Source organism: Stappia sp. ABD4_338 (genome assembly GCF_056312175.1).
The window spans coordinates 683,350-798,692 of record NZ_CM149982.1 but is presented as its reverse complement, the minus strand read 5'-3'; the positions used below and the strand labels follow the sequence as shown (position 1 = coordinate 798,692).

91 protein-coding genes, 1 tRNA gene and 2 other RNA genes (2 of these 94 only partly in view) are annotated in these 115,343 nt (G+C 65.0%); 40 read left to right on the top strand and 54 right to left on the bottom strand.

Annotated features, from left to right (window positions below; all coding sequences use genetic code 11):
* Positions 1-537 carry the 3' portion of a DegQ family serine endoprotease gene (locus ACYX4S_RS03540; protein ID WP_293723676.1) on the top strand. It extends 969 nt beyond the left edge of the window, so the window shows 537 of its 1,506 coding nt (coding positions 970-1,506); its start codon lies off the left edge, out of view; it ends in the stop codon at positions 535-537.
* A gap of 96 nt (positions 538-633) precedes the next feature.
* On the opposite strand, the gene serB is transcribed toward ACYX4S_RS03540, so the two are convergent.
* A complete protein-coding gene (serB, locus tag ACYX4S_RS03535; RefSeq protein WP_476361906.1) occupies positions 634-1,545 on the bottom strand; it encodes a phosphoserine phosphatase SerB in 912 nt (303 codons plus the stop codon).
* A gap of 33 nt (positions 1,546-1,578) precedes the next feature.
* On the opposite strand from serB, the gene miaA reads away from it, so the two are divergent.
* Together miaA and ACYX4S_RS03525 are read left to right on the top strand one after the other, a co-directional pair.
* Complete coding sequence (gene miaA, locus ACYX4S_RS03530; protein WP_476361905.1) at positions 1,579-2,487, top strand: tRNA (adenosine(37)-N6)-dimethylallyltransferase MiaA; 909 nt, start codon at positions 1,579-1,581, stop codon at positions 2,485-2,487.
* A 293-nt stretch (positions 2,488-2,780) separates the two neighbouring features.
* Positions 2,781-3,323: a GNAT family N-acetyltransferase gene (locus ACYX4S_RS03525; RefSeq protein WP_293723672.1), complete on the top strand. Its 543-nt coding sequence runs from the start codon at positions 2,781-2,783 to the stop codon at positions 3,321-3,323.
* A 90-nt stretch (positions 3,324-3,413) separates the two neighbouring features.
* Here the strand turns inward: ACYX4S_RS03525 and ACYX4S_RS03520 are convergent, their stop codons facing one another.
* From ACYX4S_RS03520 to ACYX4S_RS03510, 3 genes are all read right to left on the bottom strand, one after another.
* Positions 3,414-4,961 carry a 2-isopropylmalate synthase gene (locus ACYX4S_RS03520; RefSeq protein WP_422069469.1) on the bottom strand — a complete coding sequence of 516 codons (1,548 nt, stop codon included), beginning with the start codon at positions 4,959-4,961 and terminating at the stop codon, positions 3,414-3,416.
* A gap of 430 nt (positions 4,962-5,391) precedes the next feature.
* On the bottom strand, positions 5,392-5,964 hold the full coding sequence (gene ilvN, locus ACYX4S_RS03515; RefSeq protein WP_293723666.1) for an acetolactate synthase small subunit: 573 nt from the start codon (positions 5,962-5,964) through the stop codon (positions 5,392-5,394).
* A 19-nt stretch (positions 5,965-5,983) separates the two neighbouring features.
* Positions 5,984-7,750: an acetolactate synthase 3 large subunit gene (locus ACYX4S_RS03510; RefSeq protein WP_476361904.1), complete on the bottom strand. Its 1,767-nt coding sequence runs from the start codon at positions 7,748-7,750 to the stop codon at positions 5,984-5,986.
* A 626-nt stretch (positions 7,751-8,376) separates the two neighbouring features.
* Here ACYX4S_RS03510 and ACYX4S_RS03505 point away from each other — a divergent pair.
* Positions 8,377-8,452 (top strand) — tRNA-Lys (locus ACYX4S_RS03505).
* Positions 8,453-8,545: 93 nt separating this feature from the next.
* On the opposite strand, the gene ACYX4S_RS03500 is transcribed toward ACYX4S_RS03505, so the two are convergent.
* Positions 8,546-9,157 (bottom strand): LysE family translocator, encoded by a 612-nt coding sequence (locus tag ACYX4S_RS03500; RefSeq protein ID WP_476361903.1) that lies wholly within the window; start codon positions 9,155-9,157, stop codon positions 8,546-8,548.
* Positions 9,158-9,271: 114 nt separating this feature from the next.
* On the opposite strand from ACYX4S_RS03500, the gene ACYX4S_RS03495 reads away from it, so the two are divergent.
* The 3 genes from ACYX4S_RS03495 to ACYX4S_RS03485 all read left to right on the top strand — a co-directional run bounded on the left by ACYX4S_RS03495 (position 9,272) and on the right by ACYX4S_RS03485 (position 12,046).
* A complete protein-coding gene (locus tag ACYX4S_RS03495; protein WP_476361902.1) occupies positions 9,272-10,192 on the top strand; it encodes an AraC family transcriptional regulator in 921 nt (306 codons plus the stop codon).
* A gap of 169 nt (positions 10,193-10,361) precedes the next feature.
* A complete protein-coding gene (locus tag ACYX4S_RS03490; protein ID WP_476361901.1) occupies positions 10,362-11,288 on the top strand; it encodes an ABC transporter ATP-binding protein in 927 nt (308 codons plus the stop codon).
* Entirely contained in the window at positions 11,285-12,046 is a 762-nt protein-coding gene (locus ACYX4S_RS03485) for an ABC transporter permease (RefSeq protein WP_476361900.1), read from the top strand. Before ACYX4S_RS03490 ends, ACYX4S_RS03485 begins: the two co-directional genes overlap by 4 nt.
* A 79-nt stretch (positions 12,047-12,125) precedes the next feature.
* On the opposite strand, the gene ACYX4S_RS03480 is transcribed toward ACYX4S_RS03485, so the two are convergent.
* Together ACYX4S_RS03480 and ACYX4S_RS03475 are read right to left on the bottom strand one after the other, a co-directional pair.
* Positions 12,126-12,920, bottom strand: a complete 795-nt coding sequence (locus tag ACYX4S_RS03480; RefSeq protein WP_476361899.1) for a thymidylate synthase — start codon at positions 12,918-12,920, stop codon at positions 12,126-12,128.
* A 125-nt stretch (positions 12,921-13,045) separates the two neighbouring features.
* Positions 13,046-13,546, bottom strand: a complete 501-nt coding sequence (locus ACYX4S_RS03475) for a YHS domain-containing (seleno)protein (RefSeq protein ID WP_476361898.1) — start codon at positions 13,544-13,546, stop codon at positions 13,046-13,048.
* A 193-nt stretch (positions 13,547-13,739) separates the two neighbouring features.
* Between ACYX4S_RS03475 and ssrA the strand changes: the two genes are divergently transcribed.
* From ssrA to ACYX4S_RS03455, 4 genes are all read left to right on the top strand, one after another.
* Positions 13,740-14,114: a transfer-messenger RNA gene (ssrA, locus tag ACYX4S_RS03470) on the top strand.
* 156 nt (positions 14,115-14,270) lie between these two features.
* On the top strand, positions 14,271-14,855 hold the full coding sequence (locus tag ACYX4S_RS03465; RefSeq protein WP_476361897.1) for an SspB family protein: 585 nt from the start codon (positions 14,271-14,273) through the stop codon (positions 14,853-14,855).
* A gap of 39 nt (positions 14,856-14,894) precedes the next feature.
* A complete protein-coding gene (locus tag ACYX4S_RS03460) occupies positions 14,895-15,098 on the top strand; it encodes a DUF4169 family protein (protein ID WP_293723531.1) in 204 nt (67 codons plus the stop codon).
* 16 nt (positions 15,099-15,114) lie between these two features.
* The gene (locus ACYX4S_RS03455) at positions 15,115-15,351 is read left to right on the top strand and encodes a ribbon-helix-helix domain-containing protein (protein WP_476361896.1); all 237 of its coding nucleotides are present in this window, start codon (positions 15,115-15,117) and stop codon (positions 15,349-15,351) included.
* On the opposite strand, the gene ACYX4S_RS03450 is transcribed toward ACYX4S_RS03455, so the two are convergent.
* From ACYX4S_RS03450 to ACYX4S_RS03435, 4 genes are all read right to left on the bottom strand, one after another.
* Positions 15,348-19,208 carry an AsmA family protein gene (locus ACYX4S_RS03450; protein WP_476362810.1) on the bottom strand — a complete coding sequence of 1,287 codons (3,861 nt, stop codon included), beginning with the start codon at positions 19,206-19,208 and terminating at the stop codon, positions 15,348-15,350. The genes ACYX4S_RS03455 and ACYX4S_RS03450 overlap by 4 nt on opposite strands.
* A 164-nt stretch (positions 19,209-19,372) precedes the next feature.
* Positions 19,373-20,788 carry an FAD-binding oxidoreductase gene (locus ACYX4S_RS03445; protein ID WP_476361895.1) on the bottom strand — a complete coding sequence of 472 codons (1,416 nt, stop codon included), beginning with the start codon at positions 20,786-20,788 and terminating at the stop codon, positions 19,373-19,375.
* A 175-nt stretch (positions 20,789-20,963) separates the two neighbouring features.
* The gene (locus tag ACYX4S_RS03440) at positions 20,964-22,286 is read right to left on the bottom strand and encodes a chloride channel protein (protein WP_422069518.1); all 1,323 of its coding nucleotides are present in this window, start codon (positions 22,284-22,286) and stop codon (positions 20,964-20,966) included.
* 213 nt (positions 22,287-22,499) lie between these two features.
* Positions 22,500-24,320, bottom strand: coding sequence for an aminopeptidase P family protein (locus tag ACYX4S_RS03435; RefSeq protein ID WP_476361894.1), 1,821 nt, complete (start codon positions 24,318-24,320; stop codon positions 22,500-22,502).
* 276 nt (positions 24,321-24,596) lie between these two features.
* Here ACYX4S_RS03435 and ACYX4S_RS03430 point away from each other — a divergent pair, with 276 nt between their 5' ends.
* A complete protein-coding gene (locus ACYX4S_RS03430; RefSeq protein ID WP_293723969.1) occupies positions 24,597-24,818 on the top strand; it encodes a hypothetical protein in 222 nt (73 codons plus the stop codon).
* Between the two features lie 126 nt (positions 24,819-24,944).
* On the opposite strand, the gene ACYX4S_RS03425 is transcribed toward ACYX4S_RS03430, so the two are convergent.
* The 24 genes from ACYX4S_RS03425 to pdxR all read right to left on the bottom strand — a co-directional run bounded on the left by ACYX4S_RS03425 (position 24,945) and on the right by pdxR (position 59,671).
* Complete coding sequence (locus tag ACYX4S_RS03425; RefSeq protein WP_476361893.1) at positions 24,945-25,835, bottom strand: 50S ribosomal protein L11 methyltransferase; 891 nt, start codon at positions 25,833-25,835, stop codon at positions 24,945-24,947.
* Between the two features lie 140 nt (positions 25,836-25,975).
* On the bottom strand, positions 25,976-28,375 hold the full coding sequence (locus tag ACYX4S_RS03420) for an ATP-dependent helicase (protein WP_476361892.1): 2,400 nt from the start codon (positions 28,373-28,375) through the stop codon (positions 25,976-25,978).
* A 145-nt stretch (positions 28,376-28,520) separates the two neighbouring features.
* The gene (locus ACYX4S_RS03415; RefSeq protein WP_476361891.1) at positions 28,521-30,848 is read right to left on the bottom strand and encodes a methyl-accepting chemotaxis protein; all 2,328 of its coding nucleotides are present in this window, start codon (positions 30,846-30,848) and stop codon (positions 28,521-28,523) included.
* Between the two features lie 176 nt (positions 30,849-31,024).
* Entirely contained in the window at positions 31,025-33,202 is a 2,178-nt protein-coding gene (gene ligA, locus ACYX4S_RS03410; protein ID WP_476362809.1) for an NAD-dependent DNA ligase LigA, read from the bottom strand.
* A gap of 130 nt (positions 33,203-33,332) precedes the next feature.
* Positions 33,333-35,009, bottom strand: coding sequence for a DNA repair protein RecN (recN, locus tag ACYX4S_RS03405; RefSeq protein WP_476361890.1), 1,677 nt, complete (start codon positions 35,007-35,009; stop codon positions 33,333-33,335).
* 86 nt (positions 35,010-35,095) lie between these two features.
* A complete protein-coding gene (locus ACYX4S_RS03400; protein WP_293723510.1) occupies positions 35,096-35,929 on the bottom strand; it encodes an outer membrane protein assembly factor BamD in 834 nt (277 codons plus the stop codon).
* Positions 35,930-36,194: 265 nt separating this feature from the next.
* Positions 36,195-37,151 (bottom strand): UDP-3-O-acyl-N-acetylglucosamine deacetylase, encoded by a 957-nt coding sequence (gene lpxC / locus ACYX4S_RS03395; protein WP_476361889.1) that lies wholly within the window; start codon positions 37,149-37,151, stop codon positions 36,195-36,197.
* Between the two features lie 281 nt (positions 37,152-37,432).
* Positions 37,433-39,217 carry a cell division protein FtsZ gene (ftsZ, locus tag ACYX4S_RS03390; RefSeq protein ID WP_293723506.1) on the bottom strand — a complete coding sequence of 595 codons (1,785 nt, stop codon included), beginning with the start codon at positions 39,215-39,217 and terminating at the stop codon, positions 37,433-37,435.
* 110 nt (positions 39,218-39,327) lie between these two features.
* Entirely contained in the window at positions 39,328-40,650 is a 1,323-nt protein-coding gene (gene ftsA / locus ACYX4S_RS03385) for a cell division protein FtsA (protein ID WP_293723504.1), read from the bottom strand.
* Positions 40,647-41,528 carry a cell division protein FtsQ/DivIB gene (locus ACYX4S_RS03380; protein ID WP_476361888.1) on the bottom strand — a complete coding sequence of 294 codons (882 nt, stop codon included), beginning with the start codon at positions 41,526-41,528 and terminating at the stop codon, positions 40,647-40,649. The genes ftsA and ACYX4S_RS03380 overlap by 4 nt, the downstream gene beginning before the upstream one ends.
* A 20-nt stretch (positions 41,529-41,548) precedes the next feature.
* Entirely contained in the window at positions 41,549-42,478 is a 930-nt protein-coding gene (locus ACYX4S_RS03375; RefSeq protein WP_422069528.1) for a D-alanine--D-alanine ligase, read from the bottom strand.
* The gene (murB, locus tag ACYX4S_RS03370) at positions 42,471-43,463 is read right to left on the bottom strand and encodes a UDP-N-acetylmuramate dehydrogenase (protein ID WP_476361887.1); all 993 of its coding nucleotides are present in this window, start codon (positions 43,461-43,463) and stop codon (positions 42,471-42,473) included. The genes ACYX4S_RS03375 and murB overlap by 8 nt, the downstream gene beginning before the upstream one ends.
* A complete protein-coding gene (gene murC / locus ACYX4S_RS03365; RefSeq protein ID WP_476361886.1) occupies positions 43,460-44,878 on the bottom strand; it encodes a UDP-N-acetylmuramate--L-alanine ligase in 1,419 nt (472 codons plus the stop codon). The genes murB and murC overlap by 4 nt, the downstream gene beginning before the upstream one ends.
* Positions 44,875-46,017: an undecaprenyldiphospho-muramoylpentapeptide beta-N-acetylglucosaminyltransferase gene (gene murG / locus ACYX4S_RS03360; protein WP_476361885.1), complete on the bottom strand. Its 1,143-nt coding sequence runs from the start codon at positions 46,015-46,017 to the stop codon at positions 44,875-44,877. The genes murC and murG overlap by 4 nt, the downstream gene beginning before the upstream one ends.
* Before the next feature lie 7 nt (positions 46,018-46,024).
* On the bottom strand, positions 46,025-47,182 hold the full coding sequence (ftsW, locus tag ACYX4S_RS03355; protein WP_293723490.1) for a putative lipid II flippase FtsW: 1,158 nt from the start codon (positions 47,180-47,182) through the stop codon (positions 46,025-46,027).
* Positions 47,182-48,582, bottom strand: a complete 1,401-nt coding sequence (murD, locus tag ACYX4S_RS03350) for a UDP-N-acetylmuramoyl-L-alanine--D-glutamate ligase (RefSeq protein WP_476361884.1) — start codon at positions 48,580-48,582, stop codon at positions 47,182-47,184. Before murD ends, ftsW begins: the two co-directional genes overlap by 1 nt.
* 4 nt (positions 48,583-48,586) lie before the next feature.
* Positions 48,587-49,672 (bottom strand): phospho-N-acetylmuramoyl-pentapeptide-transferase, encoded by a 1,086-nt coding sequence (gene mraY / locus ACYX4S_RS03345; RefSeq protein WP_293723485.1) that lies wholly within the window; start codon positions 49,670-49,672, stop codon positions 48,587-48,589.
* Positions 49,673-49,685: 13 nt separating this feature from the next.
* Positions 49,686-53,693 carry a UDP-N-acetylmuramoylalanyl-D-glutamyl-2,6-diaminopimelate--D-alanyl-D-alanine ligase gene (locus tag ACYX4S_RS03340; protein ID WP_476361883.1) on the bottom strand — a complete coding sequence of 1,336 codons (4,008 nt, stop codon included), beginning with the start codon at positions 53,691-53,693 and terminating at the stop codon, positions 49,686-49,688.
* Between the two features lie 79 nt (positions 53,694-53,772).
* Complete coding sequence (locus ACYX4S_RS03335) at positions 53,773-55,485, bottom strand: peptidoglycan D,D-transpeptidase FtsI family protein (RefSeq protein ID WP_293724515.1); 1,713 nt, start codon at positions 55,483-55,485, stop codon at positions 53,773-53,775.
* Between the two features lie 4 nt (positions 55,486-55,489).
* Positions 55,490-55,849 (bottom strand): cell division protein FtsL, encoded by a 360-nt coding sequence (gene ftsL / locus ACYX4S_RS03330; protein ID WP_293724513.1) that lies wholly within the window; start codon positions 55,847-55,849, stop codon positions 55,490-55,492.
* A gap of 5 nt (positions 55,850-55,854) precedes the next feature.
* The gene (gene rsmH / locus ACYX4S_RS03325) at positions 55,855-56,889 is read right to left on the bottom strand and encodes a 16S rRNA (cytosine(1402)-N(4))-methyltransferase RsmH (RefSeq protein ID WP_476361882.1); all 1,035 of its coding nucleotides are present in this window, start codon (positions 56,887-56,889) and stop codon (positions 55,855-55,857) included.
* Positions 56,889-57,341 carry a division/cell wall cluster transcriptional repressor MraZ gene (mraZ, locus tag ACYX4S_RS03320; RefSeq protein WP_293724509.1) on the bottom strand — a complete coding sequence of 151 codons (453 nt, stop codon included), beginning with the start codon at positions 57,339-57,341 and terminating at the stop codon, positions 56,889-56,891. Before mraZ ends, rsmH begins: the two co-directional genes overlap by 1 nt.
* A gap of 424 nt (positions 57,342-57,765) precedes the next feature.
* Positions 57,766-58,160: RNase P RNA component class A (gene rnpB, locus ACYX4S_RS03315), an RNA gene on the bottom strand.
* Positions 58,161-58,192: 32 nt separating this feature from the next.
* Complete coding sequence (pdxR, locus tag ACYX4S_RS03310) at positions 58,193-59,671, bottom strand: MocR-like pyridoxine biosynthesis transcription factor PdxR (protein ID WP_476361881.1); 1,479 nt, start codon at positions 59,669-59,671, stop codon at positions 58,193-58,195.
* A gap of 93 nt (positions 59,672-59,764) precedes the next feature.
* Here pdxR and ACYX4S_RS03305 point away from each other — a divergent pair, with 93 nt between their 5' ends.
* Both ACYX4S_RS03305 and ACYX4S_RS03300 read left to right on the top strand, forming a co-directional pair.
* The gene (locus tag ACYX4S_RS03305) at positions 59,765-60,484 is read left to right on the top strand and encodes a pyridoxamine 5'-phosphate oxidase family protein (RefSeq protein ID WP_476361880.1); all 720 of its coding nucleotides are present in this window, start codon (positions 59,765-59,767) and stop codon (positions 60,482-60,484) included.
* Between the two features lie 6 nt (positions 60,485-60,490).
* The gene (locus ACYX4S_RS03300; RefSeq protein ID WP_476361879.1) at positions 60,491-61,147 is read left to right on the top strand and encodes an FMN-binding negative transcriptional regulator; all 657 of its coding nucleotides are present in this window, start codon (positions 60,491-60,493) and stop codon (positions 61,145-61,147) included.
* A 30-nt stretch (positions 61,148-61,177) separates the two neighbouring features.
* Here the strand turns inward: ACYX4S_RS03300 and ACYX4S_RS03295 are convergent, their stop codons facing one another.
* The 4 genes from ACYX4S_RS03295 to ACYX4S_RS03280 form a co-directional block, all read right to left on the bottom strand.
* The gene (locus tag ACYX4S_RS03295) at positions 61,178-61,678 is read right to left on the bottom strand and encodes a lytic transglycosylase domain-containing protein (RefSeq protein WP_293724501.1); all 501 of its coding nucleotides are present in this window, start codon (positions 61,676-61,678) and stop codon (positions 61,178-61,180) included.
* Between the two features lie 211 nt (positions 61,679-61,889).
* Positions 61,890-62,651: a peptidoglycan recognition protein family protein gene (locus ACYX4S_RS03290; RefSeq protein WP_476361878.1), complete on the bottom strand. Its 762-nt coding sequence runs from the start codon at positions 62,649-62,651 to the stop codon at positions 61,890-61,892.
* 27 nt (positions 62,652-62,678) lie between these two features.
* On the bottom strand, positions 62,679-63,377 hold the full coding sequence (locus ACYX4S_RS03285) for a TerB family tellurite resistance protein (protein WP_293724497.1): 699 nt from the start codon (positions 63,375-63,377) through the stop codon (positions 62,679-62,681).
* A 146-nt stretch (positions 63,378-63,523) separates the two neighbouring features.
* Entirely contained in the window at positions 63,524-64,903 is a 1,380-nt protein-coding gene (locus ACYX4S_RS03280; RefSeq protein ID WP_476361877.1) for a class II fumarate hydratase, read from the bottom strand.
* Positions 64,904-65,057: 154 nt separating this feature from the next.
* On the opposite strand from ACYX4S_RS03280, the gene ACYX4S_RS03275 reads away from it, so the two are divergent.
* On the top strand, positions 65,058-67,517 hold the full coding sequence (locus ACYX4S_RS03275) for a putative bifunctional diguanylate cyclase/phosphodiesterase (RefSeq protein ID WP_476361876.1): 2,460 nt from the start codon (positions 65,058-65,060) through the stop codon (positions 67,515-67,517).
* Positions 67,518-67,550: 33 nt separating this feature from the next.
* On the opposite strand, the gene ACYX4S_RS03270 is transcribed toward ACYX4S_RS03275, so the two are convergent.
* Both ACYX4S_RS03270 and ACYX4S_RS03265 read right to left on the bottom strand, forming a co-directional pair.
* Positions 67,551-68,090 carry a winged helix DNA-binding protein gene (locus ACYX4S_RS03270; RefSeq protein WP_293724491.1) on the bottom strand — a complete coding sequence of 180 codons (540 nt, stop codon included), beginning with the start codon at positions 68,088-68,090 and terminating at the stop codon, positions 67,551-67,553.
* A 66-nt stretch (positions 68,091-68,156) separates the two neighbouring features.
* A complete protein-coding gene (locus ACYX4S_RS03265; protein WP_476361875.1) occupies positions 68,157-68,876 on the bottom strand; it encodes an aspartate/glutamate racemase family protein in 720 nt (239 codons plus the stop codon).
* Positions 68,877-69,231: 355 nt separating this feature from the next.
* Between ACYX4S_RS03265 and ACYX4S_RS03260 the strand changes: the two genes are divergently transcribed.
* From ACYX4S_RS03260 to ACYX4S_RS03240, 5 genes are all read left to right on the top strand, one after another.
* The gene (locus ACYX4S_RS03260; protein WP_293724487.1) at positions 69,232-70,236 is read left to right on the top strand and encodes a TRAP transporter substrate-binding protein; all 1,005 of its coding nucleotides are present in this window, start codon (positions 69,232-69,234) and stop codon (positions 70,234-70,236) included.
* Between the two features lie 145 nt (positions 70,237-70,381).
* Positions 70,382-70,915 carry a TRAP transporter small permease gene (locus tag ACYX4S_RS03255; protein ID WP_293724485.1) on the top strand — a complete coding sequence of 178 codons (534 nt, stop codon included), beginning with the start codon at positions 70,382-70,384 and terminating at the stop codon, positions 70,913-70,915.
* 4 nt (positions 70,916-70,919) lie between these two features.
* Complete coding sequence (locus ACYX4S_RS03250) at positions 70,920-72,227, top strand: TRAP transporter large permease (RefSeq protein WP_476361874.1); 1,308 nt, start codon at positions 70,920-70,922, stop codon at positions 72,225-72,227.
* Between the two features lie 134 nt (positions 72,228-72,361).
* A complete protein-coding gene (locus tag ACYX4S_RS03245; protein WP_476361873.1) occupies positions 72,362-75,964 on the top strand; it encodes a hydantoinase B/oxoprolinase family protein in 3,603 nt (1,200 codons plus the stop codon).
* A gap of 299 nt (positions 75,965-76,263) precedes the next feature.
* Positions 76,264-78,027, top strand: a complete 1,764-nt coding sequence (locus ACYX4S_RS03240; RefSeq protein ID WP_476361872.1) for a methyl-accepting chemotaxis protein — start codon at positions 76,264-76,266, stop codon at positions 78,025-78,027.
* A 72-nt stretch (positions 78,028-78,099) separates the two neighbouring features.
* On the opposite strand, the gene ACYX4S_RS03235 is transcribed toward ACYX4S_RS03240, so the two are convergent.
* From ACYX4S_RS03235 to ACYX4S_RS03220, 4 genes are all read right to left on the bottom strand, one after another.
* Entirely contained in the window at positions 78,100-79,242 is a 1,143-nt protein-coding gene (locus tag ACYX4S_RS03235) for an endonuclease/exonuclease/phosphatase family protein (protein WP_476361871.1), read from the bottom strand.
* 79 nt (positions 79,243-79,321) lie between these two features.
* A complete protein-coding gene (locus ACYX4S_RS03230) occupies positions 79,322-79,717 on the bottom strand; it encodes an MAPEG family protein (protein ID WP_476361870.1) in 396 nt (131 codons plus the stop codon).
* Positions 79,718-79,740: 23 nt separating this feature from the next.
* Positions 79,741-80,694 (bottom strand): alpha/beta hydrolase, encoded by a 954-nt coding sequence (locus tag ACYX4S_RS03225; RefSeq protein WP_476361869.1) that lies wholly within the window; start codon positions 80,692-80,694, stop codon positions 79,741-79,743.
* A 62-nt stretch (positions 80,695-80,756) separates the two neighbouring features.
* Positions 80,757-81,563: a HugZ family pyridoxamine 5'-phosphate oxidase gene (locus ACYX4S_RS03220; protein WP_476362808.1), complete on the bottom strand. Its 807-nt coding sequence runs from the start codon at positions 81,561-81,563 to the stop codon at positions 80,757-80,759.
* A 126-nt stretch (positions 81,564-81,689) separates the two neighbouring features.
* On the opposite strand from ACYX4S_RS03220, the gene ACYX4S_RS03215 reads away from it, so the two are divergent.
* The 4 genes from ACYX4S_RS03215 to ACYX4S_RS03200 all read left to right on the top strand — a co-directional run bounded on the left by ACYX4S_RS03215 (position 81,690) and on the right by ACYX4S_RS03200 (position 85,581).
* On the top strand, positions 81,690-82,292 hold the full coding sequence (locus ACYX4S_RS03215) for a BA14K family protein (RefSeq protein WP_476361868.1): 603 nt from the start codon (positions 81,690-81,692) through the stop codon (positions 82,290-82,292).
* A 102-nt stretch (positions 82,293-82,394) separates the two neighbouring features.
* Positions 82,395-82,937 (top strand): BA14K family protein, encoded by a 543-nt coding sequence (locus ACYX4S_RS03210; RefSeq protein WP_476361867.1) that lies wholly within the window; start codon positions 82,395-82,397, stop codon positions 82,935-82,937.
* Between the two features lie 157 nt (positions 82,938-83,094).
* Complete coding sequence (gene ppk2 / locus ACYX4S_RS03205) at positions 83,095-84,153, top strand: polyphosphate kinase 2 (protein ID WP_476361866.1); 1,059 nt, start codon at positions 83,095-83,097, stop codon at positions 84,151-84,153.
* Positions 84,154-84,327: 174 nt separating this feature from the next.
* On the top strand, positions 84,328-85,581 hold the full coding sequence (locus ACYX4S_RS03200; protein ID WP_476361865.1) for an amidase: 1,254 nt from the start codon (positions 84,328-84,330) through the stop codon (positions 85,579-85,581).
* Between the two features lie 32 nt (positions 85,582-85,613).
* Here the strand turns inward: ACYX4S_RS03200 and ACYX4S_RS03195 are convergent, their stop codons facing one another.
* Both ACYX4S_RS03195 and tsaA read right to left on the bottom strand, forming a co-directional pair.
* Positions 85,614-86,690, bottom strand: a complete 1,077-nt coding sequence (locus tag ACYX4S_RS03195; RefSeq protein WP_476361864.1) for a DUF2336 domain-containing protein — start codon at positions 86,688-86,690, stop codon at positions 85,614-85,616.
* Between the two features lie 920 nt (positions 86,691-87,610).
* A complete protein-coding gene (gene tsaA, locus ACYX4S_RS03190) occupies positions 87,611-88,153 on the bottom strand; it encodes a tRNA (N6-threonylcarbamoyladenosine(37)-N6)-methyltransferase TrmO (RefSeq protein WP_476361863.1) in 543 nt (180 codons plus the stop codon).
* A gap of 270 nt (positions 88,154-88,423) precedes the next feature.
* On the opposite strand from tsaA, the gene ACYX4S_RS03185 reads away from it, so the two are divergent.
* Both ACYX4S_RS03185 and ACYX4S_RS03180 read left to right on the top strand, forming a co-directional pair.
* Positions 88,424-89,506 carry a DUF2336 domain-containing protein gene (locus tag ACYX4S_RS03185; RefSeq protein ID WP_476361862.1) on the top strand — a complete coding sequence of 361 codons (1,083 nt, stop codon included), beginning with the start codon at positions 88,424-88,426 and terminating at the stop codon, positions 89,504-89,506.
* A gap of 242 nt (positions 89,507-89,748) precedes the next feature.
* Positions 89,749-92,016 carry a mechanosensitive ion channel family protein gene (locus ACYX4S_RS03180; RefSeq protein ID WP_476361861.1) on the top strand — a complete coding sequence of 756 codons (2,268 nt, stop codon included), beginning with the start codon at positions 89,749-89,751 and terminating at the stop codon, positions 92,014-92,016.
* A 43-nt stretch (positions 92,017-92,059) separates the two neighbouring features.
* On the opposite strand, the gene ACYX4S_RS03175 is transcribed toward ACYX4S_RS03180, so the two are convergent.
* A complete protein-coding gene (locus tag ACYX4S_RS03175) occupies positions 92,060-92,731 on the bottom strand; it encodes a class I SAM-dependent methyltransferase (protein WP_476361860.1) in 672 nt (223 codons plus the stop codon).
* A 172-nt stretch (positions 92,732-92,903) separates the two neighbouring features.
* Between ACYX4S_RS03175 and ACYX4S_RS03170 the strand changes: the two genes are divergently transcribed.
* From ACYX4S_RS03170 to ACYX4S_RS03155, 4 genes are all read left to right on the top strand, one after another.
* Positions 92,904-93,941 carry an ArsR/SmtB family transcription factor gene (locus ACYX4S_RS03170; protein ID WP_293724456.1) on the top strand — a complete coding sequence of 346 codons (1,038 nt, stop codon included), beginning with the start codon at positions 92,904-92,906 and terminating at the stop codon, positions 93,939-93,941.
* A complete protein-coding gene (gene metF / locus ACYX4S_RS03165; RefSeq protein ID WP_293724454.1) occupies positions 93,941-94,864 on the top strand; it encodes a methylenetetrahydrofolate reductase [NAD(P)H] in 924 nt (307 codons plus the stop codon). The genes ACYX4S_RS03170 and metF overlap by 1 nt, the downstream gene beginning before the upstream one ends.
* A gap of 20 nt (positions 94,865-94,884) precedes the next feature.
* Positions 94,885-98,616 (top strand): methionine synthase, encoded by a 3,732-nt coding sequence (gene metH / locus ACYX4S_RS03160; RefSeq protein WP_476361859.1) that lies wholly within the window; start codon positions 94,885-94,887, stop codon positions 98,614-98,616.
* Between the two features lie 380 nt (positions 98,617-98,996).
* Positions 98,997-99,614: an MOSC domain-containing protein gene (locus ACYX4S_RS03155; RefSeq protein ID WP_476361858.1), complete on the top strand. Its 618-nt coding sequence runs from the start codon at positions 98,997-98,999 to the stop codon at positions 99,612-99,614.
* On the opposite strand, the gene ACYX4S_RS03150 is transcribed toward ACYX4S_RS03155, so the two are convergent.
* Positions 99,605-99,964 carry a DUF2293 domain-containing protein gene (locus ACYX4S_RS03150; protein WP_476361857.1) on the bottom strand — a complete coding sequence of 120 codons (360 nt, stop codon included), beginning with the start codon at positions 99,962-99,964 and terminating at the stop codon, positions 99,605-99,607. The two genes, ACYX4S_RS03155 and ACYX4S_RS03150, sit on opposite strands and share 10 nt — an antisense overlap.
* A 7-nt stretch (positions 99,965-99,971) precedes the next feature.
* Positions 99,972-100,922, bottom strand: coding sequence for a hydrogen peroxide-inducible genes activator (locus tag ACYX4S_RS03145; protein ID WP_476361856.1), 951 nt, complete (start codon positions 100,920-100,922; stop codon positions 99,972-99,974).
* A gap of 182 nt (positions 100,923-101,104) precedes the next feature.
* Here ACYX4S_RS03145 and ACYX4S_RS03140 point away from each other — a divergent pair, with 182 nt between their 5' ends.
* A complete protein-coding gene (locus ACYX4S_RS03140) occupies positions 101,105-102,307 on the top strand; it encodes an acyltransferase family protein (RefSeq protein ID WP_476361855.1) in 1,203 nt (400 codons plus the stop codon).
* Between the two features lie 82 nt (positions 102,308-102,389).
* Here the strand turns inward: ACYX4S_RS03140 and ettA are convergent, their stop codons facing one another.
* Positions 102,390-104,039, bottom strand: coding sequence for an energy-dependent translational throttle protein EttA (gene ettA / locus ACYX4S_RS03135; RefSeq protein ID WP_476361854.1), 1,650 nt, complete (start codon positions 104,037-104,039; stop codon positions 102,390-102,392).
* A 241-nt stretch (positions 104,040-104,280) separates the two neighbouring features.
* Here ettA and ACYX4S_RS03130 point away from each other — a divergent pair, with 241 nt between their 5' ends.
* From ACYX4S_RS03130 to ACYX4S_RS03120, 3 genes are all read left to right on the top strand, one after another.
* Positions 104,281-104,538 (top strand): hypothetical protein, encoded by a 258-nt coding sequence (locus ACYX4S_RS03130; RefSeq protein ID WP_476361853.1) that lies wholly within the window; start codon positions 104,281-104,283, stop codon positions 104,536-104,538.
* Between the two features lie 192 nt (positions 104,539-104,730).
* Positions 104,731-105,402, top strand: a complete 672-nt coding sequence (locus ACYX4S_RS03125) for a sulfotransferase family 2 domain-containing protein (RefSeq protein ID WP_476361852.1) — start codon at positions 104,731-104,733, stop codon at positions 105,400-105,402.
* A gap of 179 nt (positions 105,403-105,581) precedes the next feature.
* Complete coding sequence (locus ACYX4S_RS03120; RefSeq protein ID WP_476361851.1) at positions 105,582-106,220, top strand: FkbM family methyltransferase; 639 nt, start codon at positions 105,582-105,584, stop codon at positions 106,218-106,220.
* 8 nt (positions 106,221-106,228) lie between these two features.
* On the opposite strand, the gene ACYX4S_RS03115 is transcribed toward ACYX4S_RS03120, so the two are convergent.
* The 3 genes from ACYX4S_RS03115 to ACYX4S_RS03105 form a co-directional block, all read right to left on the bottom strand.
* Positions 106,229-107,281 (bottom strand): glycosyltransferase family 10 fucosyltransferase, encoded by a 1,053-nt coding sequence (locus tag ACYX4S_RS03115; protein WP_476361850.1) that lies wholly within the window; start codon positions 107,279-107,281, stop codon positions 106,229-106,231.
* A 147-nt stretch (positions 107,282-107,428) separates the two neighbouring features.
* The gene (locus ACYX4S_RS03110) at positions 107,429-107,824 is read right to left on the bottom strand and encodes a BA14K family protein (RefSeq protein ID WP_293724182.1); all 396 of its coding nucleotides are present in this window, start codon (positions 107,822-107,824) and stop codon (positions 107,429-107,431) included.
* 172 nt (positions 107,825-107,996) lie between these two features.
* The gene (locus ACYX4S_RS03105; protein WP_293724180.1) at positions 107,997-108,779 is read right to left on the bottom strand and encodes an IclR family transcriptional regulator; all 783 of its coding nucleotides are present in this window, start codon (positions 108,777-108,779) and stop codon (positions 107,997-107,999) included.
* 168 nt (positions 108,780-108,947) lie between these two features.
* On the opposite strand from ACYX4S_RS03105, the gene ACYX4S_RS03100 reads away from it, so the two are divergent.
* The 6 genes from ACYX4S_RS03100 to ACYX4S_RS03075 all read left to right on the top strand — a co-directional run.
* Positions 108,948-110,462, top strand: a complete 1,515-nt coding sequence (locus ACYX4S_RS03100; protein WP_476361849.1) for an ABC transporter substrate-binding protein — start codon at positions 108,948-108,950, stop codon at positions 110,460-110,462.
* A 127-nt stretch (positions 110,463-110,589) separates the two neighbouring features.
* Positions 110,590-111,507: an ABC transporter permease gene (locus ACYX4S_RS03095; protein WP_293724176.1), complete on the top strand. Its 918-nt coding sequence runs from the start codon at positions 110,590-110,592 to the stop codon at positions 111,505-111,507.
* A gap of 1 nt (position 111,508) precedes the next feature.
* A complete protein-coding gene (locus ACYX4S_RS03090; RefSeq protein ID WP_293724174.1) occupies positions 111,509-112,405 on the top strand; it encodes an ABC transporter permease in 897 nt (298 codons plus the stop codon).
* An 11-nt stretch (positions 112,406-112,416) separates the two neighbouring features.
* Entirely contained in the window at positions 112,417-113,415 is a 999-nt protein-coding gene (locus ACYX4S_RS03085; RefSeq protein WP_476361848.1) for an ABC transporter ATP-binding protein, read from the top strand.
* Positions 113,412-114,404, top strand: a complete 993-nt coding sequence (locus tag ACYX4S_RS03080; protein WP_476361847.1) for an ABC transporter ATP-binding protein — start codon at positions 113,412-113,414, stop codon at positions 114,402-114,404. Before ACYX4S_RS03085 ends, ACYX4S_RS03080 begins: the two co-directional genes overlap by 4 nt.
* 146 nt (positions 114,405-114,550) lie before the next feature.
* Positions 114,551-115,343 carry the 5' portion of a gamma-glutamyltransferase family protein gene (locus ACYX4S_RS03075; protein WP_476361846.1) on the top strand. Its footprint extends 785 nt past the window's final position, so only the first 793 of its 1,578 coding nucleotides appear in the window; its start codon is at positions 114,551-114,553; its stop codon lies beyond the right edge, outside the window.

Sequence of the window (115,343 nt, the reverse complement as noted above, 5' to 3'; positions counted from 1 at the left end):
GACGCCAAGATCGAGGCCGGCGATGTCATCATCGAGTTCAACGGCACCGAGGTGCCGGACATGCACGACCTGCCGCGAATGGTAGCCGACACACCCGTGGGTGAGGAAGTCTCCGTCGTCGTGCTGCGCAAGGGCGAGGAAGTGAACCTCAACGTCACCCTTGGTCGCCTTGAGGAGGCCGACAAGATCGCCTCTGCCGACGGCTCGGACGACAAGGCCGCGCCGGCCAAGACGACCACAGAGGTTCTCGGCATGACGCTTGCCCCGATGTCGGACGAACTTCGCGAGAAGTTCAGCATCGGTGCGGACGTGAATGGCGTCGTCGTCACCGAGGTCGCCACCGACAGCCCGGCCGCCGAAAAGCGCATCAGTGCCGGCGACGTGATCGTCGAGATCGCGCAGGAGAGCGTCGCGACGCCCGATGAGATCGTCGCGAAGGTCAAGGACCTGAAGGAAGGCGACCGTCGCCTGGCCCTCTTCCTGATCTCCAACGCCCAGGGCGAGGTCCGCTTCATTCCACTGCAGATCACCGACTGATCCGCCGACCTGAAGCATCGGCCCGAAACACGAAACGGGCGCGGCGATCCATCGCCGCGCCCGTTTTCTTTTCCCCAAAAGAGGGCTTGCGTCATCTCAGGCGTTGCGGATTTCCGACGCCGTATAGCCCTGAAAATAAAGCAACGCCGTGAGATTGCCGTGGTCGACCCGGGCATCCGCGGCAGCCGCCACGGCCGGCTTCGCGTGAAAGGCAACCCCCAGGCCCGCCAGTTCGATCATGGTGAGATCATTCGCGCCATCGCCCACGGCCATGGTGCCGGACGCATCGAGGCCGAGTTCCCCGATCAGTTCCTGGAGCCGCTGGCGCTTGGCAGCCCGGCCAAGGATCGGCTCTCCGACCCGCCCGGTAAGACGACCGCTTTCGATCTCGAGCGTGTTCGCCCGGTTCTCGTCCATGCCGAGCGTTGCGGCGATCTCGTCTGTGAAAGCCGTGAACCCGCCGGAAACCAGCGCACAATAGGCGCCATGTGCCTTCATGGTCGCAACAAGCGCCTTCGCACCGGGCGTCAGTGTGATCTGGTTCGACAAAACCTCGGCAATCACCGTCTCGGGAAGACCCGCCAGCATTCCGGCCCGCTCTCGCAAGGCTCCCTCGAATTCGAGCTCTCCGCGCATGGCACGTTCGGTGATCGCCGCGATCACATCCTTCTTGCCGACCGCCGCCGCCAGTTCGTCGATACACTCCTGTTCGATCAGGGTTGAGTCCATGTCGGCGATCAGCAGACGCTTGCGTCGCCCCTCGTGTTTCTGCACAAGGACATCGACGGGCGCGGAAGAGACGATCTCGCGCAGGCGCGTATCCGCCTCGCGCGACATGCCATCACCGCTTGCCTCGAAGAAAAGATCGACAGCCAGGCCTTCGGCGAGCACGCGCGTCTCCACCGGCCCGACGGCGAGGTCACCGAGTGCTTCGGCCGCGCGCCCGGCAAGGTCGGAATCGAGTTGCGGGGTCTGGGGCGCGGACACGAGGGTGGCGACGAGAGACATGGCGAACCGCCTTCCAGGAACGGGGATATTCGGGTGAGAAAACAGGCCCTGTTGATAGCCGGGCCCACGGCAAGCGGCAAGTCGGCGCTGGCACTGAAACAGGCGGAGGCCCACGACGCGCTCGTGGTGAACGCGGACAGCATGCAGGTCTATCGGGACCTCGACGTGCTGAGCGCCCGCCCCCCGGCGGAAGACCTCGTCCGAGCGCCGCACCGTCTCTACGGTCATGTCGATGCGGCACGGAACTACTCTGTTGCGGCATGGCTCGACGACATCCGCCAGGTGCTTCAGGAAGCCGACGAGGACAATCGCGCCTTGGTAATCGTCGGCGGAACGGGCCTCTATTTCCGTGCCCTTCTCGGAGGCCTTTCCACGGTGCCGGAGATCCCAGCGGAAATCCGGAACAGGTGGCGTGACATGGCCGGAGACGCGGAACCCGGCGAGCTGCATGAAGCCCTTAGGTCGCGCGATCCGGAAATGGCGCGTCGCCTCGAGCCGGGCGACACCCAGCGCCTCACCCGCGCGCTTGAGGTCGTCGACGCGACGGGACGGTCGCTGCTCTCCTGGCAGCGGGAGCCCGGCCAGGCTCTCTTGCCCGCCGACACGCCAAAGGTTGTTCTGGCGCCGCCGCGCCCCTGGTTGCACGCACGCATCGCCGAACGGTTTCGCCAGATGGTCACCGCCGGCGGCATCGAGGAAGCGACAGCTCTCGCTTCCCGGGCGCTCCACCCGACCTTGCCTGCGATGAAGGCGATCGGTGTGCGCGAACTTGCCGAAGTGGCCTCTGGCTCGAGCACGCTTGACGAGGCGATAGAAGCCTCGATCGTCGCCACGCGCCGCTATGCGAAGCGGCAGGAAACGTTCTTCCGCGGGCAGCTCGGCGACTGGCCCCGGATCGACCCGAGTGATCGGGTGGCAGTCGCAGGAAAAATACTACCTTGAGTTTTGGGAACATTGCCCCACATTGATCGGAACGCCTCGTTTGAAGCATAATCGAATCATATAGGTTCATAACGTGCGGCAATGGCATCGTGCCGCGCTTTCGATCCGGCGCCCGATCAGAGAATGCCCTGAGGCACGGCGGACGTTGGAATTGATCGGGCTTCCCGAAGGAAGTGCCGGCGGGGAACAGAACGCACCGAGCGACCGGGCAGAAGGCCCCACCGGGGAAGGTTTCCCGGCAGGCAGCAGCACATCGGGCGGTTCGCATCAAGATGCCGACACGGGAGGACATGATGCCTCGCAGCACGATCCTGGAGACCGAGCGGCTGCGCCTTTCGACCTTCGAGCCGTCGGACCTGTCCGACCTCGTTACGTTGCACAATGACCCGTCCGTGAACAGGTTCCTGGCCTCTCACGAGGTCATTCAGACGCGTGCGGACGCGGAAAGGCACCTCGCGGACTACATAACCGGTCAGGAGCGACGCGGTTTCAGCCAGTGGAAGGCGCTGCTCCAGAGTGGCGACTTCATCGGTCGGGCCGGCTTTTCCGTTTACGAGACCACTTCGGAAGTCGCTCTCAGCATCTGCCTCGGCGCCGCACATTGGGGCAAGGGCTATGCGTCCGAGCTCGCGGGCGCCCTCGTCGACTGGTACTTCCGCAACACCTACTACACGCACCTGATCGCCTTCGTCGCCGCGGGAAACACCCCTGGACGGCGCATGATGGAGGGCATCGGCTTCACACTGCGCCAGCGCATGGTGCTGGACGACATGGCCGTGGACTGCCTGCAGATCCTGTCACCCGCCCTCGCACGACGGTTTGGAACCGAGGGCTGAACGGGCGGAACTTGGCATATCAACAAGAGCAAAGGGCCCCGGCGGATATCCGCCGGGGCCCTTTCTCGTTTGCAAACAAGGCCAGTCCGATCAGACCGCCTTGAGTTCCTGGTGATCCGGACGGTTCTGACGCGCGATCAGACGGTTGAGAGCCGAGACATAGGCCCGCGCGGACGCGACCAGCGTATCGGTGTCCGCACCCTTGCCCGTTGCCATGCGCCCATTCCATTCCAGTCGCACGGAAACCTCGGCCTGCGCATCGGTTCCCTCGGTCACCGCATGAACCTGATAGAGCGACAGGTTCGCCTCATGCGGCACGATGGCCTTGATGGCATTGAACGTTGCGTCCACGGGACCGTCGCCCGAGCACTCGCGGGTTTCGTGGCGGCCATCCACGTCCATGGTCAGGATCGCCTTCTGCGGACCGCCGGTTCCGGCAATCACCGTGAGCGCGATCACGCGGATGTGCTCGCCCTGGGTCGCGATCTCGTTCTCGACCAGCGTATCGATGTCCTCGTCGTAGACATGCTTCTTGCGGTCGGCCAGTTCCTTGAAGCGACGGAAGGCATCCTCGAACGCATTGCCGCCGATCTCGTAGCCCAGTTCCTCGAGCTTCTGACGGAAGGCATGACGGCCCGAATGCTTGCCCATCACCAGCGAGGTCGCCTTCACCCCCACATCCTCGGGGCGCATGATCTCGTAGGTCTCGGCGTTCTTGAGCATGCCGTCCTGATGGATACCGCTCTCGTGCGCAAAGGCATTCTTGCCGACGATGGCCTTGTTGAACTGGACCGGGAAACCGGAAACCGCAGAAACGAGCTTGGAGGCGCGGGTCAGGAAGACCGGGTCCACGCCGCATGCGTAGGGCAAGACGTCGGAGCGGGTACGGATCGCCATGACGATCTCTTCCAGGGCAGCATTGCCCGCTCGCTCGCCCAGACCGTTGATCGTGCACTCGATCTGCCGGGCACCACCGGCAACACCGGCGAGCGAGTTGGCAACGGCCAGACCGAGGTCGTCATGGCAATGCACGGAGAAGATTGCCTTGTCCGCGTCCGGCACCCGGTTGCGGATCGCCTCGAACATCGCCTTGTACTCGTCCGGCGTCGCATAGCCGACCGTATCGGGGAGATTGATCGTGGTCGCGCCGGCCCGGATCGCCGCCTCGACACAACGGCAGAGGTAGTCGATGGGCGTGCGGGTCGCATCCATGCCCGACCACTCGACGTCCTCGACCAGATTGCGTGCCCGGGCCACCGTATCGGTGATGATGTCGAGCACCTCACCCTCGGACTTCTTCATCTGGTGCTCCAGATGGATCGGTGAAGTCGACACGAAGGTATGGATCCGGCCGCGCTCGGCGTGGCGTACCGCCTCGCCCGCCCGGTCGATATCGGCGTGGATGGCGCGCGCCAGGCCCGCGATCACCGAACGCTTCGAGCGCTTCGCGATCTCGGAAACCGCTTCGAAGTCACCATTGGACGCAATAGGGAAGCCCGCCTCAATGATGTCGACGCCCATATCGTCGAGCAACTCGGCGACCTGCAGCTTCTCCTCAAGCGTCATCGAGGCGCCGGGCGACTGCTCGCCGTCGCGCAAGGTGGTGTCGAAAATGAAGATCTTGTCGTTGTCGGCCATGTCGTCTCGGTCCTTCTAATCCGGCATTTTCGGGCGCGGTCTGATCGCATGCGCCGATGCCGGTCATTCTCTGTCTGGCTGGAAGTTCCATCCCCTGAGTGCCCGCCACCGTTCCGGAGGCCAGTCAGCGCTCAGGGGCAGATAAGGAGAAGGAGGCCGCCGAGGAGGAGAGAGGACGCAAGAAGGAGACGGCCGCGCAGGTCCTGCGCGTCGATCGCAATGGCGGCAGTGGTGCCCGCGGCGATCATCTTGTCGATCCTGTCCCCATTTGGGAGGCTGGCGCCTCCGAATTGAAACTTTATGTCGATCATGGCCCGCGAAACGCAAGCAAATCGTTACCGGCTCGTTCCTAGCCGATCGAAATGAATCTGACAAGCCTTCGCAGGCCCGTCAGATCCGCTTTCTTGAACCGCAGGCGGGACCGCCCGGTTTACAGCCCGTCGGATCCCCGTTGAAGTGCTGCCACTCCCGAGCGGGACACCTCGACGAGCCCGAGAGGCTTCAGGATCGAGATGAACTGCTCGACCTTGTTGGTCCGCCCCGTGATCTCGAAGACGAAATGCTCCGTCGTCGCGTCGATGACCGTCGCGCGGAAGGCATCCGCAAGGCGCAACGCCTCCAGGCGCTTCTCGCCAACACCTGAAACCTTCACGAGCGCGAGCTCGCGCTCCAACGGCTTTTCCAGGCTGCGCATCCGTGCCTCGACGGTGAGGTCGGTTACGCGGTGCACCGGAACGAGCCGGTCGAGCTGGTGGCGGATCTGCTCGATCACCATGGGTGTTCCGGTCGTCACGATGGTGATCCGCGAGAGGTGCTTCTCATGCTCCGTTTCCGACACGGTGAGGCTGTCGATATTGTAACCGCGCCCTGAAAAGAGACCGATCACGCGAGCCAGCACGCCCGGCTCGTTGTCGACCACGACGGACAGCGTGTGGCTTTCGATCTGCTCGGGAACGTCCGCCATGAAATAAGCGGAGGGCGCATTCAGGTTCTGTGCGTTCATTGTTCCGGTCCTTCCCCGCTCACACCAAAGCCTTGCCGGACGCGCCGATGGCATTGGCCACCGCCTCGTCGTTCGCCTCGTCGGGCAGCAGCATTTCATTGTGCGCCTTGCCCGAGGGAATCATCGGGAAGCAATTGGCGAGATTGGCCACCCGGCAGTCAAAGAGCACCGGCTTGGGGGTCTCGATCATTTCCTCGATGGCGGCATCGAGGTCGGCGGGCTTGTCGCAGACGATTCCGTGACCGCCGAACGCATCGGCAAGCTTCACGAAGTCGGGCAGACTGTCGTGATAGGAGTGCGACAGCCGGTTGCCGTGCAGGAGCTGCTGCCACTGGCGCACCATGCCCATGTACTGGTTGTTCAGGATGAAAACCTTGACCGGCAGACCGAACTGCACGGCCGTGGCCATCTCCTGGATGTTCATCATGATCGACGCATCGCCGGCAATGTCGATGCACAGCGCATCGCGGTGAGCGACCTGCGCGCCGATGGCCGCCGGAAGGCCGTAACCCATGGTGCCCAGCCCGCCCGAGGTAAGCCAGCGGTTCGGGGCCTCGAAACCATAGAACTGGGCGGCCCACATCTGATGCTGCCCCACCTCGGTCGAGACATAGGTCTCGCGCCCCTTGGTGTGCTCGTACAGGCGCTGGATCGCGTACTGCGGCATGATGATGTCGTCGGAGGCGCGGTAGGCAAGCGACTGGCGGGCACGCCAGACTTTGATCTGCTCCCACCATTCGCCGAGTGCCGCCTTGTCCATCCGGTGCGAGCCGTTCCGCCACAGCCGCACCATGTCCTCCAGCACATGCGCGACGTCGCCCACGATCGGGATGTCGACCTTGACCGTCTTGTTGATCGAGGACGGATCGATGTCGATATGGATCTTGAGCGAGTTCGGCGAGAAGGCATCGATGCGGCCGGTGATCCGGTCGTCGAAACGCGCACCGATGTTCACCATCACGTCGCAGTCGTGCATCGCCAGGTTGGCTTCATACGTGCCGTGCATGCCGAGCATGCCGAGCCACTGGCCATCGGAGGCGGGAAACGCTCCGAGGCCCATCAGCGTGGACGTGACGGGAATGCCCGTCATCCCGGCGAACTCACGCAAGAGCTGAACCGCGGCCGGGCCCGAGTTGATGACACCACCACCGGTATAGAGGACCGGCTTTTTCGCGCGTGCGATGAGTTCGACCGCCCGGCGGATCGCCTCCATGTCGCCCTTCACCTGCGGGCGGTAGCTCTTGTGCGCGATCTGCGTGGGCGGATCGTAGACGCCGGTCGCGAACTGGATATCCTTCGGAATATCGACCACGACCGGCCCCGGGCGCCCCGAGGTCGCGACGTAGAATGCCTCATGGAGAATCCGGGGCAGGTCCTCGATCCGCTTCACCAGCCAGTTGTGCTTGGTGCAGGGTCGGGTGATGCCGACGGTATCGCACTCCTGGAATGCGTCGTTGCCGATAAGATGGGTCGGCACCTGACCCGAGATGCAGACAAGCGGGATGGAATCGAGCATCGCATCGGTCAAAGCGGTGACCATGTTGGTCGCGCCCGGCCCGGAGGTAACGAGAACCACGCCCGGCTTCCCCGTGGAACGCGCGTAGCCTTCCGCGGCATGGCCCGCCCCCTGCTCATGGCGAACAAGGATGTGCTCTACGTCGTCCTGCTGGATGATCTCGTCGTAAATGGGAAGCACGGCGCCACCGGGATAGCCAAACAGGTGTTTGACCCCCTGGTCCTTGAGTGCCTGGAGCACCATTTCGGCGCCGGTCATCTCACGCTTCATTGTCCTGTCCTCGATTGTCACAGTCGACCTCTTCAGGCCGTGTCATCCTTTGATGATCGCATCCCGGGACTGGCGATCAGGCAATAAAAAAGGCCCCCGGGGAGGCCTTAACACGCGCGTGACTGTTTTCGGATGCGGATCTTATCCCGCCCGAGTCGCGCGCGTCCCGCTTACGATAATGAGCCCCATGCCCATGATCCGTCCCGTCTCCGTTTTCCAGAATTCGCGCCTGACCACACTGATTTGAGGGATCAGACTCGTATCCACCGTATCTCGATGGATCCGCCGACGCGGCGAAACGTAGACGTCACCACCGGACCGGTCAAGCGCAAAGTCAGGAAATTACGCGTCAAACGCCCCACGCTTACCGAATGTTTCGACAAGCGGTCACCGTCTCGACGGACCTCGGGAAACCTCCCCCTTCTCCCTTTCAGGCACCAACGCATGCGGACCGACTTATCCCCAGACCGGACGAAGAATACCCCAACAGGAAAACTTCGACGACAAACCCTCTTGCATGGACCGTCGGGCCTTTGTATATACGCCTCACAACGGCTGGCGCTCAGCGTCAACCGGCGGCGGTTCTGTCCCTGATCAGGGGCTTCGCCGAGACCGAAAAGGTCTGTGGGTGTATAGCTCAGTTGGTAGAGCAGCTGACTCTTAATCAGCCGGTCCTGGGTTCGAATCCCCGTGCACCCACCACTTTTCTCTCTTCTTCAAAATCCAAACGTCTGAGCGCGGCCAGATAGCTTTCCAAGCGGGTCATTGCTCACACCTGTTTTGCGCGCCTGCCCTTCACTCCGCCACCATCAGGAACATTGGCAGCGTCGAGAGCAGCAGCAGGCAGGCCATTGCCATGTTGAAGACCGCCAGGCGGTTTCCCTGGGAAAGGCTCCTGCGAAGCCAATGGCCGGACACGGCCCAGAGGCCGATGGCGGGAAGGTTCACCAGCGCGAAGATCCCGATCAGAAGCAGAAGTTCCGACCTTGATGCATCCGGCGCCAGAAAGGTGACCGTCACGGTCAACGCGACTCCCCACGCCTTCGGATTGAGCAATTGCAGGAAAGCCGCCTGAAGAAACGAGAAGGGGCGCTCCATCGAACTGCCGCTTCCGATACCGAGATTTCGGCTGCCGGCGACCTTCCATGCCATCCAGACAATGAAAGCCGTGCAAGCGAGGCGCAGCACCAGCCCGATACCGGGGTTCGCCTTCAGAATCTGACCGAGCCCCATTCCAACGCCGAAAACCATCGCCAGGAACCCGAAGCTGATTCCGAAAAGCAGCGGCAGGGTGCGCCTCAGCCCGAAGTTGCCCCCCGATGCCAGGAGAAGAAAATTGCCCGGCCCCGGCGAAACGGACATGGCAAACGCGAAAGCGACAAGGGCAACAGCGGTTTCAAGCGACATGATCGACTCCCTTTGAGGACATGCAGCGACGCTAACGCCAAGCATCTGGACGGACACTGCCTGAACACCTCAATTTCTTTGCCGTTCGTCCCGGAACCTGAAAGACTTCGACGCATGGACGTGCTTTCCGATATCTGCTCGCGGCTTCGCCTGAACGCGCACCTCTACTTCCGTGCAGACTTGCGCGCACCTTTCTCGCTACATCTCCCGGAGGAGGCCCGGCATGTCCGGTTTCATCATGTTCTGGCCGGGGAAGTTCACGTCCGTGCACCCGCCGACGACCGGGGCGGCGACGCATCTGTCCTGCTGAAAAGTGGAGACCTCGTTCTCGTTCCAAACGGCGAGGCCCAGCTTCTGGCCTCGGATCAGACCCCGCCTCCTCCCCTGCCGCTGTCAGCCGTTCTTGAAGCCTGTCCGCCGCAAGATGGTGTCCTGACCGTCGGAGACGGAGACCTCGTGGCAAGCCTGCTTTGCGGCTATCTCGACTTCGACGAGGCGCTGCTGCATCCGGCCTTCACGCAACTCCCGCCGGTTCTGGTCCTTCGCCGTGGGGAGCCGGACACGGGCACCGCGCTTGAAATGCTGCATGCGGAAGCAGGACGCCCGGACGCCGGATCGTCCTTTCTCCTGCACCGCATCATCGAGATGCTGCTCGTTCTCACGCTACGGGGACAGCATGAATCCTCCGGTGCCCCCTCATTCTTCAGGGCACTGAAAGATCCCCGCCTGGCGCGCGCCCTCGCCGCGCTTCACGACACACCGCATGAAGACTGGGATGTCACGAACCTTGCCCGCGTCGCCGGCATGTCCCGTTCACGCTTCGCGAGCAGGTTCAGCGAAAGCGTGGGACAATCCCCCCGTGCGTATCTGACACACTGGCGAATGACGCTGGCCCGGGAGTTGCTGCGCTCAGGCGCGACCGACATGCAGGAAATCGCGGAACGGTGCGGCTACTCATCCCTGCCGGCCTTCACCCGCCGCTTCGGATCCGTCTGTGGAATGAGCCCCGCCGCCTGGCGCAGGCAGAATTGGTGACAATGCCTTCCGCAAACAACACGGCCTGCCGTCGACACTGCCCCTTTTGCCTCGCCGGGTACGACCTATATTGTCCGCACATCCTCCGCCCGGGAGCTGTCCACGCTCGTGACAAGGCCTGCGTTTCAGCAGCTTTTTGCCCGGCTCACCTCTTGATCCAAGGCCCGCCATGCCTCCGATTCTTTCCGTCTCGGACCTGTCGAAAACTTACGACACCGGTTTCGAGGCGCTCAAGACGATCAATCTCGAGATCGAGAAAGGCGAAGTCTTCGCCCTGCTTGGTCCCAACGGCGCCGGAAAGACGACGCTGATCTCCATCATCTGCGGCATCGTCAATGCCAGCGGCGGCAAGGTGCTCGTCGACGGACACGACATTGGCACCGACTTCCGTGCCGCACGCTCCCTTATCGGCCTCGTTCCCCAGGAGCTCACCACCGATTCCTTCGAAACGGTCTGGGCGACGGTGAGCTTCAGCCGAGGACTTTTCGGCAAACCAAAGAACCCGGAAATCGTCGAACAGGTTCTGCGCGACCTCTCCCTGTGGGACAAGAAGGACAACAAGATCCTGCAGCTTTCCGGCGGCATGAAACGGCGCGTGCTCATTGCAAAGGCGCTTGCCCACGAACCGCGCCTGCTCTTCCTCGACGAACCGACGGCAGGCGTCGACGTCGAGCTTCGCAAGGACATGTGGCGCGTCATTCGCCGTTTGCGCGACACGGGCGTGACGATCATTCTCACCACGCACTACATCGAGGAGGCGGAAGACCTCGCCGATCGCGTCGGCGTGATCAACAAGGGCGAGATCGTCCTGGTCGAGGAAAAGGACGAGTTGATGCGCAAGCTCGGCCGCAAGGAACTGATCCTCCACCTTGCGGAACCGCTTTCGGCCCTGCCCGGCTCTCTCGCCAATCGCGGGCTGGAGCTCTCCGGATCCGGGGAAAGTCTCGTCTACACCTTTGATGCGCAAGGCGAACGCACAGGCATCACGACCCTGCTGGGCGACCTCCAGTCAGCCGGCATCCGGTTCAGAGATCTGGAGACCCGACAGAGTTCGCTTGAGGAAATCTTCGTCAGTCTCGTGAAGGAGCAGGCATGAACTTTCACGCCATCAGCGCCATCTATCGTTTCGAGATGGCCCGCACGCGGCGGACACTGTTCCAGAGCATCGTCTCGCCGGTTCTGTCCACATCGCTCTATTTCATCGTCTTCGGCGCGGCGATCGGATCGCGCATCTCCGAAGTCGACGGAGTGAGTTACGGCGCCTTCATCGTGCCGGGACTCATCATGCTGTCCCTGCTCACGCAAAGCGTGTCCAACGCATCGTTCGGGATCTATTTCCCCCGCTTCACGGGAACGATCTACGAAGTGCTTTCCGCCCCGATATCCTTCCTGGAAATCGTCATCGCCTATGTCGGTGCAGCGGCAACGAAGGCGATGCTTGTCGGCGTCATCATCCTGGCGACCGCGCATCTTTTCGTGCCCATGACCATTCAGCATCCGGTCTGGATGCTCCTGTTCATGGTGCTTACCGCCATCACCTTCTCGCTGCTGGGCTTCATCATCGGCATATGGGCGGACAACTTCGAGAAGCTGCAATTCGTGCCGCTGCTCATCATCACGCCGCTCGCCTTCCTGGGCGGCAGCTTCTACTCGATCTCCATGCTGCCTCCGGTGTGGCAGACCGTGACGCTATTCAACCCGGTGGTCTATCTCATCAGCGGCTTCCGCTGGAGCTTCTACGGACAGGCGGACGTCAGCGTCGGCGTCAGCCTGGCGATGACCTTCCTCTTCCTCTCGATCTGCCTTGTCGTGATCGCCTGGATCTTCAAGACAGGCTGGCGTCTCAAGGCCTGATCCGGCGCCCAAGAAACCGGACGTTCAAACAACAAAAAGGCGCCCGCGAGGGCGCCTTTTTCATGCATTGGGCCACACCCTAAACGGCCACCGGCGCCTTGATATGAGGATGAGGCTCGTAGCCGGTGAGGGAAAAGTCCTCGAAGCGGAAGGCGAAGAGGTCTTTCACCTCGGGGTTGATTTCCATTCGGGGCAACGCACGACGGTCGCGGGAAAGCTGCTCTTTCGTCTGGTCCAGATGGTTCAGGTAAAGATGAGCATCGCCGAACGTGTGGATGAACTCGCCGGGCCGATAGCCGGTCACCTGCGCCACCATCATGGTCAGCAGCGCATAGGACGCGATGTTGAAGGGAACTCCCAGAAACACATCCGCCGAGCGCTGGTAGAGCTGGCAGGAGAGCCGGCCATCCGCGATGTAAAACTGAAACATGGCATGACACGGCGGAAGGGCCATCTCGTCGACCAGTGCCGGGTTCCAGGCGGAAACCATCAGCCGCCGGCTGTCCGGGGACCGACGGATCTGTTCCAGGAGGTTGGCGATCTGGTCGACGGACGTCCCGTCCGGCGCCGGCCACGAACGCCACTGGTATCCGTAGACAGGGCCGAGATCGCCGTTCTCGTCAGCCCATTCATCCCAGATGCTGACGCCGTTTTCCTTCAGATAGGCAATGTTCGTGTCGCCGGACAGGAACCACAGCAGTTCGTGAATGATCGACTTCAGATGCAGCTTCTTCGTCGTCACCATCGGAAAACCGTCGGCCAGATCGAAGCGCATCTGATGACCGAACACGGAAAGAGTGCCCGTCCCTGTGCGGTCGGTCTTGCGCGTGCCCTCGTCGAGGATGCGCTGCATCAGATCGTGATATTGCTGCACGGAAACCACCAGTTCTGCGCGGGCGCGTCGATGGCGCCGATTCGCTTAGTCCCGCAATCGTTACCCGCGCGCATCACCCGGGCAAGGGTGCGCGACACTGTTTGACACGCAATCCACGCGACCGGCTACCTGTCCGCGAGGCCGGGCCACTCTTCATTGGCCTTCGCGACAAATCCCGGAATGTCCTTGCGCCAGTCGGATTGCACCTTGTCATTGTAGTTCAGGTAAAGGCGGCCTTCCACGATATCCCAGTTCTCGGGGTCTCCCTTGGCGAGCTTGCCTTGCGCAACCGCCCAGGAGCAGTATCCGCCGTAGGCAGGCGCGTATTTCTCCGGCTCCTTCTCGAAAGCCGCCCGGTTTTCCTCGCTCGAGAAGCGCCAGTTGGCTCCCCGCCATGTTGCGGCGATGGACGGATCCCCTTTCACGGGCCTCCCCTCGCGAAAATACGCAACCGGATCATACCCCCCGACCGCGACTCCTTCCACGATCCCGGTAAAGACCGGGCCGGTGTCATTGCTTCCGAAACCGAACCATCCCGCCCGAACACCTCCGGATGCGACAAGTGTGCCACCCAGCCCTCCCAAACAGGCAAGAGCGAGAAGCGTGCGCCGAGACAGGCTTTTCATGACAGTCCCTCCCTTGAAACCGCGAAGGCTTCAGGTTGCGAGAAAGAGAGTGGCTCCATCTTCCTCCGATATGCCGATCCTACGCCAGCCACCGCACGCAAACCACTGACAGAGCCTCACAAGGACGCGAGCCAGGGTGTGAACCGGACAACCCGCCACGTCCTGATTTTCGCTCTGGATCGATGAGGAGACGCCCCTTTTCAGCCGGGGGATCTCTCCCTATATTGAGAGGTGCCGGCGCAAGCTGGCTATGACGATAAACGGACCGCGTAATAAGCCTATCGGACCCGGGGGCGGTACCCGGCGCCTCCACCCAAGCCCGTCAATGCTGGACATTCCGGCACCGGCGGGCTTCGGCGGGGGCGAAACAGGATCGACGAGGGTGTAAAGGCCGTCTTTTCGTTCGGCATGGTTCCGCCGTTATCGGGCCGTCTCAATAGTTGCAAACGACAACTATGCTATGGACAACGCTGTCGCCGCGTAATGCGGTGCCAGTAGTCCACTAAAGCCCTGCGGGTTAGCCCCTGCAGGCGGGGTTCGGAGGCACCTGGCAACAGAAGCCTCCACTTTTCCAGCCGTGAGGCGCCCAGAGCAGATGACGCAAGGCAAAATGGCTTTCGCGTTTGTCGGCAGTGGGCCGCTTTCTTGCCCAGCGGGCTTTTCAAGTTGTACGCCGCGCGTCATGTTGGCGCTCAGTCCCGACTCACTGCAACAGTTGCAAGCGATGGCCGAAGATCTGATCCGTTACGACATCGTCATTCAGGACGCGCTTCGCGGCGCGGTGCGCAAGATCCTCACGGAGGTGGCTCGCATCGGCCTTCCGGGTGACCACCATTTCTACATCGCTTTCGACACGAATGCGCCCGGAGTGCGCATCTCGCCTCGCCTGCACGAGCGTTATCCGACCGAGATGACCGTAGTGCTGCAGCACCAGTTCTGGGACCTCAATGTGACCGACCATGCCTTCGAGGTCGGCCTGTCCTTCGGCGGTATCCCGGAAAAGCTGTTCGTGCCGTTCTCGTCGATCAAGGGCTTCTTTGACCCGTCGGTCCAGTTCGCGCTCGAGTTCGAGCCGGGCAAGACGGCGGAGGAGCTGCCCGACGACCTTCTGGAAGCGGCAAGCGACCAGGAAATAGCGGAAGCGATCGTGGAGCACGTCGAGCGGGAAACGGCCAAGGCCAACGCGAAGCCGAACGAGGCTGCACAGGACGGTTCCGCCGCCGCGACGACCCAGGACGGCGTGGAAAGTGCCAAGGAAGAAAGCGGGGCCGACGTCGTCTCGCTTGACGCGTTCCGCAAGAAGACCTGACTCGGGGGTATCCCCCGCATCGCGGGAGCCAGACAGCCCATGAGCGGCGACATCGTCAATCTTCGTCAGGCCAGGAAGACCCGTGCACGCGGCGAAAAGGAACGTCGCGCCGCCGAGAACCGCGCCTTGCATGGGCGTACCAAGGCAGAGCGCCAGCGCGACGAGGCAGCCCTCGGGAAACTCTCCCGGCATGTGGCAGGTCACAAGCTGACCAGTGACGAGCCATCCGGCACCCCAGACTGACACATCAGCTTCACTCATGCCGCTTTTCAAACGTTCCCTCACCCTGCACGGCCACCGCACGAGCCTGGCGCTGGAGCCCGAGTTCTGGGACGTTCTTGAAGAACTGGCGCTGCTGCGAGGGTTGAGCCTGCCCGCACTCGTTGCGGAGATCGACGATGCGCGGGAGATCGATAACGCGGGAGCGGCCGAAGACAGCCTGTCGTCCTGCCTGCGCGTCGCTGCCCTCAACCACTGCCGGGGATCGCGCCCCTAGCGGTCCGGCGTCGTTCCCACGAAGACAGGTGGATCGAGCGGCAGAAGACGAAGCGGCGCGCCATCATTCTGTTCGCGGTCAGCCTCTCCCTGAGCACCGGTTCCTGCCCCATCGGGCTCCGGCGATGTGAGAGCCCGGCGAATGCGGTCGCCGAAGGTTTCGGCCGGTGTTGCAGGCATCGGCCTTGGCGTTGCCTGCACCCTGTCACGATCCCGCTGACGGCGCGCCCTTTCGGCTGCGGCACGCTCCGCAGCGGCTTTCTCTTCAGCTGCCTTCTCCGCCGCAAGCCGTGCCGCCTCTTCCTTCTCGCGGGCCTTGCGCGCGTCTTCCTGCTCCTCACGCTCCTGGCGTTCCTGCAGTTCCTTCAGCTGCTGCCTGTCCCGCTCCTCCTGCTCCAGGCGGTCGCGCTCACGCCGTTGCTCGTCGTCCTTCTGTTTCCGGAGTTCGCGCATACGGCGTTCGCGTTCGGCAATCTCCGCCTGAAGCTTCTCGACCCGTTGCACTTCCTGTTCGAAGGCACGCAAGGTCAGATATGCGGTGAAGGGAGCGATGTCGATCTGCCGCTCCGGCGCATCCAGGGAACCGGAAAACACAAGCCCGACCTGCGGCTCCGCGCCTGTGACGGCATCTTCCCCCGGATCGACCTTGAGGGAGATCTCACTGGAAAGCCGCCGTTGGCTGAGGTCCACCTGGGCACTGCCAAACACGCTCGCCGACGGTGTGTCGAGCCTCAGCGTGTTGACCCTGAGCACGCCGCCGGCAATGGCACCGCTTGCCTCCAGCGTCGAAAACGGCAAGACGCCCGCATCGAGATGGCTGAGGAACGCCTCACGGACGTTCTCGTCGTCAAGCGTGAGACCGGCATCAGCGGCACGGATCACCAGTCCGAAGGCATTGGGATTGAGCCCCCGGATCTCGCCGTCGCGCACCTGCAGGGTCGCCCCGCCCGCGAGGCTTGCAACCACCGCGGAGAGAGACCTCCCGGTTCCGTCAAAGTCGAGGCCGACATCAACAGTCCCCTTCGCCACCGCACGGGCGTTCCGCGTCCAGACGAACTCTTCCAGCGCAGCATCCTCGACCTTCACCGATCCCGAGATGCTCGCCTGGCCATCAATCCGCTTCACGCCAAAGCTGCCGGACAGCCGTCCACCGGACACCCCCGCCTCGGACAGGTCGAGCGCCATTGCGTCCGAGGATAGAGACAGCCGGCCGGATGCCCCGGAAAGCTCCGGAAGGCCGGAAAGCGACAGGCGCGTGGCGGAAATATCCAGAGCCAGATCCATCGGCGGAACAAGTGATGGACCAAACGGCGAGGTCGACCACCCCGAAGGCCCGGCATCCGCCAGAGGATCCGTGCCAAGTACCAGGTCGGAAAGCGCCAGAACATCGAACTGCGAGGTAGATAGCTCGCCTCTTATACGCGGAGGCAAATCCGGACCGCCAAGGCGCAGGTCGACGTCGAGTGATCCATCAAGCGCCGCTCCCGCCAATCGGCCCGAGAGGTCCCTGACCTTGAAGACATCGCCTGTACCATCGAGTTTCGCCACGAGTTCAGCCGCACCCGACGATGCAGTGAGCGCCGGCAACCGACCGCTCAAAAGTGCAAGCAGCGTCACGTCCTCGATGCCGGCTTCGAGCTCGGCGGAATAGCTTGCGTCAGCGTCAACGGGCAGCGAAAGACTTCCCACCGCCGAAAGCGACATCGCATCGCCAAGATAGAGTCGTGTGCTGCCCTCAAGTGCCGAAGCGGGGCGGCCCGCAAGGCTGATCTCGATACTCCCGTCGCCAAGCGAGGAAAGCGGCAGAACGGGAAACCCGAGCTGCGCAAGCAGCTTGCCGCCATCGGGATTGCCAAGCCCGCCCGTCATGTCCACCTGAGCCTCACGCCAGGTGTCGAGGCGCCCCTCGAGCCCGCCGGAAAGGTCGATGGCCGTCCCGCCAGCCTCTCCGCTCGCCTTGATGCTTGCGCGGGTCTCGGTTCCTTCGGCTTCACCGTGGAAGGTGAGATCGAGACGGGTCGGTGCGAGGCTTTGCGCACGAACCTGAAACGCCTGCACGAACCGCGCATCCGGCCAGATCCGAGCGAGCAGACCCGTCACGCCTTCAAGTCGGTCTGCATCCACCGTGGCGGAGAGATCGCCGGTGGGAACCGACGACAGATCCGAAATGGTACCGCTCGCCTCGACCTTGGCTCCCGCAAGGTCTCCAACCGAAAGCGTCTCGATATCGAGCCCGTCATCGGCGTATGAGGCGACAAGTGTCGCGTTCCGCGCTTCAAGCGCACCGATGGCAACGCTCTGCGCAAACAGCCTTGCGGAAACCTCCGCAGCGCCGGAGCCGACGGGCTTCCCGCCCTCGCCGGCAGTGTTCAGAAAAAGACGGGTCAGCAGGCCGACCTGATCGGCATCGAGCCGCTCCGCATCGACGTCGACACGAACACGCGCGGGCCCCTCGCCCGCCGGTCGATAGGAGAAGGTGCCACGCCCCGGCGCATCTCCTATCTCGAACGACATCTGCGTGAGGGCCACTTCCTCTTCGGTGGCAGAGATCCTGGCATCCAAGGCGAAGGGCAGACCGGCGGCGGAAGATGCTTCACCGCTTCGCCACCAGTCGGCAAAGAGATTCGGTTGGGCGACAGAGACCGCGAAACTGCCACGAAAGGCCGCGCGCGGGGCAATCTCCAGATCGCCACGCGCGAGAAACTCGGAGCGTCCCGGCAACTGCGCCGACAACCGCTCCAGCCGCCATCCACTGGCAAGACGCTCGGCATCGAGCCGAAGGTTCTGAATGAGGCCACCACCGGAGATGACGCCGGGCACGGTCAGGGAGACCGTTCCATTGAAAGGAGGATGCGGCAGGCCTTGCAGCGTCTCGAGAACCAGGCCGCCGGCCTCGACCGCAGACAGCGGGCTCTGCGGGCCGCGACCGGAAATCCTGTCCAGATCGATCTGCTTGGCCGTCGCCTTCAGTTCGAAACGATAGGGCGCATCCAGAGCGATCGACATGGTGCCGTCAAGCGACACGGGCCGCTCCTGCGGCCCATAGGAGAAACGCGCCTCGGTCAGGTCCAGGCGGGAGTTCCCAAACGCGAAGGCGCCTTCGCTGGTCCACGCTTGAGCAGCCTCCTCCTCCGGCGTGACGGAGGAGATCGTGTAGCTGCCTTCGTAGGCCGGGCGCCCATCCTCGATCGACATGCGGCCATCGGCGACCAGATCGATGGGCGTCGCGACGGGCGTGATGCCCGCGCGCACGCGGATACCCCCCTGTGTATCGGCACGGCCGGTGGAGACCAGAACCGTTGCCCGCTCTCCGTCGACCGTAGCCATGCCATCGACCCTGAAGGGACCCTTGAGCGACCGCGCGGCGACCGTGACGTCAACGTCCTCGATACTGTGGGTCCGACCGCTTCGCGCATCCGTGACAAGGAACCGGCCGTCCCGGATTGTCGCCTGCTCCAGCATGACGAGATCGGGATCAAGGTCATCTATCAGGCTGGAGCGCCGCAGGGCGGTAAACCAGTCGAGCCGGCCCTGTTCGTCCACGGCGAGCTGAAGCGTGGGCTGGTCCATCGTCATGTCGATGACCCGCACTTCGCCCTTGAGCAGCGGGGGCAGTTCCACACGCATGGAGAAGCGTGAGATGACGAGGAGCGCGTCCTCGGGCTCCCCCACCCGCACATCGGTAAAGGTCAGCGTGGGCGTTGGCAGCAGGCGCATCTCCGCCTCGCCCATGACCTCGACCCTGTGGCCTAGCACCTGTTCGCCGTAGCGCTCGAACGTGCTGCGATAAGCCGTCCAGTCGACCAGGAAGGGGCCAACGAGCGCCGCGATCAGCACGGCGATGAGAGTGACGCCGATCGTGATGTAGATCGAGTTCAGCGGTCGTCTCCCGGTCTCGTGTCCGCCTTCAGCCCCGGTTCGGCGTATCCTGCAAGCACGCGCAGTCCTGACATCCGTTCATCGGGGCGACACTCCCTTCCTATGCGGAAAAGCAGGCGGGCAAAAGCCCCAGTTGCGCCTGCTTACCCTACGGGAAGGATCTTGCCCGGATTGAGAATGCCCTTGGGATCCAGCGCCGCCTTGATGGCACGCATGGCCTCGATGGCCTCACCATGCTCCTTGGGCAGATACTTCATCTTGCCCTGACCGACCCCATGCTCGCCGGAGCAGGTTCCGCCCATCTCGATGGCCCGCCAGTTCAGGCGCTCGATGAAACGGTCGGTCGCCTCGATTTCCTCGGGCTTGCCCATGTCCACCAGAACGAGCACATGGAAGTTTCCATCGCCGACATGGCCGACAAGCGGTGCGACAAGCCCCATGTCCTCGATGTCGCGATACGTCTCCGCAATGCAGTCCGCGAGCCGCGAAATCGGAACGCAGACGTCGGTGGAAACACCCTTGCAGCCCGGCCGCAATCCGAGCGCGGCCCAATACGCGTTGTGCCGGGCCGTCCAGAGCCGGGTGCGGTCCTCGGCCTGCGTCGCCCAGACGAACTCTCCGCCACCGCAATCCTGCGCGATCTCGCCGAAGAGCTCGCTCTGTTCGCACACGCCGGCTTCCGTTCCGTGAAACTCCAGGAACAGGGTCGGTGTCTCGGCAAGGTCGAGCTTGGAATAGGCATTGCAGGCCTTGACCTGCACCTTGTCGAGGATCTCGATACGCGCGACGGGAATGCCGCACTGGATCGTTGCGATCACCGCATTGCAGGCGCTTTCGAGATCCGGGAACGGGCACACGCCCCCCGAAACGGCCTCCGGGATACCGTGCAGGCGTAACGTCACCTCCGTGATAATGCCAAGCGTTCCCTCCGAGCCCACCAGAAGACGGGTGAGATCATAGCCCGCCGAGGATTTCCGCGCCCGGCCACCGGTATGGATAACGCGGCCATCCGCGAGCACGGCCGTCAATCCCAGTACCGCGTCCTTCATCGTGCCGTAGCGCACCGCGTTGGTGCCCGAGGCCCGCGTCGCGGCCATGCCACCAAGGCTCGCATCGGCACCCGGATCAATGGGGAAGAAGAGGCCCGTGTCACGCAGATAGTCGTTGAGCTGCTTGCGGGTGACGCCGGGCTGCACGATGCAGTCGAGATCCTCCGCATTGACCGCGATCACCTCGTTCATCCGCGACAGGTCGATCGAGATACCGCCTGCGGGCGCATTGACATGACCCTCAAGAGAGGACCCCGTTCCGAAAGCGATCACCGGCACGTCGTGCTCGCTGCAGATCCTGACGGCCTCGGAGACCTCCTCCGTGCTTTCGGCGAAGACCACGCCGTCCGGCAACTGCGAAGGCAGCCAGCTCGTCGTGTGGGAATGTTGCTCGCGGATCGCGCCTGCCGTCGAGAAACGCTCGCCGAATCGCTGCGCCAGAATGCTGAGAACCAGTTCGATCCCGGCATCATTGCGAACCGGCGCGTCCTTTGTGGAGGCAAGAGACATCAGCAAAACTCCCGGAAACCGTTCTTGTTGTCGTAAGCTGCATCGGCCGCAAACCCCATTGAAGGCAAGCGGACCTCCCGGCAGACAGTCGCAAGCACACTAGCAAAGACTGCCAGACCGACCAAAGACTTCCACCAACGGGCAACTTTCTCAAACGGCGTGGACGACATGGCACCTACTTGCGACGGCGACGCTCCGCGGAGCCGTCCGCCCACGCAAAGAAAAGACGGGCCTGAGCCTGGTAGACACCTTCCTTGCACACCATTCTCGAAGCCGCATTGGCGATCAACGCGCATGCCATGAGCGGCAGCAGCATGTCCTTGTTGTCGGTCATCTCCATCACGATGACGAAGGCCGTAATGGGAGCCTGCACGACCCCGGTGAAATAGGCGACCATGCCGAGCAGGATGATCACGCCGACAGGCACGTCGGGGAAAAGGAACGTCAGATCCGCGCCCAGTCCGGCCCCGATCGAAAGGGAGGGTGAGAAGATGCCTCCGGGAAGCCCGCTGACGGCGGAGGCGGTCGTGGCAAGAAACTTCAGCGGAGCGTAGAGCACGGAGAGATCCGAGCGCTCATGCAGCGCGCCGCGTGCTGCCTCATACCCGGTGCCATTCACCGCGCCGCCGGTCGCGATGCCACACAGCGCCACGATCAGGCCGCAGACGACGGCGAACCCGACCGGATGCTTCTTGACCAGCGCTCCGATGCGCCCGGGAACTCCGAAGGTGAAAAGAAGCAGAATGCGCGAGAAGGCACCGCCGAACAGGCCACCGCAAACACCGATCACCGGCACCGCGATCCATCCCCAGCCAAAGGCGAGCACGTCATCCGTCGTGCCGAAATATATGTAATTGCCGAAAATCATCAGAGAAACGAGACCCGAGAGCATCACCGTTCCGATGATGAGTCCGCTGGTTCGCATCTCGAACGACTTGCTCATTTCCTCGATGGCAAAGACGATGCCGGCGAGCGGCGTATTGAAGGCACCGGCGACACCGGCCGCGGAGCCGGCAAGGATAAGCCCCTCCTGACGGCGCGGCGAAAGCCGTCCGGTGAGGAACATGATCGCCGCCCCCACCTGCACGGTCGGCCCCTCGCGCCCGGTGGATGCGCCAACGGCGAGACCTGCCGATGTCATCAGGACCTTGCCCACCGCGGACCTCAGTCCGACAAGCTTGATCCGGTCCTTGGGGTTTTGAAGCTTTCTGGCCGCGATCGCCTGGGGAATGCCGGACCCTTGCGTGCCCGGGAAGTAGCGGTTCGTCATCCACACCACCAGACCGAACCCGAGTGGTGAAACGAGCAGCCCGATGTAGGGAAAATGATGGATCAGGTCGCGAAAGATGTCCTGGCTGCCGTCGGCGACAACAGCCAGTCCCGCCCCCGTCAGCCCGACCATGAGGCCACCGACCCCGAAAATAATCCTTCGTTGCCAAACCATCGACAGGGCTCGAAGACGTCGAACGGGGCGATAGAGGAAGGATTTGTAGGCCATAGGCTCCCCGCCCCTGACATTTGGCACGAGAGGTCCAGGGGCCGACACACAAAGGAGAATGCAGGACAGATGAGACGGGCGCGTGAGTTCACGACGTCCTGTCAAGGGTATACCGGGACTTGACGGCGAAATCCATAGCCGCCCGGCAATTGTCCGCACATCCCGCAAATGGAGCGGCATCAGTAAATTTCAGGCGCGCGGCCCGCCGGAACGTCAGCCCCTGACGGGTCGCGTCGCAGCCTCCAGCCAGGCGAGGTCTTCGCCCGAAAGGTGCGGTCCGATGCGCGCCAGGACCCGAGCGTGATAGGTATCGAGCCAGGCGGTTTCCTCGCGCGTCAGCATTTCCGGCATCAGACAGCGGCGGTCGATCGGTGCGAGCGTCAGCGCCTCAAAGCCGAGCATCGCCCGCTCCCCTCCCTCGATGTGCTCAGCCGCGGTGACGAGCTCGAGATTCTCGATTCGGATACCGTGCGATCCGTCCCGGTAGTACCCAGGCTCGTTGGAAACGATCATCCCCGCCTCCAGCGCCACATGACCGGCCTTGGAGATCCGTTGCGGCCCCTCGTGGACGGAGAGATAGGAGCCAACGCCATGGCCTGTGCCATGATCGAAATCCAGACCGGACCGCCAGAGCGCGATACGAGCGAGCGCATCGAGCTGCGCGCCGCTTGTTCCGATCGGGAACCGGGCGGTTGCAATGGCGATGTGCCCCTTCAGCACCAGCGTGAAATGACGCCTCTGCTCGTCACTCACACTGCCCACAGCGATCGTACGGGTAATGTCGGTCGTCCCGTCGTCGTATTGCCCGCCGGAGTCGATCAGAAAAAGGCCATTGGCAGGAAGGACACGGTTGCTTTGCCGATCCACCCGATAATGAGGGATCGCCGCGTTCGGTCCGGCGGCCGAAATCGTGTCGAAGGAGATATCGCGCAGTCGCCCGCTCTTCATGCGGAAGGCTTCAAGCTGCTCGGCAACCGTGATCTCGTCGAGCTTGTCTTTCTGGATGGCCTGATCGAACCAGGCCAGAAACCGGCAAAATGCCACGCCGTCGCGCAGGTGGGCCGCACGGGCGCCGGAAATTTCAGTCGCGTTCTTGATCGCCTTCGGCAGGATAACCGGATCCGGACCGTGCACCACGCGCCCTCCGGCGTCCGTCACCGCCTCGGCAAGGGCAACCGCCGTCCAGTCCGGGTCGAGCAGGACCACCGCTCCTTCTCCACCAAGGGCGGCCAGCGCGGGAAGAAGGGCATCAGGCTCCTCGATGTCGGCGAATTCACCCAAATGGTCTCGAGTGGAGCCGGACAGCTTCCGCGCATCGATGAAGATCCTGGCACGCCCTGATCCCGGCACCAGGGCGAAGGACAGCGGAAGCGGCGTATGCTGGACATCGCTGCCGCGAATATTGAAGAGCCATGCGATCGAATCCGGCTGTGTCAGGATGACCGCATCGGCCTTAGCCCCGGTCACCTCCCCGGCGATACGCGCAATCTTGTCCCCCGCCGCCTCGCCGGCAAGCGCGCGCGGATGGATCGCAACCTGGCCGGTCGGCGGCTTGGGACGGTCCTCCCACACGGCATCCAGGGGATTGTCGCCGAGTGCGACCAACTCCGCGCCGGCCTCGGTGCACGCGGCTTTCAGCCGTCCTGCTCCATTCACGGTGTGAAGCATCGGATCGAAACCGACGCGCATTCCAGGCTTGAGGGTCTCGCGAAGCCATTTTGAAACCGGCGTTTCGACCAGATGCATCGGCTTGAACACATCCGTGTCGACCTGCTCGCGCACCTGTATGGTGTAGCGGCCGTCGACGAAGATCGCCGCGTCCTCATCCAGAACCACCGCGACCCCGGCGGACCCGGCAAACCCGGTCAGCCACTGCAAACGCGCATCGCTCGGGGGAACATATTCGCCCTGATGCGCGTCCGCACGCGGCACGATGAAGCCATCGAGGCCACGCCGGGCCAGTTCTTGACGCAGGGCCGCGCAACGCGCGGGTCCCACGGTCGGGTCGATCGGGGAGTCGAAGCTTTGAAACATGGCGCAGACGCTACCGGGAAACCCTTGCGGAGAAAAGAGCGCCGTGCGCTCCGAACAGGCCTCTTGCCCTTAAGGCAGGCAAACGACGCACAACTCCTGTGCAGCCTGCACAGAAACTGAATGCCGCAGTGCGAAATATCAATTCGCACATGCAGCAATCGCAGCACTGCCATGCACTTATAGCGCTTTTCGAATGGCGGACATCATCCCATATTCATTCTCGAGAGTTTGAGGGAGGAAGCTCTGTAGAAGAGACCTCGAACCGGAGTAATGAACATGGCCACTGCCACTTTCACCACCAATGTCGCCGGCGTATCCCATGGCTCCACCAAGAGCCTGTTCCGCAAGGCGCTGGATTCCATGGTCGCCGCCCGCGAGCGTCAGGCTCGCCGGTATGTCAACGGCTACCTTCTTTCGCTCGATGATGCGACGCTCACGGCCTATGGGTATGATCGCGCCGATCTGGAGCGTCAGGGCAGCATGACCGCCTCCTTCTGAGCGGCACGACACTTGGCGCGGGGGCATACCGCGCAAGAAAAGGCCCCGCCGGGATCCGGCGGGGCCTTTTGCTTTTGACACTCAAACTGTCGGAATGTCCTGCGACAGAGCCGATCCTGTCCCCCGTCAGGCCTTGTGTCGTCCCCTGACGAAGGTGAGGGTCAGCCAACCGTCGCGCTCCCCCCGCCTTGCCAGCCGGAAACCCTGCGTACCATAGGCAAAGATAATGCGCGGGCCGTCCTCTATCCGCAGGCCGGAAAGCACCAGGGTGGCATCGCGTGCCATGCAGGCGCCCAATCCCTTGGCCATCTGCATGAGCGGTCGGGCCAGGATGTTCGCGACCACGAGGTCGAAAGGACCCTCCTCGGCAAAAACACGCGCCTCGACCCCCGCGGCGGTCACGCATTTGACGAAGGGACCTGCAAGGTTCTGGATTGCATTGGCCTTCGCCGTGAGCGTTGCGACCGGATCGATGTCCGAGGCCAGGATCTTCTGGCGGCTTGTCCGCGCAAGGGCAATGGCGAGAACGCCGGTGCCGGTCCCAAGATCCAGCATCTTGCGATAACGCCGGCGCGTCAGCAGGCGATCAAGCTCCGCCAGACAGCCCGACGTGGTGCCATGATGGCCCGTGCCGAAGGCAAGCGCCGCCTCGATCTCCAAGGAAATTCCATGAAACGGGCGCCGATGCCGGTCGTGCGAGCCGTGAACGAAAAAGCGCCCCGCGACAACGGGGGCCAATCCCTCCAGGCTCTTCTCCACCCAGTTGATGTCATCGAGTTCGACCGCTTCCATCGGAGCAGCAAAGGCATCCGCGCCGAGACGATCGCGCACCAGATCCGTGGCCTCGTCCGGCGTCATCTCGAAGAGAAGAATTTCCGCCGTCCATTGCAGGCCGTCGGCGGACGACTCGAACACCGTGACCGGATTGCCGTCATCCTCGAAATCCCGTGCCAGAAGCTCGTAGATGCGCTTGGCCTCGATTTCCTCGGCGGTGATGCGGACGCGAATGGTCGACATGAAAACTCCGGTGCGGACATTGGAACCGCCCGGCTATAGCCCTCCGCCGCACCTGCGGCAACGGTCATTGCGTATTCCTGATTCACCGATAGCTTCCGCGCGGGTCCGGACAGATTGCCGCACGCGGCCTAGGCAGCACGTCAGTGCCGCTCCACGAAGCCGTCCAGAACCTTCTTCCGCCCGGCCTTCTCGAACTGAACAGTGAGCTTGTTGCCTTCGATTGCGACAATCTCGCCGTAGCCGAACTTCAGGTGAAAGACGCGCTCGCCGGTAACGAAGCCGGACGGCTCGTCGGCAACGGATTTCACGACAAGCTCACCCTCGATCGTGCGCGGTCCGCCGCTTCCAGCCCGCCGCTGGCCTTTCGCACCAAACCCGCCACCGGAGGCGGATGCACGCTGGGCACGCTGCCAGCCCGGCGTGGAATAGCTCGACTGGAAAGGATCGCGCGTATCGAACCGGCTGGCACCATATCCGCCTCCGCCGCCGTATCCGCCATAGGTACGCGGCGCCTCGAGCACGTCCACATGCTCCGCCGGCAGTTCGTCAAGGAAACGGGAAGGGATGCTGGACTGCCAGCTTCCGTGGATCCGGCGGTTGGAGGCGAACCAGATCTTGGCCCGCCGTCTTGCGCGGGTGATCCCGACATAGGCGAGACGCCGTTCCTCTTCCAGCCCGGCCCGGCCCGACTCGTCCAGCGCACGTTGATGCGGGAACAGCCCCTCCTCCCACCCGGGGAGGAAGACCGTGTCGAACTCCAGTCCCTTGGCCGAATGCAGTGTCATCAGCGACACCGCCTCGCCGGAGCCATCCGCATCCCGGTCCATGACAAGCGAAACATGCTCGAGAAAGCCGGCCATGGATTCGAACTCGTCCATCGACCGGATGAGTTCCTTCAGGTTGTCGAGCCGGCCCGGCGCTTCCGCCGACCTGTCGGCACGCCACATCTCGGTGTAGCCGCTTTCGTCCAGAATGACTTCGGCCAGATCCGTGTGCGACATGCGCTCAAGCTGATCGCGCCAGCGGTCGAAGTCGACCAGCAGTGATTTCAGCGAGGTGCGCGCCTTTGGCCTCAGTTCCTCGGTCTGGCAGAGATCCGACGCCGCCTGCATGAGCGGAATGCGGTTCGCCCGCGCATAGGCGTGAACCAGCTTGAGGCTCGCCTCGCCAAGGCCCCGTTTGGGCGTGTTGACGATACGCTCGAAGGCAAGGTCGTCGGCCGGTTGCACCACGCAGCGGAAATACGCGAGCGCGTCGCGGATCTCCATGCGCTCATAGAAACGCGGACCGCCGACGACGCGATAGTTCACGCCAAGCGTGACGAAACGGTCCTCGAACTCTCGCATCTGGAAGGAGGCACGAACCAGGATCGCCATCTGGTCGAGACTGTGCCCCTTGGCCTGCAGCGCCTCGATCTCTTCACCGATCGCGCGCGCCTCCTCCTCGGAATCCCAGACGGCTGCAACGCTGACGCGCTCGTCCTCGCCTTCGTCGGCGAGGTCCGTGAACAGTGTCTTGCCGAGGCGCCCTTCGTTGTGGGCGATCAGGTGCGAAGCCGCCGCAAGGATGTGGCTGGTGGAGCGATAGTTCCGCTCCAGACGGATCACCTTTGCACCGGGGAAATCATGGTCGAAGCGGAGGATATTGTCGACCTCGGCACCGCGCCAGCCATAGATCGACTGGTCGTCGTCCCCCACGCAACAAATGTTCGCATTGCCCTGGGCAAGAAGCCGCAGAAACAGATACTGGGCGATGTTCGTGTCCTGATACTCATCCACCAGCATGAAGGCAAAGCGCCGCTGGTAGTCCTTCAGGACGTCCGGATGATTGCGGAACAGCGTGATGACATGCAACAGCAGATCGCCGAAGTCGCAGGCGTTCAGGATGGACAGACGCTCCTGATACAGTGCGTAGAGTTCACGACCCCGCCCGTTGCCGAAGCTGCGCGCCTCGCCTTCCGACACCTGGTCCGGCGTAAGCCCGCGGTTCTTCCATCCGTCCATCAGGCTCGCGAAGGTCCTTGCCGTCCACCGCTTGTCGTCCAGGCCCTCCGCCTGAATGATCTGCTTGATGAGACGAAGCTGGTCGTCGGTATCCAGAATCGAGAACCCGGACTGCAGACCGACCAGTTCCGCATGACGACGCAGGATCTTCACGCAGATGGAATGAAACGTGCCGAGCCAGGGCATCCCCTCGGCGCTGTCGCCGATGAGACGCTCGATACGCTCCTTCATTTCCCGCGCGGCCTTGTTCGTAAAGGTCACGGCAAGGATCTGGCTCGGGAAAGCCCGTCGGGTCGCCAGGATATGTGCGATACGCGTCGTCAGGACCTTGGTCTTGCCGGTTCCCGCGCCGGCGAGTACGAGCACCGGCCCGTCAAGGGTCTCCACCGCATCACGCTGCTCTGGATTGAGTCCGTCGAGATAAGGCGTCGCCTCGACAGGCCGCGCCATGCCCGCGCGCGCCCGAGCCGCGATTCCGCTCCCGCCGGAAGGGACGGTCGGAGCGGTCAGGTTTCTGTCAGCGCGGGGGTCGGCCATGAATTCTCGTGTCTTGCTGTCCGGGGGGAGGATGCGCGGCCTCGCGCGAATCCGTTCTCTCTTTGGACCAATATAGCAGCATGACACCGGCTTTGGAGGGGGGCACGCCCCCTCCGCCTGTTCGGACCCGCTCCTCCCGCCTTTCTCAGGCGGCGATCATCTCCTGAAGGTCCTTGAGAGCCCCCTCGGCGGCGAACCGGTAGCGACCGGGGCCTTCGCTGCCGAGCATGCCGCTCAGCACCTCGCCGCTGGCTAGTTGGAGGCTGACGCGCTGCCCCGTCTCAATGACGGCAGGCGACGACACCACCACGTCACCGGCCTGAACCTCGACGAGCATCGCCTGGTAGCGGCGGCCAAGAGACGTCACGATCACCGCCTCACGCATCTGCTCGCGCACGGCCTTGCGCCGCGCCTCGAGATCGGAACCGACATCGTCCAGGAACCCCTCAACCTCGCGGGTGAGCTGGAAGGTGATCTCCGCTAGACCGGCCGAGACCGAGTTCACGTCATTGGCGAAGCTCGCCGTGCGTTCGATTGCCTCGCTCACGGAGCCGACGTCCCGTGACGCTGTTTCCGTGCCGCCGGAAGCGGCCGCCGCGGAGTTGGCGATTTCACGGGTCGCCATGCGCTGCTGCTCAACCGCGCCGGCAATCGCCGTCGTCAGTTCTCGTACGTCGGCCATCGCGGCCGAAATGCCGGAAATCGACTCGACCGTGCGATGGGTCGAGTTCTGGATGCCGGAAATCTGCTCGGCGATATCCTCGGTCGCCTTCGCGGTTTGGCCGGCAAGTTCCTTCACCTCTGCCGCAACAACCGCAAAGCCCCGCCCGGCCTCGCCGGCACGCGCCGCCTCGATGGTGGCATTGAGAGCCAGAAGGTTGGTCTGGTTGGCGATCTCCCGGATCAGCCCCATGACGGTTCCGATCTGCTCGGCGGCTGCGGAAAGCGTTGCGACATCCTGGCTGGTCGCGCTCGTGCGTTCCGTCGCCTCGACCATGAGGTCTCTCGCCCGGCTGGTCTGGCCCGCGATTTCCGCCACAGACGCGGACAGTTCTTCGGCCGCAGTTGCAACCACCTGGATGTTCGACGTGGCCGTACCGGTCGCGTGAGACGCGGAGCCGGCATCATTCGCAGCCTGCCCGGCACCGGTTGCGAGCGTTTCCGCGGAATTGCGCATTTCGCTTGCCTGATTCCCGGCACTGCCAAGCGTCGTGGATACGCTTTCACGGAAACGGCGGACCATGGCCTCCATTTCCGATTGCCTGTCGCGCTCACGCAGACGTTCCTGCTGCAGGCGTTTCTCCAGCCCGATCCGTTCCACGGCATTCTCACGCAGGATCGCGACCGCGCCGGCGATGGCGCCGATTTCGTCGCGCCGCTCAGTATGGGAAATCTCAATCGCGGTGTCATTGGCCGCAAGACGGCGAATGAGCGCCACCATTTCGCCAAGCGGCGGCACGATGGACCGGTAGACGACCGTGCAAAGGCCAAGCGTCACTGCCACTGCGGCGAACAAAGCCAAGGAAAGCTCGATCACGCTTGTCCAGGCCCGCGAAGCGCCTGTATCCGCCACCGCCAGGACATCGGCGGCCAGAACATCCTCGACGTTCTTCATCACATCGATACGCCGCGTGCTGGTCTTGAACCATGTCGCACCGGACACCTGGGACACATCGCCCCCGAAGGGGGCTGCGTAAGCGATCTCCCGCAGCTTTGCCACGTCCTCCTCGACCGCGCCGGAAAGCTGCGTTTCAAAGGTTGCAATCACTTCGGGCGACGCGTTCGCACGGAAGGTTCCCAGATACACCTCCTGCATCGCGCCGAGCCGCACGAAATTGCGGTAGACCGGCTGGGCGAAGGTTCCTGCTCCAAAGCCTGCGGCACCCATTGCTCGCTCGATCCCCGCCCTCTCCTTGGCCTGAAGAAGGGCGTTGTAGGCGAGCATCCTGCGGAGCAGGTGGCCGTCCTCGACGTATCCGGTCATCCCGGCCACCATGTTCAGAAGATCCGTGATGATCGGCGTGTAATAGCCGGCCACGTCGGGCACGCCGAAGCTGAAGGTGTCGATGCCCTGCCGCGCCTCATGGAGACGATCCAGCGCCTGCTCGGCTGCCTTGCGCGGACGGGCGAAGGAGTCGCGTGCCAGAATCCCCTCGGATGGCGGCAAGAGGGTTCGAAAGCGCTTCAGGGCAGCATCGGTCGCGCTGCGCTGCCCACCGATCGCACCGGCAAAGGATGTCCCTTTTGAGCCGACGAAACCGGCCGAGGTTCCACGCTCCTTCTGCAACTCATGGACAAGTTCGGAGACGATCGGCGCCAGATCGACGACTGTCGCGACAAGACGTTTGTCGCGCGCTTCACCGTAGGTGTTCCACAGAACGAAGCTCGCCACCGCAACCAGCCCCAGCAAGGGAACGATACAGATTGCGGTCAGGCGAAGGCCGATTGGGAGGCCAAGGAACCGACGGACCATGATTTCAAATCCCCGAACATAACAACATCCTCCCCGGAGAATATCTGCGCCCGTCACCTTGAGATTCTCTTACTCGCCTCGCAATTAATCTATGAAAAGGACAGGAAACGCCCAAAGATGTACGTCTATGTAATAACCCGAATGTTAAAACATGCCAGACTTAAGGCCGGATCATCTCAACCTGAGAAGGCCCGTGCCATCTCCACCCAGGCCGCCTCGTCGATCACCTCAACCCCAAGCTCCTCGGCCTTCTTGAGCTTCGAACCTGCACCGGGCCCCGCGATCACGAGGTTGGTTTTCTTGGAAACGGAGCCGGCAACCTTTGCCCCCATCGCCTCGGCGCGCGCCTTCGCCTCGTCGCGGCTCATCTGTTCGAGCGTACCGGTAAACACCAGAGTCTTGCCCGCAACCGGACTGGCGTCCGCCTCGACACGCTCCATCGGCTGGGGCGAAATCTCATTCATCAGCGCGTCGACCGCCTGACGATTGTGCTCCTCGGCGAAGAACTCGACTACGGCATTTGCCACCGTTACGCCGACACCGTCGATCCCGACGAGTTCCATCCAGGCATCGGATCCGGTATCCGCTGCCGCCTTCATCGATCCGGCAAAGGTCTCCCAGTCGAGATAGTGGCGTGCGAGCAGCTTGGCATTGCCTTCGCCGACATGACGGATGCCGAGCGCGAAAATCACGCGATTTAGCGGCATCTCCCGGCGCGCGTCGATGGCCGCGAGAAGGTTGGCCACACTGGTTTCACCCCAGCCGTCCCGGTTTCTGAGCTTGATGATCGGCGACGCCCGATCCCGCTCCGCAATCGTGAAAATGTCGGCGGGCTGGCGAATGCCCCCCTCCTCCATCGGCAACTCGTAGAAAAACTCGACCTGCTTGTCGCCAAGCCCCTCGATGTCGAAGGCATGGCGGGAAACGAAATGCTTGAGCTTTTCCTTTGCCTGGGCTGGGCACACGAGACCGCCGGTGCAACGACGTACGGCGTCCGTGCGTCCGCTCGTGGGGTTCACATCGCGAACCGCATGACTGTGACAGGCCGGGCATTCCGTTGGAAATGCGAACGGGACCGAATCTTTCGGTCGCTTGTCGAGATCCACATCGACGATCTGGGGAATCACGTCGCCGGCACGCTGGATGCGCACCGTATCGCCGACGCGAATGTCCTTGCCTTCGCGGATCGGTTCGCCGTCCTGGCCGATCCCCTTGATGTAGTCCTCGTTGTGCAGCGTGGCATTGGAGACGACCACGCCACCCACCGTTACGGGCTCCAGCTTGGCCACAGGCGTCAGCGCTCCGGTACGGCCGACCTGGATTTCAATGGCATTGAGGACGGTGAAGGCCTGCTCTGCGGGAAACTTGTGCGCGATTGCCCAGCGTGGGGCCCGCGACACGAACCCCAGCCGCTGCTGAAGGTCGAGCCTGTCGACCTTGTAGACGATCCCGTCGATGTCATAGTCCAGCAGCGCCCGCTCCTCCTCGATGCCGTGGTAGACTTCGAGAAGCTCCTCGACACTCTCGCATCGCTTCATGCGCGGGTTGACCGAAAACCCCCATTTCCCGAGCATCTGCACCATATCGTACTGCGTCTCGCACGGCGTTTCGCTGAGTTCGCCCCACGCGTAGGCGAAAAAGCGAAGCGGGCGCGAGCGCGTGACATCCGCGTTGAGTTGGCGCAGCGAACCGGCAGCAGCGTTTCGGGGATTGGCGAAGACCTTCGTGCCCTGCGCTTCCATCCGCGCGTTGAGCGCCTGAAAATCGTCGTGGCGCATGTAGACCTCGCCACGCACCTCAACCACATCCGGAGCATCCGCGGGAAGAATGTCGGGAATATCGGAGACCGTCATCGCATTGCGCGTAACGTTCTCTCCAACCGTGCCGTCACCGCGCGTGGCGGCACTGACAAGCTTGCGGTTTTCGTAGCGCAGTGACAGCGACAGACCGTCGATCTTGGGTTCGGCGGTAATCGCGATCGCTCCCTGGAGCGGATCGAGCTTCAGGAACCGGCGTATCCGGCCCACGAACTCGCGCACATCTCCGTCCTCGAAGGCGTTGTCGAGGGACAGCATCGGGATCTTGTGCGTGACCTTGCCGAAACCTTCGGCCGGCGCGCTGCCCACCCGAAGCGACGGACTGTCCGAGCGCACGAGATCCGGAAAACGCTTTTCGATGGCATCGTTGCGGCGTTTGAGAGCGTCATACTCCGCGTCGGAAATGCTCGGAGCGTCTTCGCCATGATAGCGGCGATCGTGCTCGGCAATCTCCCGGGCCAGCCGTTCCAGTTCCGCCGCGGCCTCCTCGAGAGTGAGGTCTTCCGGGTCGCGGTCAAAGAGCATCGTGTCGGCCATGTCACGCCAGATCTCGAGAAGTGAACGGGTATGACCGGCAAGATAGGGCCATTCGCCGCCGGTGGCGAGATGACGGGCCATGCGATCTGGGGATGATGCGCCATGCCCTCACGGGCATGGCCGATGGGGATCAGTTGCGGGGACCGGCATCCGACAAAAGACGATCGGCGGCGGCGCGCGCCTCTTCCGTGATCGTCGCTCCGGCGAGCATCCGCGCGATCTCCTCGCGCCGATGCCCCACGTCGATCCGCGTCACCCGTGTCGCGACCCGGTCCATGGCCGTGTCTTCCTTGGAAATCAGGAAATGGCCGTCGGCCCGTGCCGCAACCTGTGGCGCATGGGTGACCGTAAGCACCTGGACCCGTTGCGCAAGACGCGCAAGACGTGACCCGATCGCTTCCGCGACCGCACCGCCGACACCCGTATCGATCTCATCGAAGACCAGGGTCGGCGCCGACCCCTTGTCGGCGAGCGAGACCTTCAGCGACAGCAGGAAACGCGAAAGCTCACCACCGGAGGCAACCTTCATCATCGGCCCGGGGCGCGTTCCCGGATTAGTCTGAACCCAGAACTCGACCTGGTCGATGCCCTCACGTGTCCGTGCCTCGGGATCGCTGTCCACATTGGCAATGAAACGCGCCCGCTCAAGCTTGAGGTCCGGCAACTCGCGCGCGACCGCCTTTTCAAGGGCCTCGGCACCTTTGCGACGGCGTGCGGAAAGATCGGATGCGGCTACATCATAGGCTTCACGTGCCCTGGTTACCGCCTCCCCAAGCGCCGTCAGAGCCTCCTCGCCGGCATCCAGCGCGGCAAGATCGGCCTGATATCGCTTCTGGAGTTCAGGCAGTTCGTCAACCTGAACCTGGAACTTTCGGGATGCCGCGCGCAAGGCAAAGAGCCGCTCCTCGGTCTGCTCCAGAGTCCTGGGGTCGAACTCGCTCTCGCGCAGCGCGGTCTCGAGGCCTGCGCGGGCGTCCTCCAGCCTGTCGAGCGCTTCGGCCAGGTGACCGACCGGCGCGCCAAGAATGCCCGGCGCCTGTTCGGCTTTCCGTTCAAGGCGGCGCCAAAGCGCGGCAATCTCGGAGATCGGCGAGGCGGAGCCGTTCAGCGTATCGAATGCCTCGCCGAGGTCCGTGGCGATCTTTTCCACCTGCATCATGTCATGACGCAGGCCCGCAAGCTGCTCCTCCTCGCCCTCCTGAGGGGCGAGCGCTGCGAGTTCCTCGGAAGCCGAACGCAGGAAATCCGCTTCCCGCCGGGCCGCCTCGATCCGCTCCTCCTGCTCCCTGAGCTCGCGCTCGGCGGCCCTCAGCTCGCGATAGGCGTTCGCGACCTTCGCCGCGGCGCCTTCGGCGCCGGCGAACATGTCGAGCAGCCTGCGATGCTCGGCTGGATCGGTGTAGGCGCGTGAGTCGTTCTGTCCGTGGATTTCGACAAGCTGGCTTCCAACCTGCCGCAGCAAGGCAACGCTTACCGGCGCATCGTTGATGAAAGCCCGGCTCCGCCCGTCTTCAGCCTGGACGCGGCGCAGGATGACATCCCCATCGGCCTCGAGGTCGTTGTCGGCAAGAAGCTTGCGGACCGGATGACTCATCGGCACGTCGAAGGCGGCCGTCACCTGGCCCTGGGGCTGCCCGTTTCGCACAAGGCCGGCATCTCCACGGCCACCCAGCGCGAGGCTAAGGGCGTCGAGAAGGATGGATTTTCCCGCTCCGGTCTCGCCAGTGAGCACGGACATTCCGTCCGCAAACTCCAGATCGAGCCTGTCGATCAGCACGATATCGCGGATGGCAAGCGTGGCGAGCATGCAAGCGGGAACCGGACCATGTGTGGAGCCAGCGCAAAATGCGCGAAAGCGACGGGTCGGGCCAGACTGGCCGACGGGATCTCTTCCTAGAGAGAGATACCCTCGAATGCCCGGCTGATCCAGCTTCCAGAATCCTCGCTCGGCGAATGACCGCCCGTCTTCAGGAGACTGTAGGCATCCTTGTACCACTGGCTGTCGGGGAAATTGTGTCCCAGAACCGCCGCCGCCGTCTGCGCTTCGTTGATGACGCCAAGCGCATAATAGGCTTCCGTCAGACGGTAGAGCGCTTCCTCGATATGGCGGGTCGTCTGGTAATTCGTCACAACCACCTTGAAGCGGTTGATGGCGGCAATGTACTGCCGGCGCTTCAGGTAATAGCGTCCGACTTCCATCTCCTTGCCCGCCAGTTGATCGTGCGCGACACGGATCTTGGCGCGTGCGTCCTCGGCATATTCACTGTCGGGATACCGCTGCACAAGCTCGGAGAAGGCCGCGAGAGAGCGCTGCGTCATCTCCTGGTCGCGCGTGACGTCCGGGATCTGCTTGTTGTACGACTGACCGATGATGTAGAGCGCGTAGGCGCTGTCCTCACTGCCGGGATAAAGCGTCGTGAACCGCTTGGCGGACGTGATCGCCTCGGCGTACTTGCCCTGCGAGTAGTTCAGATAGGCAAGATTGATCAGCGCCTTGCGCGAGTACTCCGAGTAGGGGTGCTGCTTGTCGATCTGCTCGAACTTGGTGCGAGCGTCGGTGAGGCGCCCTTCCTGGCGCAGGGCAAGGCCCTCATTGAAGAGCACCGCCGGCGGAGTAGTGTCCCCAACGAACTCGTCCTCGTCCTTGGTCGAGGAACAGGCGGAAAGCACCAATGCCGAGAGTGCGACCAGCGCGACACGCGATCCGCGCCGCGTCCGGAATGTCATTTTACCGGTTCCGGTCCTGTACTCACCCACCATAAGCCGCCTGCTCTCCTTGGACTCGGTCCTGTCGCACCGCTCACTGGCCACGCGTCACGGCACGAACCCCGGACGCTCAGGCACCGTCTTGTAACGGATAAACCCGCCAGACGTCACGCCATGTGGGTGAGATTTGTCGCTTTTTTATGGCCACCGTCAGGATTGGCCACACGCAGGCCCTTTCGAGGGCAGGTCAGCCCATTGGCCCGACGTGGGCCCCGCCTCACAATCTTCAGGAGGCACCGTGTCCGGCAAGCGCCATCTGCGGGAGCGCACCGGGAACTGCGTTGCGCGATTCGGCCTCGAGACCCGCTTCCACGATCTCGAAAGCATCCGGCCCGGCCTTCTGGAAAAGCTCGACGAGGATCGCATGGTTCATACGATGTCCGCCCTTGTAGGACCGGTAGGCGCCGAGGATCGGCAAGCCCGCAAGCGCTAGATCGCCGACAGCATCCAGCATCTTGTGGCGCACGAACTCGTCACGCCAGCGCGTCCCCTCGGGGTTGAGCACCTTGCCGTCGGAAATCGCGACGGAGTTCTCCAGGGACGAGCCGAGCGCAAAGCCGAGAGCCCAGAGCTTTTCGACCTCCTGGACGGACCCGAACGTCCGGGCCCGGGCCACCTCCGCGCGGAAGGTCTCCGGCGTCAAGTCGATGACCATGGCCTGGCGGCCGATGACTTCGGCGTCGAAGTCGATGGTCACGTCGAAGCGGGTGCCGTTGTGGGGCCGCAGCTCGCACCAGGCGGATCCCTGATCCACACGCACGGTGCGCTTGATCTTGATATAGCGACGCGCGGCCGCGAGACGGCGCAGCCCGACCGAGTCGATGGCCTCGACGAAGGCAGCGGAACTGCCGTCCATGATCGGCATCTCCGGGCCGTCCACCTCGATCACGGCGTTGTCGACACCGAGACCGCGAAGAGCGGCCATAAGGTGCTCGACGGTGGAAACACCGCCGGCCTTCGGATCCCCGAGAACGGTGCAAAGTGCGGTCGCGCTGACCGCGCGCCAATGTGCGGGGATCTCGATATCGCGCTTGTTCACCGGATCGTGGCCGGAAAAGACGATGCCGGTGTTCGCATCCGCCGGATGCAGGGTCACGACAGCCGGGTCTCCCGAGTGCACTCCGATCCCCTCAAGGGATACCGACCGGGCGAGCGTTGTCTGCCGATCTGCACCTGCTTTCATGACTGAATGTCCCATCTGTCGGAAAACCCGCTGGCGTGCGGGGCTTCACCTGCGAGGCGAAGCGGAAGCGAAATCAGCTCGATTGGCGATTCCGTATGTTGGGCGTGAACATACAGTCTCGGGGTGGCAGGCCAGAAATAAAGCTTTGTTACGGACTGTAACGAAATCCGGCGGGGCAACCCTATGGAAATCCTTGATGTTTCGCGGCGCAAAAGAAAACGGGCGATCCGGTGGTTAACCGGATCGCCCGCGAGAGGGAAGGTTTGTGGTCGCAGCCCGCGTCAGTTCGCCTGACGGCGCAGGAACGCGGGGATCTCGAGCTGCTCGTCTTCCGACAGGTTGCGCTGCTGAGGCGCGGAGCGGCCGGTCAGATCAAGCTGACCCGACGCCCCCTGGGCCGCGGGACGCGGAGCCGCCGGGCGCATGGCCGGAGCCTGGGCTGGACGCGGAGCCTGCGCCTGCTGGACCGGCGCCTGACGCGGAGCTTCGGGCTGACGCGGAGCAGGAGCCTGCTGCTGCGGCTGCTGGGCCTGCGGATGGTGCGCAGGCGCCTCGAACTCATCCTCGTCGTCCTCGCGACGGCCAAGGCCGGTCGCGATCCGCCGAAGAAGGCTCATCGGACGCTTCTCTTCCGAGTGATGCTCCTCCTCGACCGGGCGGGCATGAGCACGCATCTCACGCTGAGCGACCGGCGGGAACTCCTCGATGGTCGGCATGCGCGTCGGCTGGGGGGGAGCCGTTTCGGCTGCCGGCGGAATATACGGCTCGACCTCGGGGGTCTCGGCGACGGGAGCGGAGAGCGTGTTCTCGTCCAGATCCGCGATCGGAGCCTCGTCGGCAACCATTTCCGGAGCCGGAGAGAAACGTGCGATCTCGACGTCCGGGTCGGTCGAGGACTTCACCGGCTCGGGGATCGAAAGCTCCTGCTCGATACGCTCGGCCGCAGCCTGACGCGGGGCCGGAGCGGCCGGGCGGGGAGCCGGGGCCGCGGCGCGCGGCGCGCGGGTCGGCTCCGCCGGAGCAGCCGGCTCGGAGACCGTCTTGAGCCGCTCGGTGAGTTCCGCCATGCGGGCCTCGGCCGGAGACACGTCCTCGCGCAGTTCCTTGTCGATACCGGTCGCCACCACCGACACGCGGATGATGCCGTCCAGGCTCTCGTCGAACGTCGCGCCGAGAATGATGTTGGCGTCGGAATCGACTTCCTCGCGGATACGGGTCGCCGCCTCGTCCAGCTCGAACAGGGTCAGATCGTTACCGCCCGTGATCGAGATGAGCAGGCCGCGAGCCCCCTTCATCGAGGTCTCGTCGAGCAGCGGATTGGCGATCGCGGCTTCCGCGGCCTGCATGGCGCGCTTGTCGCCGGATGCTTCGCCCGTGCCCATCATCGCCTTGCCCATGCCGCGCATGATCGAGCGGACATCGGCGAAGTCGAGGTTGATGAGGCCTTCCTTCACCATCAGGTCGGTGATGCAGGCGACACCCGAATAGAGCACCTGATCGGCCATGGCGAAGGCATCGGCAAACGTCGTCTGCGCATTCGCGATCCGGAACAGGTTCTGGTTCGGAATGACGATCAGCGTGTCGACTTCCTTCTGCAGCTCGGTGATGCCGGAGTCGGCAATGCGCATGCGCCGGGCACCCTCGAACTGGAACGGCTTGGTGACGACACCCACCGTGAGAATGCCCATTTCGCGCGCGGCGCGGGCAATCACGGGAGCGGCGCCGGTACCGGTTCCGCCACCCATGCCGGCGGTGATGAACACCATGTGCGAACCCGACAGGTGGTCATTGATCTCGTCGATGACCTCTTCGGCCGCCGCCGCGCCCACATCGGGCTGCGACCCGGCACCCAGGCCCTCGGTCACGGCAACGCCCATCTGCACCACGCGCTCGGCGTGATTGCTGGCAAGCGCCTGCGCGTCCGTGTTGGCAACGACAAAGTCGCAGCCCTGCAGACCGGCCTGGATCATGTTGTTTACGGCGTTGCCTCCGGCACCGCCAACTCCGAAGACCGTAATCCTCGGCCTCAGCTCCTGGAGATCAGGCATTTTCAGATTGATGGTCATGGTATCCTCGCGACCCCTTGGACGTCCTTCTGCCCGTCCGACAAACCTTTGGTTCCCTCGTCATGCGCCACCGTGTGCGTCGGCGGCGCTTCCCGAGGCAGTTTCCCGCCTCAGAAACTATCCCGAATCCAGTTGCCGACCCTGGCCAGCGTGCTGGATCCGAATGACCAGCGCGACGCGATGTTGCGCGGTTCGAATTGTTCAACCTGGGCGACCTGCGGATAGATCAGCAGGCCCACCGCCGCGGCGAAGGCCGGCCCCTTGGCCGCCTCCGGAAGTCCGGCGACGCCCAGCGGGCGCCCGAGCCGGACCTGTCGGCCGAGAACGCGCCGCGCGACCTCGGTCAGCCCCGTGAGCTGGCTTGCGCCGCCCGTCAGCACGATCCGCTTGCCAACCCGCCCGGCAAAGCCGGAGGCGGCGAGCCTGTCGCGCACCAGTTCCAGAATTTCCTCGACACGCGGCACGACGACGCGCGTCAGCGCGGCTCGCGACACCTGACGGGGCAGATCGCTTTCCGCGTCCACCGGCGGCACCGAGATCATGTCGCGCTCGTCCGACTGCGACGGAAGCGCGGAGCCCTGAAGCGTCTTGATGCGCTCCGCGTCCACCAGTCGGGTGGAGAGAGCGCGCGCAATGTCCATCGTCACATGGTGGCCACCGACGGCGATCGCATCCGCATGCACCATCTGGCCTTCCACGAAGACCGAAATGGTCGTCGTGCCACCACCCATGTCGACGCAGGCGACACCGAGTTCCGTCTCGTCTTCCACGAGCGTCGAAAGACCGCTTGCGAAGGGCGTTGCAACCATCGTTTCGACGGCCAGGTGTCCGCGATTGATGCAAAGCTCGAGATTGCGCACCGGCGCGATCTCGGCCGTGACCACCTGCATGTCGACGCCAAGCCGCTCGCCCAGCATTCCGCGCGGATCGCGCATCCCGCGATTTCCGTCGAGCGTGTAGGCGATTGGCAGCGCATGCATGACCGCCCGGCCCTCTGCGACCGTATGGGCGCTTCCGGCGGCGAGAACGCGCTGGATATCAGCCTCGCACACGTCGTCGCCGGCAAGGCCCACGGTGGCGGTGATGATTTCCGAATGCAACCGTCCGCAGGTCACGTTGGTGATAAGCGACTCCACCGTGACACCGGCCATGCGCTCGGCCGCGTCGACCGCGAGACGGATGGCCTGCTCCGCCTCGTCCATGTCCACCACGACACCGGACTTCAGACCGCGCGAACGCTGGTAGCCGTAACCCAGAACCTCGATGGAATGCGTGCGCCCGGGCAGCACGCAGTCGTCCGTGCGCGGGCTCAGCTTGGCGATCAGGCAGCACACCTTGGTCGAACCGATGTCGAGCACCGAGACGACAACAGCCCGGCGTGCGGGCAGCGGGCGCATCCGTGGCAGATAGATCGGGGCGTTGCGACGGGTCATGTGTCGGCCCCTCCCCGGCGGCGTGTCCCAAACGCGCTCGCACCGGCCTTGCGCCGCATTGCCGCCTCGTCCGTCAGACGCACGATCAGGCGATCAGGGAGACGCAGGTCCACAACCGTGATGTCACGGGTGAGCAGACCGTTCTTCGCATCCATTTCCATCAGGTCGGCAAGAGCGGTCTTCACATTGTCTTCGGGAAGACGCACGGCGATGCCGTTGTCGAGAACGAGGTCCCAGCGCCGGTCGGAGACCAGCCGGGCGGCCCGCACCCTCGAGCGCAACTCCGGCATCGCGTCGAGATCGTCGATGATCTCCCGGCCCCGGGTCTGGGCACCATGGCCGATCAGCATCAGAAGATTGGCGTAGCGCCCATCGACGTCATCGCTGATGACCTGTCCCTTGCCGTCGATGACGGAAAGGCGATCACCGCGCTGCCAGAGCGCATAGGCCTCGCGCTCGCCGATCTTCACACGAAGCGTGTTGGGGTAAAACTTCTGGACCGAGACGTCTTCGACCCAGGCGATCCGCTCCAGCCGATCACGCGCCGCAGCAGCGTCGAAGAGGGCCAGCGACGTTCCCTGCTGAATCTCGAGAGCCTCGAGGATCTCGAACTCGCTGGTCTCCTTCTGACCCGAGAGTTCGACTTTCGCAATTTCGAAGCCGGCGGCGGACGTAAGTGATTCGCTAACCATGTGGCCGTAGCCGCCGACCGCGACGCCATAAAGGATCGTCGCGGACAGGAACGCGAGCGCGCCGGCGGTGCCCGTCCAGCGCGGCAGGTCCTGAAGAATTCCGGCCGCGCGCCACAGGGGGCGACGGTGCAAACGGGGCACGCCACGACCGCGCGGCGCGAGCGCCGCCTCGATCGGCAGGACCATGTCCTCTTCCCGTTTTGCCTTCAACGTCCGCAACTTGCGTTCTCCACGATCCAGCTTGTCAGCTCTTCGAAGGAATGACCGGCGTGCGCCGCGAGTTCAGGCACGAGCGATGTTTCGGTCATTCCGGGTTGGGTGTTCACCTCAAGGCAGATCAGTTCTCCGCGCCCGGACGGCTGTTCGTCGAACCTGAAATCCGCTCGTGTCACACCCTTGCAACCGAGCGCGCGATGCGCCTTGAGACTAAGTTTCTGTACTTCTTGGTAAACAAATGGTGAAATTTCGGCCGGAAGGATGTGCTGCGAGCCTCCGGGCGCGTATTTCGCGTCAAAATCGTAGAAACCGTGACCCTTTGGCATCACTTCGATGACACCAAGCGCAACGTCCTCCATCACCGCGCAGGTCAGTTCCCGACCCGGGATGTAGCGTTCCACCATCACCATGTCGCCATAGGGCCAGTCGTCGCGAAAGAGCTCCTGGGGCGGGTGCTCCGTCCCCTCCTGCACGATAAGCACGCCGAAGGACGAGCCTTCACACACGGGCTTGGCGACATAGGGCGGCTTGAGGGCGTGCGCGCGCGCGGCCTCGAGCCGGTGCAGCACCTTGTGTTCGGCAACGGGAATTCCGGCGGCCTTCATCACGGCCTTCGCCTTGCCCTTGTCCATGGCAAGCGCCGAGGCCGCGACACCCGAATGCGTATAAGGAATCCCCAGGATTTCCAGAACGCCCTGGATACACCCGTCCTCGCCATGCGGGCCGTGCAGGGCGTTGAAGGCCACGTCCGGCCTCAGGTCTGACAGAACCGCGGCCACGTTCCGATCCACATCGACGCAGGTGACCTTGTAGCCCGCCCGCTCGAGTGCCTTCGCGCAGGCCTCGCCCGTCTTCAGGCTCACGGGCCGTTCCGCGGACCATCCTCCCATCAGGACGGCGACGTGCTTCCCATCAGCCATGGCTGGCGCTCTCCTTGCTCACGGCACCACCGACGGCACCCAGAAACGGCTCGATCCCGACCCCGGTGGCAAACCGCCCGAGACGCTTGATTTCCCACTCAAGTGAGATGCCCGACGTATCGAGCACGCGGGCACGAACCGTCTCCCCCAGGCGCTCCAGGTCCTCGGCGCTCGCCTCGCCGGTGTTGATCATGAAGTTGCAATGCATGTCGGACATGCGCGCGCCCCCGATCTGAAGGCCGCGACACCCGGCTTCGTCGATCAGCTTCCAGGCCGAATGGCCAGGGGGATTCTTGAAGGTGGAGCCCCCGGTCTTCTCGCGGATCGGCTGCGCCTTCTCGCGATGCTCGTTGACGGCATCCATCTCGGCCCGGATACGTTCGCGCTCACGGGGCTCGCCGGCGAACACCGCTTCCGTGAAAATCATGTCGTGGGGCGCCGCGCTATGGCGGTAGCTGTACCCCATCTCCGATGCCGGCATCCGCAAGATCTCGCCCTTGCGCGTCACGGCCTGCAGTTCCCGCACCACTTCGACGGTCTCCGACCCATGGGCGCCCGCGTTCATGCGCAAGGCACCGCCGATGCCGCCGGGAATGCCCGCATAGAACGCGAAACCTCCAAGACCGGCCTCGGCGGCGGCTTCCGCGAGCCGCTTGTCCGGAACGGCCGCCCCGACGCGCATCGTCTCGCCCTCAACCGAAATCGCCCCGAACCCGCGCGCGGACAGTCTTATGACGACACCCTCGAGGCCGCCGTCACGCACCAGGAGGTTCGATCCCAGCCCGATCGGCAGCACCGGCACGCCTTCCGGGAGATGCCGGAGGAACAGTGCGAGATCCTCGACGTCGGCCGGCTGGAAAAGCAGTTCCGCAGGTCCGCCGACACGAAACCAGGTGACCGACGACAACGGCTGGTCGGCGCTCAGGCGTCCTTTCAAGCCGATCCGGTCCAGACCATGCGCCGCAATGAGACCGGCCCCGCTCATGCTTCCTCCCCGGCGCGGACGCGTTCCAGCGCCTCGGGAAGGGCCGCCGCCCACTGCGAAATGCTTCCCGCTCCCAGACACACGACGTAGTCGCCGTCCCCGGCGACCTTCGCGACGGTTGCCGCAAGCTCGTCCTCGCCGCCGATCACGTGAACGGAGCGATGGCCGCTGGCGCGGATGCCATTCGCAAGAGCAACATGGTCGACGCCTTCACGCGGGCTTTCCCCGGCCGCATAGACCGGCGCACAGATGACGTGGTCGGCATCGTTGAAGCAGGCACAGAACTCGTCGAACAGGCTCTCCAGCCGGGTGTAGCGGTGCGGCTGAACCACGGCGACGACAGAGCCGGGACAAACGCTGCGCGCGGCACCGAGGACGGCGCGGATCTCGACCGGGTGGTGGGCATAGTCGTCATAGACGCGGACGCCGCCAGCCGTCCCGGTCAGGGAGAAGCGTCGCTTCACCCCCCGGAAGCCGGAGAGCCCCTGACGGATCTCGTCTGCCTTGATGCCGAGCTTCCACGCAACCGCCACCGCCGCCGTGGCATTCGACACGTTGTGCCGGCCCGGCATGGGCAGGCTGAGCTCCTCGATCACCTCGCTCGTGCCCGCGACCCGGTCGCGAAGCTCGAGGGAGAACACCGTCTCGCCGTTGCGCGCCGCCATGTCGTAGATGCGCACATCCGCCTGCCGGTTTTCGCCATAGGTGATGATCTGGCGATCCTCGATGCGTCCGACCATGGTCTGGACTTCCGGGTGATCGAGGCACATCACGGCAAAGCCGTAGAACGGGACATTTTCCACGAACTGAAGGAAGGCGTCACGCACGCCGTCGAAGCTTCCGTAGTGATCGAGATGCTCGGGATCGACGTTCGTGACCACGGCAATGTCGGCCGGCAGCTTGACGAAGGTACCGTCGGATTCATCCGCCTCCACCACCATCCAGTCGCCCTGTCCCATGCGGGCATTGGTGCCATAGGCGTTGATGATGCCGCCATTGATGACCGTCGGATCGAAGCCGCCGGCATCCAGCAGGGCGGAAATCAGCGAAGTCGTCGTTGTTTTTCCGTGGGTGCCGCCGATCGCTATCGCCTGCTTGAAGCGCATCAGCTCGGCGAGCATCTCAGCCCGTCGCACCACCGGAAGGAACCGCTCCCGCGCGGCGACGAGTTCGGGATTGTCGCGCTTGATGGCAGAGGAGACCACGACCACGCGGGCGTCCTCGAGGTTTTCCGCCCGATGACCGATCGCAACCTCGATGCCCTTTTCCCGCAGGCGCTTGACGTTGGCACTCTCGCTGAGGTCCGAGCCCTTCACCGTGTAGCCAAGCATGTGCAGCACCTCGGCGATACCGCTCATCCCGATACCGCCGATCCCGACGAAATGAACGGGGCCGATGTCCTGGGGCATCTTCATGATGGAGTTTCCTCACTCTGGTCGCCCAGCGCGAGCGCCGAAATCGGGCGGCGCGAGGCGACATGTTCGACAAGATCGGCAAGCCTGCGCACCGCGTCGGGGCGTCCGACGTCCCGCGCGGCGGCAGCCGCCTTCGCCAGCCGGGCCGGCGCGTTCATGAGATCGATAATCCGCTCGGCAAGGGCGGGACCATCCAGGTCCTTCTGGGCAATCGGCCAGGCGCCGCCTGCCTCCGCCAGCACTTCCGCGTTGCGTCCCTGGTCGTTGTCGAGCGCATGGGGAAGCGGCACCAGGATCGAGGGGCGGCCGATCACGGACAGTTCCGACACGCTCGACGCACCCGAGCGGCACACGACGAGATGGGCGTCGGCAATGCGCTTCGGCATGTCGGGGAAGAATGGGGCAAGCTCGGCTTCCAGCCCGAGCGCGTCGTAGGCTGCTTTCACCCGGTCCAGATCTTCCGGCCGGCACTGCTGCACGAGCCGCACCCGCCGGCGCAGATGCCCTTCCAGACACTGCAGGGCTTCAGGAAGCACCTCAGAGAAGAAGCGCGCGCCCTGCGAGCCCCCGAACACGAGCAGGTCGAACCGGCCTTCCGGCTGGGGCTCCCGATAAGGAGCCGCCGCGGCGATCACCGCATCGCGCACGGGATTTCCGGTGCGCACCTTCCGCGAGGCCAGGGCAGGATCAGTTCCGCCCGCAAGGGGAAAGCTCGTCGCGATGGCCGTCGCGCGCGCCGCGAGCATCCGGTTCGCACGCCCCATCACTGCATTCGCCTCATGCAGCACACTGGGGGTACCGGTCAGCCAGGCAGCCAGCATCGGCGGAAATGTCGGATAACCGCCAAAGCCGACGACCGTGTCGGGCTTGAGGGCCTTGAGCAACACGCGGGCCTGCAGGGTTCCGCGCCCGAGCTTCCAGGCCGTTCGCGCGAGCGCCACGGGGGAGCGGCCCGCAAGGGTCGCCGAGGCGATCACGTGCATCTTGCGTGCGGGGAAATCACGTCCGATCTCGCCGACACGGTGGTCGGTCGCAAGTTCGACCGCATGGCCACGGCGCATCAGTTCGCTTGCCAGCGCCTGCGCGGGAAACAGATGCCCGCCCGTTCCGCCTGCGGTCAGAAGAAAGGTCAGTCCCATGTCCGCCTCACGCCAGACTGGAGGGGGACAGGCGCGAGACGATCACACTGTCATGGCGGGACGCCTGCGGTCGCCGGCGCGTCAACGCAAGCACGAAGCCCATGGACAGCGCGGACGCGAGGAGCGACGAGCCGCCATAGGAAATGAAGGGCAACGTCATGCCCTTCGCCGGCATCAGGTTCAGGTTCACCGCCATGTTGATGCAGGCCTGGATGCCGAAGAGGATCATGAGCCCCGCGATCGCGAGACGCGAGAAGGGATCCTCCTCGCGCGCCGCGTGAGACAAGCCGCGCAGCACCACGAAACCGAACACCAGAACGAGCAGAAGACACATGACGATACCGAACTCCTCCGCCGCGACCGCGAAGATGAAATCGGTATGGCTTTCCGGCAGCACCCGCTTGATGGTGCCTTCGCCGGGGCCGCGCCCGAACCAGCTTCCCGAGACGAAGGCCTCGATCGCGCGGTCGACGTTGAACGTGTCGCCCGAACCCGGGTCGAGAAACCGGTCGACACGGCTTTGCACGTGCGGAAGCATCAGGTAGGCGGAAACCAGGCCACCGACGCCGAGAACCCCGATCGGCACGATGGCCACCCACGGCAGGCCGTTGAGGAACAGAAGGGCGCCGAACACGATGGTCAGAAGCATCGTCTGGCCGAAATCGGGCTGTGCGATGAGCAGCGCCGCGGACATGATGAAGAGCAGGATCGAGAACAGCGTGCCCGGCACGTCCGGCCGGCGCCCGGCCTCCGAGAGCAGGAATGCCGACAGGACGATCAGGGCGGGCTTCAGGAACTCCGAAGGCTGCACCGTCAAGCCGACGAAGCTGATCCAGCGCCGCGATCCCTTGGCCTCGACGCCGAGGAACAGCGTCGCCACCATCATCACGAGAGACAGCACGAAGACCGCAAGCGCCACGCGCCGCACAAGCCTCGGACTGAGCGCCGACACGCCGAACATGACGACCAGCGCCGGGATCAGAAACAGCGCCTGGCGCTTGATGAAGTGGTAGCTGTCGATATCGAGCCGCTCGGCCACGGCCGGGCTGGCTGCGAAGGACAGCACGATGCCGCCAACCATGAGCACGACAAAGCCGGCAACCAGATAGCGGTCGACGGTCCAGAGCCACTCGGCGAACGGGCTGCGATCTGCACGGCTGACCATCAGGCGACCTCCTGTCCCGGCGCGTGTCCGGTGATCTTCAGGACCTCGTCGGCGAAAGCCTCGCCGCGAACCTCGAAATTGGCAAACTGGTCGAACGAGGCGCAGGCCGGAGACAGAAGCACCACCGGCTCCTCGTGGCTGTCCTCAGCGGCGTCCCGTGCCGCCCGGGCGACGGCGGCCTCGAGTGTTCCGCAGACCACATGCTCGACTTCGGAGCCGAGCGTGTCCGAGAAATCCCGCGCGGCCTCTCCGATGAGGTAGGCCTTCGCGATACGCCCGAACCAGGGACGAAGCGGCGCGATGCCACCGGCCTTGGCCTTGCCGCCCGCGATCCAGTAGATGCGCTCGTAGCTTGCAAGCGCCCTTTCGGCCGCATCGGCGTTGGTCGCCTTGCTGTCGTTGACGAAAAGAACCCGTTCCTTGCGGCCGACCACCTGCATTCGGTGGGCCAGTCCGGGAAAGGTGCGCAGCCCCTCGCGGATCGCCTCGTCCGCCACCCCGAGCGTTCGGCAGACACAGACTGCGGCGGCGGCATTCTGGGCATTGTGCGCACCGCGCAGCGATGCGATTCCAGACAGGTCGATGAACTCGGTCTCAACACCGCCGGCAGCCACGAAAAGCGTGGCCTCCCGGAAGAAGCACCCGTCACGGACAGGGCCCCTTGTCGAGATGCGCAGCACCTCCTGACCTCGCCCCTCGGCGCGATCGGCAGCGGCGCGCGACAGTTCATCGTCGACGCCGATCACGCAGGTCCTACTCGCGGACACGAGCCGTTCCTTGACGGCGGCGTAGTTTTCCAGCGTCCCGTGCCGGTCCAGATGATCGGGCGAAATGTTCATCAGCACGCCGACGCTCGGGGCGAGCCCCGGGGTCAGGTCGATCTGGTAGGATGAGCATTCGAGAACATGGATCCGCCCCTCATCCGGCTGCGCGAGTTCCAGCACCGGCACGCCGATGTTGCCGCCCATCTGCGCATCCCGTCCGGCAGCGGTCAGGACGTGGGAAATCAGCGCCGTCGTGGTGGACTTGCCGTTGGTGCCTGTGATCGCAACGAGCGGGCTTCCCGGTGAGACGCGCGCGCGGGTGCGCTCGAAAAGTTCGATGTCACCGATAACCTCGACGCCGGCCGCGCGTGCCTTTACCACGCTCCAGTGCGGCTCAGGATGGGTGAGCGGCACCCCGGGGGCCAGCACCAGCGCTTCGATGCCGGACCAGTCAACGCTCGACAGGTCGGCGACCGGGATCCCGGCAGCCGCCGCGGCCTGCCTGCCCTTCTCGCCGTCATCCCAGGCAAGAACATTTGCTCCGCCGGCGACAAGCGCGCGCGCGGCGACGAGCCCCGACCCGCCGAGGCCGAAGACGGCAACCGTTTTGTCCCTGAAGCCTTGCGCCGCGATCATTGCCTCACCTCAGCTTCAGCGTGGCAAGTCCGACCAGCGCAAGCACGACGGCGATGATCCAGAAGCGGATCACAACCTGGCTCTCGGTCCAGCCCAGATGTTCGAAGTGGTGATGGATCGGCGCCATCCTGAAGACGCGCTTGCCGGTAAGCTTGAACGAGGCCACCTGCACGATGACGGAAAGCGCCTCGACGACAAAGAGTCCGCCGATGATCGCCAGCACGATCTCGTGTTTCGTCGCGACCGCGATCGCGCCGATCATCCCGCCAAGCGCCAGCGAACCGGTGTCGCCCATGAAGATCGCGGCCGGCGGCGCGTTGAACCACAGGAAGCCGAGCCCCGCTCCGATCACCGCGCCGCACAGGACGGCGAGATCGCCGGCACCCGGCACATGGTGGATCTGAAGGTAGTCGGCGAAGACGGCATTGCCCGTCAGGTAGGCGACCAGTCCGAACGACGCCGAAGCAATCATCACCGGCACGATGGCGAGACCATCCAGACCGTCGGTCAGGTTCACCGCATTGCCGGCCCCCACCACGACGAAGGCCGCGAAGGGAATGAAGAAAAGACCAAGATTGAGCGTCAGGTCCTTGAAGAAGGGGAACCCGATCGAGGTTCCCGCGGCCCCGCTCTCCAGAAGCGTGACGGCGAAGGCCGCCAGCCCCGCGATCACGAACTCGAAGCCGAGCCGAAACCGTCCGCTGAAACCCCGGTGGGAGGACTTCGTGACCTTCAGGTAGTCATCGTAGAAGCCGATGGCGCCGAACCCGACGGTCACGCCGAGAACGATCCAGGTGTAGGGATTGGTCAGGTTCGCCCACAGCAGCGTCGCCACGATCATTCCCGACAGGATCATCAGGCCCCCCATGGTGGGCGTGCCCTTCTTGGTCAGGAGATGGCTCTGCGGGCCGTCCGCGCGGATCGGCTGGCCGTGTCCCTGGCGCAGGCGCAGGGAATTGATGATCGCCGGACCGAAGAGGAAGACGAACAGGAGCGCGGTCATGATCGCCCCGCCCGTGCGGAACGTGATGTAGCGGAACACGTTCAACGCGGAGAACTGATCCGAAAACTCGACGAGAAAATAAAGCATCGTTGCGGCGTTCCTATTCGGCACCATCGTCGTCAGCTGGGAACTCGCGCCTCAGCGCGTCGACCAGCGGCCCCATCCGGGTGCCGAGGGATCCCTTGATCATGAGGACGTCACCCGGACGCAGCTCCTCCAGGAGCAACGGCCGCAGGCTTGACGCCTCTTCGGCATAGGCGCCCTTCAGGTGCTTCGGCAAGCCGTCCCAAAGTGCGTGCATCCGCGTACCCACGCAGTAGACCAGGTCGGCACGGCTCGCGCGCACCGGCCCAAGCAGTCCCGCGTGGTGCTGCCCTTCGGCTTCGCCCAGCTCGAGCATGTCGCCGAGCACGGCAATCCGGCGCCCGTTGCGACCCGTGGGCGTTTCACCCAGCAGGTTGAGCGCCGCGCGCATGGATGACGGGTTGGCATTGTAGCTCTCGTCGATCAGAGTCGCTGCCCCGTCGCGAAGGGTGAGTGTGACCTGGGCTCCCCGCCCCTTGGGAGCGTGGAAATCAGCAAGGGCCAGCCCGGCCAGAGCCAGGTCGCCGCCCAGTTCGGCGACGGCAGCAAGCACCGCGAGACTGTTTGTCACCAGGTGCTGGCCTGGCGCGCCGATCTTGTAGGTGATCTGCTTGTCGAAGATGTGGCCGGAAATGGACGTGCAGCCGGTTTGTGCGGACACATTTTCTGCCCTGGCGTCCGCCATGCCCTCGCGCCCGAAGGTTGCCAACCGCTCGACACCGGCGGTTTTCGCCAGATAGGTCAACAGGTCGAATTGGTCGTTGTCGCGGTTGAGAAGCGCCAGACCACCCGGCTCGAGTCCGTGGAAAATCTCCGCCTTTGCCTGCGCGATCCGCTCCACCGAGCCGAAGAACTCCAGATGGACGGGCCCGACGGTGGTGATGATGACCACATGCGGGCGCACGAGCTGGACCAGCGGTGTGATCTCACCGGGATGGTTCATGCCGATTTCAAAGATGCCGAAGCGCGTTGCCGCCGGCATCCGCGCGAGCGTCAGCGGCACGCCCCAGTGATTGTTGAACGAGGCGACCGGGGCATGGGACAGGCCCGAGCGGTCGAGCGCGAGCTTCAGCATGTCCTTGGTGCTTGTCTTTCCCACCGACCCGGTAACGGCGACGATGCGGGCACGCGAGCGCGCACGTGCCGCACGAGCCAGGTCGCGCAGCGCGGCAAGCGGATCCTCGACGACCAGATAGCTCCCCGTTCCGGGGAGTTCGCCAAGCTTCTCGCGCGCCACGATGGCAAGCGCTGCCCCGGCGTCCATCGCGGCCCCCGCGAACTGGTGCCCGTCGAAGCGGTCACCGGCAATCGCCACGAAGGCGTCCCCCTCGACAAGCGTGCGAGTGTCGATGGAAAGACCGGTAATCGCGTCCCGCTTGCAGTTGACGGCCTCGCCACCGGTCGCCTCGACCATCTCCGCAAGCGTCCACAGCGGGCGATCGGGGTCGACCTCTTCCGGCTCGCTTTCCAGTGCTTCCGGAACGGACGCGCCAAGCCCGGCGACGGCGGCAGCGGCGGCCGCCGCGACAAATGGAGATCCGTCAGACGCAATCAGGGGCTCGGGCTCGGGCTCGGGCTCGGGCTCGGGCTCGGGCTCGGGCTCGGGCTCGGGCTCGGGCTCGGGCTCGGGCTCGGGCTCGGGCTCGGGCTCGGGCTCGGGAAGAGCTTCATCCGAAGCCGATAGATCGGCAAGGTCCGCGTCTTCGTCCTGCGGCACATGCGCTTCCGCAGCCTCGGCGTCGGAAGGCACCACCTCGTCCTCAAGACTTTCGGCTTCGGCTTCGGCTTCGGCTTCGGCTTCGGCTTCGGCTTCGGCTTCGGCTTCGGCTTCGGCTTCGGCTTCGGCTTCGGCTTCGGCTTCGGCTTCGAAAGTGGACTCCTCGGCGGTAGCGTCCGCAAGCTCTTGTTCGGGCTCGCTTTCAGACCCGGCGTGAAGCGCGAGCAGTTCCGCCTCAAAGGCGTCCGCCTCCGGATGACCATCATCCGCCCCGGCCTCGGCAGGGTCGGCGCGATCGTCGTCCACACTCTCCTGATCGCCAACCCCTTGATCGTCCGCGAGGTCGGCCAACAGGTCATCCTCGCTGAGCGACACGAGCGGCGCGGATGCTCCCTCCGTTTCGGGAGCGGCCTCTTGCACCGTCTCATCCGCCACGTCGAATGGCGAGCTTTCACTCACGATGTCGTCGAGAAGCACGTCGAGGGCATCGTCGCCAGTGTCGTCGGTGTCATCAGACCCGGTTTCCTGCTCCTGGGCAGGCGCGGCGATGGGCTCCTCATCCGGCGTGGAGCCATCCTCGTCCGCGAAAAGGTCGTCCTCGCCGCTGGTCCCGGATACCGAGGTTTCACGTCCCTCCATGACGAGTTCGCCGAGAAGCGCCTCGAAGTCATCGTCGTCGGCAAGCACCGGTTCGGCTTCCTCGCCGGACGCGGCGTCCTGCGCCTCATCGGTCTCTGCCTCAAGGCCGGCCGAGGCGGAAAGCTCCTCCTCGAAGGCTCCGGCAAGATCAAGATCGAGGCCCGACCCGTCCGTATCCTCGGATGCGGCGGCGAAAAGCGCGGCCTCGGCGGCGGACGCGATGGCCGCCCGCGCGGCCTCATGATCGGAGAACGGAAGAACCTGGTCGCCAACGATCTGGCCTGTCTCATGGCCCTTGCCGGCGATGCAGAGCACGTCACCATCCTGCAACATGCCGACGGCGGCTTCGATGGCTGCGTGACGGTCGGGAATTTCCAGCGCCCCCGGCGCCGCCGCGAGGATCTCGGCCCGGATCTCGGCCGGATCCTCCCCGCGCGGATTGTCGTCGGTGACGATCACCACGTCCGCCTGACGCGCAGCCGCCTCGCCCATCAGTGGACGCTTGCCCTTGTCCCGGTCCCCGCCCGCGCCAAAGACGACCACGAGGCGTCCCTTCGTGAAGGGACGCAGGGCCGCGAGCGCCGTATCCAGCGCGTCAGGCTTGTGGGCGTAGTCGACAAAGACAAGAGCGCCGTCATCGGTTTCGCCGACGCGCTCAAGGCGACCCGGCGCGCCTTCAAGATGTTCGAGCGCGGACAGGGCGACATCGCGCTCGACACCCGCGCAGATGGCGAGCCCCGCCGCGATCAGTGCATTGGACACCTGAAAGCGCCCCGCGAGCGGCAGGCGCACCTCGCGCGGCCCCTCCGAGGTCTCGAGCGACAGGACCTGCTCGAAGCCTTCATGCCGGATATCGACGAGCGTAAGATCCTCGCCCCCCTCTCCAACGGTGAACAGCGGATGCCCGCAGGCGCGCGCCACCTCCATGATCGCGTCGGCATAGGGCGCGGAAGGCTCGACCACGACCGGGCGCCCCGGATCCAGCAGGGTGTCGAACAGACGCAGCTTGGCCTGAAGATACTCGCCCACGCTCGCATGATAATCGAGATGGTCTCGGCCCAGGTTGGTGAAACCGGCAGCGCAAAGCCTCAGGCCGTCCAGCCGCCGCTGGTCGAGACCATGGCTCGAGGCCTCCAGAGCGGCGTGGGTGATCCCGTCGCGATCGAGCTCCGCCAGTGTTTCATGCAGCGTGATGGGATCCGGCGTCGTCAGCCCGCCATAGTGTGCCCCCCGGCTCGTGACCGTGCCGATGGTGCCGAGGCTCGCCGCCTCGAGGCCCGCGAAGGCAAAGATCTGTCGTGTGAAGACGGCAACCGACGTCTTGCCGCTGGTACCGGTCACGGCAACGAGCTTTTCCGGCTGGCCGGCATGGAAGCGTGCGGCCATGAGGGCAAGCGCCCGCCGCGGGTCGTCGCTCAGGATAACGGGACACCGCCCCGAGACCCGTTCGAGCACGTCGAAGGGCGTATCGGCTGCCACCAGGACCGCGCTCGCTCCCTCGTCGCAGGCCGCGTCGATGAAGTCGGTCCCGTCGCTGCGCGCGCCCCTGAGTGCGGCAAACAGATAGCCTTCGCCGACGGTTCGGCTGTCTGCGGACAAACCGGTGATTTCGGTTTCGAGTTCTGTCGCGGCGAGCGCCGCGTCGCCGGTCAGGTCCTTCAGCAGCATGATGTGCGCCAATATCCGTTTGCGTCGTCGTCGGGAGCAATACGGAACATTGGTGCGACCCCGTTCCGCCTTCCTCCGCTCAGTAGGAAATCGATATCGTCTCGGTCTTGTCCCCGAACTTGGGCAGGACACCCAGCATGGGCGCGATGCGTCCAATGATCCCCGACACGGTCGGAGCGGCATTCAGGCCCGCCGTCGCGCCAATGCCCTCGCGCTCCGGCTTGGGTTCGTCGATCACGACAAGCACGACGTATTTCGGCTTGTCCATCGGGAAGGCAGAAAGGAAAGAATTGCGGCGCTTGTTGGAAACATAGCGGCCGCCCTCGATCTTCTCCGCCGTGCCGGTCTTCCCGCCGACGAGATAGCCGGGCACTTTCGCGCGCCGGCCGGAGCCCTGCAGCACGTTCAGGCGGAAAAGATAGCGCATGATTGCGCTCGTGTGTTCCGACACGACACGCTTCTTGAGCGACGCGGCCTCCTCGGCCGTACGCGGCAGGAATGTCGGCGGAACCAGTTCGCCGCCGTTGACGAGCGCCGCTGCCGCCACCGCCGTCTGCAGCGGCGTCACCGAGATACCGTGACCGAAGGAGATCGTGATCGCGGCCAGTTCATTCCATTTGGGCGGCAGAAGCGGCGTGGCCACCTCCGGAAGCTCGGTGTCGAGCCGCGTTGTCAGGCCCACCTTCTTCAGGAACGCCTGCTGGTGATCGATACCGGCGGAAAGCATCATCTTCGCCGTGCCGATGTTGGACGAATAGATGAAGGTCTCGGCAACCGAAAGCGGACGATGCTTGCCGTGGAAATCGTTGATGGTGCGCCCACCGATACGGATCGGACGGGTGGCGTCGAACATGTCGTCCATCGTCACCTTGCCGCTGTCCAGAGCCATGGCGACGGTGAAGCCCTTGAACACGGACCCCATCTCGTAGACGCCGCCGCTGGCGCGGTTCATGCGGTTGGGGTCAAGCGCCTGGGACCGGTCGTTGGGATCGAAATCCGGCAGCGACGACATCGCGATCACCTCACCGGTTTCCACATCGAGCACGATGCCCATGGCCGCGATGGCCTTGTAGCGCTCCATGGCCTTGGCCAGTTCGTCCCGCACCACATGCTGGGCACGCAGATCGATCGACAAAGCCACGGGCTCCATCGAGCGATTGCTGGTCAGGCCGAGTTTCTGCAGGTCGCCAAGCCATGCCCGGTCGACGGAGAGCTCCATGCCCGAGATGCCCTGGTTGTCCACATTGACGGAACCGACGATATGGCTCGCGGTCGGGCCGCCGGGATAGAAGCGGCTGTTCTCCTCCAGAAAGCCGATCCCCGGAATTCCGAGATCGTGCAAGCGGTTGCGCTGTCGCGGCGTGAGTTCGCGCTTCAGCCAGATGAAGCCCGCATTGCTGGCGAGACGCGCGCGCACGCGGTCCGTGCCCAGTTCCGGCAGCACGCTGGCAATGCCTTCAAGCGCCTCGTCCACGTCGATGATCTTGCGCGGCTCCGCGTAGAGCGAGGCCGTCTTGATGTCTGTGGCGAGGATCTGCCCGTTGCGGTCGACAAGATTGGGACGCGCTGCCGCAACGCTGTCCTGCGCGGAGATGTAGGACGCCGAGCGGGCCTCCTCGCTCATGCCCAGCATCACGAGCCGGCTGGCGATCGCCACGAAAACCAGCGTGAACATCACCATCGCCATATGGACACGTGCCCGCGTGGCACGGGACGACGGCGCACGCGGAATGCGCCGCTCGCCCACGGCGCGGCGCTGAAGAAAGGAAACCGGCTGCTCGGTGATCGCCATGCCGCTACCTCACCACCGGCGCGGCATTGCCGGCATAACCACCGAGCGTCGCATTGCTGTCGATGGGCTCAAGCTCCACCGGGCGGATCGGAATATCCTCGATCCGCGTGATCTGGTCGACGCTGAGCGGTTCCAGGTGCAGGTGATCCTTGTAACGCTCGACGAGCCCCTGCAGGCGGCTCGGATCGTTGAGCACGCTCCATTCCGCACGCAGGAGCTGGATGCGCTCGCGTTCGTCGTCGATGCGCTTCTGGAGCGCCGACACGTGCTCCGCCGAGCGTTCCGCATCGTGCTTCATGTTGTAGACGCTGGCCGCCGCGGCAAGGACGCCCACCGCCAGCACGACATTCGTGATCCGACCCATGTCCGTCAGCCTCCGACCTGCTCGACCGCCACCACACGCGGCAGGCCAAGCGCCTCGCCATCGATGTCCCGCGCCGGCGCGTCCGTGCGGCGGCCAGCGCGCAGCTTTGCCGAGCGCGCGCGGGGATTGCGGGCGATTTCCTCATCCGACGGGTCGCGCGCACCGCGCCCGACGACCTCGAAAGTCGCCGGCGGCACGTCGACCTCCGGCATGTGACGGGATCCGCCAGCCCTGGTTCGGCTGCGGTCTGCAAAAAATCTCTTCACGATCCGGTCTTCCAGCGAATGGAACGTCACGACCACCAGCCGTCCGCCCGGCTTCAGCACATGCTCGGCCGCCGCCAGCGCCTCGACCACCTCGTCGAGCTCGCGGTTGACGTGAATGCGAAGCGCCTGGAACGTGCGGGTCGCCGGATGGATCTGCTTGCCCTTCGACGGACGTCCGACCACCTTCTCGATCACCGCCGCCAGATCGGCGGTGCGCGAGAACGGCTCGCTCTTGCGCCGTTCGGCAATCGCACGCGACACGGCAGACGCCCGCTTCTCCTCGCCGAGAAGACCGATCAGCCGGGTCAGGTCGCGCTGGGGCATCGTGTTCACGACATCCGCCGCCGTAGGCCCCTCACGCTCCATGCGCATGTCCAGCGGACCATCGAAACGGAAGGAAAAGCCGCGCTCGGCCTGATCGAGCTGCATGGACGAAACGCCAAGGTCCAGCACGACCGCATCAACGGGCGCCCGGCCCAGATCCCCGGCATGAACATCAAGTCCCGAAAAACGCCCGTGAACGAGCCGGAGCCGCCCGCCACTCTCGTCGACAAGAGCCTGGCCGGCCTCGATCGCGGTCGGATCACGGTCGATGCCGATCACATCCGCGCCTGTCGCCAGCAGCGCACGCGTGTAGCCGCCCGCACCGAAGGTCCCGTCGATGACGGTCTCGCCGGCGGTAGCGCCAACGGCCTCAAGCACCTCATTCAGAAGGACCGGCACGTGCGGCGCGCCACCTTCCTCGGAAACGACGTGATGGTCTCCCCGCGCCATTACTGCACCTCGCCGGTGCTGCGGGAGATCGCCTGCATGGCAAGCTTCATGGCCTCGGCCCGATGCGCCTTGAAGCGCTCCGGCTCCCAGAGCTGAAACTTGTAGCCCTGCCCGACGAAGGTCACATGGTCGCTGATACAGGCATGATCGCGGATCATCTCGGAGAGCATCACCCGTCCGTCCCCGTCGATCTTGAGAGTTTCGCTGGCACCGAACAGCGCCGTGGACAGCGCATCGTGATCCGCCGTCAGCGTGGACAGTCCGTTGAGGCGCTTCTCGATTTCCTCGATGAGCTGGTGTCCGCCGGCGTCGACCGCATTCTGGTGAAGAGAGGGAAAGCAGTAGAGACCCTCGAACCCGTCGCGGGCGAGCGCCTGTCGGAACGGAGCCGGGATTGAAACCCGCCCCTTGGCGTCGAGTCGATTTGTGTAGTGCGACACGAAGCCGGACATCGATTCTCTCGCCCCAATGCCCGGCCATCACGGCCCGGCGACACATGTTCTCCCGACACCTGGAAAATCCGACGCAACGCGCAACCTGAACGGCGCGCTCGCAGGCCCCACGCAGTGGCCCGGCGAGCCATTCCAGCCCAGCCGCCTCAACTCGAAACGGGATGATTTGGGATACCATGGGACCTCATGGGCGTCAACGGAATCGGATGGTCAAAGCCCCTTCCCACGCGCCTCTCGCGTGCCCCCAAAAGGTTATCCACGGTTAAGCTTAAAAATGAGTTGCCAAAGGGAGAGATCGCGGAAAGCCGCGATTCTGCCGCCAACGGCATGCACGCGCCCGCGGCCATCCGTGTTTTGCACAATGCAAGAACGCCCCCTGAAGGGCGTTCAACGCGCACTGGTGCGCTCGGCATGATGGGGAAGGAGTGTCAGCCGGCCTTTAAGCCGGGTTCTGTAAGGCGTGACGCGAAGCCACGCGTGACGGCCATTCATCTTGGGCGCCCGTTGCCGGACGCCTCTCGCAACCTACCCGGGCGACTGGCGTGGAACCGCCGGGGACCTTTCAGCCCCCACGCCGCCCCTATTCGGTTTTGCTCCCGGTGGGGTTTGCCGTGCCGCTTCCGTTGCCGGTCGCGCGGTGGGCTCTTACCCCACCCTTTCACCCTTGCCACGGCCTCGGCCGTGGCGGTTTGCTTTCTGTGGCACTTTCCCTGGGGTCGCCCCCGCCGGGTGTTACCCGGCACCGTTTTTCCATGGAGCCCGGACTTTCCTCCCCCGCGGCGTTTCCGCGCTTGCGGGAGCGGCCGTCCGGCCGGCTGACGCGCGACACCTATGCGGGTGGAGCCCCCCGGTCAAGCGACTCCATGTCCGGCAGGCGCATTTCCCGTTTCCCTGTCGAGGGCATCCGCAACGGCTTCGGCGCATGTTTCCGCCTCGCCGTCACGCAAGGCGGCGAACCCGATCACCAGGCCGCTCGCCTTGGCGGACAGGGCATAGGCCGAAAGCGCCGCGACGCCGAACGCACGCTCGTTGACCCGCCTGGCCACCGCCTTGTCATCGCATGGCATGTTGAAACGCACGGCTATCTGCACTCCGCCCACGGGGTCGGCTGCAACGATCCGATTGCCGAGCCGCGCCCTCAATGCCTCGGCGAGCCCGCGACCACGCTGCGCGTAGACCTCGCGGATACGGCGCAGGTGGGCACGATAGTGGCCACTCTCGATAAACTCCGCGAGGGCAGCCTGGGTGGCGACATTGGCGAAGGTGCCCGTGACCCTCTGCACGCGGGCAAGCGGTGCCGCGAGCGCGGGTGGCACAACCATGTAGGCGACCCGCAGCCCGGGAAGCATGGTTTTCGAGAAAGTCCCCAGATACACCGTGTCGCCTTCCCCGCCGAGCCCCTGCATCGCGGCAAGCGGGCGCCCCTCGAACAGGAACTCGCTGTCGTAGTCGTCCTCCACGACGAGGCCGCCGCAAGCGCGAACACGCTCCAGCATCATCAGGCGGCGGTGCAGCGGCATGCGCATCCCGAAGGGATACTGGTGCGAGGGGGTTACATAGACGAGGCGCGGCGCTGGGCCATCCGGCATCCGGCGCGGATCCGCGCCCTCGTCATCGACGGGCATGGGTCGGATATCGAGGCCGGCGGCCTGGAAGGCTGCTCGGGCCCCGAGGTAGCCCGGATCCTCGAGCCAGACGCAGTCGCCGGGATCGGTCAGCGCGCTCGCTAGCATGAAGAGCGCCGCCTGGGTCGAGGGGAGCACGATGATCCGCTCGGCGGAGGCCCTGAGGCCGCGCTCCTCCACCAGATACGAGGCCAGCACCTCGCGAAGCGGCTCATATCCCGGAATCCGGTCGTAGAAGAGCTCAGGCCCCTTGAGCCGGCGTGCGGCCCGACGCAAGGCCCGCGCCCAGGCGTCCTGGGGAAAGCAGTCAAGCGCCGGCGTTCCCGGTTCGAGGCGGCCGCCACGCCTCCGTCCGCTCGCACCCCACGGGTTGGAGGCCATTGCCTGACCACGCGCGGACAGGACCGGTTCGGATGCGGATGCCTGGGGTAACAGCTCGCCCGGAAGATCTCCCACGCCTTCACCGCCATCGACGACACGCGGCGCGGAGCCCGGCCGCACCTCGATCATGCCTTCCGCCATCAGCAACTCGTAGGCCGCGTTCACGGTATTGCGCGACACGCCCAGGCCGGTCGCCAGTGAGCGGCTCGACGGAAGGCGTCCGCCAAGTGCCAGCCGGCCATCGAGGATGGCCCTCCGCGTGCTGCGATAGATCTGCTCGGGAAGCGGCACCGAACTGTCACGGTCGAGCGTCAAAAGTCCCACCAGCAAAGTGGCCTCCTGGAATTGAAACAAACCGGATCTTCAAGAGGACCAGTTTAGTGACACACTCGCGCCCGTCAAAAAAGGAAGAAACGCATGCCGCACACGCCTCCTCACCCGGCCTCCCTTCATGCAGACCAATCCCCGGCCCCCCCCCGCCCGCCGGCCTGGGCACGCACCCGTGTCCGCGACCGTGATGTTCCGGAACGCGATGCGGCATTTGCGGTCCTGCGCGAGGGGCGTGTCGCTCACGTCGGCTTCATTGATGCCGGACGGCCAATGGTGGTGCCGATGATCTATGCGCTGGTCGGCGAGACGCTCTATCTGCACGGGGCAAAAGCGACCCGGTTCATCAAGGCCAACAGGGAAAGTGCCCCGCTCTGCGTCACCGTCACGCTTGTGGACGGCATCGTGGTCGCCCGCTCGGCGTTCCACCATTCGATGAACTATCGCTGCGTGATGGCCCACGGCACTGCGCGGCTGGTGACCGCGCCCGCGGAACGTGAGGAGGCCCTGGTCGCACTGACGGACCATATGCTTCCGGGCCGCTGGTCGGAGATCCGTCCCATGACGGAGAAGGAGAATGCGGCAACCGGCATCCTCGCGCTCGAACTCGAGCACATGACCCTCAAGGCCCGCAACGGGCCGCCCAAGGACGATGAGGAGGACTACGACCTGCCGGTCTGGGCCGGCGTTGTCTCACTCGGGGAAACCGTCACGCGGGTGCAGGACGACCCGCGCCTTCGAGACGGCATCGAACGGCCCGCCTCGGTCGAGGCCTGCCTGAAACCGTCGCGCGAGACAGCAGGGGCGTAGGGACGCATGTATGCGATCGAACAAAGCCGCGAGACACGCCGCGATGTCCTTCTGGAAGCGATCCGAAGCATCGGCCTTGCGACCCTGGCAAGCGGAACGAACGGGCTGCACGCCACGTTGCTTCCGCTGACGGTGCTGTCGAAGGACGACGGGAAGCTGGTGCTTACCGGGCATTTCGCCCGGGCCAACAGGCACTGGCGCGCGGTCGGCTCCGGCATCGACGCGCTTGCGCTCTTCCAGGGACCGCACGCCTATGTGTCGCCTGGCTGGTACGCGACCAAGGCGGAAACAGGAAAAAGCGTTCCGACCTGGGCCTATGTGGCTGTCGAAGCGCGCGGAACGCTACGCCTCGTGGAAGATCCCGAGAAGCTGCGCGCCATGCTCGACGCCCTCACCGCCGACCACGAGAGCGGCCGCGAGGCGCCCTGGGCGGTCGGCGACGCGCCGCAGGACTACATTGCCGCCATGATGCGCGGCATCGTCGGCCTCGAACTCGAGGTGAGCGAGCTGTCCGGCGTCTGGAAGCTCAACCAGGCCAAGAGCGAAGCCGACCGACGTGGCATGATCGACGGCCTGGGCCGTGAGGGAACCGCCGACGCGACAAGCCTTGCCGCTCTCGCACAGGCCGGCCTTCCCGATGCTGGTGCCTCCGGAAAAACCTAGGATGCGGCCCTGTCCTGACGGGTTCGTCCGTCAGGAGTTCGCCATGATCCGCTTGACCTTCGAACAGTAGGCCTTGCTTACGCGGTTCATGCGCTTGGCGTAGTGTCCCGCGTTGTAGCGCAGGATCGTGCCGCAGGTGTCACCACCGGCCCGCTCGTGCGCTCCGGCGAGATAGAGCATTCCGTAGGTGATGTTCGTCTTCGGATCGTAGAGCGCTTTGGCGCTGCCGCGGAATCCGACGCCACGCGCGGTCTGCGGCTTGATCTGCATGAGCCCGATCTCGCCATGCCGGCCACGGGCACGCGGATTGTAGTTGCTTTCCACTTTCACCACGGCCCGGGCAAGCTTGATCGGAATGCCGTGCTTCTTGGCTTCGGTGCGAATGATCTCGTCGTATTTTGCAGCCTTCGCCCCTGCGGAAAGGATTGCAGGATCGACCGTCGTCGTGCTCACCGCATCCGTCTGACAGGCGCCCAGAGCGAGCGCGAGCGACACGACGCCGGCGAGGCGCGCGAGGGAAGAATTCATCATGTACCCGACCTTCAAGTTTCCGTGCTTGTCTTGAGGGCGGGTGTATGACCCTGCGTTAGGACGAAAATCTGTCCCCGCAGGTCACGAAATATTACAAAAACGCCGGTAAAATGTGGGTGTTTTGCGGCACATTCGGAGATGTTTGGCGGGACCGGGGCAGCTTATGCTGCAATGCGGCAAAACCGTGTCGCACGCCTGACGAGGGCCTGCCTCATTCGGCGGACGGACGTAGCGACAGCAAGCGGTGCAGCGTGATGATCGTGGACATGTCCGCGATCCCGTCCACGCAGGTCTGGCGGTGGTGGCGCTGGAATGCCTCGACGGCCAGTCGGGTCGGGTCGGAGAACCGGCCGTCGATATCCATCTCGAAACCGTAGAGCGCCAGCATCGACTGCAACGCCTCGACCGGCTGCCCCTGATCCCCTTCCTGGAGATAGCGCCCTCCGGTGACCGGCTCGGGATCCACATGATCTCCAACGCCCGCTGCCGCCAGAAGGTTCCACGGAAACAGCTCGCCCGGGTCGCGCTTTCGCGCGGGCGCCACGTCGGAATGGGCCAGAACCCGCCATGAGGGAATCTCGTGACGTGCGCAAATGTCCTTCGCCAGATCGCACACGGAAGCGATCTGGGCGTCCGGAAAGTCACGGTAGCCGTATTCGTGGCCGGGATTGACGACCTCGATGCCGATGGAGCTGGAATTCACGTCCCGCTCGCCTGCGAAATAGCTTTCGCCGGCGTGCCAGGCGCGGCGCGCCTCCGGCACCATCTGCAGGATTGAGCCATCCTCGTGCACGAGGTAATGCGCGGAGACCTCGGCACGCGGGTCGCACAGGCGCCGGACAGCCTCCTCCCCGTCCTTCATGCCGGTGTAGTGAAGAACGAGCATGTCGATGCGCGCGCCCTCGCGACGCTCGCCGTGGTTCGGCGAGGGATGAACGCGCGCGGGAAGGGAAGTGTCGGTCCTGGGAGCCATGACGTATCTCGTTTGCGGGGCCACGCCCTAAAGTCCGCGTTCCGCGGATATCTTGGAATAGGCGGCATTGATCGCCGCCATGCGATCGTTGGCGATGCGCAGGAACTCTTCCGGAACGCCTCGCGCGATCAGCCGGTCGGGGTGGTTTTCCGCGACCAGGCGGCGATAGTGGCGACGCGCCTCGTCGTTGGAGGCGGACGTCTCGAGCCCAAGAACCAGATAGGGATCCGCCCCCTGGCGGGTGTGTCGGGCCAGGAGCCGGTCGAATTCTCGCGGCTCCAGTCCGAAGATCTCCGCGACGCGGGCAAGATAGGCGACCTCGTGTTCGTGAACCACGCCATCCGCCTTGGCGATGTGGAACAGCACGTCGAGGATGTCGACCCTGATTTCCATGTCGTCGGGAAACAGGCCCGCAAGCCGTGCCGCATAGACCTCGAAGCCGGCGACATCCTGCTTGGCGAGGTTGAAGAGGCGCGCCACATTGCGCTCCTCGCCGCGCGGAATCTCGAACACGTCGAGAAAGGCGATTTCCTCGTCGCCCGTCACCACGCCGTCTGCCTTGGCCATCTTTGCCGCGAGCGCGATCATCGCGACGGTGAAGGCGACAGATCGCTCTCCGCGCCCGCCCCCAGGAGCGGTCACATAGCCTATCAGCCGGTCGACGGCCTCCATGCCGCTCTGACCGATTGCCTGGACGATGACGCTTATTCTTTCCCAGATCGACATGGGGCGGGTTTTCAGACCGGACGCGCGATGCCGCCGGAAACACTCCTGTCGCTCATGCCCTAACTCCCCGCCCCTCGGCGCCGCTTCGATTCGTCGTGACACGCATCGTCACCGACGCACGCCCATGCGCAACCTCTTTGTGCGTGTCACGGTCGCGTCAGATCCGGCATGGGCCCCGTCATCCGGCTCGCGTCCACGATACGGTCGAAGGTCTCCGCGTCGACATGTCCCAGGTCGAGCGCCGCCTCGCGCAGCGTCATGCCGTGATGATGGGCATGATGGGCGATTGCCGCAGCCTTGTCGTAGCCGATCTCGGGCGTCAGCGCCGTCACGAGCATGAGGGACCGGCCGACCGTTTCGGAGAGCTGCGCCTCGTTGGCCCGCATTCCCTCGACCGCGAAACGCGCGAAGTTTTCCATCCCGTCGGAAAGCAGGCGGCAGGCATCGATGACGTTCGATCCGATCATGGGCTTGTAGACGTTCATTTCCAGAATGCCAGCAGCCCCCGCCTGCGCGGTCGCGGCGTCGAGCCCCATGACCTGAACCGCCAGCATGGCAAGCGCCTCGCACTGTGTCGGATTGACCTTGCCCGGCATGATCGAGGACCCCGGTTCATTTTCCGGCAGCAGGATCTCGTTGAAGCCCGCACGCGGACCGCAGGACAGAAGACGGATGTCATTCGCGATCTTGTTGAGGGAGACGGCAAGCGTTCTCAACATGCCCGAGGCGGCCACCATGGCGTCGTGTGACCCCATGACGGCGAACTTGTTGCCCGCCGCCACGAAGGGAAGCCCCGTTTCCCGGGCCAGCGCCGCCGCGACCCCGGTATCGAACCCCTCGGGGGCATTCAAACCGGTCCCGACCGCCGTTCCTCCGATGGCAAGCGGCATCAGCCCGTCCCGTGCGAAGACCAGGCGCGCACGGTTGTCGTCGAGAACGCCTACATATCCCGCCATTTCCTGGCCCAGCGTCATGGGCACGGCGTCCTGCATGTGCGTACGGCCGATCTTCACCAGATCGCGCCAGGCCTCGGCCTTCGCCGCAAGTGCCGAGCGCAACGTATCGAGCGCCGGAAGCACCCGGGTCTCGATCATCAGCGCGGCCGCGACGTTCAGCGCGGTCGGCACCACATCGTTGGAGGATTGCGACCGGTTGACGTGGTCATTCGGATGGACCGGATCCTTTGAGCCGAGCGTTCCACCGGCCGCCTCGATCGCCCGGTTGGCGATCACCTCGTTCACGTTCATGTTGGCCTGTGTGCCCGAGCCGGTCATCCAGACATGCAGGGGAAACTCGGCATCCAGACGCCCCTCGACGATCTCCCGAGCCGCGGCCTCGATGAGCGCTGCACGGCGCTCGTCCAGAACGCCGAGATCCGCGTTGACCCGGGCCGCTGCCCCTTTGATGCGCGCCAGGGCATGGATGATCTCGAGCGGAAAAAGATCACGCCCGATGGAGAAGTGGTGTCGGGAACGCTCGGTCTGCGCTCCCCAGTAACGCTCCGCGGGCACCTCAATCGCGCCCATGGAATCCGTTTCCTTGCGTGTCCTGTCCGCACTCATCGAACGTCCTCGTCTTCCGGCATGCCTTTACGGCAACGATTCAGGGTATGGAAACTTAGGTAAGCGATGATCTCCCGGTTGCGTGGCGTTTTGGTGAGTACCACGCGGGAGATCGAGTTTGCGCCAGTTTCGTTCATTGGCAGGAGTTCTTGTCGGCTTTTTGATCGTCGTCGCGTTTGCCGGCGCGATCCACGCCGCGAACCTGCTGTTTTCCCACGCACTCTATAGCCGCGACGCCGTGGAGACGGCACAGCGCATCGCGTGGGAACTGCCGAACTTCGGTGAACGGGGCAATATCGGCGCTCACACAGAGGAAGCGCCGGACACCGCTCCCGAAGCCGCTTCCGACCTCGCTGCTCCCCTTCCGGCCGAAGGCACGGCGTCCGTACTGCGTCCTTCGCTCGACGGCACGGCACCATCCGCGCAAGAACCCATCGCCCAGGCTGCCGCTTCCAAAACGCCCTCTCCTCATCCCTCCAAGTCACCTGTCCCCGACGGCCCGCACGCTGAAAGTCTGGTGGCCTGGGTGGACGACTTCGCCGCGCATCTTACCACTCACGAGGACGTCAACCCACTGTGGGTCATGGTGCTTTCCGGATCCGAGCCGGTCGAGATCGCCCGCACCGACGAAACGGATGTTCTGAGGCGCGCGAGCCCCCGCATCGGTCCGCTCATGGAGCGCCTGCGCAAAGCCGATGGGCCGGTCGTGGATATCCCCTCGTCGCTGTCGATACTCGGTAGCGCGGACAAGATGACCTTGATCGCCGTCCCGGTCCACGCCAACGGCAAGCTCGTCGCCGCGCTCATCCTGTCCTACGACCAGAAGACGACCGGCGCGTTCCTGACCAATCTCATTCAGCTCGGCGTCGCCATCATGGTGACCATGCTGTTCGTGGCCACGGGCCTTGCCGCCCTTCTCGTCTGGCTGAGGTTCCGTGACCGGCTCAAGGCAAGCAAGACGATCCAGTTCCTTGCGCACCACGACGCCCTGACGGGACTTCCCAACCGCACGGTCTTCAACACCAAGCTGACGGAAGCCCTGCGTCTTGCTCATGCCAAAGCGAGCAGCATCTCTGTCATTCTCATCGATCTTGACAAGTTCAAGGACGTGAACGACACCCACGGCCATGCCGCGGGCGACCTGTTCCTGCAGGTTGTCGCGGATCGCATGAGCACGGTATTCTCGCGACATCTCGTGGCCCGGCTGTCCGGCGACGAGTTCGCGGTCCTGCTGACGGCGGAGAGTGACCATGCCAGCGCGACCCGGCTCGCGGAAACGATGGTCGCCGCGACGAAAATGCCGACCCGCATCGACGGCAAGGACATTCCCGTCTCGGTCTCCATGGGCATTGCCCAGGCCTCCGACTCCGCCTGGCGTGCATCGCGACTGCTGCATTGCGCCGACCTTGCCCTTTATCGCGCCAAGCAAGGCGGGCGCTCCACCTTCGTATGGTACACGCCGGACATGGACGCGGAGGCCAAGGAGCGTCGCCGGCTTGAGCACGACCTGCGCAAGGCCCTTCGCGACGACCAGTTCCGCCTGCTCTACCAGCCACAGTTCAGTCTCAACGATCTGAAGCTGACCGGCTATGAAACGCTTTTGCGCTGGGAACACCCGGAGCGGGGCACCATTTCGCCTGCCGTTTTCATTCCGATCGCGGAAGAAGCGGGACTGATCGAGGAAATCGGCACCTGGGTACTGCGTCACGCCTGCATCGAGGCCGCCGCCTGGGAGGACAGCACGCTTACGGTCTCGGTCAATGTGTCCCCGGCACAGTTCAAGGCCGGCATGACGGAGCAGCGCGTCGCGGAAGCACTGCGGGCAAGCGGCCTGGATGCCAAGCGTCTCGAAATCGAGATCACGGAAAGCCTGCTGATTTCGAACACCTCAGCCGTGGTCAAGACCTTGACCGCCGTGCGCGGAATGGGCGTTTCCATTGCGATGGACGACTTCGGTACCGGCTACTCGAGCCTGAGCTATCTTTCGCGCTTCCCCTTCGACACAATCAAGATCGACCGCTCCTTCGTCGCGACACTCGGGCGCAATGCGACCACGGACGCGATCATTGCCTCGATCGTCGGGCTCGGCCGATCCCTCGGCGTCACGATCACTGCCGAGGGCGTGGAAAACGAGGACCAGGCGATGCTCCTGCGCGCGGCCGGTTGCGACAAGGTGCAGGGTTTCCTGTTCGGTCGTCCGCTGGACCTCTCCGACGCCCGTGCCAGCGCCGATGCGCTGCGCAGGCAGGAGGAAAACCGCAACTTCCTGCAGAGCCGGCGCGCGTCCTCCGTCCTCCTGACCCCATCCGCCTCCCGGCCTACAGTCGAGACGGACGGCGAAGTCGCGTTCGCGGATCCGGACATGACTGCGGATGCCGGCTCAACGCCTGCCCGCGAGCCCATTCGCGCGGACGACCCGACAGGTCAGGAAGAACCGCAGGCGAGCGCAGAGACACCGGATGCGATACGGCTGGAGGACGAAACAGCTAAGATCCCCCACGGCGCCCTTCTCGAACAGGTCGGTGAGACGAACCAGGAGGCGCCGGGTCCCTCTCGCAAGTCGGGGCGTGCCGGATAGCAGGCCCCGCCGGGCCCAACATGCACGGTCGACCTACATCGCCGCCGCAGCGCGGGCGGCCTGATCATAGTGCCCCGAGACGGAGCGAAGCGTTGCCGCCAGGCGCGACAATTCCTGTTCGTCCATGCCGAGCCCCTTCACCGGGCCGACCAGCAAGGCCTCGCGGAGCCTGCGATACTCGAGGCAGATCTTTTCCCCCTCGGCCGTGATGGCCACGGTCTTCTCCTTCCCGCGCCTGCCAGTTTCCACCAGTCCGGCGGCCTGAAGCTTTTTCAGCGCATAGGTAACCGTGTGCGTGTCCTCGATGTTGAGGACAAGGCAGATGTCGGCGAGCGACTTGGGCCGCCCGCGATGGTTGACCGAATGCAGCACGAGTGTTTCGAGAGGACTGATCCCGGGAGCCCCCGCCGCCGCCATGCAGCGCGCCATCCAGCGGTGATAGGCGTTGACCATCATGGTCACCGCGAATTCCACCTCCGACAGTGCCGGCATGGCACCGGAGGCAAGATGCGCCGCCGATACGACCGGACCTACTCCGGGATGGGCCGGCTCGTTCTCCGTCTCGCTCGACATATTGATCCTGTCCCTGGTTGGTGATGTGGACGTGTCATCGAACGGCCCGCACATGCGGACCACCCGTCACGACACGGGATAGCGCGCCGGATCAAGGCCCGACTGGAACCACGTGACGAGGCTCGCCACCGAATAGACCGGCACGCCGCAAGCCGCCCGAATGTCCGCCGCATAGGGCACCATGTTCGTGCATTCCAGAACGATGGCGCCGACCTCGGGATGCCGCGCAATCAACGCCCGCCCGGCCGCAACGAGGTCGGCACGCGCCAGATCCACGTCGAGCTCCTCCTCGTTTGCGAGGATGACACGGGAAAACTCCCGCCCGCCATCCGTGCCGGCAATGGGCGTGTCCGGCGCGCAGCCAGCCGCAACGAGATCCCCCGGACCGAGGGATTGTGCCGAGATCGTCAGGATACCGACACGCTTCCCGGCAGGCAGAAGCGCCTGCACCATGGGAACCTGCATGAGCGACGAGGTCGCGACCGGAACGCCCAGCGCATCGCGCAGGCGGTCCTGAAACCGCACGAGGAACCCACAGCTCGTGACGATGCCCTGCGCTCCGTCGGCGACGAGCCCCCGCCCGGCCTCGATGAAGGGGGCCAGAAGCAGCTCCGTGTCGCCGCTGACAGCAAGCTCGGGCCGCGCGCCGCGCACCACGCGATAGAGCACGGGAAACGGCCATGTCAGTGCGTTGCCGAGATCTCCGGGAATGCGGGGGAACCGCGTGTCGAGCATAGCTATTCCGACCGCCGCTCCCGCAACGGGTGCTCCGCCCCTGACACGCATGACCCGGACCTCCTTCTGCCGCGCGCGCCCAGGGGGACGCGCTTCCTCCCGCCGGATTTATCACGTCCGCCATCCGGCGGTCCGTCTTCTTTTTTCGGCGTTTCGTCGGAATGGTGCGCCAACAATGGCAATTTGTCGACAAATTGTTGACACCATGTCGCTCGCCGATAAGACTTCCCGAGTCTCGTCTGCTGTCGCGCCCGGTGTCCCCCTGTCGGAACGCCCCCGTGGCGGCTAGAGTGAGGCCGACCCCGCGACCAGACGGGGCGCGAGAAACAATATGACCGACCAGAGATCAGGAACCCGCTTCCGCGCCGCAACGCATCGAGTCGGAAGCACACCGGAGGACTGCAGCATGACCGCATCGACCCAGACCCGTCGGGCCCTGGCCTATACCACCAGCCTGGCCGCCGCCGGCCTCGTGGCCACCGCCCTTGCGGGTCCGGCCGCGGCCGAGAAGTGGGATCTGCCGATGGCCTATCCGGCCAGCAACTACCACACGGAAAATGGCGGCACCTTCGCCGCCTGCGTGACCAAGGGAACCGACGGCGCGATCGAGATCGTCACCCATCCCAACGGATCCCTGTTCGGCGGCGCCGACATCAAGCGCGCCGTCCAGACCGGCCAGGTGCCGATCGGCGAGCGCCTTCTGTCCGCCCACGCCAACGAGAATCCGCTCTTCGGCGTCGACAGCATTCCCTTCCTCGCCACCTCCTTCGACGATTCCGTGAAGCTGTGGGACGCCGCCGAGCCGGCGATCGCCGAGGCGCTGGACGAGCAGAACCTGGTGCTGCTCTACACTGTGCCGTGGCCGCCCCAGGGCATGTACTTCAACAAGGAAGTGAACTCCGTCGCCGACATGGAGGGCCTGAAGTTCCGCGCGTACAACGCCGCGACCGCCAAGCTCGCCGAACTCACCGGCATGCTGCCGGTGCAGATCGAGGCCGCCGAGGTACCGCAGGCGTTCGCCACCGGTGTCGCCCAGTCGATGGTCTCCTCCGGTGCGACCGGTTACGACAGCAAGCTCTGGGAGAACGTGTCCAATTTCTACGAAGTCGACGCGTGGCTGCCGCGCAACGCCGTCTTCGTCAACAAGGACAGCTGGGCCGCGCTCGACGACGCGACCAGGAAGGTCTTCACCGACTGCGCCGCCACCGCCGAGAGCGAGGGCCTGCAGAAGGCGAAGGACTACACCACCTTCACCCTCGAGGGACTGGCCGAAAACGGCATGAAGGTCGAGAAGCCGAGCGATCAGCTCAAGGCGGATCTTGCCAAGGTCGGAGAGACCATGACCGCCGAGTGGCTGAAGGCCGCCGGCGACAAGGGCAAGGCCATCGTCGACGCCTACAAGGCCAACTGAGGCGGGACCGCGAACGGCGCGCCCGCGCGCCGTTCGTCCCATGCGCGGGGAAGCGGTGTGTCCGCTGCCTCGCGCCACTGCCGGCCAACGGTGCCGAACGCGCCGCGCATTCTCGTGAGCGGGCGCAAGCCGACAGGACCTCGACATGATCCGACTTGCTCGGGCGCTTCGCACCGCCCTTGACGGCCTCTATTTTGCCGGCGGCGTGCTCGCCGCGCTCTGCCTCGTATCGATCCTCGCCATCATCGTCGGCCAGATGGTCGCCCGCTGGACCGGTCTCACCTTTCCCGGAGCCACCAGCTACGCGGGCTATGCGATGGCCGGCGCGTCGTTCCTGGCCTTCGCCCACGCGCTCAACCGAGGCGCCCATATTCGCGTGAGCCTGCTTCTCAGCGCGCTCGGCCGCCACGCCCGCTGGCTCGAGGTCTGGTGCTTCGGCATTGGCGCCGCGCTTGCCTGGTTCCTGGCCCGCTATGCGATCAAGACAGTCTACTGGTCCTGGAAGCTTCATGACGTGAGCCAGGGCCAGGACGCGACCCCATTGTGGATTCCCCAGACCCTCATGGCCGCCGGCTCCGTCCTTCTTGCCGTCGCGCTCACCGATCACCTCGTGCGCGTCCTCTTCACCGGCACCTCCGGCGTGAAGCAGGACACCGTCGAGCAGAGCCACGCGGAGTAGGCCCATGGAAACCTTCGCCCCCATCGTCCTGTTTCTCTTCGTGCTCTTTCTGCTTCTGGGCACCGGTGTCTGGGTCGGGCTCGCCCTTCTCGGTGTCGCCTTCGTCGGCATGGAACTCTTCACCTCGCGGCCCGCCGGCGACGCCATGATGACGGTGATCTGGGCCTCGTCCTCCTCCTGGACGCTGACCGCCCTGCCCCTGTTCATCTGGATGGGCGAGATCCTCTATCGCACACGCCTGTCGGAAGACATGTTCCGCGGTCTCTCGCCGTGGATGGCAAGGCTTCCCGGCGGCCTGCTGCATACAAACGTCGTCGGCTGCACGGTCTTCGCCGCCGTCTCGGGATCGTCGGCCGCCACGCTCACCACCGTCGGCAAGATGTCGGTGCCGGAGCTGCGCAAGCGGAACTATCCGGAGAAGATGGTGATCGGCACGCTTGCCGGCGCCGCGACCCTTGGCCTGATGATCCCGCCGTCGCTGACGCTCATCGTCTATGGCGTCACGGTCAACGAATCCATCACCAAGCTGTTCATGGCCGGCATTCTTCCAGGCCTCGTGCTCGCCGCGCTGTTCATGGGCTACATCGCCATCTACTCGAAGCTCGCCCGCGACTACGAGCCGACGCCCGAACCGCGCATGACCTTCGCCGAGAAGCTTGCCAACTCACGGTTTCTGGCTCCCGTCATGCTTCTGATCATCGCCGTGATCGGGTCCATGTACCTGGGCTACGCCACGGCGACGGAAGCGGCCGCCATCGGCGTCATCGGCGCATTGGCGCTCGCCGCAAGCCAGGGGTCGCTGACACCGCGCGCGTTCGGCGAAAGCCTCATGGGCGCGACGAGGACCTCGGCCATGGTGGCCCTCATCCTCGCCGGCGCCGCCTTCCTGTCCCTGTCCATGGGCTTCACCGGGCTCCCCCGTGCGCTTGCAACCTTCATCGGATCGCTGGAACTCTCGCGTTTCGAACTGCTGATGGCTCTGCTGGTGTTCTACATCATCATCGGCTGCTTCCTTGACGGCATCTCGTCCGTGGTGCTCACCATGGCCGTGGTGGAGCCCATGGTGCGCGCGGCCGGCATCGACCTGCTGTGGTTCGGCATCTTCATCGTCGTGGTGGTCGAGATGGCGCAGATCACGCCGCCGATCGGCTTCAACCTGTTCGTGCTGCAGGGCATGACGCGGCACGAGATGACCTACATCGCGCGTGCCGCCCTGCCCATGTTCGCGATCATGGTCGTGATGGTGTTCCTGCTCATCAGCATGCCCGAGCTCGCCACATGGCTGCCGGAGAACGCCCGCAGCATACCCTGACGCCTCGCCTGCCGCTCTCGCTGGGTCGGCAGGCTCTCGAATATACGTTGACATTTTATCGATAAAAAATCGATATTATCACATCGAAAGACACTTCGCCCGCGACGCGGCGGCAACGACCCGGGAGAAACAGCATGACGAGCGGAAAGTGGGATTTCTGGATCGATCGCGGCGGCACCTTTACCGACATCGTCGCCCGCACGCCCGAGGGCGGGATCAAGGCTCACAAGGTCCTGTCGGAAAATCCCGAGGCCTATCGCGACGCCGCGATCCAGGGCATCCGTGAACTCATGGGCGTCGCCTCCGGCGAACGCGTTCCGGCGGAGAACATCGCCACGGTGAAGATGGGCACCACGGTCGCCACCAACGCACTGCTCGAGCGCAAGGGCGACCGCACCCTTCTCGTGACGACCCGAGGCTTCCGCGACGCGCTGGAAATCGGCTATCAGGCCCGCCCCGACATCTTCGCCAAGAAGATCGTCAAGCCCGAGTTGCTCTATGAAACCGTGGTCGAGGTCGACGAGCGTGTGCGTGCCGACGGCACCCTCGAGGTGGCCCCGGATCTGGCAACCGTCGAGCGGGACCTGAAGGCCGCCCACGACAGCGGCATCCGCTCGGTGGCGATCGTCTTCATGCACGCCTATGCCTTCCCCGAGCACGAGAAGAAGGTCGCCGAACTTGCCCGCAAGGTCGGGTTCCCGCAGGTCTCCGTCAGCCACGAGGTCTCGCCGCTGATGAAGCTCGTCGGACGCGGCGACACCACGGTGGTCGATGCCTATCTCTCGCCGATCCTGCGCCGTTACGTCGAGCAGGTGGCGAGCGAACTCCAGATCGAGGGCACCGACTGCCGGCTGATGTTCATGCAGTCGTCGGGCGGCCTGACCGCGGCCGACCTGTTCCAGGGCAAGGACGCGATCCTCTCCGGACCGGCCGGCGGTGTGGTCGGCGCGGTCGAGACCTCGCGCATGGCAGGGTTCGATGCGGTGATCGGCTTCGACATGGGTGGCACCTCCACCGATGTCTCCCACTACAACGGAGACTACGAGCGCGCCTTCGAGACCGAGGTCGCGGGCGTGCGCATGCGCGCGCCCATGATGATGATCCACACGGTCGCGGCCGGCGGCGGCTCGATCCTCCATTACCGCGACGGGCGCTTCCAGGTCGGCCCGGATTCGGCCGGCGCCAACCCCGGCCCGGCCTGCTACCGGCGCGGCGGCCCGCTCGCCGTGACCGACGCCAACGTGATGGTCGGCAAGCTGCGTCCAGACTTCTTCCCCAGGATCTTCGGGCCCGGCCGTGACGAACCGCTCGACCGGGACGTGGTCGTGGCGAAGTTCGAAGCCCTGGCCGAGCAGATCGGCGACGGACGCACCGCGGCCGAGGTTGCCGACGGCTTCCTGCGCATCGCGGTGGAGAACATGGCCAATGCCATCAAGAAGATCTCCGTCCAGCGCGGGTATGACGTCACGGACTACGCCCTGACCTGCTTCGGCGGCGCGGGTGGCCAGCATGCCTGTTCGGTGGCCGACAGCCTGGGTATGACCACCGTGATCGTGCATCCGCTGTCGGGCATCCTCTCCGCCTACGGCATGGGGCTTGCGGACATTCGCGCCACCCGCCAGCAGGCCGTCGTCAAGCGACTTGAGGAAGAAAACCTCGGCGAGATCCGCGCGCTGGTCGACAGCCTCACCGGCGAGACCCGTGGCGAGGTCGAGAGCCAAGGTGTTCCCGCCGCCGACATCAGCGACCTCCCGCGTGCGCTCCTGCGCTACGAGGGCACGGACACACCGATCGCGGTCTCCTTCGCCGATGGCGACATCGACGCCATGACACAGGCCTTCGCGAACGCGCACCGCGCCCAGTTCGGCTTCGTCTACGACGACAAGCCGATCGTGGTCGAGGCAATCGAAGTGGAATCCGTCGGCGGAGGCTCCGGCATCGACGAGCCGGATCTCGCCCCCGCTGACTCCGAGCCGGTGGCCGCCTCCACCGGCGGGATCTTTGCGGAAGGCTCCTGGCACGAGAGTGGCTTCTTCGCCCGCGAAGACCTGAAGCCGGGTCAGAGGATCAGCGGCCCGGCCCTCATCGTCGAGCCCCACCAGACCATCGTCATCGAGCCGGGCTGGCAAGCGGAAATCACCCCCAAGGACCATGTGGTCCTCAAGCGCGTGGAACGGCTGGCCCGGGCCGAGGCCATCGGCACCAAGGCCGACCCGGTCATGCTTGAGGTGTTCAACAACCTGTTCATGTCGATCGCCGAGCAGATGGGCGTGACGCTGCAGAACACCGCCTACTCGGTGAACGTGAAGGAGCGGCTCGACTTCTCCTGCGCCGTGTTCGACGCTTCCGGCGCACTGGTCGCCAACGCGCCGCACATGCCCGTGCACCTGGGCTCCATGGATCGCTCGGTCGAGACCGTCATCAAGCTCAACGAGGGCAAGATCCGCCCCGGCGACGTCTTCGCCCTCAATGCGCCCTACAACGGCGGAACGCACCTGCCGGACATCACCGTCGTGTCTCCGGTCTTCGACGATGCGGGCAAGGAGATCCTGTTCTGGGCCGCCAGCCGCGGCCACCACGCCGATGTCGGCGGATCGGCGCCTGGCTCCATGACGCCGCTCGCCACCACCGTGGACGAGGAAGGCGTGCTGATCGACAACTTCAAGCTTGTCGACCAGGGCCGCTTCCGCGAGGAAGCTCTCGTCGAACTTCTGACGGACCACCCCTGGCCCGTGCGCAACGTCACCCAGAACGTCGCCGACCTGAAGGCCCAGATCGCGGCCAACGAGAAGGGCGTGCGCGAGCTGCGCAAGATGGTCGGCCATTTCGGCCTGGAAGTCGTTCAGGCCTACATGGGTCACGTTCAGGACAATGCGGAAGAAAGCGTGCGCCGCGTCATCGAGGCCCTGAGCGACAGCGAGTACGAGTATCCGACCGATCAGGGCGCGCTCATCAAGGTGCGCATCTCCGTGGACCGGGAGAAGCGGGAAGCAACCGTCGACTTCACCGGCACCAGCGACGTGAAGGCGAACAATTTCAACGCGCCCGAGCCAGTCACCCGCGCGGCCGTTCTCTACTGCTTCCGCGTCATGGTGGAAGGCGACATCCCGATGAACGCGGGCTGCCTGCGTCCGATCCACATCGTCATTCCCGACGGCTGCATGCTGAAGCCCGCCTATCCGGCCGCCGTGGTCGCCGGCAATGTGGAGACCAGCCAGCATGTCACCAATGCCCTGTTCGGCGCCCTGAAGGCCATGGCCAACAGCCAGGGCACGATGAACAACCTCACGTTCGGAAACGACACCTACCAGTACTACGAGACCCTGTGCTCCGGCTCACCCGCCGGCCCCGGCTTCGACGGGACGGACGGCGTTCACGTGCACATGACCAACTCGCGCCTGACCGATCCGGAAGTGCTCGAGTTCCGCTACCCGGTCCTGCTCGAGGACTTTCATATCCGCGAGGGATCCGGCGGAAAGGGACAGTGGTCGGCCGGCAGCGGCACCAGGCGCACCATCCGCTTCCTCGAGGAAATGGAACTCGCGATCCTCTCCTCCCACCGCACCATCGCGCCGAAGGGCATGGAAGGCGGCGCCGACGGAGAACTTGGCCGGACGCTTGTGCGCCGACTCGACGGCAAGAGCGAGGAACTGAAAGGCTGCGACCAGACCGTCCTGAAGGCCGGCGAGGCCGTAACGGTCATCACGCCGACGGCCGGTGGGTGGGGCAAGGCCTGAGGGCCTGTTTCCCGCGGAATTGGGTGAGGAGGCCGCGCCAAAGGCGCGGCCTTCGTATTTTTCTGGATGACCCGCGCACATGCCGCGCAACGACTCATGTAATAAATTCTATATCTAAATTTTTATTCAAAACTCATTTGCGATAAAAACCCGAAACCACCCTAATTTTTGAAGAATAAAAAGCTGGAAACCAGTGATACTTCCGCTGCAAAATCAGGGAAAATTAAGAAATTACGCAAAGTAATGAAGAGACAAGCTTAGCTCAGATCGCTAACCGTTCTCTCTCAAGGATTGCTTCCATGCACGAGACGCGTGCCGGTTCCTCCCGCCTGCGGTCCATTTCCGCCAAGATCCTCGGACTCGTGGCATTCCTCAGTTTCACCATGCTGCTGATTGCCGGAGTCGGGCTGACGCAGATGCGACAGATCGGCAAGGAACTGGAGGAAATCGCCGTCGAGACGGTTCCCCTTGCCACAAATGTGAGCAAGGTCACAGCGCATCAACTCGAGCAGGCTCTCGTTCTCGAACGCCTGTTTCGCCTGGCGGACCTCTCCCCCACGAGCGAGACCGGGGACCGGGCCGCGCTTGAAGAGAAGCTGAAAACCCTCTCGGTCCGGGTGGGCGAGGAGATCGGACTTGCAAGGGAGATCGCCAGGAAGGGTATTTCCCTCGCCGTTTCTCCCGATCATGCGGCGAAATACGAAAGGGTTCTCGACCAGCTTGGCCGCATCTCGTCCGAATACGAGGCCTACGAAAAGCATCTTGGCCAGATCATCGGGCACATCGATGCCGGCAATCTCGACGCGGCGCAGAAACTTTCCGCAACGCTTGAAAGAGAGCAGCACCGGCTGGATGCCGAACTGCTCGCCCTGACCGAGGACCTCGACCGCTTCACCGTCGAGGCCAGCGCCGCCGCCCTCGACCATGAACAACATGGCCTGCTGCTGATGAGCACCACCACCGTCGTGGCCGTGGCCGTCGGCATCGCCATCGCGATCCTGCTCGCGGTCTTCGGCATCAGTCGCCCTTTGCGCACCGTCGTGACCGCACTCAACCGGCTCGCCATGGACGACACCTCCGTCGAGGTCAATATCCGCTCCCGCGATGAAGTCGGTGAGCTTGCGCGCGCGTTCGAGGCCTTCCGCGAGAAGACGATCGAGATCAAGCGCCTCCAGGAACAGGCCCGCGAGGAGGAGGAACGCATCGAGATCGAGAAGCGCGAGGCGACGCTGCGTCTCGCCGACGCCCTCGAATCCTCGCTGATGAACGTGTCTCGCAGCATCGGCGCGGCGGTGCGCGAACTCAAGGACGCTGCGGACGCCATGGCCCGCAACGCGGAAGTCACGTCCGACAACGCCGGCACCGTCGCCGCGGCGGCGGAACAGTCGACCTCCGGCATCCAGACGGTGGCAAGTGCGGCGGAGGAGCTCAACGCCTCCATCGGCGAGATCAGCCGTCAGGTCACGGCGGCGCTTGGAGCCGCCGGCAGCACGAGCGAGAACGCACGCGAGTCGAGCGCGGTCGTCGGCGGTCTCACCGCCTCGGCACGGCGTATCGATGACGTGGTGAAGCTCATCAACGACATTGCCGCGCAGACCAACCTGCTGGCCCTCAACGCGACCATCGAGGCCGCCCGCGCCGGCGAGGCCGGCAAGGGGTTTGCCGTGGTCGCCGGAGAGGTCAAGGCCCTTGCCGGGCAGACCGGACGCGCCACGGAGGACATCAGCGCCCAAGTGCAGGACATGCAGACCGGAACGCACAAGACCTCCGAGGCGATCGGCGCGGTCGTCGAGGCGATCAACCAGATCAACGGCCAGATCTCGGCCATCGCGTCTGCGATCGAGGAGCAAAGCGCGGTGACGGCGGAGATCGCCCGCAACGTCTCGGAAGTCGCATCGGGCAGTTCCGAGATCACCCACACCATCGGCTCGGTGCGCGAACGCGCGGTCGACTCCAGCGCCGGTGCCCGCCAGGTGCTCACCGCCGTGGAGAGCCTCGCCTACCAGTCCGGCACGCTGGAGCAGGAACTCGACACCTTCCTGCGCAACATCCGCGCCGCCTGAGGGCGGCGCCGGCACGCGTCAGCATACCGGGGGAAGCCCGCCTACGGTCTTCCCCCTTGTGCCTGATGTTCCTCAGGTGATCTGGCCACCGCCCGTCGCCCTTCGGTCGAACACCATCGATACCGGCTTGTGGTCGCTCGTATGGGCGTGGGACGGGCGCGTTCCGGTCACCGCGTGATGGATGTCATGCTCGACCAACCCGCCACCGGTGCGGGCGCGATAGGCGAAAGGCGTCACCTGGGTGTTCCCGGTGAAGCTCTGGCTGAACAGGATGTGATCGAGCAGGATGCGCGGGTCGCGCCCGGGATCGAGCCTGTCGCGAAAAAAGACCGACCAGCGCTCGTCCTGCGGCGCATCGAACAGCGCATGGTTCAGGAACGCACGAGCGAAGAAGATCTCGCCCTGCAGCGTGCTGATAAGGTCGTGATAGAGAAAGCGGCGCTCGATCCGCTCCTTGCCCGGTCCGTCGTTGAGGTCACCAGCCACGATGATCGGCGCGCTGGCATCCGCCTGGAAGCGGGCATCGATATAGTGGCGAACATCCGCGCACTCGGTCGTGATCTTGGTGCGCGCCTTGATGAGTTCGGCCACGAGCTTCGGATTGTCAGCAAAGAAGGCATCGTCCGACGGCGAACCGGAACTGCCCGTACGCGTGTACTTGCTCTTCAGGTGGCAGCCGATCACCTCGAAGCGTTCTCCCCCGATTTCCGCCAGAAGCACCTGGGGATGCCGCCAGTGTGAGTGGTTGCGGTCGATGTCAAACTCCAGCACCCCCTCCCGGAAGCGCGGATAGGACACGTCCCAGCGCCCATTTGCATGCTCTCCGGCGGAATTGGCCTCGACCAGCCGCCGCCACTGGTCGAGATGGAGAAGCCGCCCCGTGATCCCCGCCCCTCGCCGCAGAAGGAACCAGATCCACTGCCTGCCAGTGGTCGCGTCGGTGCCCTGCATCCCGTAGTCGCGCCGCTCACCGCTCCCGCGCACGACCAGATCGTGACCGGGCGCGACGGCGGCGAAGAACTCCCTCGCCCGCGTCTCCCCGTTCGGTCCCTCGCACACCATCAGGATGTCCGGGTCGATTGCGGCAATCTCGGCGGCAATGGCGTCGCGCCGTTCCTCCGCCTCGTCTCGCTTGCGCGGATCGGCGTCGCCAAGCGCGTCGATCAGCTTGTCCGAATGCTCGATATTCCAGCAGGTCAGCTTGAAACTGTTCATCTCGCCCTCCCGACGAGCACTATCGACAAATGCAATCAGGAGGAGAGTGCCAGGGAAATTACCCCTACGTCAACAAACTTCAGATACCGCCGACAATTCCCTTGTAGAGCAGAATCAGGGCCGGGATCGCCAGGCAGGAGAAGGTGAGGAACATTCCCGCCATGCGGGCTTTCAGGTTCCGGTCGCCGGGCGCCAGTCCGAAGGCGTGAAGCAGCCGCCCCACGATCAGCGCGATGCCGAGCCCGTGGATCACATAGGCGGAGGTCGCCTGCATTTCGCAGAGCGCCATCAGGAGAAGGATCAGCGGCCCGTATTCGGCGGCATTGCCATGCATGCGGATACGACGCTCGAGCTCACGGCTCGCTCCGTCGCCGACACTCACCCGGTCGCGCTTTCGAACGGCGATGATCCGCGCCGCAAGGCCGATGTAGAGAAGCGCGAAAAGCGCCGCGTAGAGACCCGTTACCTGAACCATGCAAATTCTCCCAAGTCCCGGCGTCAGCGCCCGGTCACCGCGAACATCCAGTTGAGCACCAGCCGCCAGTCCGTCATGCGGATCGGCGTCCCGTGCGTGCCTGTCTCGAAGAGCACGAACCGGGCGGGATAGTTGGGGTTCCGCGCCTTGATCCGCTCGAAGAACGCTGCCTGCTTCCGCCAGTCGTAGACCTTGTCCCAGCTTCCGTGGCCGAGATAGATCGGCAAGCGGCCCTTACGAAACTGGGCGGTGTTCAGATAGTCGTCGTCCCAAGAGGAGCCCATCAGCAGCATACCCCCCATCATGGCCGCCGCCGAAGGGTCCCTGGCCAGTTGCCAGCACACGAAGCCGCCCATGGATCCGCAGGCAACATAGACCTTCGCGCCCGGCGCCTGCTGCGTGTAGCGGCGCATCAGCGCCTTGACGTCACCGGCGCCGCGCTGGTCGAAGTCCTTCACGTCCAGCGTGATGTAGACACCGGAATTGCGGACCATCAGGTTCTTGATGCGGTTGAAGTTTCCGCCAAAGCTCTTGTCGTTCATGCCCTGGAAGCGATTGCCGCCCTGGCCGTGTACATAGATCACGATCGCCTTCGCGCCGCGCGGCTCACCCACCCGCATGTAGGTGATGCGCCGCCCGTTGGCCGTCATCTCCAGGTCCTCCTGCGAGCTGCTGGGTCGCATGGAGACATATTCGCCGAAAACCTCCCGCTCCCACACCTTGTCGCGGCGGTGGATGTCGCGGCGCTTGTCGTAGTCGACGATGACGAAGGCATCCTGCGGTTGCCCCGCAAGGAGCCCCGGGTAGCGGAAGAGCCTGTCCTTGTAGCTGTCCAGCCTGTAGGCCGCCTGCGCATCGGCAACACCGACGGGAGATACGAGCCCCGCCGCCATCACCGCGATCACGAGAAACAGGCGCAACGCACCACGCACCTGCGCGGCGGAAACGATGGAGCGGCGAAAAAGCTTTGAAGTCATTCCGGTCCGTTCATGCTGGTGGGGCGGCCCTGCCTGAGCGCTCAGGCGCGCGGACACCGCGATCATCCCTCGCCCCTTGCCGCTTTCGCAAGGGCGACGAGCCGCGGGCGCAGTTCGGCCGCACTCTCCAGCGGCGGTTCGAAGGCGATCCGCGCCACCCTGTCACCATCCGCCAGATCCATGCCCTCCGGGTCGAAGGACGTCATCCGCCAGTTCCCTGGCGTCCGGCCGGCAAGCTTCTCGGCGTAGAGAGCGATGGCATCCAGGTGATCCTCGTTCATGTGCGCGACCGCACCCTCCTCCATGGCCGCGAGCCCTTCAAGTGCTGGATGATCGCGCAGCCGGAGATCCTCTTCACCCATGGCGTAGGCGCGCGCGAATCCGCCGTTCAGGCTGGCGCGCGCCATGTCCAGGCGGACGAACGAGAAATCGGCGAAGTCCGCATAGAGCTTCGCCTTGGGATGGCGGGCCAGAAAACGCCGTCGCGCGGCCGCGTGTTCCGGCGTATCCGGCTGCAGGAACCGCGCCTCGCCGGTGATCGACAGGCGCGGATGCGCGAGAGGGTCGCCCTTGCCGGGTTCCCCGACCAGCAGGGAACAGCGCGGGTCCACCCTGAGCGCCTGGGTATGTCGGGAAAGCTCGGAGACGAGCATCACCGGACGGCCATCCAGTTCGCAGGCGAGCGCGACCCGTGACACGAAGGGCGCTCCATCGGCCGGGTCCAGCACGCCCAGCGCCCCGAAACGGGCCTCCCGGATGAGCGTACGGGCAAGCGCGCGCGCCGTCTCGTCGGTCTCGAGAACGGTTTCAGGCCGTTCGCCCGTCACCGCTTCGCGCAGGAGCGTCCCGCCCCCGGTGGCCTCGTCCATCTTGTTTCCGGCCGTCATTGAACCATTTCCTTCCCGAGACGTTCTTCCAACGACAAGTCTCCCTCTCGCCACAATGAGGGCGATGGTTGACGGAAGTTGGATCGAATGACAACCGGGAGATCCGCAATGGGTACGTCCGCCGTGACCACAGACCTTGAAATGTCAGGGGGCTCCCAGGGCCGGCCGACCCCCATGACGGTACGCAAGAGCGGCAACCGACTTTCCCGCCTTCTCGTGAGCGCGGCGACCTCGCTCGCCCTTACCCTTGCCGTGGCCATGCCGGCAACCGTCTCCGTTCCGGGCGTCGCCATGGCGGACGACCCGGCCCACAACCAGGACAACTTCGGCCAGTACGGATCCGACCGGGCCTACTGGCGCTACAAGAACCAGCAGCAGAACACCGGACGCACCTACCGCCGCCATCGCGGCGACGGGTATGACCGCCACAGGTACCGCCGCGACAGGAACCGGGGCTACTACCGCGACCGCGATCGCGGCAGCAACATCGGGGCCGGCATTGCCGGTGCGATTCTGGGCTTGGGAGCGGGTGCGATCCTTGGACAGTCGCTTTCGCAGCCGCAACGGGTGGCGCCGCCCGTGCGATACCGGGGGCGCCCCGAGCCCTGGACGCGGGCTTGGTACAACTATTGTTCCCGCAAATACCGCAGCTTCAATCCGCGTACCGGCTATTACACCGCCTACTCCGGTCGCAAGCGGTTCTGTCGCTGACCTTCGCAGATGAACGCCGGATGAACGGGCATCTCAGGGACGGTTCAACAGCCGTACGACAAGGTAGGCGTGACTGAAGCTTCCACGCGAAAGGATGCGCAAATGGCTATCAAGCGTCTTTCCACCCGTCTTCTTGCCGCGGCCCTGATCGGCGCTTTCATGCTCCCGACCGTCGCGGCCACCTCGGCAGAAGCCAAGGACCGGCGTCACGGCTGGCACAACCGCCAGCACGATAACTGGCAGGGCCGGCACCACCGTCGCCACAACAACAACTGGCGTCGTGACCGTGACCGCGACAACGGCGGAGATGCTGCCGCTGCGATCGCGCTCGGCGTGATCGGCCTGGCGGCGGGCGCGGCGATTGCCTCCTCGGCCAGCCAGCCGGACTACATCGACCCTCCCTATGATCCGCGCTATGAGCCGGGCTACGGCTATGTTCCCGATCGGGACACCTACATCGATCCGGCCAACCGTGGCACGGGCTTCCGCAAGCCCTACTATCCCGATGCACCGACCGTGGTGACGGGGGCTCTCGAGCCCTGGACCTCGGAATGGTACGCCTATTGCGCTGACAAGTACCGCAGCTTCGATGCCCGAAGCGGAACCTACACGGCCTACTCCGGCGAGAAGCGCTTCTGCCGCTGATCCCCTCCCCTTCTCTCTGATTGAACCCCACGGCTCCGGATGCCTGACGCATCCGGAGCCGTATCTCATCCGCGTCTCTCCCGATTGCGCCGGCAAAACACCCTGTGCAACGCTCGGAGCGGAATTCGACGTAGCGGAATCAGAGAGGATAAGGCTGGTGGCGGACAAGACGGCATCGAAGGCTCAGGCAGAACAAGCGTCTCCCGGCGATCTCGACACCGCTTCCGGCGTTACGCCGCAGCCCGGCGTGCCCGAAGGCGCGGAACCGGACCGCGAGGTGTCACCCGAACCCGGAGAAAGGAGCGCCGCTCCCCGACCCGACGGAGGAGCCGCCCGGCGCCATCAACTGGCCGGAATGCGCCATGACCCCAGTGCGATCCGGGAGGTTTTCGAGACCGGCTCCTATCCCTACGCCGCACGAATGCGCCGCAAGGTCTATGAGCGACACAAGGCGGAGCTCCAGGTCGAGCTTTTGAAGGCCCAGCGCTGGGTCGCCGAAACCGGCGAGAAGATCGTCGTGCTCTTCGAGGGACGCGACGCGGCCGGCAAGGGCGGCACGATCAAGCGCTTCATGGAACATCTCAACCCGCGCGACGCACGGGTCGTGGCCCTGTCCAAGCCGAGCGAGCGGGAACGCACTCAGTGGTATTTCCAGCGCTACATCGAGCAATTGCCGTCCGGCGGCGAGATCGTATTCTTCGACCGCTCCTGGTACAATCGCGCCGGCGTCGAGCGCGTGATGGAATTCTGCAAGCCCAATGAATATCTGGACTTCATGCGCCAGTGTCCGCTCTTCGAGCAGATGCTGGTGCAGTCGGGCGTCAGGCTTTTCAAATACTGGTTCTCCGTTTCCCGCGAGGAGCAGCGCCGCCGCTTCCGGCAGCGCGAAACGGACCCGTTGAAGCAGTGGAAGCTCTCACCCATCGATCGGGCCTCCATGGACCGCTGGGACGACTACACCGAGGCGAAGGAGGCGATGTTCTTCTACACCGACACCGCCGACGCGCCCTGGTCGGTGGTCAAGTCGGACGACAAGAAGCGTGCGCGCCTCAACTGCATGCAGCACTTCCTCTCCAGCCTGCCCTATCCCGACAAGAACCGCTCGGTGGTGCGCGGTCCCGATCCGCTGATCGTCGGAGCCAGCGCGCATGTGATCGGACGCGACGCCCACATCCTCGGCAAGTCCCTGCATCCAGGCAAACGACGTGGTTCCTGACGCGATCCGTACCGCAAAGCCTTGAAACGGCTTGCAGAGACCCTTCGCATCCGAAAAAATCACAGGAGAGAATCCGCCCCCTGACCGGGGTGACCTGGCGCGGAATGGCAGGTGGAGAGCACGCGGGAGCGTGCCTCGCAGCCCTCTTCATGCGCAGTTTGCGGGAGGAACACCATGCTTTCGGCGCTGGATCTGGCACGGGCCCTTGAACAGGGCAGCGAACGACTCGACGCGATCTACGACGGGATCGGTGAGCGCATCGCCAAGCGTGAAGATGAAATAAGGGCCTTTGCGAGCCTCGACCTCGAGCGCGCCCGGGCGGCCGGACATGCGGTTTGCGGTCCCTTGCGCGGCCTGCCGCTGGCGGTGAAGGACAATATCGAGACCGGCGACCACCCGACTGCCTACGGATCGCCGATTCACGCCGGACACCGCCCGGCGGTCGATGCGGCGGCCGTGGCCCTTGCCCGGCGCGCCGGCGCGGCCATTATCGGCAAAACCGTCACGACCGAATTTGCGTTCTTTTCTCCCGGGCCCACGCGCAACCCGCACAATCCGGACCATACGCCGGGCGGCTCCTCGTCCGGCTCGGCAGCCGGGATTGCCGCCGGCTTCTTTCCCCTGGCGCTCGGCACCCAGACCGGAGGATCGGTCGTGCGCCCGGCCTCGTTCTGCGGCGTCGCCGGTTTCAAGCCGACCTTCGGTCGCCTCCCGACAGTCGGTCTCAAGATCTTCTCCTGGTCGCTGGACACGCTCGGCGTCTTCGGAAAGGGCGTCCGGGACGTGGCGTTCGGCGCGGGCCTTCTCGCGGCGCGCGACTGGCGGATCGACAACACCGAGGCAGGCGCACCGCATCTCGGATTCCTCGAGCCCCAGCCCTGGGCACAGGCCGACGAGGAGATGACCGCCGCGTTCGACCGGGCACGCGATCTGGCCCTGCGCGCCGGCGCGCGCGTGACCACCGTCTCCCTGCCGCCCGTCTTTCGCGAGGCCTTTGCCGCGCACAAGACCATTCAGGACTACGAGGCGACACGGGCGCTGGCCGCGGAACGCGACCTTGCGCCCGAACGCATCAGCGACGTGCTTCTCGAGACCCTGGACGAGGGCGCGACCATCCAGGCCTCCGACTACGACGCGGCACAGGAAACGGCCCTTGCGGCAAGGCGCGCCTGCGCCGAGGTGATGAGCTCCGTCGATGTTCTTGTGACGCCGTCCGCGCCAGGGGCCGCCCCGGAGGGCCTCGCCTCCACCGGGTCGTCCGTCTTCAACCGCGTCTGGACGCTGATGGGGGTGCCGGCCGTCAACGTGCCCGGCCTCATGTCGCCGGCCGGCCTGCCGCTCGGCATGCAGGTGCTGGCGCCGTTCGGGCGCGACCGCACGGCCCTCCTTGCGGCGGACTGGCTGGAAACCTGCCTTGCGGACGGTTGAGCAGCCGCTCTCCGGTCAGAGGTTCGCGGGGGTCAGAGGTTTGCGGGAAGCTTCAGCTTTTTCGCCATGGCGATGAAGGCGTTGCGCGCCTCGCCGGGACCGAGTTCCTGGTAGCGGCGCATCGACTCGCTTGCGGTGGCCGACGACAGACGCATCCGCTTGGAGCGCATCCGGACCACCTTGCCATAGGCCTCGTTGGAGACGCCGCTCACGCGACACAGCACGAAGAGCGGCTTCTCGTCGTCGCGGAAGACGAGCGGCACCACCACGTTTTCCGGCCAGTCGACCTTGCGCGCCAGCAACTGCGCCAGTTCGAAGGCCCGCTCCTTGTCGGCGAAGGCGGAGACCGCGACATCGACCGGAACCTTCCCGTCGATCGCGGAATCGATGAGCTGCTGGGTTTTGGACGCCGCGCCCGAAAACTCGCGCAACTGGATCTCGACCTCGCGCGCGGTGCGCGTCGCGATCGCGTTGACCAGCGCCTCGTTCTTGCTTCCGTCCCGAATACGCTGGGCGAGTTCGCGCGAAAGGAACGGCACCAGCCGCTCCGCCGAGGAAACCGGCATGTCGGGGCGCTCGCTGAGCGCCTCCTGCAGGTTCTCGTCCTTGCGGGCGCGGGCGACCAGAAGATCGAAGGTGTCGCCGCCGAGCGTGGCGGCGTGGTTCCGGGTGAGGCTGCGAAGCACCTCCGCATCGCCGCGTTCGGCGAGAACGCGGGTCAGGACGGGTCGGATCGGCCGCCGACGGCACATCACCAGCATGTGCGCGTTCGAGACCTCTGTCACGATGCTGGCGAAATCCTCGTCGCTGAGCACCGGCGAGTTCAGCAGAACCGGGGTGGCCACATCGAGTTCTTCGTCACTGGCGAGCTTCTTGAGCAGGGGCTTTGGAACCCTGTCTTCCGCGCCGATACGCTCGGCGAGAACAACCCTCGAGGCCGCCTCGAGCCGATCGAGAACCTTGAGCAGCACTTCCGAGAACACCGCACTGACGCGCTCGCGCTCGGCCTTGCCGGATCGGCAGAACATGTCCGTCAGCATGCCGACCAGTTCGCCGATTTTGTCCCCGGATGCCTCAGCGGACCGGGGGGAAAGATGCGAGGCGTTCATGAAGCATCCCTTTTCCCTAGGTCTCGCAGATTATCGCAATGCGGTTTCCCTGAGGTTAACCAGAGGAACTGGGCAAAAGTGGCGGTTTCCCGGTCTTTTTCACTGAACCTTGCCAGGAAAAGCTTGCGAGGAGACAGGAAACTCTGTCGCTCAACGTCCCGTGGCCCCGCCAACCCCTGTCCTCGCCGGCCGACGTCCGCGAGCGAACGAAAAACCTCCGGACACCGGCCCCGGATGCCTCCGATTTTCCTCAGCCGGCGTACCTGCGACATTCGCCCGCTTTTTCAGCCAGTCCATGCGCTTGCAGGATGTTCTTGAGCTCCCGGCGCAACCGTTTTCGCAGCGCAGCATATTTTTCGCTTGCCGGTTTTTCGCGGTAACTTATTATTTACGGGTCGAAAGACTGCGGGAGGCCACAGCATGACACTTGTCCGCAATGTTAACCTCTTGGCCGCGTGCGCTGCATTTGTGTTCGTCGCAGCGATTGTCGTCGGGGTTCTCTGAGAGGCTCGCACATCCGTAAGCCGGTCCGACCGACCGCCGGAACAGTCAGCGAGACCTGCGCATTGAAGCGCGATCCAGCTTAAATCCGACAAGAAACGACGCAAAATTGTCGTAATATTGAGCGGAATTGACGCATCCCATGACATCTCTCCCGGGCGGGTGACCGCCCGGGTACCAGAAAAATTCCCGGGGCGGAATCGCCCCGGCCGTCAGTCCGTGCCCCTTCCCCGTTTCAGCCGGATCGGGGGATAGCGGGTCGGAGACCCCGTGTGCTTGTAAGGCGTGGTTCGCGACGTCGCAGGCGGGGATAGGGGCAGGCGGGGATAGGGGTATGACCTCACGCCCGCCCTCCGACTGCAGAGACGCGCGTCCCGGGAAGAGGTCCTTGCAAAAATCGTCCAGGGTGGGCGCGCCGGTCAGCGCTTGTCGCTCCAGCCGACGCGGGCGTCCGGTCGGCTGTCGGTCGAGGCGAAATAGGGCTTGATGTCGATGAGCGGTGTCCCGTCAAGGCAATCGAGGCCGCGCACGCTCAGCACGTTTCCCTCCACCGCGAGAAGCTCGACCACGGACAGCGAGACCGGATTGGGCCGCACCGGGGAGCGCAGCGCGAAACAGCCGTGGGTCCGCTCCGCGAAGGACGGCGCCTGAACGATCAGGTCGCGCCGCGCCTCATGCATCCAGTACAGAAGAACGAGATGGCTGCAGGTCGCGACCGAGGCGAGACCCTCGGCATATTCCGGCCGGACCACGACCTTGCAGGTCTCGCGGGTCTTGCCGCCGTTGCGCGGACACTCCGAAACCGTCCGCCACGGCGTTTCCACATGGCCAATGAAGACCAGTCCGGCATCGGCCGGCAGGCTGGCTGGATCCTGCTCCAATATGACTTCGCCGGGCCGCGCCGCCTTCGAGGCGCCCTTGCGCGATGCGTCCGTTTCCGCGTCCGCCTGATGCCCGGCCATACGCTCCTCCACAGTTTTTATGCCGCTACGTCAGTCCGCAAAGCGAATGCGGGTGCGCCCTTGAGAGTGCCATCCCGCGTCCGTTTCGCAAGCCTTGACGGCCTCGTGCCAGCGGAATGCCGCGATGCAGACAATTTTAATCGAAACCGCCTCGAGATTTCTTAAAACAAGGCTAAAACAAGTTTCATATATTAGTGCTCGAGATCGCGTTTTTGTTTAGTCGGCCCGTGCTACCCAAGAGCATCGAATTCCCTCGGTCAGGAAAAAACGATGTCTAATTTGCCGAATACCGAGCTGGTCAACTTCGAGGCCCTCGCCAACGAAAAGGACATGACGCGCCGCAACGAGCTTGCCCGCAACGTGGCGACCCTGTTTTCGCTGACCTCCGAATCCTGCTCGGACGAGCAGATCGAGATCTATGATTCGGTACTCGTTCGACTGTCGGACATGGTCGAAACCCAGGCGCGTGCATTCATCTCCGACCGGCTGGCGTCCCTGCGCCGTGCTCCCGAAGCCACGATCCGGCGGCTCGCCAGCGACGAGATCGCCGTCGCGCGGCCGGTTCTGGAGAAGTCGACCGTCCTGCGCGATGCCGACCTCGTGGAGATCGCCAGCGGTCACGGCGATGAACACCGGATCGCCATCGCCACCCGCGAGATCCTGTCGGAGATCGTGACCGACGTTCTGGTGGAGCGAGGCAGCACCGACGTTCACCGCAAGGTCGCCGGCAACGGCGGCGCCAATCTGTCGGAGCGTGCCATCACGAGCCTCCTTGAGGCTGCCGGTGTGGACGAAGACCTGCAGATGGCGCTCGCGAAACGCGGCGACCTGGACGAAACCACGGTCGAGACGCTCGCCGGGCTGGCCAGCGAACGCGTGCGCATGCAGCTCCTCTCCAATGCCGGAGCCAGTACCGGCAAGGTTCCCGACGCGGCCCGCGTCGCGGCACAGAAGCTGTCCAACGACTTCTGGCTGCATCGCTACGATTTCGAGACCGCCATGGGCCGGGTGTATGCGATCGCCCGCGGTCCCGGCATCTCGGAGGAGACGCTGCTGCGCTTTGCCGAGGAGGATCGCTTCGCGGAGGTCGTGGGCACCTTCGCCCTGCTTGGCGACATCGGCCTCGAGGAAGCCAAGCACTGGATGGTGCGCGTCGACACGGATCCCTTCCTGATCGTCGCCCGCGCATGTGAGCTGTCGAGCGAGACCGTTGGCAAGGTCCTCACGGTCGGCCCCTGGCGCTACCTGCTGAACGACGCCTTGCGAGCAAAGGCCCTGACCCGTTTCGAGGCGATCAACCCGTTCTCGGCCCGCAAGCTCCTGAGCGATTGGCACGGCCGCCTCGCCTGCTGAAACATGGTCCGCCTCCGGTCGTCCCGGTCGGAGGCGGTCTCGCTCACAGCCGAAGCAGGCTCCCTGATCGGCCCCGGCGTTTCCATGACAGGTGGTGAGGCCGGTTTTCGGCGTTCCACACGCGGCGGATCGCCGAATTTCCCTCGCCTGCAATAACTTCCTTTACATTCATACGCTAAGATGCCCCGAAAGTTGGACCTCGCCGCACGGACAGCGGGATCCGTTTTAGTCTTGGGGGCATCATGACCGATCGATCGATCATGCGGGGGAGAGGCGTTCGACAGCCTTTCGCACGCGTCGCATTTCTTCTGGCAAGTCTGTTGGCGTTGGCCGGCTCGCTGGTTTCGGTCCCCGCCCTTGCCGCCGAAACGGCCACGGAGATGGCTGGCGAACGCTACTTCGTCCGTCTCGGCCTGCAGGTGCGCGAGGCCCTCGGCAAGACGCTGGCCTCCCTGCCCGACTTCGACGCGCAGACCATGCGCATCCTGACCTCCCATTCCGCGAACGGCTCGCTCGACTGGATCTGGAGCAGCCTGATCGTTCTGGCCGGGTCCTTCGTCGCCGGCGCCATGGCCCTGACGCTTTGCGAACGCTGGCTGTTCGCCCGCTTCCTGAACGAGCGCATGCCCGATGGCGCGGGAACCCGCTCGACCCGGATCATTTTCCTGATCGCCCGTGGCGCCATCATGCTGCTCGCCGTCGCGCCCTTCATGGCGGTTGCGGTGGCAATCGCCTTCGCCTTCATTTCCGGCCATCCGGCCTCCCGCGTTTCGGTGCTGATCGGGCTCGAGGGCGCCTTCACCTTCCTGGTTCTGCGCATCGTGCTGCGCGCGATCCTGGCGCCCGGCCTGCCCGGCGGACGAATGCTGCCGCTCAGCACCCGGCAATCCAACTCGCTCTACCGTGGCCTGATGACCGCCGGCGGGCTCTCCATCGCGATGATGGCGGTCTGCGACTGGATGGAGGCGCTCGGCCTCGAACCGGCCGGACACCGGCTGGGACTCATTCTTACCGTCGGCATGACCTGCCTGCTGCTGTCCGCCGTCGCGATCGTCAACCGCAAGGCGCTGACCGGTCTTCTGGCCAGCGCCGGTCTCCATGAAGAGGAAACCCCGAGCCCGGTTCGACGTTTCATCACGAGGATCTGGCTGCCGGTCCTGATCGCCTATTTCACGATCGCCTTCCTCGTCTCCGCACTGCGCGTTCTGCTGCAGGAAGACGCGGCCATCGGTCTCGTCGCGGCGCCGATCTACGCGCTCATCATCTGGGCCGCCGTGCTCGGCATCCTCATCCTCGTTATCGACCGCCTGCTGCTGCCGCGCCTCGACAGCGAGCGGCAGCTCGACCGGCGCGCCAGGGACCTGGCCCGCGCGGAAGCCTCTGCGGGAGAAGTCCACGACGAAGGTGAAACACGTGCCCAGGCCGCGGCCGAGGCCATGGAGGCCGAACGGCACCGCCTGCCCTATCGCGACCTGCTCGACCACGGCGCAAGCATCCTGGCCGTGGTGGTCGCGGCCGGCTCGATCCTGGTCAAATGGGGCGTGGACATCACCGGCGACGATTCGATCGTCGGCAACGCATTCGAAATCTGCGTCATCGTCTTCCTGGCCTACATGGCCTACCGGGCGGTGGAACTGGCCATCGACCGCCAGATCCATCGCGAGAACGGCAACAAGAGCGAAGGCGGTCACGACATGGAGATCGGCGGCGTCGGCGAAAGCCGCCTGGCGACCCTTCTGCCGATCTTCCGCAACTTCCTGCTGATCTCCATCGTCTCCATCGGCGCGATGATCGTGCTTTCGGAAATGGGCGTGAACATCGGGCCGCTCTTCGCCGGTGCCGGCGTGGTCGGCCTTGCCGTCGGCTTCGGCGCCCAAACCCTCATTCGCGACATCTTCTCGGGCGCCTTCTTCCTGTTCGACGACGCCTTCCGGAAAGGCGAGTACATCGACATCGGCAGCGTGAAGGGAACGGTGGAGAAGATTTCCATCCGCTCCATGCAGCTTCGCCACCACAACGGCCCGCTCAACACGGTGCCCTTCGGCGAGATCAAATACGTGAAGAACTTCTCCCGCGACTGGGCGGTGATGAAGCTGGCCTTCCGCGTCACCTACGACACGGACGTGGAGAAGATGCGCAAGCTCATCAAGAAGTTCGGCCAGAGCCTTCTGGAGCACGAGGAGTACGGGCCGAAGTTCCTGCAGCCGGTGAAATCCCAGGGCGTCACCGCGCTCGAGGATTCGGCCATGATCGTGCGCGTCAAGTTCATGACGCGTCCCGGCGACCAGTTCGAGCTGCGCAAGGTGGTCTACTCGGGCATCCGCGACCTGTGCGAGGCCAACGGCATCCATTTCGCCCATCGCCAGGTCACCGTGCGTGTCGCGCAGGAAGACGGCGAACAGCGCGAATTGAGCGAGGCGGAGAAAACGGCCGCCGCCGGCGCGGCCCGCGCGCTGCTCGACCAGGAGGCCGCCGCCCGGTCCGGTGGCGGGTCAACCGACGACCGCTGATCCGGCTCGTCACGGGTCCTGACCGGGTGCTTGCAGGCTCCGGTCAGGCCCGCGCGACCCAACCGCGAAAGGTGAAGGCGGCATAGAACAGGGAGACGTCGGCAAAGCCCGCCTCGGCGATCAGCGCCTCGTCTTCCTCGGGAGACAGCAGCGGCAGGCGCTCGCCGAGCGCGACGGCACCGTTTTCCGCATTGCCGGACGGAATGCCCGAGGCGGCGGCAAAGGCGGCATAGCGCGACAGCCAGAGCGAACGCTCGTTCTCGCCCTGCGGAAAACTGTGGTGGGCGACGACCAGCGGCGCGCCCGGCTTCAACCGCCTGCGGATCTCGCGCAGGGTGCGAAGCCGCTCCTCCCGATCGACGAAATGCAGCGTGAGGAGACATGCCGCCCCGTCGAAAGGCCCCTCGGGCGCCACGTCGACCAGTCCCTCGTGCAGGCACACCCGCTCGCCGAAGGGGGCCAGGACATCCGAGGCAAGCGAAAGCATCTCAGCCGAGGGATCCACGCCATCGAAGGACCAGCCGGGACGCGCCCTTGCGAAGACATCGATCTCCATGCCGCCACCGGCCCCGACAACAAGCATGGCCGCGTCCCGGGCGGCACCTTCCCCAAGCAGCAGCAACGCCATGCGGTGAAGCGCGGAAAGGCCGGGCACCCGCTGGACGGTCCCTTGCGCGTAGCGGGAAACAGTCGCGGGATCGTCAAATCCTGTCATGGCGCTCACGTGTCCTGGAAAAGTGGTTTCAAGGGAGGCGGAGACTATGGGGGAGAACCGGCAGCGGCAATCCCCGCCTGCCGCGCGATGGACACACGCCCTTGCACTTGGATCAATACAGGTATAAACATATCTTTATATCTTCCTGCGGGACAGACATTCGAGGATGCGCATGACCACCGACGCGACCACCCCCAACGCACCCGGAGAGCCGCAGCTCAGCGCCGAGCAGCTGCTGGTCGGGCTGCGCACGGTCGGCGAGGACACGCGTCTGCGCCTGCTTGCCCTGCTGGCCGACGGCGAACTGACGGTCAAGGACGCGACGACGATCCTGGGCCAGAGCCAGCCGCGCATCTCCCGTCACCTCAAGCTTCTGACCGAGGCCGGCTTGGTGCAGCGCTTCCCCGAAGGCGCCTGGGTGTTCTACCGGCTCGGCGAGGGAGCGCTCGGCGGTTTCGCGCGCATGTTGCTCGACCGCCTCGACCCGAACGACCCGCTGCTGGCGGCCGACCGGGTGCGCCTTGCAGCGCTGCGCCGGGCCAAGGCCGAGGCCGCCGCCGCCTTCTTCGCCTCGCGCGCCGCCACCTGGGACCAGGAGCGCTCGCTCCACGTGCCCGAGGCGGCCGTGGAAGAGGCCATCCGCGAACTCGTCGGCAAGCGGCCCTTCCGCACCATGCTCGATCTGGGCACGGGCACCGGCAGCCTGCTGAAGCTCTTTTCCGACCAGTACGAACAGGCGCTTGGCCTCGACGCCAGCCACGACATGCTGACGGTCGCGCGCGCCAACATCGCACGCGAGGAACTGCGCAACGCACAGGTGCGCCAGGGCGACATCTACGCCCTCACGGTTCCCGCCGAGAGCTATGACCTGGTCACCCTGCACCAGGTGCTCCACTTCCTCGACGATCCGGGCCGCGCCATCGAGGAGGCCGCCCGCGTGCTGCGTCCGGCCGGGCGCCTGCTCATCGTCGACTTCGCCCCGCACGCGCTGGAATTCCTGCGCGACGACCATGCCCACCGCCGTCTCGGGTTCTCCCACGACCAGATGGCCCGCTGGCTGGAGAGCGCCGGCCTCGACCTCGTCGAGGCGCGCGATCTGGATCCGGGTCCGGGCGATTCCGACCGGCTCACCGTCACGATCTGGCTGGCTCGCGATCCGCGCATCGTGTCCGACCTGCCCGAACTGAACCTGACCCAGGAGGTCGCCTGATGTCTTCATCCGACAAGTTCCGCCGCTTCGAGCTGGGCAATGACTCCGCCAGCCGGGTCAACGTGTCCTTCGAGTTCTTCCCGCCCAAGACGGAGAAGATGGAAGCCTCGCTGTGGAACGCGGTGAAGCGGCTGGAGCCGCTCAACCCGGCCTTCGTCTCCGTGACCTACGGCGCGGGCGGCTCGACCCGCGAGCGCACCCACCGCACGGTGGAGCGCATGATCCGCGAGACCTCGCTGCGTCCGGCCGCGCATCTGACCTGCGTCGGCGCCAGTCGCGAGGAGATCGACGAGGTCATCCGCTCCTACCACGAGCTTGGCGTGCGCCACATCGTGGCCCTGCGCGGCGACCCGCAGGAAGGCATCGGCGCCATCTACAAGCCGCATCCGCAGGGCTATGCCTATGCGGGCGATCTGGTCGCCGGCATCCACCGCATCTCGCCCGACATGGAAGTGTCCGTCTCCGCCTATCCCGAGCGCCACCCCGAGAGCGCCGACTGGCAGACCGAGATCGACAACCTGAAGCGCAAGATCGACGCCGGCGCGACCCGCGCGATCACCCAGTATTTCTTCGACAACGATCTCTTCGAGACGTTCCTGGAGAAGGTCCGCGCCGCCGGCATCACCATTCCGGTCGTGCCGGGCATCCTGCCGATCGTGAACTTCGAGACCACCATGGTGTTCTCCGCCAAGTGCGGCACCTCGATCCCGCACTGGCTGGCACACCGCTTCTCGGGCCTCGACGAAGACGCCGAGACGCGCAAGCTGGTCGCCTCCGCCGTCGCCTGCGAGCAGGTGCTCGACCTTGTCGACCGGGGCGTCACCGACTTCCACTTCTACACCATGAACCGGTCCGAGCTGACCCTCGCCATCTGCCGGATGCTGGGCCTCGTGCCCGCCCCGGTGGAACAGCAGGCCGCGTGAACCAGGACCGCGACGAGATCATGACCAAGACAACCGACGCCGCCGCAACCCTCACGGCTGCCGCGAAGGACCGCATTCTCATTCTCGACGGTGCCATGGGCACCATGATCCAGACCATGAAGCTCGACGAGGCCGGCTATCGCGGCGAGCGCTTCAAGGACTGGCCGCAGGACGTGAAGGGCAACAACGACCTTCTCAACCTGACGCAGGGCCCCGCGATCCGCGACACCCACATCCTCTACCTCGAGGCGGGCGCGGACATCGTCGAGACCAACACCTTCTCCTCCACCACCGTCGCCCAGGCCGACTACGCGATGGAGGAACTGGCCTACGAGCTGAACGTGGAAGGCGCGCGGCTCGCCCGCGAGGCGTGTGACATCGTCACGGCGCGCGATCCCTCGCGCCCGCGCTTCGTCGCCGGCGCCATCGGCCCGACCAACCGCACGCTCTCCATCTCTCCGGACGTGAACAATCCGGGCTTCCGCGCCATCACCTTCGACGCGCTGAAGGACTCCTACGCGGAGGCCGTGCGCGGTCTCATCGACGGCGGATCGGACCTCATCCTGGTCGAGACCATCTTCGACACGCTGAACGCCAAGGCGGCCCTTTTCGCCATCGACGAGGTGTTCGAGGAAAAGGGCGTCAAGCTGCCGGTCATGATCTCCGGCACCATCACGGACCTGTCCGGACGCACCCTGTCCGGCCAGACGCCCGAGGCGTTCTGGTATTCCGTGCGCCACTCGAACCCGTGGTCCATCGGCCTCAACTGCGCGCTCGGCGCCAAGGAGATGCGCGCCCATATCGCCGATCTCGCCCGGATCGCCGACACGCTGGTCTGCGCCTATCCCAATGCCGGCCTGCCCAACGAGTTCGGCGAGTATGACGAGAGCCCCGAGGCCATGGCCGCGCTGGTGGGCGAGTTCGCCGCAAGCGGGCTCGTCAACGTCGTCGGCGGCTGCTGCGGCTCCACGCCCGAGCACATCCGCGCCATCGCCGAAGCCGTCGCGGATCATGCGCCGCGCGAGCTTGCCCATCCGCCGCGCCGCCTGCGCCTGTCGGGCCTCGAGCCCTTCGTGCTGACGCCCGAGATCCCCTTCGTGAACGTGGGTGAGCGCACCAACGTCACCGGCTCGGCCCGCTTCCGCAAGCTCATCAAGGAAGGCGACTACGCCACCGCCCTCGAGGTCGCGCGCAGCCAGGTCGAGAACGGCGCCCAGATCATCGACGTCAACATGGACGAGGGCCTGCTGGATTCGAAGGAGGCCATGGTCACCTTCCTCAACCTCGTGGCCGCCGAGCCGGACATCGCCCGCGTTCCGGTGATGGTCGACAGCTCCAAGTGGGAGGTGATCGAGGCCGGCCTGAAGTGCGTCCAGGGCAAGGCCGTGGTGAACTCCATCTCCATGAAGGAGGGCGTCGAGGCCTTCATCGCCCAGGCGAAGCTGGTTCGCCGCCACGGCGCGGCCGTGGTCGTCATGGCCTTCGACGAGGACGGCCAGGCCGACACGCAGGCGCGCAAGGTCGAGATCTGCAAGCGCTCCTACGAGATCCTGGTGAACGAGGTGGGCTTCCCGCCGGAAGACATCATCTTCGATCCCAACGTCTTCGCGGTCGCCACAGGCATCGAGGAACACGACAACTACGGCGTGGACTTCATCGAGGCGACCCGCTTCATCCGCGAAAACCTGCCCCACGCGCATGTGTCGGGCGGCGTCTCCAACCTGTCGTTCTCCTTCCGCGGCAACGAGCCGGTGCGCGAGGCCATGCACTCGGTGTTCCTGTACCACGCCATCAAGGTCGGCATGGACATGGGCATCGTCAACGCCGGCCAGCTCGCCGTCTATGACGATCTGGATCTGGAGTTGCGCGACCTCGCCGAGGACGTGGTGCTGAACCGCCGCTCCGACGCGACCGACCGCCTGCTCGAGGCGGCCGACCGCTTCAAGGGCAAGGGCGGCAAGCAGAAGGTGCAGGATCTTTCCTGGCGTGAGCTGCCGGTGGAGAAACGCCTCGCCCATGCGCTGGTCAACGGCATCACCGACTATGTCGAGCAGGACGTGGAAGAGGCCAGAGCGAAGGCCGAACGCCCCCTGCACGTCATCGAGGGGCCGCTCATGGACGGCATGAACGTCGTCGGCGACCTCTTCGGCGCCGGCAAGATGTTCCTGCCGCAGGTGGTGAAGTCCGCCCGCGTGATGAAGCAGGCGGTGGCCTACCTGATGCCGTTCATGGAGCAGGAGAAGCGCGAGCAGGGACTGGAGGGGATGTCCAGCGCCGGCAAGGTGCTGCTTGCCACCGTGAAGGGCGACGTGCACGATATCGGCAAGAACATCGTTGGCGTCGTGCTCCAGTGCAACAACTTCGAGGTCATCGACCTCGGCGTCATGGTGCCGGCGACCAAGATCCTGGAGACCGCACGCGCGGAGAAGGTCGACATCATCGGCCTGTCCGGGCTGATCACGCCGTCGCTCGACGAGATGTGCAACGTGGCGGCCGAGATGGAGCGCGAAGGCTTCGACCTGCCGCTGCTGATCGGTGGCGCGACGACGAGCCAGATCCACACGGCGGTGAAGATCCACCCCAACTACCGCCGCTCCCAGGCCGTCTACGTGACCGACGCCAGCCGCGCGGTCGGCGTGGTCTCCAAGCTGCTCAGCAAGACCGACAGCGCCGACTACATCGAGGCGATCCGCACCGACTACGCCAAGGTCGCCGAGGGGCATGCCCGCTCGCGCGGCGGCGCAAAGCGCACGCCCATCGCCGAGGCGCGCGCCAATGCCTTCCGCCCCTCCTTCGAGACCTACCGTCCGGTGAAGCCCCGGATCGCGGGCACCCGGGTGATCGAGGACATCTCGCTGGAGGAGCTGGCCGCCGTCATCGACTGGACGCCGTTCTTCTCCACCTGGGAGATCAAGGGCACCTACCCGGCCGTCCTGACCGACAACCGCTACGGCCCGGCGGCCAAGGCGCTTTACGACGACGCCCGGCGGATGCTGGACGAGATCGTGCGCGAGGGACAGCTTCGCCCGAAGGGCGTGGTCGGCTTCTGGCCGGCTGCGGCGCGCGGCGACGATATCGTGCTGTTCAATGACGAGAGCCGCACGAGCGAGCGCACGGTGCTGCACACGCTGCGCCAGCAGATGGCACGTGCGAGCGGCACGCGCGCCAATGTGGCCATGTCCGACTTCATCGCGCCCGAGGACAGCGGCATCGCCGACTGGATCGGCGGGTTCGCGGTCACGTCCGGTCACGGCGAGGAGGAAATCATCGCCCGCCACGTGGCGGCCCGCGACGACTACAACAAGATCCTCGCACAGGCGCTCTGCGACCGTCTGGCGGAAGCCTTCGCCGAAAAGCTTCACCAGATGGTGCGCACGGAGTTCTGGGGCTACGCGCCGAACGAGAACCTCTCGGTCGAGGACCTGATTGCCGAAAAGTATCAGGGCATTCGGCCGGCGCCCGGCTATCCGGCCCAGCCGGACCACACCGAGAAGGGCACCCTTTTCGATCTGCTCGACGCACCGAAAGCCACCGGCATCGAGCTGACCGAAAGCTTCGCCATGTGGCCCGGGTCCTCGGTCTCGGGGCTCTATTTCGCCCACCCGGACAGCCACTATTTCGGCGTCGGGCGCATCGAGCGTGACCAGGTCGAGGACTACGCCGCACGCAAGGGCTGGGACCTTGCCACGGCCGAGCGCTGGCTGGCCCCGATCCTGAACTACGACCCGCACCAGATGGCGGCGGCCGAATAGGCCGTCGTCGACCGGAGAATTGGTCCCGCCCCGGGTCGCGGGCGGGCCACCCTCCTCATCCGTCACCCCGGACGAGACCCGAAGGGGCGAAGATCCGGGGCCCAATCCATGTGGCCCAATCCACGTGACCCCGTCCGACGACGGCGCCTGGGCGCCGTGCCCTTGCCGGGACCTCCGGGACCTTCCCCCGGCCGAGGGCGCCAACAGGCCCCGGGTCGCGGGCGTGCCGCCCTTGCCCGGGGTGACCGTGGAGAGAGTGTGTCCACGGCATCAAATCCCTCGATCGCCCGATAGCCCACCACGCCCCGCCAGAAAGACGGAGTTGATGACGCGGGCAAGCTCCGGGATAGTCGCAGGAGGCAAAACGGATGGGGCGGAACATGGCAGGCGATCTCTTCGGACGCGACACGCTGGACGACATGGAAATCGTCGCGCGGCGCAAGATCAGCGGCACCGTGCGCGAGGCGCTTGCCACGCCTTCCCCCGAGAGCTTCGAGACCGTCTGGCAGGCGGCGCTGAAACTCACCTTCGACGGCATCCCCGGAGACCTGCACGCCGGGCGCACGCGGCGCTCGGGCTCGCGCGAGCCCTGGTACTCGCGCGGGACGGAGATGTGCAACGAACGTCAGATCTCGCTGGTTTCGGAAGAGGAACTGGCCGCGATCGCCGCCGACATGGATCTCGCGGCCATCGAGGCCGGCTGGATCGGTGCCAATGTGCTGGTCGCCGGCATCCCCCGCTTCACCATGCTGCCCCCGCGCACGCGTCTGGTCTTTGCCGGCGGCGCGGTGGTGCGTGTCGACGGCGACAATGCCCCCTGCCGGCTTGCCGGCGAGGCAATCGGCAGGCACGTGCCCGATCGCGAGGGACTCGACCTCCTGTTTCCCAAGGCCGGACGGCGGAGACGGGGTCTTGTGGGCTTCGTGGAGCGCCCCGGCGTCATCCGCCCGGGCGAAGAGGTCATCGCCCACCTTCCCGAACAGTGGATCTATCGCTGATCGCCGGACGGAGTTTCCACGGCATGGCCCGCCTCGTCGAACGTCTCCTCGTCGGCGTCGACCAGCCGTTTGGATCCCCAGCGCGTGAGCACCGCATTCATCTCGTCCACGACGAAAAACCGGGCGGAATCCCGGTCGTAGCCTTCGGCCAGCATGGCCTCGTAGCCCGTATGCCGGTGCCGCACGTGGGAGGTAACGGCCAGCCAGAGCGCGACCGAGGGCGGAAGGTGCTTGAGATGGCGCGCGAGCGCCGCCTCCAGGATGGGGGCGGCATCGGCAAGCGGCGCGAGCGGGATCAGCGGGCGCAAGGCCAGACGCATGTCGCGGCTGCGCTTCGTTCCGCCCGCCATTTCGCGATCACGCCGCGCTTGTGACGCCGGCGGCGGCAGGGTCCGGCAGCGGCGGCCTGACGTCGCCCGCCATGGCCGCGGTGATGCAATCGGCAAGCGCCAGGAAGTCACGCTTGCGCGGCGAGGACTTGCGCCACACCAGCCCCACCGATCGTTGCGGCTGCGGATCGGAGAAGCGCAGCAGCGCCACCCGTTCGTCACGAACCTCCACCGAGGCGCAAAGCTCGGGGAGCAGCGTCACCCCGTAGCCGGCCGCGACCATCTGCATGACCGTCGAAAGGCTCGTCGCGCCGAAGGCGGAACGCCCCTGCGGCCGCAGCCCCTCGCAGTAGTTGAGCGTCTGGTCGCGCAGGCAGTGTCCCTCCTCCAGCAACAGCAGGCTCGAGCCGTCGATGCCCGCCGGATCGACGCGCTGGCGCTCGTCCAGGTCCGGACTGTTCTGCACCGCGAGCAGGAACCTGTCCTGAAACAGCGGACGGGTTTCGAGGTCCGCACCGGCCACGGGAAGGGCGGCGAGGATCACGTCGAGACGCCCCTGCGCCAGTTCCTGCATGAGCGACTGGGTGAGCGTCTCGCGCACCTGCAGGTCCACGTCCGGATAGCTGCCGGTCAGTGCCGGCAGGATGCGCGGCAGAAGATAGGGGGCGATGGAGGGGATGATGCCAAGGCGAAGCTCGCCCGACAGCACGCCGCCGGCCTGGCGGCCATAGTCCACGAGGTCCCTCGCCTCCGCGAGGATCCGGCCGGCACGCCGGGCGATCTCGTGGCCCTCGCTCGTCAGGCGGACACCAGAGGGGCGCCGCTCGACGAGCGCGATGCCGAGGATGGCCTCGAGCTCGCGGATCTGCATGGACAGCGCCGGCTGGGAAACATTCACATCGGCCGCCGCATGGCCGAAGTGAAGGTGGCGGGCAAGCGCATCGAAGTAGCGCATCTGGCGGAGCGTGATCATCTCCATCAGATAGGGTTATCACCCCCGGCGCGCAATCGTCTTTTTCCTGATGGAAATCTGAGACCATGCCCTCCGCCCGGGACAGGCGGCAGCTTGGGCCGGCAAGCGCGTTTCACCGCCCTTAACCCGAGTGCTGCAAGCTGGCACCAGGGACAAGGGCCACGAAACCAGCGAGGGGAGAGCCGGCAATGGCGCAAGGGGACGCACAGGACCGGCCGGACGGCCGGCCTTCGAACACGGTTGCCGACTACGCTTGGGGCCGGGCAGCCCCGCGTCGCACGAAGCGCAAGGTGCCACGCTCTCCCGCCACGGCAAGACCGCCGACGATGCGTCGGCCCGGCCTCGACCTGCTGCGTGTGCTCGCGGTCGCCGCCGTCGCCTGGTTCCACTTCGGATTCCGGATGCAGGTGACCGGAGAGGCCGGCGAGGCGCTGGTCGGTGATCCGGGCGGGCTTGCCCGATACGGTTACCTCGGCGTCTCTGTGTTTTTCGCGATCTCCGGCTATGTCATCACCATGTCGACAGAAGGACGCGATCCGATTGCCTTCGCCGTCGCCCGCTTCGCAAGGCTGTGGCCCGTCTTTCTCGCCTGCATGACACTCACCGCCCTCGTGACGCTGGCGACGCCGGGCTTCGGCTTCACCGTCACCCTGCCTCAGGTGCTGGCCAATGCGACGATGCTCGCCCCCTTCCTGGGCCAGCCCCTTGTCGACGGCGCCTATTGGTCGATCGTTGTCGAGATCATCTTCTACGGCTGGGTCTTCGTCCTGATGAGCGTCGGGCTCTGGCACCGACACCGGGTCATGATCGCGATCATGTGGGTGCTGCTCGCGGGCATCGAAAACCTGTGGCTCGACAGTGACCTGCTGCGCAAACTGCTACTGCTGGAGTTTGCCGGCGTCTTCGCCTTCGGCATAGCACTGAGAGCCTGGGAGCACGGCGAGCCCATGGCCCTGCCCGTGACCATGGTGGCGCTTCTGCAAGCAGTATCAAGCAGCATCAATTTCGCGAAAAGCCTCGCGCCGCTGTACGATGAGCCGTTTTCGATCCTGCTCGCCGCCATGTTCACCCTGGGCGGCCTGCTGTTGCTCGCCCTGCTGACCCGCGTGCCCGAAAAAGCACTGCCCACACGGCTTTACGCGGTCGCCGGACGTGCGACCTACCCCTTCTACCTGCTGCACCAGCACATTGGCTATGCCGGCTTCCTTTTGCTGACACCGCTCGCGGGCTTTGCCGGTGCCGCCACGATCATCGTCGCGGCGCTGACCGCCATGGCGCTTTTCCTGACGCTGACGCTGGAACGCCCGGCCGGACGGCTGCTGCGCGAGGCCGGCGATCGGCTGGACGCCCGCTTCAGGACCTATCTGGCCGGCGGGCGCGCCGGCGCCTGAGCCCGCACGACAGGGGAGCCGAAACGCAAAACGGCGGCACCATGGGCGCCGCCGTTTGCCAGCTTTCCGCGGATCGACGCGCTCAGCGCGTCAGCGGCTTGTACTTGATGCGGCGCGGGTCGGCCGCATGGGCACCGAGACGACGCACCTTGTCCTTCTCGTAGTCCTCGAAGTTGCCCTCGAACCACTCCACGTGGCTGTCGCCCTCGAAGGCGAGCATGTGGGTCGCGAGACGGTCGAGGAACATGCGATCATGGCTGATGACCACGGCGCAGCCGGCGTAGTTCTCCAGCGCGTCCTCGAGGGCCGCCAGCGTCTCGGTGTCGAGATCGTTGGTCGGCTCGTCAAGGAGAAGCACGTTGGCGCCCTGCTTCAGCACCTTGGCAAGGTGCACGCGGTTGCGCTGTCCGCCCGACAGGTTGCCCACCTTCGCCTGCTGGGCCGGCCCCTTGAAGTTGAAGGACGAGCAATAGGCGCGCGAATTGATCTCCTTGCCGTCGAGATAGATGATCTCGTTGCCGTCGGAAATCTCCTCCCAGACCGTCTTGTCCGGGTCGAGCTTGTCGCGCGACTGGTCCACATAACCAAGGTGAACGCTGTCACCGATGGTGACCGTGCCGGAATCCGGTGTCTCCTGGCCCGTGAGCAGCTTGAACAGCGTCGTCTTGCCGGCGCCGTTCGGGCCGATCACACCGACGATGCCACCGCGCGGCAGCTTGAAGGAAAGGTCCTCGATCAGCAGGCGGTCGCCGAAGCCCTTGGAGACGTTCTCCAGGTCGATGACGTTGTTGCCGAGCCTCTCGCCGACGGGAATGAGGATCTGCTCGATGGTCGGCAGACGCTCCTCCTGCTTGGACAGAAGATCCTCGTAGGCGCGGATACGGGCCTTCGACTTGGTCTGCCGGCCCTTGGGCGACATCCCCATCCACTCGCGCTCGCGGGCAATCGCACGGGAGCGGGCCATGTCCTCGCGGCCCTCCTGCTCCATGCGCTTGGTCTTCTTCTCCAGATAGACCGAGTAGTTGCCCTCGTAGGGAATGCCCTGACCACGGTCGAGCTCCAGGATCCAGCCGGTGACATTGTCCAGGAAGTAGCGATCGTGGGTGATGATCAGCACCGAGCCCTTGAACTCGCGCAGGTGCCGCTCGAGCCAGTGGACCGTCTCGGCGTCCAGGTGGTTGGTCGGCTCGTCGAGCAGCAGCAGGTCCGGCTCCGACAGCAGAAGCTGGCAGAGCGCCACCCGGCGGCGCTCACCGCCCGAGAGGTTGTCCACCGACGCGTCGGACGGCGGGCAGCGCAGGGCCTCCATCGCCATCTCGACCTTGCTGTCGAGGTTCCAGAGATCCTCCGCGTCGATGATGTCCTGGAGCTTGGCGCCCTCTTCCGCCGTCTCGTCGGAATAGTTCATCATCAGTTCGTTGTAGCGGTCGACGATCGCCTGCTTGTGGGCGACGCCCTCCAGCACGTTCTCGCGAACGGTCTTGGAGGAGTCGAGCTGCGGCTCCTGCGGCAGGTAGCCGATGCGCGCGCCCTCGGCCGCCCAGGCCTCGCCCGTGTACTCCTTGTCGAGACCGGCCATGATCTTGAGCAGGGTCGACTTGCCCGCGCCGTTCGGGCCCAGGATGCCGATCTTGGCGTCCGGGTAGAAGGACAGGTGAATGTTGTCGAGGACCTTCTTGCCGTTGAAGGCCTTCGACAGACCGTGCATGTGATAGATGAACTGGCGCGCCATGTAGCCTGCCGCTCCGCTTGATCGGGATGAGGGGAAATTTGTCCCGTTCTTAGTCGAAGGCAGGTCTCCGGGCAAGGCCCCGCTGCCTTCACGGCAGGACCCCGCGCCCCGCCTCGCAGCAGTGTCGCTCCCCTTGCCTCCTCGATCCCGCCGCTCCGCCCGCGTGGGCGTTTACGCATGATTCACCTTGTTCAAGGCATGGTCGAAGCGGCTGGGACCGTTTTTCGAAGGAACTGAGTACATGCGTATTCCGAGACCGCTTGCCCTCGCCGGGCTCCTCACCGTGACGCTGGCGCTCGGCGCCTGCGGCTCCAACAGGTTCGAACGCGGCGTGACGGGCGGCGCCCTGGGCACGGCCGCCGGCGCCGGCGTGGTCGCGCTCGCGGGCGGCCCCGTTCTCGTCGGCGCGGCGGCCGGCGCGGTCGGCGGCGCGGCCATCGGCGCTCTTACCAATGAGTGCCAGATCGACCTCGGCCCGCAGCGCCCGAACAACTGCTAAGGCAGCAAGACGAAAGGTCTGCGTCCCATTCGTTGCGCGGGATCAGCGCCCGCGCAACGTTTCCCGCGAAAGACGCCTGAATACAGGGGCGTGCCGCGCAAGATCACGAGCCTGGATACCTATAAAAATTCACAATGTTGATCCAACTCTCCATCACCCCTACACAGAGGCCTCCGAAAAAGCCTGGGTGAAGTGGACGTGTTTGTACCAACAAGAAAAAAGACCGGACTTCTTGGTCGGGCCGAAAAGGCCAACCTCCTGTTTGTACATGTTCCCAAATGTGGCGGATCGTTCGTCGAACAGGCTTTTCAGCCCTGGATTCTGAAATGCCCGTCGCGACGCCTGCGCGATGCGCGCGGCCATCTGACCTATCGGCAGTATGCCCAGGTTTTCGCCCGCCACCGGGTTGATCTCGCTGGCATGACAAGCTTCACGGTCGTGCGCAATCCCTGGGACTGGCACGTCTCCTGGTTCCACTATCTGAAGGAAGACAAGGGGCGCGGACAGTCGGGAATGCCGACCGAAGTCGAGTTGTTCCAGAAGTTCGACTTCTCCGACTATCTCGCCTGGCTGGCCGACGATGACGCCCCCACCTCCCCGAGTGGATACATCCGCAAACAACTCGTCGATTACATCACGGACGATGACGGCGAGATCGCCGTGGACGTTATTCTAAGGCAGGAGAAGCTTGAGGACGATCTTGCCGCCATGATCGGGGACCTCAACCTTGCAACCGAGGTTCCGAGGCAGCGCGCCAATTCCTCCAAGCGCGGAGACTACCGCGGCTACTATGACGATGCAGGCGCGGAGCTGGTGGCCCGCCGTCATCATGGTGACATCGCCCAGTTCGGCTACACCTTCTGACAAGACGCGGCTCGTCGCCTCTCAAGCTTCCAGCTTCCGTGCGAAGACTTGCTTTCCGCCACGCGACCTGCGATCCCTTGGCGCGTGCCATGTGGGCGGCATGAGGTCTCCGGTCGAGCAGAAACGGACAGGAAATCCGCGCCACGGCAACTGCCATCCTCGTGAATGAGCTGTGAGACATGGGACTAAATCTGATCCGCTTTGCACTTGATCCCCAGTACCGTGCGATCAAGCGCTGGAAGTGGGCCAGGGGCGATGAACACTTGCTGCTGGACGTTCCGCTGGACGCGGATTCGGTCGCAATCGATGCCGGTTTCTACCAGGGAAGTTTTGCCACCCGGGCGGCGGCACGAGGATGCGGCCGGGTTCTCGCCTTCGAGCCGGCTCCGGACTTCTGTGAAGCGGCAGCCAGCCTCGTCAAGGGGTTGGACGGCGTGGAACTGGAATGCGCCGGTCTCTCCGGTTTCAACGGGACGGCCGAATTGGTCTATGACAACGACGGCAGCAGCACCCAGCGCGGCATCGAGGGAAGACGCGTGGAGATCCGGCTGCGACGCGCCTCCGAGGTGGTGGCGGGCGCCGGGCAGGACATCAACCTGCTCAAGCTGAATATCGAGGGTGACGAATATCCCGTTCTGGAAGACCTCATCGAGACCGGAACAATCCGGAACGTTCGAACCATGATGGTCCAGTTTCACCTGATCGACGAAACCAGCCGTTCCCGCTATGCGGCAATCGCCGAGCACCTTCGCGACACCCATGTCCTAACCTGGCGCTACCCCTTCGTCTGGGAACGTTGGGACTGCAAGCCCTCCTGAACGTAACGTCAGCCACGCTCGGAAAGCGACAGAACGAGCGTGTCGGCGACAATGCGCAAGGGCCGTAGGAACTGAGCGACACGGGCGCGCCTCCTGCGCGGCGAGGGCAGGATCGCCTCGGGCACAGGGAGAGGCTCCGCCAGGTCGGTGTCCTTTCGGCGAGCCAGAATTTCCCGCGCGAGAACGGGAAAGAGCTGGTGCTCCCGCATCAGCCGGCGCCGGTTTTCCAGCATCGCCGCCTGAACCTCCGGACGTGCGACCGGATCACTCTCCAGTATCTCGCGCACAGCCTCGACGGCGGCGCGTGGTCGCGTGATGTCGATGCGGGAAAAGCCCGCGGGGTCGAAATAGTCCTCCAGCCCTTCCCCGCCGGCGAAGATCGGATAGACGCCGGCGAGCAACGGATCCGCCAGCTTTTCCGTCCATGCGTCGCGCTCTAGGTTGTTTTCCAGCACCAGATGATACCGGTATGGCTCTATTCCCCTCGCCTTGTCGGGAAGGTCGGAAAAGCCACGGCCGAAAATATCCAGCCCCGGGCCCAGGTCCCCCTTCAACCTCTCGAGGAACCGCAAGCGGCGGACCTGGTTGCGATTGAGGCGCTTGCGCGAGCAAATGGCCGAAAGAAGGGCCCTCCCCTCGGGCCTCGGGGCAAGAGCGGCCAGACCCGCCTCCTCGAAGGCGCGAAAGCCGGTGGACTCCCGCCCCCGTTCCCGACCGCCGATCGTGCAGCCCAGGAACCAGGGCGCGCAGGGGTGCGTCCTGACCCACCGCACATCTTCCAGCGCAACGGGCGACGGGCTGAGCACCGTACCGAACTGGGAAATGAAGTCCGGCTGATATGTCTTGATCGATGCCGGTTCAGGCAGAAGCACGATACGCCGCTCTCGCGGAACGCGGGTCACGAGGCCGGGCTCGGGCGTATCGTAGACAACGAGCCAGTCCGCCACGCGCTCGTCATCACCGGGCGAGAACCACACCTCTCCCCAGCGTCCGTCTCCCTCCGGCGTCTGTCGTAGCGAAAAACCCAGACTTTCTCCCGGGGACAGATGTACCCTCACCATGAAACGCCCGCCTTGCTCGCCGTCGAGGGGATGTGCATGCGAATTCAGCATCCTGACACACGGGTGTCTGACGGCAGGTCGGCGTTATAGAATCCGTCGACCGGCGGGGCCACCCCCGCCGGTCGACGATTTCCTAGTCCCTTCGCCTCAGCGCACGTAGGGTGACCGGCAGCGCCTGCGCGGACCGTTGTAGGGCTGGAAGGTGTTGTCGCTGGCGCGATAGGAGCGGTAGCGGTTGAAGCACCAGTTGTAGTGGGCGCGCGGCAGGGCGGCGCGATACCGCGGACGCGGCGCATAGTAGCGCGGCGCGGGACGCCACCGACGGTAGTAGCGGCGCGGGCGATAATAGCGCCGGGGACGGTAGTACCGGCGATACTGGACCGTCTCCGCCCGCAGGCTCGATCCGTCGAGCACCCCGGTTCCGGCGATGACCGCGCGCTCCGTGTATCCGCCGGTCACGGTGGCGGCCCGGGCGGGCGACTGAGCCAGTACGGCGCCAAACACAAGCGCGGCAACGGCAAACGTTCTCCTGAAGATGCTCATCTGGATCTCCTTCCCTCGCTTCGCGCGGGGGAACGGCCCCGACGCGGGAGATGGCGGATGGCCAGCCTGAAAGGCTGACCATGCGTCACCCATGACCGATCTTGGCGCATCGGGTCGGGCAAGACTGTGACGAAGATCAAGAAAACCGCCAACCCGAGCGCCGCGCGCCGCGTCAGACCGCGCTCGGAGTGATGCTGTTGGCCGTATCGAGCAGGATGGGCACGATCTCCCGCTCCACCCGCTCCGGGGTCCAGTCATATGCGGAAACCGCGCATTGCACGGCCGCCACGGGGCGCCCCTCCGAGGAGATGACCGGCGCGGCAACGGCGATTTCCTTCAGGATCATCTGACCGGTGGTCAGCACGAACCCGCGTGCCGCCCCCTCCTGAACGCTGCGCGCGATCTCCTCGCGATCCAGCGTCGTGGCCGGCGTGAACCGGCGGACGGGCCAGTTGGCGATGCAGGCCTCCCGCTCGGCCTCGGGCAAGCCCGCCAGCATCGTGCGCCCCGAGGACGTGACGAGCGCGGGAAGGCGCCGTCCGAGAATCGTCGCCGCGAAGCTTGTTCGCTGGCACGGCAGCCGCATCACATAGACGATGTCGGACCCGGACAGCTGGGCCATGTTCACCGTCTCGCCGATACGTCGGGAAAACTCGATCAGTTTCGGCATGGCGAGCTGCACGATCGGGTCCGACCACATGTACGCATAGGCCATCTCGAGAAACTTGTGCGAGGGGCGGTAGCGGCGTGTGCGCTCGTCCTTGGTAAGGTACCCGGTCTGGTGCAGCGTGTTGGCCAGCCTCTGGGTCGCGCTCTTGTCTATCCCGGAACGCGCGGACAGCTCGCTGAGCCCCAACGCCTGATTCTCTTCGTCGAACACCTCGAGAAGCCGCAATCCCTTCGCCAGCGAATTGACGAACAGTGTATCCTGACGCGTCTGCTTTTCTTGCGACATCCGTCCCCCCGACGGCCCGGAACCATGGCCAATTTATGCAAGCGCCTCTTGACGAGGCGGCATTTCACGTTTGAAATGTCATAATCAGATACAAAGTATCATATAATGATACAACAAAAAGCTGACCAAGCGGCATACAACCTTTGTCGCAAGCCAACCGGAGGGCACATGAAAAACTTTCTCCTCACCTGCAGTGCAGCCGCGCTCGCGCTCGGCATGACCACGGCCGCACAGGCCACCAAGTCCGACGACACGCTCAACGTCGCCTTCACCAAGGAGCTTGAGAACGTCGACAGCTACTTCAACTCCTCGCGCGAGGGTGTTGTCCTCCAGCGCGCCATCTGGGACGGCCTCATCTATGCCGATCCGGAGACGGGCGAGTACAAGGGCAACCTCGCCACCTCGTGGGAGTGGATCGACGACACCACCCTCGAGCTCAAGCTGCGTGAGGGCGTGACCTTCCACAACGGCGAGGAGTTCGACGCCGACGACGTCGTCTACACGGTGAACTACGTCGCCGACGAGAAGAACGGCGTGAAGACGCAGCGCAACGTGAACTGGATGAAGTCCGCCGAGAAGGTCGAGAAGTACACGGTCCGCATCATGCTCAAGGCGCCGTTCCCGGCCGCTATCGAGTACCTGGCCGGCCCCGTCTCGATCTACCCGAACGAGTACTACGCCGAGGCGGGCCCCTCCGGCATGGGCCTGAAGCCCGTCGGCACCGGCCCCTACAAGGTGCTCAGCGTCGAGCCCGGCAAGCACTTCGTGCTCGAGAAGAACGAGAACTATCACGACAGCCCCAAGGGCCAGCCGGAGATCGGCAAGGTCGACATCCGCACCATCCCGGACGTCAACACCCAGATGGCCGAGCTGTTCAGCGGCTCGCTTGACCTGATCTGGCAGGTGCCGGCCGACCAGTCCGAGAAGCTTGCCGCCATGGGCCGCTTCACGGTCGCCAACGAGAGCACCATGCGCATCGGCTACCTGACGCTCGATGCCGCCGGCCGTACCGGTGAGGACAACCCCTTCACCGACGTCCGCGTGCGTCGTGCCGTGGCCCACGCCATCAACAGCGAGGCGCTGGTCTCGGCCCTGCTGAAGGGCAAGTCGCGTGTCATCAAGACCGCCTGCTTCCCGAGCCAGTTCGGCTGTTCGCAGGACGTCGTCTCCTACGAGTACGACCCGGAGAAGGCCAAGGCCCTGCTGGCCGAGGCCGGCTATCCGGACGGCTTCGAGACCGACTACTACGCATACCGCGATCGCGAGTACGCGGAAGCCATCGCCAACTACCTGACGGCCGTGGGCATCCGCGTGAACTTCAACATGCTGCAGTATTCCGCGCTTCGCGAGCTGCGCATGAAGGGCGGTACGCCGATCTCGTTCCAGACCTGGGGCTCCTACTCGATCAACGACGCGTCCGCGATCACGAGCCAATTCTTCAAGTTCGGCTCGCTTGACGACAGCCGCGACGAGGAAGTCCGCGACTGGCTCGACATCGCCGACAGCTCCACCGATCCGGAAGTCCGCAAGGAGAACTACGCCAAGGCCCTCGCCAAGATCGCCGACCAGGCGTACTGGGTGCCGATGTTCTCCTACAACACCAACTACGTCTTCACGGACGAGGTGTCCTACACCCCGACCCCGGACGAGGTGCTGCGTTTCCACACGATGAGCTGGAACTAAGCTCTAAGCCAGCGACACTGGACAGGGTGACCGGCCGGGCATGACGCCCGGCCGGCACTCCGCGTCTCGGGCTGGAAGGGCTTCTCCTCCGGCCCGGCGGACCGACCGAAGCCTGCGGGAGCCGAACGTGCTGACCTTCATCCTCAAGCGGCTGGGCCTGGCCCTGCTCGTTGCGCTGACCGTTTCGGCGATCAGCTTCTCCCTTCTCTTCATGGCCGGCGACCCGGCGGCAGCCCTTGCCGGCGAACACGCCAACGACGCCGACATCGAGGCCATTCGCGTCCTCTACGGCTTCGACCGGCCGATGATCGTCCAGTACTGGGAATGGCTGTCCCATGCGATGATGGGCGACTTCGGCGAAAGCTACTATTTCAAGCTGCCCGTCTCCGACCTGATCATCGATCGCCTGTCGATCACGATGACGCTCGGCGTGTGCGGCATCTCCTTCGCGCTGCTGACCGCCGTCCCCCTCGGCGTGATCGCCGCGATCCGCCCCAACTCGATGATCGACCGTTTCGCGCTGTTCGTGTCCGTGATGGGCCAGGCGATGCCGAGCTTCTGGTTCGGCCTGATGATGATCGTCGTCTTCTCCATCCAGCTCAACCTGCTGCCCCCGTCGGGCACCAAGAGCTGGATCAACTTCATCATGCCCACCGTCGTGCTCGGCTATTACGCCATGCCGGCGATCATGCGCCTGACCCGCGCGGGCATGCTCGACGTTCTGGGCTCGGACTACATCCGCACGGCGCGCGCCAAGGGCGCGGGCGAGTGGCGCGTTCTCTTCAAGCACGCCCTGCGCAACGCGATCATTCCGGTGGTCTCGCTCGCGGCCGTCCAGATGGGCTTCATGCTCGGCGGCTCGATCGTCGTGGAATCGATCTTCGCCCTGCACGGCGCCGGTTACCTTGCGTGGGAATCCATCGGCCGCAACGACCTGCCCACCGTGCAGGCGCTGATCCTGGTGTTCTCCATGTTCTACATTGTCTTCACTTTCCTGTCGGACGTGCTCAACGCCTGGCTGGACCCGCGCATGAGGGTTGCCTGACATGTCCAGCACGACAGACACCCTCCTCCAGGAGATCAAGGGCCCGACCCCGGGCCAGCAGCTCCGCCGCCGCATCTTCGGCCACATGGGCCTTCTGTTCGGCGCCGGCGTCCTTGTCGTCCTGTTCGTGATCGCGGTCTTCGCCCCCGCGCTCGCGCCGCATGATCCCTATGCACAGGACCTGATGGGCCGTATGCAGCCGCCGGTGTTTCTCGGCGGCACCTGGGAGCACATCCTGGGAACCGACCATCTTGGACGCGACTATCTCTCGCGTCTCATCTACGGCGCCCGCATCTCGCTGCTGATCGGCGGTGTCGCGGCCCTCATCTCCGGCATCATCGGTACCACGATGGGCGTCGCGGCCGGCTATTTCGGCGGGCGTGTCGACGCGGTGGTGACCTTCCTCATCAACGTGCGCCTGGCCATGCCCGTGGTGCTGGTGGCGCTTGCCGTCGTCGCGCTTTTCGGTGGCTCGCTGGAGATCGTGATCCTCGTGCTCGGCCTGCTGCTGTGGGACCGCTTCGCCGTGGTGATGCGCTCGTCCACCCTGCAGGTGCGCTCGCGTGAATACGTGACCGCGGCCAAGGCCATCGGCTGCTCCACCACCCGTGTGGTGCTGAGCGAGATCATGCCGAACATCGTCAACAACCTGATCGTCGTCGTCACGCTGGAGATGGCCCACGCCATCCTGCTCGAGGCGGCGCTGTCCTTCCTCGGTCTCGGCGTTCAGCCGCCGACGCCCTCCTGGGGCCTGATGATCTCGGAAGGCAAGCAGATGATGCTGTTCGATCCCTGGCTCGTGGCCATTCCCGGTGTCGCGCTCTTCGTGCTCGTTCTCGCCATCAACCTGATGGGCGACGGACTGCGCGACGTGACCGCCCCCGAAAACCGCAATTGAGGAGGCGGAACATGAGCGAAACCGTCCTCACCGTCGAGAACCTGCGTCTCGACATTCCCACCGCCGCCGGCACGCTGCATGCGGTTCGCGGGATCGACTTCGAGCTGAAGCGCGGCGAGACCCTGTGCATCGTCGGCGAAAGCGGCTCGGGCAAGTCGCTGACCTCGCTTGCCATCATGGACCTGCTCGGCAAGCGCATCCAGCGCAAGGCCGACAAGCTGGAGTTCGACGGCAACGACCTGATGACGGCGGGACCGCGCAGGATGCGCGCCCTGCGCGGCGATCGCATGGCGATGATCTTCCAGGAGCCTATGACGTCGCTGAACCCGGCCTACACCATCGGCGACCAGCTTTGCGAAGCTCTGCTCCTGCATCGCAGCGTCGGCAAGGCGGCCGCCCGCGCGCGCGCCGTCGAGCTGCTGGAGAAGGTCGGCATCACCGGTGCCGAGCGGCGCATGTCGCAGTATCCGCACCAGCTCTCCGGCGGCCTGCGCCAGCGCGTCATGATCGCCATGGCGCTCATGTGCGAGCCCGAGCTCATCATCGCGGACGAGCCCACCACCGCGCTCGACGTGACCATCCAGGCGCAGATCCTGCGCCTGCTGATCGACCTCACCCGCGAGATGAACGTGGCGATGATCCTCATCACCCACGATCTCGGCGTCGTGGCCCGCATCGCCGACAAGGTGGCGGTCATGTACGCCGGCGAGCTGGTGGAGACCGGCACCGCGAAGAAGGTCTTCGACGCGCCCATGCACCCCTACACCCGCGGCCTTCTGCGCTGCATTCCGGTGCCGGGCAAGACCGAGCGCGGCTCGGAACTGGGCTCCATCCCCGGCATCGTGCCCTCGCTGATCGGCCGCGTGGAGGGTTGCGTGTTCCGCACCCGCTGCGAGGAAGCGACAGACGCCTGCGCGGGCAGCATCCCGCGTCGCGTCGACGAGGACGGTCACGCCTTCCGCTGCATTCACGAGACCGGGCGCGCTCCGGTCGGGGAGACCACGACATGACCACCGAAACGACCGCGCCGGTCCTGGAGCTGAAGAACGTCTCCAAGACCTACACGATCAAGCAGGGCATGTTCGGCGAGAAGAAGCCGCTCAGGGCCGTCAACGACGTGTCGCTGAAGCTCCAGCGCGGCGACGTGCTCGGCCTGGTCGGCGAAAGCGGCTGCGGCAAGTCCACGCTCGCCAAGATCCTGCTCGGCCTCGAGGCCCCGACCTCTGGCGAGGTGCTTGTCGACGGCGAGCCCATCGGCGACCAGAACCGCCGTATTCTCGCCCGCCGTATCCAGCCGATCTTCCAGGACCCCTATTCCTCGCTGAACCCGAGGAAATCGATCCGCGACATCATTTCGCTGCCGCTCAGGGTCCACAAGATCGGGAACAGCGCCTCGCAGGAAAAGGCGGTGCGCGACATTCTCGACGTGGTCGGCCTGCCCGCCCGCGTGATGAACTCCTATCCGAACCAGATGTCGGGCGGCCAGCGCCAGCGCGTTGCCATCGCCCGCGCGCTGATCATGAAGCCGGAGATCGTTATCTGCGACGAACCGACCTCCGCGCTCGACGTGTCGGTCCAGTCCCAGATCCTCAATCTGCTGGTGGAGCTGCGCCGCGAGTTCGGCCTGACCTACCTCTTCATCAGCCACAATCTGGCCGTGGTGGAGCATCTGGCGACGCGGGTCGCGGTCATGTATCTCGGCCGCATCGTGGAGGAGTCGCCCGTCGACGCCCTGTTCGACGCCCCGCGCCATCCGTATACCGAGGCGCTTCTGGCTTCCGTTCTGACGCCGGATCCGGACCTGGACGTTCCCGACACGCATCTCGGCGCGGCCTACCCCAACCCGATCGATCCCCCGTCGGGCTGCCACTTCCATCCCCGCTGCGCCAAGGCAATGGACATCTGCAAGCAGACGGCTCCGACCCTGCTTTCCGAAGGCGGCCGCAAGGTCGAATGCCACCTCTACGACGAGAACCGGGCCAGCCTCCAGCCGGCCTGATCCGTCCGACACACGACATGCCCGGCGGACCCGCACGGCCCGCCAGGCGCCCTCCCGGCAAGGCTCCGGGCCGGCGTGCGCAGCGCCACCGGCACCGGATCGCCCGCGCCGCAACGATCCTTCCGGACAACAAGAAAGCCTCACCCATGAGCCGCAACCTCTCGCAGACCCAGAAGGTCTCGAAAACCGTCCTGAAAAGCCGTCACGGCGTCGTCGCCTCCCAGCACCGCCGCGCGGCCGAGATCGGCGCCGAAGTGCTCTCCGCCGGCGGTGACGCCATCGACGCGGCCACCGCCGTCTCCTTTGCCGTCGGTGTCGTCGAGCCGTGGATGAGCGGGCCTGCCGGCGGCGGTGCGATGGTGGTGTGGCGCCAAGACGAGGGGCGCGCCTACGCCATCAACTATGGAATGCGCGCGCCCGCCGGGCTCGACCCCGCCGACTATCCGCTCGCCGAAAGCGGCCGGTCCAACGACCTCTTCCCCTGGAAGGCGGTGGTCGACGACCGCAACGTGGAAGGCGCGACCGCCGTTGCCGTTCCCGGCACCGTGGACGGCATCGGCCAGGCCCACGCGCGGTTCGGACGCATGCCCTGGGCGGACCTGCTGCGCCCGGCCGAGGGGCTTGCCCGCGAGGGAATGCTCGTCGACTGGTACGCGGCGCTGATGATCGCGTCGGCGACGCGTTCGCTCTCCCGCGACCCGGACGCCGCCGCGCTGTTCCTCGAGGACGGGCAGTGGCCGACCATCGCCGGCTGGACGGCGCTGTCCGACAAGCGCCTCGACCAGGGCGTCATGGCGGACACGCTTGCGCGCCTCGGCGAGGCCGGCTACCGCGACTTCTACGAGGGCGAGATCGCCGCGAAGCTCGTGGCAGACCTGAGGGCCAAGGGCAGCGCCATGACCCTTGAGGACCTCTCCTCCTATTCCGCGACCATCTCCG

What these genes read in the sequence shown, in the direction of transcription:
- ACYX4S_RS03380 (WP_476361888.1), bottom strand. Translation starts at nt 41,528, where the DNA reads ATGGTCCTGCCGATCGAGGCGGCGCTCGCGCCGCGCGGTCGTGGCGTG.
- ACYX4S_RS03280 (WP_476361877.1), bottom strand. Translation starts at nt 64,903, where the DNA reads ATGGGCGCGATTGAGGTGCCCGCGGAGCGTTACTGGGGAGCGCAGACC.
- ACYX4S_RS03230 (WP_476361870.1), bottom strand. Translation starts at nt 79,717, where the DNA reads ATGGTTCAGGTAACGGGTCTCTACGCGGCGCTTTTCGCGCTTCTCTAC.
- rsmH (WP_476361882.1), bottom strand. Translation starts at nt 56,889, where the DNA reads ATGGCGCGGGGAGACCATCACGTCGTTTCCGAGGAAGGTGGCGCGCCG.
- ACYX4S_RS03220 (WP_476362808.1), bottom strand. Translation starts at nt 81,563, where the DNA reads ATGGACGAGGCCACCGGGGGCGGGACGCTCCTGCGCGAAGCGGTGACG.
- ACYX4S_RS03175 (WP_476361860.1), bottom strand. Translation starts at nt 92,731, where the DNA reads ATGACAGGATTTGACGATCCCGCGACTGTTTCCCGCTACGCGCAAGGG.
- ACYX4S_RS03500 (WP_476361903.1), bottom strand. Translation starts at nt 9,157, where the DNA reads ATGTCGCTTGAAACCGCTGTTGCCCTTGTCGCTTTCGCGTTTGCCATG.
- ACYX4S_RS03340 (WP_476361883.1), bottom strand. Translation starts at nt 53,693, where the DNA reads ATGCTGCTGAAGGACCTGACCGGCGACGCGGCGCTCGCCGCGACAGAA.
- ACYX4S_RS03475 (WP_476361898.1), bottom strand. Translation starts at nt 13,546, where the DNA reads ATGAAAAGCCTGTCTCGGCGCACGCTTCTCGCTCTTGCCTGTTTGGGA.
- ACYX4S_RS03465 (WP_476361897.1), top strand. Translation starts at nt 14,271, where the DNA reads ATGGCCGAAGATCTGATCCGTTACGACATCGTCATTCAGGACGCGCTT.
- ACYX4S_RS03520 (WP_422069469.1), bottom strand. Translation starts at nt 4,961, where the DNA reads ATGGCCGACAACGACAAGATCTTCATTTTCGACACCACCTTGCGCGAC.
- ACYX4S_RS03100 (WP_476361849.1), top strand. Translation starts at nt 108,948, where the DNA reads ATGAAAAACTTTCTCCTCACCTGCAGTGCAGCCGCGCTCGCGCTCGGC.
- ACYX4S_RS03255 (WP_293724485.1), top strand. Translation starts at nt 70,382, where the DNA reads ATGATCCGACTTGCTCGGGCGCTTCGCACCGCCCTTGACGGCCTCTAT.
- ACYX4S_RS03400 (WP_293723510.1), bottom strand. Translation starts at nt 35,929, where the DNA reads ATGACATTCCGGACGCGGCGCGGATCGCGTGTCGCGCTGGTCGCACTC.
- recN (WP_476361890.1), bottom strand. Translation starts at nt 35,009, where the DNA reads ATGCTCGCCACGCTTGCCATCCGCGATATCGTGCTGATCGACAGGCTC.
- ACYX4S_RS03285 (WP_293724497.1), bottom strand. Translation starts at nt 63,377, where the DNA reads ATGTCGATCTGGGAAAGAATAAGCGTCATCGTCCAGGCAATCGGTCAG.
- ACYX4S_RS03335 (WP_293724515.1), bottom strand. Translation starts at nt 55,485, where the DNA reads ATGGCGATCACCGAGCAGCCGGTTTCCTTTCTTCAGCGCCGCGCCGTG.
- tsaA (WP_476361863.1), bottom strand. Translation starts at nt 88,153, where the DNA reads ATGGCCGGGCATCAGGCGGACGCGGAAACGGACGCATCGCGCAAGGGC.
- ftsL (WP_293724513.1), bottom strand. Translation starts at nt 55,849, where the DNA reads ATGGGTCGGATCACGAATGTCGTGCTGGCGGTGGGCGTCCTTGCCGCG.
- ACYX4S_RS03080 (WP_476361847.1), top strand. Translation starts at nt 113,412, where the DNA reads ATGACCACCGAAACGACCGCGCCGGTCCTGGAGCTGAAGAACGTCTCC.
- ACYX4S_RS03440 (WP_422069518.1), bottom strand. Translation starts at nt 22,286, where the DNA reads ATGGCCTACAAATCCTTCCTCTATCGCCCCGTTCGACGTCTTCGAGCC.
- ACYX4S_RS03260 (WP_293724487.1), top strand. Translation starts at nt 69,232, where the DNA reads ATGACCGCATCGACCCAGACCCGTCGGGCCCTGGCCTATACCACCAGC.
- ACYX4S_RS03150 (WP_476361857.1), bottom strand. Translation starts at nt 99,964, where the DNA reads ATGGCGGGCGGAACGAAGCGCAGCCGCGACATGCGTCTGGCCTTGCGC.
- murC (WP_476361886.1), bottom strand. Translation starts at nt 44,878, where the DNA reads ATGAAGATGCCCCAGGACATCGGCCCCGTTCATTTCGTCGGGATCGGC.
- ACYX4S_RS03250 (WP_476361874.1), top strand. Translation starts at nt 70,920, where the DNA reads ATGGAAACCTTCGCCCCCATCGTCCTGTTTCTCTTCGTGCTCTTTCTG.
- ACYX4S_RS03140 (WP_476361855.1), top strand. Translation starts at nt 101,105, where the DNA reads ATGGCGCAAGGGGACGCACAGGACCGGCCGGACGGCCGGCCTTCGAAC.
- ACYX4S_RS03170 (WP_293724456.1), top strand. Translation starts at nt 92,904, where the DNA reads ATGACCACCGACGCGACCACCCCCAACGCACCCGGAGAGCCGCAGCTC.
- ACYX4S_RS03110 (WP_293724182.1), bottom strand. Translation starts at nt 107,824, where the DNA reads ATGAGCATCTTCAGGAGAACGTTTGCCGTTGCCGCGCTTGTGTTTGGC.
- ligA (WP_476362809.1), bottom strand. Translation starts at nt 33,202, where the DNA reads ATGGCCGACACGATGCTCTTTGACCGCGACCCGGAAGACCTCACTCTC.
- ACYX4S_RS03290 (WP_476361878.1), bottom strand. Translation starts at nt 62,651, where the DNA reads ATGGCTCCCAGGACCGACACTTCCCTTCCCGCGCGCGTTCATCCCTCG.
- murD (WP_476361884.1), bottom strand. Translation starts at nt 48,582, where the DNA reads ATGATCGCGGCGCAAGGCTTCAGGGACAAAACGGTTGCCGTCTTCGGC.
- ACYX4S_RS03200 (WP_476361865.1), top strand. Translation starts at nt 84,328, where the DNA reads ATGCTTTCGGCGCTGGATCTGGCACGGGCCCTTGAACAGGGCAGCGAA.
- ACYX4S_RS03185 (WP_476361862.1), top strand. Translation starts at nt 88,424, where the DNA reads ATGTCTAATTTGCCGAATACCGAGCTGGTCAACTTCGAGGCCCTCGCC.
- ACYX4S_RS03240 (WP_476361872.1), top strand. Translation starts at nt 76,264, where the DNA reads ATGCACGAGACGCGTGCCGGTTCCTCCCGCCTGCGGTCCATTTCCGCC.
- ACYX4S_RS03485 (WP_476361900.1), top strand. Translation starts at nt 11,285, where the DNA reads ATGAACTTTCACGCCATCAGCGCCATCTATCGTTTCGAGATGGCCCGC.
- ftsA (WP_293723504.1), bottom strand. Translation starts at nt 40,650, where the DNA reads ATGACCCGTCGCAACGCCCCGATCTATCTGCCACGGATGCGCCCGCTG.
- ACYX4S_RS03305 (WP_476361880.1), top strand. Translation starts at nt 59,765, where the DNA reads ATGCCGCACACGCCTCCTCACCCGGCCTCCCTTCATGCAGACCAATCC.
- metH (WP_476361859.1), top strand. Translation starts at nt 94,885, where the DNA reads ATGACCAAGACAACCGACGCCGCCGCAACCCTCACGGCTGCCGCGAAG.
- mraY (WP_293723485.1), bottom strand. Translation starts at nt 49,672, where the DNA reads ATGCTTTATTTTCTCGTCGAGTTTTCGGATCAGTTCTCCGCGTTGAAC.
- ACYX4S_RS03490 (WP_476361901.1), top strand. Translation starts at nt 10,362, where the DNA reads ATGCCTCCGATTCTTTCCGTCTCGGACCTGTCGAAAACTTACGACACC.
- ACYX4S_RS03525 (WP_293723672.1), top strand. Translation starts at nt 2,781, where the DNA reads ATGCCTCGCAGCACGATCCTGGAGACCGAGCGGCTGCGCCTTTCGACC.
- ACYX4S_RS03425 (WP_476361893.1), bottom strand. Translation starts at nt 25,835, where the DNA reads ATGTCGACCATTCGCGTCCGCATCACCGCCGAGGAAATCGAGGCCAAG.
- ACYX4S_RS03105 (WP_293724180.1), bottom strand. Translation starts at nt 108,779, where the DNA reads ATGTCGCAAGAAAAGCAGACGCGTCAGGATACACTGTTCGTCAATTCG.
- ACYX4S_RS03420 (WP_476361892.1), bottom strand. Translation starts at nt 28,375, where the DNA reads ATGGCCGACCCCCGCGCTGACAGAAACCTGACCGCTCCGACCGTCCCT.
- ACYX4S_RS03270 (WP_293724491.1), bottom strand. Translation starts at nt 68,090, where the DNA reads ATGTCGAGCGAGACGGAGAACGAGCCGGCCCATCCCGGAGTAGGTCCG.
- ACYX4S_RS03215 (WP_476361868.1), top strand. Translation starts at nt 81,690, where the DNA reads ATGGGTACGTCCGCCGTGACCACAGACCTTGAAATGTCAGGGGGCTCC.
- metF (WP_293724454.1), top strand. Translation starts at nt 93,941, where the DNA reads ATGTCTTCATCCGACAAGTTCCGCCGCTTCGAGCTGGGCAATGACTCC.
- ACYX4S_RS03085 (WP_476361848.1), top strand. Translation starts at nt 112,417, where the DNA reads ATGAGCGAAACCGTCCTCACCGTCGAGAACCTGCGTCTCGACATTCCC.
- ACYX4S_RS03300 (WP_476361879.1), top strand. Translation starts at nt 60,491, where the DNA reads ATGTATGCGATCGAACAAAGCCGCGAGACACGCCGCGATGTCCTTCTG.
- ACYX4S_RS03155 (WP_476361858.1), top strand. Translation starts at nt 98,997, where the DNA reads ATGGCAGGCGATCTCTTCGGACGCGACACGCTGGACGACATGGAAATC.
- ACYX4S_RS03495 (WP_476361902.1), top strand. Translation starts at nt 9,272, where the DNA reads ATGGACGTGCTTTCCGATATCTGCTCGCGGCTTCGCCTGAACGCGCAC.
- ftsZ (WP_293723506.1), bottom strand. Translation starts at nt 39,217, where the DNA reads ATGACCATCAATCTGAAAATGCCTGATCTCCAGGAGCTGAGGCCGAGG.
- mraZ (WP_293724509.1), bottom strand. Translation starts at nt 57,341, where the DNA reads ATGTCCGGCTTCGTGTCGCACTACACAAATCGACTCGACGCCAAGGGG.
- ACYX4S_RS03210 (WP_476361867.1), top strand. Translation starts at nt 82,395, where the DNA reads ATGGCTATCAAGCGTCTTTCCACCCGTCTTCTTGCCGCGGCCCTGATC.
- ACYX4S_RS03145 (WP_476361856.1), bottom strand. Translation starts at nt 100,922, where the DNA reads ATGGAGATGATCACGCTCCGCCAGATGCGCTACTTCGATGCGCTTGCC.
- ACYX4S_RS03295 (WP_293724501.1), bottom strand. Translation starts at nt 61,678, where the DNA reads ATGATGAATTCTTCCCTCGCGCGCCTCGCCGGCGTCGTGTCGCTCGCG.
- ftsW (WP_293723490.1), bottom strand. Translation starts at nt 47,182, where the DNA reads ATGGTCAGCCGTGCAGATCGCAGCCCGTTCGCCGAGTGGCTCTGGACC.
- ACYX4S_RS03120 (WP_476361851.1), top strand. Translation starts at nt 105,582, where the DNA reads ATGGGACTAAATCTGATCCGCTTTGCACTTGATCCCCAGTACCGTGCG.
- ACYX4S_RS03435 (WP_476361894.1), bottom strand. Translation starts at nt 24,320, where the DNA reads ATGTTTCAAAGCTTCGACTCCCCGATCGACCCGACCGTGGGACCCGCG.
- ilvN (WP_293723666.1), bottom strand. Translation starts at nt 5,964, where the DNA reads ATGAACGCACAGAACCTGAATGCGCCCTCCGCTTATTTCATGGCGGAC.
- ettA (WP_476361854.1), bottom strand. Translation starts at nt 104,039, where the DNA reads ATGGCGCGCCAGTTCATCTATCACATGCACGGTCTGTCGAAGGCCTTC.
- ACYX4S_RS03245 (WP_476361873.1), top strand. Translation starts at nt 72,362, where the DNA reads ATGACGAGCGGAAAGTGGGATTTCTGGATCGATCGCGGCGGCACCTTT.
- ACYX4S_RS03115 (WP_476361850.1), bottom strand. Translation starts at nt 107,281, where the DNA reads ATGGTGAGGGTACATCTGTCCCCGGGAGAAAGTCTGGGTTTTTCGCTA.
- ACYX4S_RS03445 (WP_476361895.1), bottom strand. Translation starts at nt 20,788, where the DNA reads ATGTCTCTTGCCTCCACAAAGGACGCGCCGGTTCGCAATGATGCCGGG.
- ACYX4S_RS03180 (WP_476361861.1), top strand. Translation starts at nt 89,749, where the DNA reads ATGACCGATCGATCGATCATGCGGGGGAGAGGCGTTCGACAGCCTTTC.
- ACYX4S_RS03090 (WP_293724174.1), top strand. Translation starts at nt 111,509, where the DNA reads ATGTCCAGCACGACAGACACCCTCCTCCAGGAGATCAAGGGCCCGACC.
- ACYX4S_RS03415 (WP_476361891.1), bottom strand. Translation starts at nt 30,848, where the DNA reads ATGGTCCGTCGGTTCCTTGGCCTCCCAATCGGCCTTCGCCTGACCGCA.
- ACYX4S_RS03195 (WP_476361864.1), bottom strand. Translation starts at nt 86,690, where the DNA reads ATGAACGCCTCGCATCTTTCCCCCCGGTCCGCTGAGGCATCCGGGGAC.
- serB (WP_476361906.1), bottom strand. Translation starts at nt 1,545, where the DNA reads ATGTCTCTCGTCGCCACCCTCGTGTCCGCGCCCCAGACCCCGCAACTC.
- ACYX4S_RS03130 (WP_476361853.1), top strand. Translation starts at nt 104,281, where the DNA reads ATGCGTATTCCGAGACCGCTTGCCCTCGCCGGGCTCCTCACCGTGACG.
- lpxC (WP_476361889.1), bottom strand. Translation starts at nt 37,151, where the DNA reads ATGAAAGCAGGTGCAGATCGGCAGACAACGCTCGCCCGGTCGGTATCC.
- ACYX4S_RS03265 (WP_476361875.1), bottom strand. Translation starts at nt 68,876, where the DNA reads ATGCGTGTCAGGGGCGGAGCACCCGTTGCGGGAGCGGCGGTCGGAATA.
- ACYX4S_RS03375 (WP_422069528.1), bottom strand. Translation starts at nt 42,478, where the DNA reads ATGGCTGATGGGAAGCACGTCGCCGTCCTGATGGGAGGATGGTCCGCG.
- ACYX4S_RS03460 (WP_293723531.1), top strand. Translation starts at nt 14,895, where the DNA reads ATGAGCGGCGACATCGTCAATCTTCGTCAGGCCAGGAAGACCCGTGCA.
- ACYX4S_RS03225 (WP_476361869.1), bottom strand. Translation starts at nt 80,694, where the DNA reads ATGACTTCAAAGCTTTTTCGCCGCTCCATCGTTTCCGCCGCGCAGGTG.
- murB (WP_476361887.1), bottom strand. Translation starts at nt 43,463, where the DNA reads ATGAGCGGGGCCGGTCTCATTGCGGCGCATGGTCTGGACCGGATCGGC.
- murG (WP_476361885.1), bottom strand. Translation starts at nt 46,017, where the DNA reads ATGGGACTGACCTTTCTTCTGACCGCAGGCGGAACGGGCGGGCATCTG.
- ACYX4S_RS03430 (WP_293723969.1), top strand. Translation starts at nt 24,597, where the DNA reads ATGGCCACTGCCACTTTCACCACCAATGTCGCCGGCGTATCCCATGGC.
- ACYX4S_RS03455 (WP_476361896.1), top strand. Translation starts at nt 15,115, where the DNA reads ATGCCGCTTTTCAAACGTTCCCTCACCCTGCACGGCCACCGCACGAGC.
- ACYX4S_RS03510 (WP_476361904.1), bottom strand. Translation starts at nt 7,750, where the DNA reads ATGAAGCGTGAGATGACCGGCGCCGAAATGGTGCTCCAGGCACTCAAG.
- ACYX4S_RS03235 (WP_476361871.1), bottom strand. Translation starts at nt 79,242, where the DNA reads ATGAACAGTTTCAAGCTGACCTGCTGGAATATCGAGCATTCGGACAAG.